This window comes from Legionella sp. ST3F1, assembly GCF_048553315.1.
GTDB classification, from domain to species: Bacteria; Pseudomonadota; Gammaproteobacteria; order Legionellales; family Legionellaceae; genus Tatlockia; species Tatlockia donaldsonii.
On sequence record NZ_JBLZIO010000013.1, the window covers coordinates 1 to 99,100 of the forward strand.

Below are 99,100 nucleotides of genomic sequence, written 5' to 3' on the forward strand. Positions count from 1 at the left end.
CTGGCCGCCAATGGGGTCTGGACTTATACGGCGAACAATGCGCAAACAGCCATCCAGCAATTAGGGGCTGGCCAAACCTTAACCGATAGCTTCACGGCAAAATCTTTAGATGGAACAGCAACCCAGCTCGTCACAGTCACCATCCAGGGTACCAATGATGTCCCGGTAATTGCCGGGGTGTCTACCGGTACAGTCACCGAAGATGTCAATGTCACCAGTGGTAATCTGACTAGTAGTGGTACGCTCACCATTGCCGATGTCGATGCCGGCCAATCCAGTTTCATCGCCCAGCCTTCTGTGGCAGGAACCTACGGTACCTTTACCCTGGCCGCCAATGGCGCCTGGACTTACACGGCGAACAATGCGCAAACGGCCATCCAGCAATTAAAGGTTGGCCAATCGTTGACTGATAGTTTCACGGCAAAATCTTTTGATGGCACTGCTAGCAAAGTGGTTACGGTAACCATTCAGGGTACTAATGAAGTTCCTATTTTAACTAACGACACGAAAACTGGTAATGAAGATACAATCATTACTGGTAATGTTCTTAGCAATGATCAAGATTCAGATGGAGGTGTTTTAACTGTAACTGCTTTCTCCATCAACAATACCTCTTATGCCGCTGGTGCTACAGCAACAATAGCGGGTGTAGGTACCCTTAGCATTGGAGCAAATGGTGCTTATAGTTTTACACCTGTAGCGAATTGGAGTGGTTCAGCCCCATCTATAACTTATACGGTTAGTGATGGACAGGGTGGTTCTGCAACGGCTTCTCTACAACTTAATGTTACTGCAGTGGCTGATGTTCCCACTCTTGGATTAACTACCCCGACTTCTTCAATTCCAATTGGAACAGGGTTAATAAAAGAAACATGGATAAATAATATCTTGGGTTTGACAACGAATGGAGCTGGGGCTACGCCAAGTACTTTACAAGCTGTTATAGAGGCTACTCTTTTAAATCCAAGTTCTACAACCAGTATACAGAATGTTCAGCAACCAGGTACGAATGATGTTGCAACAGGAACAGCATCAAAAATTTCAGGGCTTATTTATTTAGAAGCAGGTCATACTTATACATTTAGTGGATCGGGTGATGATAGTATTCGTATTGTGGTGGGTAATAACGTCGTAGCTCAAGCTACCTGGGGAGGTAGTCAAGGCGTGTTCAGCGGTAATTTTGTCCCTACCACAACAGGTTATTATTTGTTATCCATTTATCATAATAATTCCGATGGACCAGGTAATTATGATGTTAATTTGCGTGACAATGGTGGCGCGATTAAAGATTTAAGCTCAGCAAATTTCAAATTATATCAAGATGTCGATGATGTGCATGGGGTCAATCTCCGTCTTTCTGAACTTAAGCCTGATGGTTTTTATCAAGCATACTCTTATAATGAGGGCAGTGAAGATACATCCATTCCTCTTTCACGCATTAATGCTGCATTGGTAGATACTGATGGTTCCGAAATTTTAGCAATTAAACTTGGTAATATTCCTGTTGGTGCTGTACTTAGTGATGGTACGCATACTTTTACTAGTACTGTAGGTAATACTTCTGTTGATATCACCGGTTGGAATATCAATGCTTTAACAATTCTTCCTCCACTCAATTTTAATGGCAATTTTTCACTGCAAGTCACTGCCACAGCAACGGAAACATCAAATGGTGCTCAGGAAAGTAGTACTGTGAATATTAACGTTATAGTCTATCCCGTTGATGATGTACCGGTAGCAAATATAGCGGATGGAATAACACAAAATATTGCTGGCGCTCAAATTGATGGTGTATTAGCAGACATGGGTGGTGAATCTCAAGGTGGAGTAATTAATTTAAATGGTACACCTTTAGAAGGATTAACTTCAGGACGAGTCGATATTACCTATAATATATCTGGGTCAACGATTACTGCGATGGCTGGTTCAAATGTAGTATTTGTCCTTTCGGCTGATGGACCTGATGGTACCTACAACTTTACTCTTCTTCAACCGCTTGATCCCATTAATATCGCTTATACGCCAACAGTTTCTGGTTCAGGTAATGCAAGTGCATATTATGTAAATAGTGCGTCTGGTGCTCTGTCTGCTTCAGCTGGTGATTGGGAAATGAAGATCACAGCAAGTGGTGGTAATGGTAATGTCATTTTAAATAGTAATGGCCTCGGTGTTACTGGAGGTGCAGGTAATACTGTAGTTAATAGAGGTGAAAAATTAACATTTGATTTTGATAATACGGGTCTTGATGGAGTAGCAAATAATGCTACTGGAATGACACTGGATCTTATCGCTACAGGCTCTGTAGATGTCTCCTATAAGTGGACTGCCTATTACACTGACGGCACAACTGCCACAGGGACTGCAATTTTACCTGATGGCACAACTGCCAGTATTGATATTCCTGTAACAGCGAATAAATACCTTGATCGTGTAGAACTAGAAAATAATTCAAGCTCTTCAAGTGCAAATAATAAGCATTTCCGGGTTTCTGGCGTTGAGTTTGATATTGAAGGCGATAAAACAACAGATTTGCCTTTCCAATTTACTGCTACTGATGGAGATGGTGATTCTATTTCAGGGAACTTTACCGTTACAGTAACTTCGGATCCGTTAAATCTCAATTTGTTTGATTTTAGTAATGAGCATGAAAAAGTCCTTAGTAATAATTCTGAGAATTTATTAATTCCTGAGGATTTATCACATATGGGAACAGTAGCTGGTGGACATGGTATTGATACCGTGAAATTTAATGAAAATAACATGGGCTTAAGTACTAATGAAATTAAAGAACATTTTGGTCATGGTGGCTGGGAAGTCATTGATATGGCTGGTGCCGGTAAAAATGATGTGCATCTTGATTTGGATGCCGCATTAAAATTAGCCCATAACAGTGATTTGAGTGTTGAGGTAAATGGTGTTACCTATGATCATGTCCTGAAAATTCGCGGGGACGGTGATGGTCAACAACATGATACCGTTAATATTGAAAAAACATCCACGCAAACCTGGAATGAACTTGGAAATGTAGATGCAGCACATGGAGGTGGCAAGCTTTTTGAATTCTCCAATGGTGCAGAGGTTGCTCATGTTCAGGTTGTGGGAGTGACTCCGACAGCTGCGTTGCCAGAAATTCCACCGCCAACGACAGTGGCCTAAGAACTAAGGAGAGTACTGTGAATTATCAAGAGCAATCGGGACAACCGGAGGAAATTCCCTCTTCACCACCATTAGAAGATCCTATGCTCCCCGATCCGGCAGAACCAGGCCCTGATTACTCTCCTGAGCCAAGCCCAGCGAATGATCCAGAGCCAGAGCCAGTGCATATACCAGAACCTTTATCAGATGATTAAGTAGATCCCTTGTATAGCCGGTGTCTTTAGTTATATTGCTGCGTTGCGAACGTTTCTGCGTACTTGTAAACTCCGCTCTCGAAGCGTTTTCGCCTTAAAATACACAGATTATACAAGAGGCCTAATGGGTCCTTTACCAGCTTAGGGAACTGCAAAATGCCATTCCATGGTATTTGATAAGTTTTCCAGGATAATTTCACCGCGAATGCTATTGCCTTTAGCATTGACTCGAGGACTAAGTACCACTATACCCGCTTTGGCAGGAACTACGGCAATGGTATATCCTGAAACGCCACTTTTAGCGGGCATGCCGGTACGAACCATATGTGTTCCAGTCTCATCATATAAACCACAGGTAGCCATAATAGCGAGCGTAATTTTACATGTTTCAAGTGAAATAATTTGTGTTCCATCTTGGGGATCTTTTCCTGCATTGGCTAAGATAGTCGGTAAATAGAGCATCTGTTCAAGCATTGCTTCATAAGAGCAAAGAGTAAAATATAAATCAAGCGTTTCACCAACGCCGGTTCCCAAATTGTTCCTGCTTTTAAGTAAATAGGCCATGGAACGATTACGGTCCCCAGTCCTTTTTTCTGACGCAAATACCAGGGGATTTATGCTCAAACGTTGATTAAATAATTTCTGTACCCAATGTTCCAGCCAGGCAAATTTCTGCTCTCCTAAGCCAGGTATATGAGAGCAAAGGGTAATTGCGCCAGCATTTAACATAGGATTGGATGGTTTGGGGCCAAACCGTTCAAGACGCGTAATCGATGCAAAATCATCGCCGGAAGGTTCAACTTTAACCCATTCAAAAAGCTGTTCTGCGCCAAATTCCTCTAAAAGGCCAATAAGGGGAATCAATTTTCCTGTACTTTGTAGAGTAACTGGCGATAGAGGCAGATTGCTGTAAGAAAATGATTCGCCGCTTAAAAGCTTAACTGCTACAGCCGTTAAGTCTTTGTTCACATTCGCTAATTCGGGTATGTAATTTGCGGTATCGCCATCCTGGTTGCGCTCCGCCTTAGTTACTAATTGTTTCAAAAGAGCAGGTGTTATTTTTTTATTTGTCATAGGCTCTCAGCCATAAAAAATGGGGTTGCATTATGCTAAATTTAGCACACTAAGACAAATAAATGGAAAAGCCATTCACTTACAGTGGTGTAAGGATATTATTGGCGACTCAATAAGTTAATTAAAAACAAATAGTTAATTAAAAATATTATAAACCATAACGATTAGCTCATTAATTCTTGAAGTTTATGTCCTATATTTGCTGCGCGCATTAAACTCTCACCAATTAAAAAGGTATTAATGCCATTTCCTTGCATTCGCTTAATATCTTCATTGGTATTAATGCCGCTTTCACTGATCATAATTTTATCTGCTGGCAGGTGATGAATTAATTCAAGACTAGTACGAATATCAGTGATAAAAGTGTGTAAACTCCGATTGTTGACTCCCATCAAAGGAGTCGGTAGTACCAGTGCACGCTCAAGTTCTGCTAGCGTATGGCTTTCTACTAATACTGCCATACCCAGTTCTTGAGCTAATTGGCAGTAATCTCGGAGTTGCGAGTTATCAAGCATGGCAACAATCAACAAAATACAATCGGCTCCCAGAGCGCGGCTTTCATAGAGTTGATAATCATCGATGATGAAGTCCTTACGAAGCACGGGTAAGGATGAATGTTTTTTTGCTACGGCTAAATAACTTGGATCGCCATGAAAGAATTGATGGTCTGTTAGGACAGATAAACAGCTGGCTCCATTTTTTTCATAAATTTGGGCGATAGTTGCTACATCAAAATCAGCACGTATGATTCCTTTGCTGGGTGAGGCTTTTTTTATTTCCGCAATAATCGCTGGATTAATCTTATGCAAACCAGCAATAAAATCCCGGATAGGTAACGCGTCAATATTTTTTAAACTGGCTAAAGGCTTAAGACGTTTTGCTTGTGCGATTTCTTCCTGCTTATGTTCGGCTATGCGATTTAAAATACTATTCATTATTGTTGATCACTTGTTGAGTTAATGCTTTCAATTGCATAAATGTTTTGGCGGCTTTGCCACTATCAATTGCCTTTTTAGCCTTTTCTACAGCATCACTGAAACTGGAGCTGAGTTCTGCACAATAAAGCGCGGCAGCAGTGTTTAATAGGACGATATCGCGCGCGGGTCCCAGCTCACCATTCAACACTTTCTCAGCAAGTATCAGGCTTTGACCAGGGGAGTTGACAATAATGGCGTCCAAATTAGCATGAAAACAATCATAATCTTTGGGGTCAATACACCAATGTTTGAATTCGCCTTGATGATATTCTACGACATCCGTAATGGCTGAAATACTGACTTCATCCATGCCATCACGAGAATTGATGACCAATGCACGCTCACTGCCAAGATTAGCAAGCACTTTGGCTATTGGCTCTAGCAAACGATATGCGCAGACGCCGACAACTTGTTTTTTTACATGGGCGGGATTAATAAGGGGCCCAAGCAAATTAAAAAAAGTACGTATCCCAAGTTGTTGACGTGCTGTTTTTGCATGTTGTACTGCTTGATGAAAATGAGGCGCAAATAAAAAACTGACGCCGCATTGCTGCATGCAGGCTTGTAACTGCGCATCGGTCAAATGAAGTTCGAAGCCGGCCTGTAATAGCAAATCGGCACTACCACTACGACTGGAAACAGAACGATTACCGTGTTTAGCCACCTGAGCCCCTGCTGCTGCAGCAACAAAACTGCTGACCGTTGAGACATTAAAGGTATTTTTGCCATCACCGCCTGTACCCACGATGTCTAGCAAATCATTACCCAAATCAATGCAGTGAGCCATTTTCATCATAACGGAAGCCGCAGCAGTTAATTCCTCAACTGTTTCACCTTTCATACGCATCAGGGCTAAAAAGGTAGCGATTTGCACATCAGTCAATTCACCTTTCATGCAGGCATACATAAAATCTTGTGTTGCTGTGGCGGTTAAATTTTCACCGGCAATTAATTGTTCAAATAATTTATTGGTATTCATAGGCTAAAAAATGAGTTAAAAGCTGCATGCCATATTCACTTAAAATGGCTTCCGGATGAAATTGTAGACCATATAAAGGATATTGACGATGTGTAATAGCCATAATTGTATTATCAGCCCATGCATCAATGGCAAAACAAGAGGGTAGGGTTGCAATATCGACAGCTAGTGAATGATAACGAGTAGCCTGAAATGGAGTGGGCAAATTACGAAACAAGCCTCGTTTGTTATGGTTAATTAAAGAGTTTTTGCCGTGCATTATTTCTGGTGCTTGAATAATGGAGGCTCCAAAAAAATGAGCTAGACATTGGTGACCTAAACAAATTCCAAGAATGGGAGTTTGCTGATAAAAATGTTCAATCACCTGTAAAGAAATACCTGCTTGCGCTGGGCCTTTGGGGCCCGGAGAAATAACCAGGTACTGGGGCGCTAGACGTTCAATATCCTCAATAGAGATGCGATCATTTGCAAAGACCTTAACCTCTTGCCCCAAGCATTGAAAGTATTGTACGAGGTTATAAGTAAAAGAATCGTAATTATCAATAATAAGCAACATAATTATAATGAGAACTCTTCACCCAAATACACTGCACGTACTTGTTGGTTGGCAAGAATTGCTTCGGGCGAACCTTCGCAAAGGATTTTGCCCTGAGTCACAATATATGCCCGTTCACAGATATCTAAAGTTTCACGGACATTGTGATCCGTGATTAAAACCCCAATGTTTTTGTCACATAAATGGGAAATTATTTTTTTAATATCAAGAACAGAGATAGGATCAACACCTGCGAATGGTTCATCCAACAAAATGAAGGTCGGCTCAATGGCTAATGCACGGGCGATTTCGACTCGGCGGCGTTCACCACCTGATAAACTCATTCCTAAACTTTTTTGTAAATGAGAAATATGGAATTCATGCAGCAATTGCTCTAGTTTCTCTTGCCGTGCTTGCTCATCCAGATCATGACGTAATTGCAGTATGGCCAATATATTCTCTGATACTGTCATTTTACGAAATACGGATGCTTCTTGGGGTAGATAACCTACACCTAATCGTGCTCGTTGGTGCATCGGCGCCTTGGTAACATCTTTGCCATCAAGGATAATTTGGCCCTCATCACAGGATTGCAGGCCAACGATCATATAAAAACAAGTTGTTTTTCCTGCTCCATTTGGCCCTAATAAACCGACACACTCACCACGGCGAATATTAATACTGACACCATTAACAACAGTACGGGTTTTAAATGATTTTTTTAAGTTTTTTGCTGACAATTCACTCATGATTGTTTTCCTGGATGAATGATAATTGTCGTACGTGTCTTACCATCACTTTTAGAGACTACATGCTGTTTGAGAGTATCGTAACTAATTTTAGGCGCTGTAAAAGAATTATCACCCTGGGATACATGGGCATTACCAATGAGTTCAATCAGGTGGCGGTTTGGGTAATAACGGATGATATCAGCGTAGGCATGTAATAAGGGTTTATCTATTGCAGTTTGCGTCCAATAATGAGCCTGTTCCTTATCATTACCTTCAGCAACAGCAAAAACTAATTTGTTGTGCTTATCTCCTTCAGTAATCGCTTTTGCTGCTCGTAAATGTGTAGTTCCTTGATCGAATTGGACGTCACCAATATATTCCCCTCGGTGGGTTTGTTGATTGAGATCAGCTGAATCCGCTGATAATTCAACCAGTTTTTCGCGATCATCGGGCATTGCCAGACTATGGTTACTAGTTAAGATCAGTAGCAGCAAAGTAATGGATTTTAATAGTCCAATCTTAGGCATGTTTGGGTTCATAAGTGGCTCGCGCTTTACTTAATAATTGCACTCGCTTATCGGCTAGATAGGCTTTCATTCCTTGGGCGAGCACAATACTGCCTGGTTGTTCAAATCGTACTGCCTTTTCGGTAGTGGCTAGCTTGTTTTTAGGAAAATAGGTAAGTTCCTCTGTTTTCATTGTACTTTCCTGGTTATGCGTACTTTTATTTTGATGAACTATTACATTATGAATAAAAGTAATTTGTTGTCCGCCATTGATTGCCCTGGCTCGCTCGGATTTAATTTCCCAAGGTGCTTGGTTGTCTTGGGTGATAATAATATGAGGCGATTGCAGTATATGGCTATTATGGTTCGGTATATGCTGTACTTCGGGAGTTTTTAAATAATTGACTAATTTCCCATCCTCGTCAAAACGGCGTACAGTTAAGTTCGTAATAATCGTGTCCGCCGCTTTGGAAAGGGCTTTATCATTAAGTTTGGCTACTGGTGTAGAGCTTGCAAAATACCAACCGGAACATGCCAGTGCGATTAATACACAAAATAACCATGCAGCTTGTTTGGCTGCATTCATGATGCGAGGTACCTGGTGAGTGCCTGTTCTTGTTTGTCTTGCGCGTTCAGAATTAGTTCACAAACTTCACGAACAGCGCCCCGTCCGCCTTGTTGTTCGGTTTGCCAAACTGCAAATTCTTTTACTTGAGGCACCGCATTTGCAACGGCAACTCCCAAGCCTACCTGTTGAATAATAGCCAAATCAGGTAGGTCGTCCCCTATATAAGCAATTTCTTTGTTACTTAAACCTAGGCGTAATTTTAACTGCTCAAATGCATCTCGCTTATCTACCTGTCCAGTAAAATAGTGCAAAATACCTAGTTGTTTCATGCGGTGATCAATGACGGCATTTTGAGAGGTAGTAATAACTGCTACTACAATGTCAGCCGCCATTAGTAATTTTAAACCCATTCCATCTTGTACATGAAAGGATTTTAATTCATTGCCCAAGTTATCTATATGGAGAAGACCATCAGTCAAAACTCCATCAACATCACAAATTAAACACTTGATATGCTTAGCTTTTTCTGTTAATTCGTTCATTTTTCTACCTTAAAAAACACCAGCCCGAAGCAGATCATGTAAATGGATAACTGCTGCTGGTTTATTATTGTCATCAACAACAACTAAAGAAGTAATACTGTATTTTTGCATAATTGCCAGTGCTTCTGCTGCCAAGGTTCCTTTTTTGATGGTTTTACAATTTCTACTCATAACACTGGCCAACGGCGTCGTATTAATATCAAAATTTTGAGTCAAAGTACGCCTTACATCGCCATCGGTATAAACACCTGATAAATGGCCGTGGTTATCAACTACGCACGTCATTCCTAATTTTTTTGCCGTAACCTCAATCAACGCTTCACTGATAGTGGCTTGCTCATGAACCAAAGGTAATTCATCGCCATGATGGCATAATTCGTCAATACGCAGTAAAAGGCGTCTGCCCAGAGCACCCCCCGGATGTGATAAGGCGAAATCTTCGGCACTAAAGCCGCGAGCTTGTAATAAAGCGATAGCCAAAGCATCTCCCATCACTAAAGAGACAGTGGTACTTGTGGTAGGAGCCAGGCCTAAAGGGCAAGCTTCCTGGCGGATGCTAATATCTAAATTGACACTGGCAGCTTTAGCTAAAGTTGAATCATCATTGCCGGTCAATGTAATTAGAGGTACTTCAAGACGCTTAAGGAGGGGTAATAAGGTAACAATTTCGTTGGTAAACCCAGAATTTGAAATTGCAACCACAGCATCCTGTCGGGTAATCATACCTAAATCACCATGACTGGCTTCACCAGGGTGCATAAAAAAGGCAGGTGTACCTGTACTGGAAAGGGTGGCGGCAATTTTATGCGCAATATGACCTGATTTGCCCATACCAGTCACTACAACGCGCCCTTTACAGGCTAGTAAAAGTTCGCAGGCTGTTTCAAAGCGCTCATCAATGCGTTGCGTTAGTTCAAGCACTGCCTGAGCTTCAGTTTCAATGACCGCAAGGCCTAATTTGCAAAAATTCATGTATTCTCAGTGCTATCAAGCAGAAGGACAAGTTTAACACAGTAATTTTTTTCTTTATAGGTTAAAAAGATGGGGTTTATCTTGCTGAGATAGTTCCTTTCAACCAACTACAATTATAATCAAAGTAGGTTAATTAATAATCGATTTGCTCGAAGAAGCAGGCGAAAGCGCATTTTATGGACTATATTTTTTCTATATTGTACATAAAATGATCTAATAATGGCTTTTCCAGTTTTGCCATCAGTGAATGATTGGCTCAAAAAATCAAAACAGCACCCTGATCAGGTAGTTGAGAACTATTTAAGAGCAATTTATGACGCTCAAACCATTTACGAACGATTTGATGGTCTCATTAAGCTTTTGTATCATTGTGATGAGCATGAAAAAGATCATGAAAATTATACAAGATTAAAAAAAACTGTCTTAGACGTTATCGGTTACATTATTAATGATGATAATGTCGAAACAATAAGAGAAAAAATTACTGCGCGAGTAGCTATTCGAGATTTCGATCCCTTTTTTATGCCTTGGCTTCGACCAGCTCCTAGTGATGTTTCCAATGATCCTTGGGCATTCTATGAACGTGTAAGAGGAAAGTCTGCAGAAGAGATAAACGCCCATTTTAAAAAATTTTACGCTAAATTAAAAGCAAGTAGTGATTTATTACCTTACGGTGGAAAGGATGCTGGTGATGAGGCATTTTATGCACTTCGCTCTAAAGTAGGAACAGTCGACTACAGTAAAGAGGAGCTGGAGGAATTTCGAGTCATACCAAACAAGACTAATTTATTGAAATTACAAACGCTTGATAAAGGCGATAATCGGCATCTTACTTTTAGCTATGCTACTACTGAGCATTTATCAATTAAAGCCTACGATAGTTTTAGGCAGCACCCCGAAGATTTCCCCCAGACGGCTATTTACACCGTGCATGTAAATGGTGGTATGTTCATGGGGCCTTCTCTTGCACCAGAGCGCACCTCATTTTTTTCCAGTGAAGCGATTTTGCATCCCACCTATGCTGATTACTATAGTCATGCAAATTTGTTCATGGCTGGGCAAATCAAAGTTATAGATGGAAAAATCATAATGATTGATGGCGCCAGTGGCCATTTTATGCCTGACTATAAACAAACTTCGCGTGCACTTTCTTTTTTTGGAGGCCTTGGAATTATAAATAATTTAACGGAGCTTCCTTATTACCAACCTACAAGAAATAGTGGTGAAAGGATTTATACACCAATGAAGTGTACCTGGTTAATGGCGATGTTAAGCGATTATAGTCTGCTTAATAAAGTGGATTTTAGAGCGTTAAATCTATCGTATTTAAAAGAACGTGCTCCGGAGCTGTATACTGTTTATCAATTGCAGTCCAATATTAATGAAGAGCTGGCTAGGTGGCTGGAGCAGAGCACGGTTTTTTATAATAGACCTTCACCTTATACGCTTAAGCTCAATAACGCAGTCGAGGTTTTCTCAAGATTCGGCAAATATGACCGACCGGAATTTACTTTGCAATTACTTGCAAATCTCGAGGTTTGTATTGATGAGTGGAATACTTTTCACAAGGAATCAACTTCAAGAAGACAATCTGCAGTGGATAAGTTGGAAGTTCGTGTTATGGAGCAGATTCTCTATTACAAGCTTTACTTGATATTGCAGCATTCTTCTTATAGCCATGATCCTACTCCTTATAACACTATAATTGATAATTTTTTACAACGTAAAATAGATTTTAAAATGCTGATAGAACAGGCCAAGCCTTTATTAGGAAGGGGGCAAGGCCCACAGTTTTTCTCAGAAAAAAGCGCTGGCTCTGGGGATGTGGAAGAGGATATTCTCAGGGTTATAATAAAAAGTGAAAAAACGAGTACTGCTGTTGAACTGAAAGAAATAATTCGTCAGTTGGATGCTATTGCGGCAAGGTCTTTGGCATTGGACTCCAGCTCATCAAGTCCCTCGCCTGATACGAATTTTTTGTCTTAATTATGAAAAGGAATAGTAACTTGCCTGGAACTTCACTTTAAAACCTGGATAGCATTGGCCGCACCTGGTTTTGCCTGCATTTTTAGACTTACCTTCGCGCCACCCCGAGGACGATATTTATTAATTTAATAATGCGCTCATCAAAATACCCTCTTCACATAACTCTGATGACACCTCAAGTCAGAGACTGACTGCATTTTATAAGGGTTTTTACCCCAACTCTGCAAAATTTAGATGCTGTTAGTAGCGTTTTAAATTCGCAAAATAACTCTTATCAGGTATATAATCGTCTTCTATTTAGATCCGGAATAAAAATTATATGCAGGATAATTTGGTGCAAATCACCAATCTTACCTTTACACGAGGGCCTCGCCCTATTTTTGCTGGTGTGGATCTGACAGTTCAACGAGGCAAAATCACGGCAATTATGGGGCCGAGCGGCAGCGGTAAAACAACGTTGTTACGCTTGATTGGGGCACAATTGCAGCCAGAAGCTGGGGAAATTCTAGTAAATGGTGTTAATATTCATCAACTTTCGCGCAAGGCTTTGTATTTAGCCAGGCGAAAAATGGGATTATTGTTTCAAAGCAGTGCGCTTTTTACTCATTTGTCGGTTTTTGATAACGTTGCTTTTCCCTTGCGTGAACATACCAATTTGAACGCGGCAATGTTGCGGGACATTGTGTTAATGAAATTGGAGGCAGTGGGTTTACGAGGAGCTGCGCAGATGATGCCAGACGAGCTTTCTGGCGGTATGGCAAGGCGGGTAGCTTTGGCGAGAACAATTGCCTTGGATCCCGAGTTGATGATGTATGATGAACCGTTTACTGGCCAGGATCCGATTTCTATGGGTGTTCTTGTTCGATTAATTAAGCGATTAAATCAACTTTTACAGACAACCACTATTATTGTTTCCCATGACGTAGAAGAAACTTGTTCGATCGCCGACTACATTTACCTCATAGCAGGGGGGCAGGTAATTGGACATGGCACGCCTCTTGAATTAAAAAATTCTATGCAACCTCAAGTGAAGCAATTTATGCATGGCGAAGCTGATGGTGTAGTACCTTTTCATTATCCGGCACGTCCTTATACGGAGGAGTTGTTAAATGCTTGATATGCTTGAGCGCTTGGGGCAGCGTGGCGTAAATAATTTGCAAACAATTGGTAATTCAGGTGTTTTTTTATTAGGTATTTTCTTTAGAAAGGCGGATTTACCTCGGCTTTGGCCTGCATTGCGCGCACAACTTTATTTTGTTGGTGTTTTGTCATGTTTGATTATTGTTGTTTCCGCGCTTTTTATTGGCATGGTTATTGGCTTGCAGGGTTATAATACGCTGCAAAAATTTGGCGCAAGCAGCCAACTTGGCCAGCTTCTAGCCCTGAGTATAGCCAGAGAACTTGGACCGGTGATTAGTGCATTACTTTTTGCCGGACGGGCGGGATCTGCTTTGACTGCTGAAATTGGTTTGATGAAGGCAACAGAACAATTGGCAAGTATGGATATGATGGGTGTAGACCCATTGGGACGTGTAATTTATCCGCGCTTTCTTGCAGGTCTTATTTCTCTGCCAGTATTGGCTCTGATTTTTTCTGCAGTTGCTATTTATGGCGGTTATTTTGTTGGTGTTCAGTGGTTAGGCGTTGATGCGGGTAGTTTTTGGTCTAATATGCAGGCAGCAGTTAATTTTCGCATCGATGTGTTCAGTGGCATTATTAAAAGTATTGTGTTCGCTTTTGTAGTCGTATGGATAGCGGTGTTTCAAGGGTTTAATTGTATTGCTACAGCGGAAGGCATCAGTCAAGCAACAACACGTACAGTGGTTTATTCGTCAGTCGCAGTGCTTGGACTTGATTTTCTTTTGACAGCGATAATGATTGGAGGTTGGTAAATGAATAAGAATAATAGGCAACGCTATGTCGATATCAGCGTAGGAATTTTTATGCTCTTAGGGATGTTTGCCTTATTTATTCTCGTAATGAAAGTTAGTGGTATTTCTAATTTAGCATCGAGCAAAGGCTATCATGTAACCGCGGAATTTACTGATATAGGTGGCCTTAAGGTGAGAGCGCCGGTCACAGTTGCTGGTGTGCGCATCGGTGAAGTGACTCATATCGAATTACAGCCCGGTGAATTGAATGCTAAGGTTACCATGTTATTGCGAAATGATAAGCCAATACCCTTTGAAGATTCATCAGCACGGATTTTGACTGAGGGTTTAATTGGTTCTAACTACATTAGTATCGTCCCTGGTTTTGATGATGAGGAAAATAAGGAACATCCTTATTTGCGAGAAGGCGACGTTATTGCAAAAACACAAGAAGCTGTCATTCTTGAAAATCTAATTGGTCAGCTTTTGTTTAATATTAAAAAATAGGTGAATTATGAATGTAATAAAAACAATTGTTTTAGTTGCCTCGTTAGCCATCTCCCAAATCCTGTGGGCACAATCATCTCCTTTACCTATGCTTGAAGATACTGCTAATCAAATTATTGATACCCTCAAGCAAAATAAGGCGAGCTTAAAAGATAATCCCCAAGTGATTCATCAAGCTGTCCAACGCTATTTATTACCTAACGTTGATGTTAATGGTATGTCGCGTTCGGTGCTGGGTCGTCAAGCTTGGAGTAAAGCTTCTGCTGGCGAGAGGAAGCAATTTGCTACTGCATTTACGCAATTGGTTATTCGCACTTATGCAAGTCCTTTAGCTGAATATACAGATGAAACAGTAAAATTTCTCCCTATAAGAGGTTCTTTATCAAGTCGCTTTCTTCGTGTAAACAGTGTGATTGTCCGTTCAAACGGACAAAATATTCCACTCAGTTATAGTCTGGTGTCTAAAAATGGGACGTGGAAGATCTATGATTTAAGTGTAGAGGGAGTCAGTTTATTACAAAGCTTCCGCTCACAATTTGCTGAAGCTTTACGAAGTTCAAGCATGCAAGATTTAATTAAACAAATGAATCAACGTAGTACTGTTAAAAAGGCGGCTTAAGTGCAAACACAACCTTTTAAACCTTCGTCAGAAATGACATTTTCTACGGTGCAAACGGATTGCAAGCGTTTATATAAATATTGCCGGGAAAATGAAGAGGCTATTTTAAAGATTGATTTAAGCAAAGTGATTCACTGTGATAGTGCCGGCCTTGCTTTATTGATTGAAGCCAAAAGGCTTTGTAGAGAGAAAAACAAAATTTGCAAAATGGAAGGCATGCCAAAAGTTATTGAGGTTTTGGCCGAGTTTTGTGGAGTTAACGGGATATTGGTACCGTAGCTAAGGGCTAAATTTCGCTAGCTTGGGTGTTTATGGCTTGATATTCGAGTATCTTTGCGGAGCACACACGCGATGTGTGGGGCAGCGAAGCGCAGAAAAGCAAGAGTAAGTACCTGGATAGTAGAAGTGTAACAGGCCCTTGTAGTAAAGAATATGCAGAGTGAGATAGTTGTATGGTAAGTAATGAAGAGTTGGAGCGTCGTCTTGCAGAAACAGGCGAGGTTGATTTTGTTAAGGTTGAAGGGGATGGTTATCATTATCAGTTAACTATCGTTTCTAACGCATTCCTCGGCAAATCAAAGGTAGCAAGACAGCAATGGGTTTATTCGAAGCTGAAAGATTATATTACGACCGGCAGTCTGCATGCGCTTAGTATGAAGACTTGGACAAAGGAAGAGTGGGAGACAAGTCATGGATAAGTTAATAATAAATGGCGGTAAAGCTTTAAATGGCGAAGTCATGATCTCTGGTGCAAAAAATTCGGCTTTACCGATCATGGCTGCAACACTCCTTGCTACCGATAATGTGACGATCGCTAACGTGCCTCATCTTCGAGATGTCACTACAATGATGGAACTCTTGGGACAATTGGGCGCCCAATTAACTGTCGATGAAAAAATGAATGTGCAAGTGGATGCTTCGCATGTTGATAGTTATGTTGCTCCTTATGAGTTAGTGAAAACCATGCGTGCCTCTATTTTAGTACTAGGTCCTCTATTGGCTCGTTTTGGCCAAGCTGATGTTTCACTGCCGGGTGGCTGTGCAATTGGTACTCGTCCAGTGGATTTACATCTTAAGGCACTTAAAGCAATGGGGGCTGATATTTCTGTGAAGAATGGTTACATCAAGGCGCGTTGTAAAAAGGGGCGTTTACAGGGTAAGCCTTTGGTTTTTGATACGGTGACTGTAACAGGCACTGAAAATGTTCTCATGGCGGCTGTTCTTGCAGAAGGTAAAACGCTCATTAAAAACGCGGCTCGTGAACCAGAGGTTGTTGATTTAGCGAATTTCCTGACTCAAATGGGAGCAAAAATTTCTGGTGCTGGTACGGCAACTATTGAAGTAGAAGGGGTAAGCTCACTCACTGGCGGTCGATATGCCGTTATGCCTGATCGTATTGAAGCAGGGACCTATCTTACTGCTGGTGCACTGACACGCGGTAGAGTCACTGTACGTCGTGTAAAACCAGATAATTTATTGTCCATGCTTTGTAAATTTGAAGAAGCAGGCGCTGAATTGGCGATAGGGGAAGATTGGGTGACTTTGAATATGCATGGTTTGCGTCCTCAGGCGGTTAATATATCCACGGCTCCTTATCCAGCGTTTCCTACTGATATGCAAGCGCAATTCATGGCTTTGAATACCATTGCTGAAGGTTCCTCTTCAGTGATTGAGAATATCTTCGAAAATCGTTTTATGCATGTACAGGAATTGCAGCGTATGGGAGCTCAAATTCATTTAAATGGCAATACAGCAATGGTTACTGGCGTAGAAAAATTAACCGGCGCTCCAGTTATGGCTACTGATCTACGCGCTTCTGCAAGTCTTATTTTAGCCGGCTTGGCCGCGGAAGGAGAAACCAGTGTTGAGCGTATTTACCACGTCGACAGGGGCTATGAGCGTATTGAAGAAAAACTATCGATGTTAGGCGCTGATATCAAGAGGGTTTCAGTGCGGTGATCGCTCGTAATGACTTGGCTTCTTATCTGCACACTCTATTAGCTTGCGCCAATTTTAATGATTATGCGCCTAATGGTGTGCAGATCGAAGGGACTGATAAGATCACTCGGATTTGTACGGCTGTTACAGCATCAGCTGATGTTATTGAACAGGCAGTGAAGATGCAAGCGGATGCTTTGTTTGTACATCACGGTTATTTCTGGCGGGGTGAAGACGCAGTGATAACTGGTATTAAGCGCCAGCGTGTTGCTCAATTACTCACTAATAATATAAGCTTGTTTGCTTACCACTTACCACTTGATTGTCATCCGGAATTGGGTAATAACGCTTGCTTGGCAAGGCTTTTTGATTTTAATGCAATCACCATGCACCAAGCTGGTAAAACGCCCAATTTACTATGGTCTGGTTCATTAAAACAGGGTAAAACTGCCAAAGAATTCTCAATTCAATTACAGGAAAAATTAGGCAGAGAACCTTTGCATGTGCAAGCTGGGGATAACCTTATTCAACGTATAGCCTGGTGCAGTGGGGCAGCGCAGGATTTTATAGAAGAAGCTTATGCTCTTGGGGTTGACGCTTATTTCAGTGGTGAAATTTCCGAGCGCACCTATTATCAAGCAAAAGAATTAGGGATTCATTATTTTGCCTGTGGTCATCATGCGACTGAGCGTTATGGTATTCAAGCGCTGGGTAGACATCTGTCCGAGCATTTTAAGTTGCAACATCATTTTATTGACAGCTCTAATCCTGTTTAGAATAAGAACACTAACAGTGTTTAGCGCATTGATAATGCAAAAATTCCAAAAAATAAAATAATAATTCCAGAGACACGATTGATATAGCTCATCACTTTAGGGCTAAGGCAATGGCGTAATTTAAACGCTACGAAACTACTGAGTAATAACCACCAAAGTGCTGAACCGAGCGTTATTCCCGAGACTAATAGAAAGGCATGTGTAAAGTCAGTGGCTGTACTGCCTAAACCTAAACCTGCAAATATAGCCATAAAGGATAAAATGGTTGCTGGATTTGTTAAAGTCAATAAAAAGGTGGTAGCAAAGGCATTCCAAAGGGATCGTTCTTCATCTCGAGTTGCTCGTGCTTGGGGATTTGCCAGAAAAAGTGTGACTCCAAAATAAAGCAAAAATAAGCCACCTATCAAGCGTATCCAAAATTGTTGGGTGAGCAAAAAAGAAGAGAGTGCCGTTAAACCAAATCCAGCAATTATTCCATAGACGCCATCAGCTAGCGCTGCACCCAAACCACTCATAAGTCCGATTTGGAAACCATTATGCAGAGAACGTTGGATACACAATATACCGATTGGACCAACAGGTGCCGCAATTGCAATACCAACAATTAATCCTTTGAGAAAAAGAGTAATCATTTAACTCCTTAAACCAGTAGAGATCTAATGGAGTGAGATTAAACGATAAGTCTACCATTTCCAAACTTGGAGAACTTGATTTTTTACTGCTGTAAAAAGCCAATAATATGATTTGTAAAGCTTGTGATGGTGTGTTAATTATATTTTTAATTAGGAGCTTACTAATTAATTACGAAGAAGGAAGCCGCTATGGATGGGTGCATTGGTAAACATATGAAATTCAAAAGATCATTGGCCTCATTAACCATTGTCTTGTCGTTTGGTTTGGCAGGTTCTCTGTTTGCTGCAAGTGGACAATTAATATTAATCAATTCGCTTGGAGTGGTTGTTAATGGAAGTCTGGGTGGTTCGGCTTCGAATATTAAAGTACAAGTCAGTGATTCTTCAGGAATTTGCTCAACAACTTCTTCTTTGGCTTATGGTGGAGTAGTCGTTGTACCATGGAATAGCGCAAATACCCATTCGACAACCAAGTGTACAAATATAGTTAGTGTAGATGTCTCTGCTTTGAAAACAGCGAGTGGTGTTATTCAATATGACAGTACTGCCAATCCCGCACCACCACCACTAGCTACTGCACCAACTACTTTTATTGCTCCAACAGCTGCAGCGGCCAACATAGCACTTATTATTACAGGAAATGCCTCACCAGCAATGATTAACAGTGCAACCTCTTGGGGCTCAGCAGCAGGAATTCCACCTGTTTACCTTACCTCAAATGGAAGTATTTCAGTGACTGGTGTGATGGGGGGGGTAGGTATGCAAGGCATAAAAGCTGCAGCACGTATGCTGCGTTATGGGGTGAGGCCTGCAGCCTAAATTCCTTGGTGCCTGCGAGGCGATTTTGTCATTTCCACGCAGGAAGTCTCCTTCTCAAATTGCTTCCTTACTATGTTTACGCCATGTCTTCCCGTTTCACGGGAGGACATCTGTAAATCAAATTAGCCAAATAGGTCACATTTCTCAGTGAGTTGGCGCCATAGACAAAGGGTTACGCTATTTTATTTTTAATATAAACCCCTGCTGGCTTTAAATTGTTATCTCCCCAGGAGCTGTTTGTACAGCTATTCGTTTTCCAAATAGCTCCAGAACGAAAATCGTCAGAATAATTCCAGTTTGTCCAACCAATTTTTCTTGTTGCCATAAGCTGCATATAGCGATCAGACATGACAAAATCATTTGCTCCATCACCGCTGTAGGTTTGTGTACCAAACTCAGTTACAAAGATAGGGAGTACTTGAGAAGCATTATCCAAAGCGCTTAAATACTCCTCTCTGTGGGAGGCAGCATAAAAATGGAATGTGTACATAATATTTGCAAATTGGACAGGATTGTTAACAATTTCCTGATAAGTACTACCTTCAGAGACACCGAGTGAGCTCCAACCCCGGGTGCCAATAAGAATTGGGGCATTGGCATCAATTTCCCGGATTACAGGAATCAGTTGATCAGCATAGTTCTTTATTGCTGCCCAACTTACTCCATTGGGTTCATTTGCAATTTCATAGAGAATATTCTTTTTATCTTTGTGAACTGTAGCAATATCGGTGAAGAATTTTTTAGCGCGAATTAAATTGTAGTTTGGATCACCAGGATTCAAGATATGCCAATCAACGATGACATAAATTCCTCGCTCATAAGCTTCATTAATTAACTCACTTACCTGTTGAGTAAAGGCTGCAGGATTGCTCTCATAGCCACCTTCCTGGACATAAAGAGAAAGTCTTATAACATTGGCTTTAAAATTCTTGCTCAATACATTTAAAGAGGCTTCAGTTATACAAGAACCAAGACCGTACCATTGAAGGCCATGAGTGCTCATTCCTTTTAATTGAATCGCGTTTCCTTGCTCATTGCAAAGCTGAGTGCCACACACTTTTAATTGTCCATTTATTGCAAGTGGAGTTTCCGCATTCTCAGGACTGAAGCTAATTGTTACTACAGCATTGGCAGAGGCTGTCAAAGGTTGTGGTGAAAAATGAATTGAAAAACCATCTACAGCCTGAGAGGAAAGAGTATAAATTACTCCTTCTGTTAGTATGACAGTCGCTGAGCCGTTGCCGTTATTTAAATCTATCGTTTGCGACATGACCGTAGAATTATCATGAGGTGTCAGATTGATTTTTAGCGATGTTAAATTGGCTGGAGCGCCTGTAACATTTAAGGTGACGGAATCCTGAATAATCTGGGTACATTGATAAGTTAAAGTAGTCGCAGGAAGGCTTGTTGTACTGGCAACTAAACTAGTAGGCGTAAAGATTGGAGCGCAATGCTGGCCGTTATAATTAATTGCTGTTGTTGAGAATTGATAAGTAGCACCTGCCTGTAATTGAGGAATTGTGGTGAGGCTGTCCCAATTCAATGAGCGCGTTATTGAATTCCCTGTTTGATTTTGCGTGATTAAGACCGATGGATTACTGGTGTAGCCTGTTAATTTATCAGGCAAGGTTTGTAAATTAATCGCAATTTTACCCTCTTGTTGAGTCAAATTATAAGTAATCGTTGAATTAATTGTTTGATCTTTTTCTAATGTAAAAGTATGAGGCAGTGCATTGCCTTGGTAACTATGGCCATTACTGTCAGATACATTTTCAGCTGCAACACTATAAGCTCCTATGGGCAATTCGGATAAAGTGAGTGTGGAGGCCCAAGGCAATTGAACGTTATTGATTATCTGGCCATCGTGAAATAAGTGAATTAGGGCATGATCCTGCGAAACACCAATTGGTTTCGGTGATGCATTTTGTAGCACTAATGAGCCTGTTTCGACGGGGGTTTGTAAATAAACGTTTACACTGCCCGTAAGATGATTATCTGCACTAACACCATATCTAATTTGGATAGAATCATTAGGAGGTAGTTTGGAGTTTGCGCCTGGATAAGATGGAAAATGCAAATTTAAAGTGGCTAAATAATTCCCATTAGTTTGATGCTGCGAAGAAATAGTTAACGAGCTATCCGGATAAGATAACGGTGCAAAATCTCCCCAGAATGACGTATTAATTGTTGTTGTACTTTCAAAGGAAATCGTGGCATTTTGAAAGTTTACCGTTTTATTACAGTTATTGGTTAGTCTTAAAATCATTGATTTCCAGTACTGATCGCCCGTCGCAGTGAATTGCGATGATAGACAGGTAGTTGGTTGCGCGACTAAAGGTGTTTGCAATGGTTGCGCTGCGACCGCTTGGGCTATGAGTACGAATAAGCCGATAACTAAATGTTTTTTCAAGATATTGCTTCCTTTCAATTTAAGCCAATAAATCTGTAATGAAAACGAACATCCGTTTTGCTTTAGCGTAAGGAATTTATACTTATTTTTGTTTAAAGTAAAACTTGGATAAAATAGTCTCTAATCAGTTATAAATTTTGTCAGGATGCATAACAATTATGTTTGATTTTAATGATCTTGAGTTTGCTCACGGTAAACCACAGGCAACAGGAACTATGAAAACCTCAGCAGAGGATTTTAAAGTAGATGAAGAGCTTGGCTTTGAGTTAAGCGGTCAAGGCGAGCATCTTTATTTGCGTATTGAAAAAAAGGGTTTGAATACGGAAGAGGTAGTTAAGGCTTTAGCACGAACTTTAGGCAAATCCGAAAAAAATATTTCTTATGCAGGCTTAAAGGATCGCCAGGCTTTAACAACACAATGGCTTTGTGTTCACTGTCCTGGTGAAGAAATTATTTCGCCTGACTTACTTGCCGGAGAAGGATGGCGGGTTATTGAAAACAAGCGTCATTTAAAAAAATTAAAAATAGGTGCACTTGAGGCAAATCGTTTTAATTTGATTTTGCGTGATATTAAAGAATATGAGGAGGTGGAAAACCGCCTTCAGCAAATTCGATGTGTGGGGGTGCCAAATTATTTTGGTGCTCAGCGATTTGGCTATGAGGGGCAAAATCTTGTTAAAGCAGAAGCTTTTTTTAGTGGCCATATCAAAGTAAAAAATCGATTTTTACGCGGGATTTATTATTCAGCAGCGAGAGCCTTTTTATTTAACCAAATTCTTTCAGCTCGCGTTAAAGCAGCAACCTGGAATACTGCTTTACCTGGTGATGTCATGCAATTAACGGGCAAGAACAGTATTTTTTCCATCGAGGCTCCCGACGAGCTCATACAAACCAGAGTGGAAGACTTTGATCTTTCACCAGCCGCCCCTTTATGGGGGAAAGGCCAAGAACGGGTTGGAGGCGATGCTTTAACTCAACAAGAGCAGGTATTAGACAGGTATAAATTTTGGTGTGAGGCATTGGAGTCTCATGGATTAGAACGTGCATATCGACCTTTAGTATTGCCAATAGAAGATTTGATGTGGAGTTGGCAGGATAATCAATTGAATTTAAGTTTTAGATTAACTTCTGGTAGTTATGCAACCAGTGTGGTACGTGAGTTAATACAATTGAATACTTAACCAACGTTATTTTAACTATAACGTCTTTGATTCGATCCGCTCTGTCGAAGTGACGGGTACATCCGTTTCGCATTCAGTAAGCAAGGGAAGTCTAGTATGCTTACCATCGATAGTTACGATGACCTCCGCTTCTCCTATTTCAAATTCACCCGTTTTACATTGAGTAAGATGTTCTTTGTGTTCAAGTGTTAGTTGTGCTGGTATGTGACTGAGATTAACCAGCATTAAATCGATACCGTCTTGAATAAGATGCCCGTCAACTAATGAGATGCCGCTTAATTTCTCCCCTGATTTAGCATGATGATACAACGTGGTGATCCCGCAGACTGCCTCACCAATGAGTTGGCAACTTATGTCAAGCGGTATACCAATACCAAAACCAACACCTTCCCCAACTATCTTCAGTGATTTCCCCATTACAAAGGCTAGGGAGAGGCCGCAAAAGGTATCAAGAATACGGCTGGCAACTGCAGGCACTAGAACAATCATACAAACACTGGCAGAGGATCCCACTGCTAAATAAACACCACCACCTAATACGGCTGTTAAAGCATAGCGGACAGGTGGTATATGGCTAATCGTATCGCCCATGACATAGCCTACACTCCAACCTAATATTTGTAAGGGCTGGGCAATTAAGGGTCTCAGGACTGATGTAATAGGATAGTTCTTTACTTGTTTTTTATCTAATAAGGCACATTGATCTTTAGTAAATTCCAGGAACTCATGCCATTCCAGCTCTGTAAAAGGAGAATTAGTTTTGGTATTGATAGCTTTTAACGGTCCATGAGTTTCCAAATAGCGTTTGGTTGCTAATAAGCAAGTGGCTCGAGTTTTGTCATCAACAAGATTAATAGGGCTTATCTCTGCTGCTTCATCAAGAAGCTGGCTTAAAATAGGTGGAGGTAAATAATTGCTATTAGTTTTGGATTTAATATAGAAGCAGGCTGTCATGAGTATGTGCAAGGCTGTTAAAAAACTCTGGATTACCTCCTCAGGTTTCGTGAGACTCTCCCAGTTTTTACGCAAAGCAGCCAGCAATCCTTTTATAAAGCCAATTTGCTGCCTGCGGGTCGCGATATCTTTGGCACCAAAAAAACAACTGATTGCATAAGGTTGTGGTGATTTTTCTAAATCTTTCCCAGAACGAATTTCATAATCTCTATCTAAACTGTCTAGTTTGCTAAGAAATTTTGCAACAGGAAGGAAAAAGCCCATACACACCTCACATCCATGCTAATTTAATATCCTGTTTTTCTATATTACCTACTCCTTGATTAAATGCAATCTTACCTGACTAAATTTTATGTTTATGAAGTATATGCGTTTAAATGCCCATTTGATCCCCATTACTGTACAAAAAATTCCATCAAGACATAATTGTTTGAAATCATTTGTGAAGAAATGCAAAGTTAATTAACCTATTGAAAAACTGATGATATAGTTAACAATTAACATTGCACAAAGCTGTTTAGGCAATAATTATGACGCCGATAAAACAATTCTTCATGCTACTTAGATTTTCTCATTGGTCTAAGGCTGCCTTTGTGCTACTTGGCGTTTTTTATTCTGGCTCACTTGAATACCTGCCGGATGCTTTACTGGCGGCATTCTCATTTTGTCTAATTGCTAGCGCCGTTTACATCTACAATGATATACAAGACAGGGAGCAGGATAGATTACATCCACAAAAATGCCGTAGGCCTTTGGCTTCAGGAAATGTATCACTTCCTTTTGCATTGAGTATATTAGCAATCTTACTGGTTGGAGGATTATTGTTGGCTGGGTTGATTTCAATCAATCTTGCTGCGCTTCTTGGTTTATATTTGCTGATAAACCTCGCTTATAACCATGCCTTGAAAAATCTGCCTATACTTGATGTGTTATGTATTGCTAGTGGATTTATGTTACGTGTTTTAGCTGGCACTATCGGGATAGGGTTACCTATTTCTTGGTGGCTCACTTTGACGGCAACCTTGATTAGCCTGTTTATTGCCTTGTGCAAGCGACGTTTAGAAAAGCAACTGGATTTAACCTATACAACCAGAGAAGTACTGAAGAAATACTCGCCCAGATTACTGGATTATATGATTAATGGTACCGCTTTCTGTTGTTTTGTAGCCTATCTCCTTTATACCATTTATGCCCGGGATGAATCGTTCTATTTTTTGCTAACAATACCTTTTGCTGCCATTGGACTGTGGCGTTTTGCCTGGGTGACAAGACGAAATAGTGGTAATGATGATCCGGTTTCCTTATTTTTAAGTGACAACTTATCACGGTTTAATTCGTTGTGTTTTCTAATTTTAACCCTCATTGCGTTGTTTAAATAATGAATAAAAAAGGGTTATTAATTGGTCTATTGTTGGTTGCATCATTTATTTATCTACTCTTATTCCAGTTAAAAGCGATTTGGCCCTTTACCATTGATGATATGTACATTAGTCTTCGTTATGCCAAGCATTGGGCAGATGGGTACGGTTTGTTATGGAATATCGGAGAGGAACCTGTAGAGGGGTATTCTAACTATAGCTTTGTTGTTTTGGCGGCAGTGTCACTCTACTTACATCTTGATCCGGTTATCGTGCTGAAGAGCGCCGGTGTTTTAGGGCTTTTCCTTGCAACAGCGGGCGTTTATTTTCTTTCGCGCTTATGGTTTTCTGCTTGGCTTGCCTTTATTCCCTGTCTATGGATGTTAATATACCGGGGTCAAATAATATGGTCTGTCAGCGGCCTGGAAACGACTGTATATCAGGCTTTGCTCGTTTTTTCCCTATTTTCGCTGTTACGCGGTATGGGCTACGATTTTTATCCTCAGCAAAGAAAAAAATCAAACAAAGTTTATTTCTTGTTAACGGGTTTGTTATTTGCCCTATCAGCAATGACCAGACCTGAAGCGCCGGCTTTGGTATTGCTTTTGAGCTTCATAGCCTTGTTTGATAGTGGTAATGAAAAGAACAAAACGTATTATAGGAATCTTTTGTGGAGTTGTAGCACCTTTCTCATCCTTTTTTTACCTTATTTCATCTGGCGTTGGTACTACTATGGCCTGTTATTTCCCAATGCCGTTTATTGCAAAGGATTCAACGACTTTTCTGCGTTTAATCTAGATGAAAGTTATTTAGGTTTAATTTGGCCTTTTTTGTTATTAGCTCTGCCTGCGATTTTTTTTGCAAAAGACAGGCGTCATTATTTTTTGTGGACACCAAGTATTTTGTATCTGACTCTATTAATTGGTGCGGATCCCATTGTTGCTTTTTTTAATCGCCTATTTTTGCCTGTTTTTATTCTACTTCTGCCCCTGTCTCTTTTGGGAATGACTTATATATTGCGTTATTTCTTACAAAAAGAAGATGAAATTTATTATACAAGTCTTGTATTTTGTGCGCTTCTTGTTGCGTTTGTTTTTATTCCATCGATGAGTTTGTCCAATTACCGTTATTTTGCTATCAATCCGCAAGCAGGGGAGCATTTGCGGCAGAAGGTCGTAGATTGGTTAACCAATAATGTCACTAAGGACAGCCAGGTATTGCTTGCTGATAGCGGGATGATTCCCTATCTTAGCCCCTTACGTTTTATTGATTCCTATTGCTTGAATAACAAAAAAATGGCGAAGATATCACACCAGGAGAGGTATCATCGTATGTGCCAGGACGCATTCCTCATTAAGCCCGAAGCGATTATTTTAACCTCATTAATGGCGCGTGGAAGAGTTATTTATACACCAACTGATTATTGTTTGCGCAGAGAGCTAAAAAAGAACAAATTATATCAATTTCGCACAATATACCAAGTTAAAGACTTGGATTCTTCTTATCGGTATGAAATTTATACCCTATTAAATTAAAGCTGTAGTAATATAGCCGTTGCCATTGATTGACAAATTTTGTGCAGCTCTACCAAGAAAGGAATTTTTTACAATTATGCAGAATATTGGTACTTTTTTTCTGAAACTCTACAAGAAATTACCTGTTATTGCTTTTGATGTAATAGCAATTCCAGTTGCCTGGTACTTTGCTTATTGGCTTCGATATAATATGCAGCCCTTTCCCAGCAGCCTTGTTACGGTTTATTCTCTTTTCGCATTACTGACTTTAATGACGATGCAAATAACCTGTTATTATTATTTTCGGGTTTACCGCGGTTTATGGCGTTTTTCCTCTTTAAATGATGTAGCAAGAATTATTAAGGCTACAGTCTGTGCAACAATACTCTCTATACCCGTTTTTTATTTAGCCTCGCTTCTGCAACATATTCCTCGCTCAGTATTTCCTTTGTACAACATGATTTTAATAACACTGCTTTGTAGCGGCAGACTATTAATGCGTTCTCTCTGGGATAAGCGGGGTAGGGAAGGGCAGGTTAGTGAAATTAAGCGTGTATTGATTATTGGGGCGGGTCGAGCAGGTGAAAGTCTGGTGCGTGATCTCAAACGCACACAGTCTTATCAGCCAGTTGGTTTTGTCGATGACAACCTTGGCAAAAGAGGACTAGAGGTACATGGAATCAGAGTATTAGGTACTTCTCGCGATTTGCTCGATTTAGTTATAGAGCATCATGTCGATCTGATTTTTATTGCTATTCCTTCGGCAGGCTCTGCAGCGATGCGACGTATAGTCAGTCATTGTGAAAAATCAAATGTGCCATTTCGTACCTTACCCAGCATCCCTGCTTTGGTGGCAGGGCGTGTAGAAGTAAATGCCCTTCGAGATGTTAACATCGAGGATTTATTAGGGCGTGATCAGGTCCAGTTACAATGGGATAAAATTGCTGCCAACATCAAAAATAAACGAGTTATTGTGACTGGAGGCGGGGGCTCGATTGGTTCTGAATTATGCCGTCAGATCATGGCGCTTCAACCCGGCAAGTTATTAATTGTAGAGAATTCCGAGTTTAATTTATACAAGATAGAGCAGGAGTTGAACGAGAGTTTTCCTCTGATACCCCTTGAGTTAGGATTAGTATCTGTCACTGATAAAGTAGCAATTGACTATTTATTCGACCAATTTAAACCACAAATCGTGTTTCATGCAGCGGCTTATAAACATGTGCCTATGCTTGAGGAGCAAATTCGTGTCGCTATACAGAATAATGTTTTAGGAACCCAAATCGTAGCAGAGGCGAGTGTAGCCGTTGGAGTAGAAAAATTTATTTTGATTTCTACAGATAAGGCTGTGAATCCGGCGAATGTCATGGGAACGACCAAACGAGTTGCTGAAATTTATTGTCAGAATTTGAATGAACGGGTTGATACCCAATTCATCACTGTACGGTTTGGTAACGTCTTGGGCTCTGCCGGTAGTGTAGTACCCTTATTTCAAAAGCAATTGCAGGCTGGTGGACCATTAACTGTCACCCACCCCGACATTCAGCGTTATTTCATGACTATACCAGAAGCTTGTCAGTTAATTTTACAGGCAATGGTTAATGGCCACGGGGGGGAAATCTTTGTATTGGATATGGGGGAACCGATTAAAATCAGCTATCTCGCTGAACAAATGATTCGTTTGGCTGGCAAGGAGCCTGGTAAAGATATAGCCATAGAATATACAGGGCTAAGGCCTGGCGAAAAATTATTTGAAGAACTTTTTCATGTGTCCGAACAATTGGCACCCACGGAGCATGAGAAGTTATTTAAAGCCAAGTTTCGTCAGCTGGAATGGCATGAGTTGATCCAAACAATTCGGTTGTTAAATACGGCTTGTGCTATGCATCATAATGAAGAGCTTTATGTTTTACTAAAGAGCTTAGTGCCGGAATTTAATTCACAGGTAGAAAAAGGGGCAGTAGTTAATTAAGCCATTAGATTGGGCAGTTCTTTCTCTCTAAAAGATTTTTTATGAAATACTTGTCGGTGAGGATTTCTCTCATTTATGATGAAATACGGATGGTTTATAGTTTATTTCAATGAATTTTCCTTATTCGATTATCGATTTAACTCATGGTTTGACTTCTGACTGTCCTTCCTGGGATAAGACCTGCGGTTTTCAATATCATAACGTAATCGATTATCAAGATTGTGATACTGGCCTACCATTTCGAGTGCAGCATCTAATTATGCATGCGGGGATTGGTACTCATATTGATGCCCCTGCTCATTGCATAGAAGGCGGCAAATCGGTAGCAGAGCTTGATTTAAATGATTTGCTCGCTCCAGCAGTGGTTATTGACGTTTCACAAAAAATAAACGCTGATTATAAGGTCGTCGTAGAAGATGTTATGAATTTTGAATCCAGATACGGAAAAATCGAAACTCACTCTTTTGTGATTATTTATACGGGTTGGGATCAATATTGGCTGGAGCCTGAGAAATACCATAATAACTATAATTATCCCTTTCTAGCGCAAGAGGCAGCAGAGTTGCTTTTGGAGAGAGAAATTGTGGGGCTTGGTATTGATACCTTGTCGCCGGATCGGCCTGGTGCCGGTTATCCAGTTCATCAATTATTCTTAGGGGCAGGTAAATACCTTATTGAGAATGTAGCTAATGCTGTGAAATTACCTGCTGTAGGAAGTTATATTCTTGCTTTACCACTTAAACTTTTGCAAGGTACAGAAGCCCCCCTCAGGCTTGTTGCCTTAATCAATAAGGAAAGGAAATGACCATAAGCTATGATGATTTTGCTCGAGTTGATTTGCGTTCGGGTACAGTAGTAGAGGTTAAAGAGTTTTCACGCGCTAAAAAGCCGGCCTATAAAGTTTGGGTTGATTTTGGCCCTGAAATTGGTATTTTGCAAACTTCAGCACAAGTGACTGCACACTATACGCCGGAATCTTTAATAGGCAGATTGGTAGTTGGTTGTGTGAATTTGGGTGAAAAAAATATTGCTGGTTTCATCTCACAATTTTTGTTACTTGGCTTTTCTGATGCAGACGGTGCTATTTGCTTGATTACTGCAGATCCCAAGGTGGAAAATGGTCGAAAGTTACACTAATTTATCGAAGTTATCTCTCTCAACTCTTTTGGAGGAGTTGATAAACGCCTTGGAATGGGCAGCGTAAATGGGCTCTCAGTTATATTTTTTGAATCTTGTTAGCGGATTGAATCATAGCTTGTTTTCGTTGTTCCGTACGGTAACTTGATTCACCTCTTGAAAGAAACAGGGAAATTCCCGCGCGGAATAAATTGGTATTTTGGTTACATCCAAAGAACAACTAATTCCAGGCGGGAACAATCTAGAGAGATATTAATGTGGTTATTCAGTTTGATGTTCTTACTAGTGCTAAACTTAGTAGAGATGCACTAGGAGAAAAATTTGTTAGTTATCAATGGCTATTCAAAAAAATTCATCCTGCTAGTCAGTATGCTGTGGGGATTTTTTTGCTTATTCGATCCTTGCAATGCTTATGCAGCGCCATTAGGAAGTGCCCAACGCCCAATACGTGTTGCTGCTGTTAATGAAGCTCCGTTTGTTATTTCTAAAGATCGATTATTGACTGGTTTGGCGGTTGATATTTTTAAATTTGTTGCTGAAACTCAGCACTGGCATTATCAAATCACCCTGGTTGGTGAAGATATTGATGCAGCAATTGATGCTGTTGCGGCAAAAAAATTTGACCTGCTCATTGGACCTATTTCGGTTACCAGTGAACGTATAGTCCGAGTTGATTATGGTAGGCCTTTTTTTCTTAGTGAGGTAAGGCTTGCCTTTAACACCCATTCCGTATCGGCGCTTGAAACGCTTTACAATCTGTTTGAGACAATACCTTTACTAATAGTTGGCTTGATTATTCTAGGATTTTTTCTTATTTCAAACTTTATCTGGTTTGCTGAAAAATCAACAAATGAAGAAATGCCAAAGGGGTATTTTAAAGGAACGTTTTTCTCTCTTTGGGTGTTTATCTCACATTTTCTTAAGGGAGGAATGTTTTTCAGGCCCACAACAACGGCTGCGCGGGTTGCGATTACATTTTGGTTTATAGTGGCTTTATCCTTTTATTTGGTTGTAACCTCTACCTATACGGCCTATATGACAGCGAAAATAGTTAGCGCAAGCGAACCAGTTCATGATGTTAGTGATTTAAGGGGCAAAAAATTAGCTTATGTAAAAGGTGAAATGTATATTAAATACATTAAAGCGATTAATGCTGATCCAGTACCGCAAGTCGATTTAGTGGCGGCAATAGACGCTTTGCAGAGTCAGGAAGTTTTTGGGGTAGTTGAAGATTCGTTAGTTTTATCCATGGTGATTGATGCTTCAAATTTTAAAGATCTAACGGTATCTAGTTTTAAATTCAGTAGCGATGAACTTGCTTTTGCTTATACGCAGAATAGCCCAATTAGAAATATCATGGATCAAATGATTGTGATTATGCAAGATACAGGAGAGATGGAGACGCTGTGTAAGCTCTATTTGGGTAATAAATACAAGAACTGTGAATTTTAAGTATTTAGAAGCTATTTAAGCCTCACGGCAGACAGCTTCTATATTATGTCCATCAAGATCCAATATATAAGCAGCGTAATAGTTTGGATGATAAATTTCTCTCACCCCGGGAGAACCGTTATCTCTTCCTCCAGCAGCAAGTGCAGTCTTATAAAAAGCATCAACCATTTTTCGGGTTTGGGCACGAAAAGCAAGGTGAATAATGGGCGTTGTCTGGATGCCTTGTTTAAGCCACAATTCAGGTTGACCATGAATGGAGAAGCCTGCCCACTCTTCCCATTCCATAAATAATTCATATCCCAGAGGTTTTAACACGTTAAGATAAAATTCTTTACTGCGTTTGATATCAGAAACTTGTAAACCAACATGATCTAGCATGGATGTTCTCCATCTTTCTTGATGATTAACACTCGTTTATCATCTGTTGTAAAAATAGGTTCATCAAATTATTAGAAAAATAGTAGCACAAGTTTTGCGATGGCTTAAAATGATTTATTAATCAAGGGGGGTACTTATGAGAATTATTGTTATTGGTGCATCCGGGACGATAGGAAGGGCGGTAGTGGAAGAATTACACTTACGCCACGAAATCATTAAAGCTGGCTATAAAAGTGGTGATATCCAGGTGGATATTACTGATAAAAACTCAATTGAAGCGATGTTTAAAAAAATTAAGCAGGTTGATGCGGTGGTGCTCACTACAGGCAAAGTACATTTTGGCGATTTTATGCAAATGAATGGCGATGAGTTCAATATCGGTTTACAAGACAAATTGATGGGGCAGGTCAATACCGTATTAATTGGTAGAAACTACCTTAATGAGGGTGGCTCGTTTACTTTAACCAGTGGGATTTTAAGCCATGATCCTATTCGCTATGGTTGTTCTGCTTCAATGGTTAATGGTGCTTTGAATTCGTTTGTAATTGCTGCCGCGTTGGAAATGCCCAAAAAACAACGTATCAATTGCATTAGTCCTACTGTGATTACTGAGGCTATGAAGCATTATGCAGCGTATTTCAGGGGGTATATGCCTGTCAGCGCAGCCCAGGTAGCACTTGCTTACAGCAAAAGTGTTGAGGGCTTACAAACAGGCAAAGTGTATCAGGTTCAGTAGAGGAAACTACTCTGCTTTTTGTGTTTTTTCTTTGCGATCAGGAAAGATATCTTTAAATTGCAGATGTTTATTGATTTCCATAGCAATAGGATGGCGCTTGGAGAAACCACCTATTTTATAGATTAAAATGGGGCCAACAAAGCTGATAAAGCCCATGGTAAAAGCGATTTTATAGGTTGGATCTTTATTTAATAATAAGAAGATTAAACAGCCAACCATCAATATAATAGCGGCAATACCGGTATAGGGTGAGCCTGGGGTTCTATAACTTAAATCATCTGTAGTATAGCCGGCTTGGTACAAACGTCTGCGGAAGTTAATTTGAGCCCAGCAGAGCGATATCCATGCGATGGCACCAGTAAAGCCCGAAACAAGCAATAGAGCAATATAAAGCATGGACTGACCAAAGAAATAACCAGCAGCAAGTAATAACCAGATGGCAATCAAAGTAACGATACCTGCATTTTGCGGTACAGCATTATGATTAAGTAAGCTCAATTTATGCGGTGCCATACCATTACGAGCCAGTGCATTTAGTGAACGGACTATGCCGTAGACCCCAGAGTTGGAGCAGGAGAGTGTTGCTGTAAGTGTTACAAAACTGGTCACTGCACCAGCCCAGCGTAGCCCATAGAAATTTAGGGCGTCGGCAAAAACAGAATTAGCAAGACCGGCTTTTTGCCAGGGGAAAATCAATACCAGGCAAAAGACTGGGATAATGTAAATGAAAAGAATTCTAAATGTCACGTTTCGAATAGCACGAGGAATCATGCGAGCTGGGTTAACCGATTCGCCGGCGGCTAGTCCGATAATTTCTGAACCTTGGTAATTGACTAATAAAAGTACCATCGCTGTTAATAGGGCCATCTTGCCATTAGGGAAGAGTCCTCCTTGGTCAAAAATAAATTTTGTACCAATAATGCCAGCGGGTTGTGGGCCATGAATAATGCCTAAAAAAATGAGAGTAGCGAGTATAACGAAGCCCATCAGTGCCAGGATTTTAATTAAAGCCAGCCAAAATTCAATTTCACCAAAGGTACCTACTTTGGCGATATTGATATAGGTAATTAACAAGCCAAAGCAGACAGCCCAGACGTAACCATTTATGCCGGTAAAATGCTGCATGATAATGCCGCCTGCAATACATTCGGCGGGAATATAAGCGACCCAGCTAATCCAATAAGACCACCCTACACCACAGGCTATAGTAGGAGAGATGAAATCAGCAGTGTAAGTTATAAAAGAACCAGAGATTGGGATAGCAACAGCCAATTCCCCCATACATAACATGGTGAGATAAATAATCAAACCACCTAATATATAGGCTAGGAATACTGAAGGGCCAACCAGGTTAACAACCTCCCCAGTGCCCAAAAAATATCCAGATCCGATAATCCCACCTAAGGCGATGAGTTGCACATGGCGATCTTTTAAACCGCGCCTATACCCACCATCACTGATTGGGGCTTGATGATTGTCTTGATGATTAATCACTAGCTGTATAGTCTCTCTCAAAAAAGTGAAGCATTAATTGGCTGGAAAATTGTACAATAATTTTCTATTTTGTCCATAAATTTCTATGGAACATAACAATAAAAAGAGATTTTTATAAGAAAAAAGCTGAGAAGGCAAGATTTATTTTTAGCATAATTTACTTGATAATTAATTAGCGAATAAATCCAACCTATTTGTTAGATTTTTTAGCGTTTTGCTGCGCAATTGTCGCCACAAAATAAGTCCTATATGTTTGATTTATCCCTGCAAATCAGGAGCGAGTGACTAATGCAAATCGTATCGACCGAACGAATTTTATTAAGAACCTGGCAAGAGTCAGACTTGTTGCCTTTTGCAAAAATGAACGCTGACGAAGAGGTGATGAGGTATTTTCCTAATACGTTAACAGTACAAGAAACAGCGGCATTGGTTAAGCGCATTGAAACTCATATTTGTCTGCATGGGTTTGGTTTATGGGCTGCGGAACTGAAAGAAACAAACACTTTTATAGGATTTATCGGTTTAAGTACCCCTACTTTTTCTGCTCCTTTTACCCCTTGTGTAGAAATTGGTTGGCGTCTTGCACAGCCTTATTGGAGGCAGGGTTTGGCGACTGAAGGAGCAAAAGCTGTTTTAGCTTATGGTTTTCGTCATTTCAAATTAGATGAGATAGTTTCTTTTACTACGATGCATAATCAGCGTTCACGGCGCGTCATGGAAAAAATAGGGCTAATTCATCACCCAGAGAATGATTTTATTCATCCGAATTTACCGCTTGATCATCCTTTGTCACAACATGTTTTATATCGCTTATCGTACAAGCAATGGCACCAGCGCGTTACCAAGGAGAATGTGGGGTAGGGGTGATAAATTAGAAAGCATCTCCTGCTCGTGTTCTTTTTAAAGTAGTTACTAGAATGATTTACTAGAATAGCCATCTCATCCAAATGCCTTTTATCGTTGCACTTGGCCTGTTCTTGCGTAAAGTCCGATCGAATCCTTGAGAAAACCCTCATCATCGAATCAGTTCATGGTTCGCCCACCGATTGTGGGCATCATTTTTTCAATATCCCGATAACTTAAATTTTTTTTGCTTGCTGCAATAGCTCCTCTACTTGCTTATTCTTGAAGGTAACATGCTTCTGCAGTCCTATGGCGATGATTGTTGGCGCCAACTCTTGAAGTACGTGCAAAGCATCTTCTTTCTCTTTGGTTGTCGAGGAATTTTCCAGTAAATTGATATTCGCTAAAAAAGCGCCAACACTCCCTTTTCTTACTTGTACTCCATTTATTTGAGCAAAATCAGCACCATCAGGGATGATATCACTTGCTTGAATACCTTTGCTTGTCATTATTTTCTCCTTACAAATTGTTTAGTGGCCACATAAGGCTATTTTCGATCTGATAAAAACGGTCCATCCCTATGGCTGACAAAAAATCTTCATCATGAGAGATAGCTAATATTGCTGCTGGAAATTCTTTTAATATTTGTATGATATGTTCTCTTGTTACTAAATCAAGGTTATTACATAACTCATCCAAAACAAGAAGTTTTGGGGGTGAGGCTGCAATTTGAGCCAAGCATAATCTTGCTTTCTCACCACCCGATAAATCGCAAACCAGCGTATTGATTTCTTCATTTTTACGAAACAGAAAACGGTTTAAGTGCTCTCTGATTTCTTGGGTAGTCCAATTTGGTTTTAACGCTTGAATCGTTATAAAAGCAGTGTGGTGATTAGAGAGGGTAGCATAAAACTGATCAATATAACCTATATCTTCCAGCCTTGGTGTATGCCAATCGCCTGATCTCCTTAGGTTGGCTTGCAGAATTGCTTTAATGAAAGTGGTTTTACCACTACCATTTCCTCCTGCTATCGCAATTCGCTCATTGCCTTGTAGTGAGAAATTAATCGCCTCAATAATGGGTTTATCATAACCGACCGCACCATCTCGAGTTGATAATAAAGTGTTTGAATTTACTTGCCCTGCTCGAAGAATGAATTGTGGTTTAATAATGTCTGGACGCTTGAATTGAGCGAGTTGATTAAGTAACGATTTTTTTTCAGCAGCAATGCTTTTTTTATTCTTATTGGCAGTAGCTTGTCCGCGCCCCTGAGCACTACGCAAGGCTAATTTATCACCATCGTATTTATTTTCACCATAAATCTTACGTTTTTTGGCACGTTCTTGTTCCTTCATAAGCTTGTGATGCGTTTTTTTTTGTTGTAGTCCAAGCTGTGAAATGGCTTTTGAAATTACTTGATGTTGAATTGCCAATTCACGGCAATAATCCTCATAATTACCTGCGAAAATGCGAATTCGACCATTATCTATGTGCCATAAGGTATCGACAATTTGGCGGAGTAATTGCGGATCATGCGAAACAATGATCAAGGTTTCTCTGTAATTATCTAGCAATTTAAAAAGTGCTCGACGATTGATCTTATCCAGATGATTGGTTGGTTCATCCAACAACAGCAGGTTGGGTGAGCGGCTTAAGGCTTTACTTAGCGCCCTATTAAAAGCTTGGCCACCGCTGAGCTGGGTGCGGTAGTCAGCAACCATTTGAGGAACATACGCTAAAACAAGATCAGCGGGATGTTTTACCTCGCCTTCATAAGAATCCATTTCTCCTGATAACAGTTTGAGCAAGGAAGATTTGCCACTGCCATTTTGGCCCATGATAGCGATGCGCGAACCATGTCGTATGTCAGTGGTGAAATCTTGAAAGCAGGTTTTTTGAGGGAAAGACAGAGTAAGTCTGTTAATACGAAGGGGTTTATGCATGATAGTACTCTCAATATTTAAAGCAAATCCAGAAAACCATGTTTCTGGGCATTTAAAATTTTATTGAGAAATAATATTCATGTTATTGGGTGTCCTGTTGCATAAACTTTATAACTTCTGCATAGTAACAGATCTGAAAATGGAAGAATAGGCCTGTTGAGAAGCGAAATGGACAAACTATTTGTACAGAATATCATTAACCTGTATGGGGCGAAAGGAAAGCAGTGGCTTGAGAATTTACCTCAAATCATAGAAAGGAAGGAAGAATTTTGGCAGATTAGCGCGCTAAAATCACTGGGTAATCATTCTTACCATTATGTGCTTAGTGGTTTGCAAAATAACAAGGCAGTCGTTTTAAAGCTAACTCCGGATAATAAAACCTTAAATAAAGAGGCGATAGCTTTAAAGGCTTTTGCAGGATTTGGTGTTGTTGCCTTGTTAGATCAAATGAATGATGCCTTGCTGCTTGAATGTGCGGTTCCAGGTCATTCATTAAAAAGTTACTGGCCGGAGAGGGAAGAGGAGGCCATTAAAATTGCTTGTAAATCTATGAAAAAATTACATCAGGCTCCACCTCCACAAGAGGACGTTTTTCCTTCAATCGATGAATGGCTTGCTGCTTTGGATAAAGAGTGGGACATTCCCGCTGTTTATCTAAAAGAAGCTCGTGAGCTAAAAGAATCTCTTCTTAAGACCAGAAATGAAACCAGATTACTTCATGGCGATCTTCATCATGACAATATCCTTGCCCATGGAGAAGATTGGTTAATTATTGATCCCAAAGGTGTCTTGGGTGAACAAGCTTACGAAGTGACAACGTTTATTCGCAATCCAATACCAGAGTTACTTGACTCTGAAAAAGCGTTAGCTATTTTACAAAATCGTATTGAGATGATGGCTGCCTTGCTTGAATTGGATAGACAGCGGATATACAAATGGTGTTTTGTACAAGCCATTCTTTCCTGGATATGGAATTTGGAAGATGGTCTTGATACAGCCTATTTTAGGCAATTGGCGACAATTTTTTATTCCCTGCTGCCGCGCCAGGCTTAAGAAGAAGTTTGGTCTTGTCATTCCTAAAAGAAATTTATTTATTTGACTTTTTTTAGAACAATCGATAACATCCATTTGTAATTTTTTAAAGCAAAATGAGCAATAGATTTTTAATTTGTAATGGGGGATGTAAATGCGAACTGAAATATACGACAGACTGATTACTTTGCATAGAGAAATGCATGATTCAAGCAAGTCAACAGCAGAGCGTATAGAAGCCGCAAGTGATTTTGAAAGAGTCGCTGAAACCTGTGATGATAACACACGAAAAATTATTTATGATGCAATAGGAGAAGCGCCTTCCTTCACAGCTTCGCTCCTCTATACTTTGCGTGCAGCAAGTAATGATTATGTCACAACGAATTCATTTTTTTCTGCTGCAGGAACTTTTTTTAAAGTTGCAAATACCAGATTGTATAATCCAACCCATGAGCAACGTGAAGAAACTTATGCGGTACTTGATGCACCAAGGAGCTGAATTTACAGCTATTGTGGTCCTTTAAACAGGATAGCGAATTACAGGGCCACAATAGCTATTCGCTTCAAATGATATAATTAAGATAGAATTTTACTCCCTGTTTCCCCCATATATTGTCTTTTAAATAAGGGTTGAAAACCAAGTTTTTCATAAACCGATAAGCCTGCTTCAGAGGCTTCCAGAAAACAAAATTTGGCGCCGGAAAGTCTTGCTTGCTCCAACACGTAACTAATTAGATAGCTGGCATAGCCTTTTCGTTGGTGAGCGGGCAAAGTACCTACGTCATCAATCCGTATAAGATTTTTATTTTTGGAGAGGGTTAATGCTGATACAGGTTTGTCATTTTCATAGAGACAAAAATGAGCAAGTTTGGCTCCATTAAGCAAGGCGTTCTTATGGGCCTCTTTGTATTGAGTACAAATATCATAGGCTGATTCAAATGCTTCTACTAAGGGCAACATCCAATCGGTTAGATTTTTATCGGTTTCTTTAATTAATAAATCTGGCGCTGGGGGTAATTTGAGACTTTGCTGTAATTCAGCGAACATGGCTACCCCTTTTTCGCGATATCCAAAACCAATTGTTTCGAGACTGTTTTGCAAACGCTCATTAAAAGACTGCTCGCAAACAGCAATTGTCCAGGGTAAGGCTTGGCTTAAAAAAATCTGGGCAGATTTTGTGAAAATTGTTTTACTGTCGCTGATATTTTCTTTACAGATAAGAAGATTAAGGCTTTCTGCTTCTACACCAGTAAGATAAATGACTGCCTGGTTAGGAAACTCGATGCATTTTTTGCTGATTGCTCTAAAAAAATAATCTTCAGCGTTTTTAAAAAAATCAATTAACTCATTGTTCATAAAAGAAATTCGCGGAAAGGAAGAGGGGAGCAGTCTTTACTTGGCGGAGAGAGAGGGATTCGAACCCTCGATACGTTGCCGTATACACACTTTCCAGGCGTGCGCCTTCAACCGCTCGGCCATCTCTCCAAGCGCGAAAGGATATACTCATCTTCCAAGGAAATCAAGAAAGTCTATGATGACTATATTTTTCAAGCAACTGTGCGTAGAATGCGGAAAAAATAATCATTGAGGGTTAAATATGCGCGTTTTTGCAATTACTGGGCCGATAGGCTCATCAATCAATACCTTTTCAAAGCGATTTGCTGACAAGATTGATAAAAAAGTAGAAGTGACAATCATTGATGAGTCTGATTTTCTAATCTTAACAGCAGATGATGAAAAAGATAATGAGACTACGCAGCTAATGCCAGCAGAGTGTAGTAAAAAATATGATAAAAATAGACCCATTGATTATGCGCTTTTAAAAACGGCAATTTCTTCTCAATCAGGGATAGTGATTGTGAGAGGAAACTATCTATTTGCCGATGAGTCTTTGCGCGCCCTTTTTGATGTTAAAGTATTTTTGAGTGTTGATGGGGATACCTGTCTGGCTAATTATTTGCGAGATATCAAACCGATTGCAACTTTAGTTGCACCTGTATTAGATTTTTTTGAGAAGGATATCAAACTCAAAAATGATCAACAAATTAATCCCTTACAAAAATATACTGATATAACCATACCTGAAGCTAGCTTGGATGGTCCAGGCATGCTGTTATTATTAACTAGTGTTGATGGACTATACCCCCAGCTACCCAAAGAAGTGAGGGGGAATAAATACCAAAGTAAGTTTTTTATTGCTTCAGAAGGTACTGGAAAGAGCAAAATAGAGGGAACCGAGATGATGAATATTGGTCCTACTGAACTGGATACCCAGCGAACCACAGAGTCTCAAGAGCCTAACCCCTATTCCAGCGTACCTGCTAATATTTGAGGTTAGCATGCTGCAATTTGAGCATGCAAAATACAAATAAATGTTTATACTTAGGATAAGAATTTCTGGCTATAGAAGGGAAAAAACATGATTAGTCGTTTGCTTATGGCTCTTTGTGGATTAGGGGTTTCCGCACAAAGCTTGGCTTTTCCTTGTTTCCTTACCTTGGCTAAAGATAGTTGTTGGACCAATTATGATGTCAAGGTAATCGTCATGGATGCAAGTAATAACCAGCCTATCACGACGGTTGAAGTTCCTAAAGGACAGTCTTGGACGAGACAACCGTTTACCTGTCAGCCGGGCCAGAAGTTAATTTATCAGGCAAGCTTTCAACCCGCATTCTGGCAAAGCGAGGTAGGGAAAGTTTATATGGCTATTCGTTATTGGTCTCTACCTGCAACGTCGAAACCAGGTGATACCGCCTGGGATATTCCTGTTTGTTATCCTGCCGCTTTTGCTGCTGTTCCCTTTCCTCCTGATGCAACGGGGAATTGCAAATGTGATTTTGGCAGTATTCCTCCGGTGCCACCGCAGCCAGCCAGTTAGGACCTATTGGCACAAGCACTGCCCTTTGTGTATCATGCTCTATTCGATGGAGATAAAAATAACTAGGGGCGTAACTTGGTGACTTTAAGACATCAAATCGGGCAAATGCTTATTATGGGCTTTTCAGGTACAGCAATTGACGATCTTAATCCCGTTAAAGAATGGTTAAGCACCGATGGTTTAGGTGGGGTATTGTTATTTGACTTTGATTTAGCCAAACAACAGCCTGGCAAAAATTTAGTAGATATCGCGCAAATTAAACGATTAACTCAGCAACTGAATCATTACGCCAACCTATCTGCTGGGAAAGAAGGGCTTCCTCTTTTCGTTGCTTTAGATTATGAAGGTGGGGCTGTCGATAGACTGCGCAATATTAAAGATTGTATGCCGACAATGAGTCCTCATGAATTGGCGCAATTATCCGATGAGTTGTTACAAATTGAAGCCGGAAAAATGGCTGAAACCTTGAAAACACTGGGATTTAATCTAAATTTTGCTCCCGTTGTTGATCTTAATTTGAATGAAAATCAAGGCATTATCGGCAAATTAGGTCGTAGTTTTTCTGCTGATCCCAAGCGCGTTGCACATATTGCCAGGCAATTTGTAGACGTGTTTTCTAAACAGGGGATTAGCTGTTGCTATAAACACTTTCCTGGTCATGGAAGCGCTGTTGGCGACACTCATGATGGTTTTGTTGATGTAACGACAACTTTTCAAAATAATGAGATCGAGCCTTATAACCTCTTGTTAAGAGATAATCCTTCATTACCAGCTATGGTGATGACGGCTCATGTGATTAATCGTCAGTTGGATGCCAGTGGCTTGCCTGCCACCTTGTCGCACGCTATTTTAACTGGTTTGCTTCGCCAAGAATTGGGATTTGATGGTGTGATAATCAGTGATGATTTGCAAATGCATGCAATTAGTAAGCATTATTCTGTGGATGATGCTTTGCGTTTAACTATTAATGCTGGAGCAGATATGGTAATTTTTGCTAATCAGTTGGGAAAAATTACAGCAACTGAAGTTGTCGATAGAATTGAGCATTTAGTCCTTTCAAATGCTATAGAGCGAAGTCGTATAGACCAAGCTTATCAACGGATTTCTCGTTTAAAACGATTGCAGTTGGCCTTGGAGAAGACTTCTGCCGTACAATGTGCTTGACCTGGTAGTAATTTGTGTTAAAATATGCTCTCATTGTTCATAAAAAATACATTTGCTGGTGATTATGAAAGACTCTAACTTGGCTTATTCGACTATTACAACTCTCTACGTCTCTTCAATCCTGCCTTGCTGTTGTTGTTGCTAATCCTCTTTTTAAGTTAGTAAATCTTTAATTAATTATTTTATAAGGTATTTTTTCATGTGCGCCCAACATTCCCAGAAAAAAAGATGGCTTAGTACACCTTTTTTATACACTGTCATGATTCTTCTTGGTATTGTCAGTGGATACTCCGACATTTCTTTGCTAAAAACCTTTGGTTTGTTTATTGCTGATGTATTTATAAAAATTTTTAAATGCATCAGCTTACCAATTATTGCCTTGTCCATTATTGTTACGCTGTCGAATTATCGTGCTGACGGTGTTATGCGTACTATTTGGCGACGTGCAATGTGCTACACCTTAGGTACTACGATCATTGCGGCAGCAGTGAGTTGCATGTTATATCTGCTCATTCATCCTAGCATGGTTGGGGCTATTAAACAGGCTGTCAGTGAGCCGCAAACAACAAGTCAACTTGGTTATTTCCAACATATTGCCAATTTGATTCCTTCGACTATTTTTTCGCCTTTCTTAGAGCATCAGGTGATGGGTGTTTTATTAATTGGGATTGTGATTGGGGTAGCAATCCGATTTATTCCTGAGCCGGAGGCCAGACAAACGATTACGCAATTTTTCCGAGGCGCGCACGGGCTATTTATGGTGATAACCAATTGGGTCATTACCATTATTCCTTTAGGTCTTTATGGATTTATTACGACGACTGTCGTGCAATTGCGGGACGGGATGGCGATTAAAGGAATTGGCGAATATCTGTTGATAATCGTCCTTGCCAATTTAGTTCAAGGATTTGTGATTCTACCCTTGTGGCTAAAATCACAGGGTATTAAACCTTTTGCCGCCTTTAAAGGGATGTTACCTGCCTTGTCGGTCGCTTTCTTTTCTAAATCGTCCGTTGGTACTTTACCAGTGACAATGGAAACTGCTGAGAAAAATTTGCATGTTAAACCAGAAGTAAGTCGTTTTGTATTACCACTTTGCACGAGTCTGAATATGAATGGCTGTGCTGCGTTTATCTTCACTACGGTCATTTATCTGATGCAAAATCATGGGATAGAGGTTTCTTTAGCCATGATGGCTTTATGGGTGGTTATTGCAACGATAGCAGCTATTGGTAATGCCGGTGTCCCAATGGGATGCTTTTTTCTTAGTGCCAGCTTACTGGCAAGTATGAATGTGCCGATTACTTTAATGGGCATTATTTTACCTTTCTACAGTTTAATCGACATGTTGGAGACTGCACTGAATGTTTGGTCTGATTCCTGTGTCGCCAAAGTTGTTGATGAAAAGGTTAAGCAAGATAAAGAAATCATTGTACCCGGCGCAGATCAAATTAATGTTGTGGGCTCAGTCTGATTCCGCAATAAATTAAATCTGTATCTATTCTCCTTGGTGGTATGGCCACCAAGGTCTCTTCCGATCGATCAAAATTATTTATCTAACAGGACTGATTTTTAGTCGGGGCTTATGAAAAATTCGATGATTAGAGGAGCAAACACTACGAAAAGAGTTGGAAGAATATAGCGCTTATATGAAGATACCTTAGCGCCATATCCCTTATATTTGGTAACAGGCTTCTTTGAAAACTGGAACATCGCAGCATGGTTCACATGAGAGCAAATGAGCCGCGAAGCGCTGGGAATTAACGCTTTCGCTCAAGATGGTAAAAGGAAGCAGTCCCTAGAGGTCCCGCCAGAGTATGGCTGATAGGGTACCTTCATCCTCAAAGACGTTTAATATCTCATCAATAGTCTGTAGTGGGACATTATTTACCACGAGTTGATAAATAAGTTTCCTTCCACTTTTAGTTGTTATATAGCCCGCAAACCCTTGGCCTTTTAGGATTAATCCCTGAGAAGTGCCCTCAGCATAGGTTCCAGTTTTTGCGCGCACTTGCCCTGTTGCTCCTTTTAGAGATGGGTTTTTTTGAAATGCAGTCACAGTTGCTAGCGATCCATCAATGCCAAGAATAGGTAGTGCGTCAAAATAGGCTTGAAAAACAGGAAGTGTACTCATTATTTGTAACCATTTTGTGACCACAAAGTTAGTCGCAGTTGTTTGTCCACCACCACTACCATCAATAAAATAAAATTCCTTAGCAGGAAGATGGTATTGGGACGTTAAGAGATTTTTTTCAACGAATAACGCATCAGCCATATTCTTTACATTTTGAGTAAGCCCAAAGAGAACTAAACTTGTATCTGCACCGATATTATAACTTACTTTAAGAATGAATTTGGCGTATTCAGAATAGGGTAATGAGATCAGCGAAGTGATTGGCATGGAAGTACCACTTGCAGGAGTCGGATTGATGCCCACTACAGGTGCATTAACAGTAATACCGGCTTGTTTCAGGGCTTCAATAAAAACAGTGCGGGCATAATTGCCTGGTTCAACTATCCTAAATGTTTGCACAAGAGGTAATTTTTCGGTTAAAGGAGGTAAAAAATTAATCGGGATATTGCCGCTAATCTGGCCTTGGCAAGGGTTTTTGCCTATACATCCAGGTAATTCCGGACTGAGTTTGTATGTTTCCTGGGTGCCCGCCGCTGTTGTTTTAAGATGGGACTGAATAGTAAACGCTTCTGATACGGGTCTCCAGTTAACGGAAGCAAAATTACCAACGGAGCTGGGATTTATTGTGACATCAACAACGTCATCATTGACAAAAATCGCACTAACATTAAATTCATCGCGGAAATTGAAAGGGGTGAAAAGTCTATCATCAATAATAACATTCCCATTAATTCGCCGTATTCCAAAATCATAAACCTGTTTCGCCAATTTTTTATAACCTGCGAGTGGATCAGGCTTGGTAAGAATGGCATTGCCAAGAGAGTTCGCTTCGTTATGATCAAAATCTGAAAGAGCAATCGTACCATCAAGCAGAGTGCGTCCACCCATTGTTAAATCACCTGATGCGACAAGAATCAGATTTCCAGTTAATACTCCTTTGCTGTCTAGGGTTCCTTGATAGTTAACAGGGGTATGAAATTTATAATCTGCACCTAATTGGTTGAGTAACTCTCCAATTGAAAAAAGTTTACGAATGGAACCGATATAAAAATTATCATGTGGTCTTAAATTGATTAATAAATCACCGGTTTCTTGCTCAATAACCTGTAGTCCCCAAGTGGAGTTTTTGTAGAGAGGTTTATTTAAGATGGCATCAATATCCTCATTTCTTCTAATAGAAATCTCATCTTGGGAAGAGATGACAGAGCAATGAGTTGACTGAGCAGATGTTTGACAAACTTGGGGGCCCCCTTGAATGGTATTATTTTTCATAGTTGCTGCGTTTATTTCAAGAATGAGCGTACAACTGGCACCAGGGTCCAAGTCAAATGTACTTTGGCAAGTTCCTTTTCCAGTAGTAATCTGTTGTATCCCTGAAGAGAAAGGGACTAAGCGATTATGAATGAGAGGGGAGGCGGTATTATTTAAAACCATGTATTTTGTTTGAATTATTTGTTTATCGATAATGAATTTTGGTGTTTTTGCAATGGCTTTAATAATAAACCCTGGCTTTTCTGCAAGAGAAAGCATCGGGAATAGTAGTACCGTAATAAGAGTCAGTAACTTATGAAACTTCATAATAATTCCTTTTATTGAAACAGAGGTTATACCTCCGGGGCCAAGCTTAATGGTACTTACGGCTGGGTTTCACTGCGTTCGTAATGACTGCAGTTTTCCTTAAGTAAGTCCATTAGGGGCTAAGCTTTACTTATTTTTACTTATTAACAATTAAAAGCTGCTCGCAGATTGAATAATAAATTTTCTTAAGTGTTTCTAAGTCCTCGAGAGAAACACATTCATTAACTTGGTGAATCGTGGCATTGACAGGGCCTAACTCAATGACCTCCACCCCATAAGGCGCAATAAAGCGGCCGTCTGAGGTACCTCCACTCGTTGACAATTCAGGCTGTCTGTCAGTAATCGTTTTTATAGCTTTTAGACTACTTTCCAGCAATTTACCTTGTGACGTTAAAAAAGGTTCGCCATTTAATTGCCACTCAATGATTGGGTTAAGTTCATGCCGTTTAAAGCAGGCATTGACCGCTGCTTTCAAAGTGGCGGCAGTTTGCTCTGTTGAAAAGCGAAAATTAAAGTGCATTGCCAATTCACCTGGAATAATATTGTTCGCTTGTCCACCAGCGTGAATAGACGTAATTTGTAAGGAAGTAGGGGGGAAATGTTGATTACCTTCATCCCATTGGATAGTAGTTAATTCGGCTAGGGCGGGACTTAAGCTATGGATAGGGTTTACTGCCAAATGAGGGTAAGCAACATGTCCCTGTTTTCCCTGCAGAACTAATTTGCCGGTAAGGGAACCACGGCGACCAATTTTGATAACGTCGCCAACCAGCTCACTACTGGAGGGTTCACCAATGACGCAGAAATCAGGATGAATACCCAGTTTTTTCAATTCAGCCATAACATAGGGAGTGCCATGAGCAAAATCATCTCCTTCTTCACCACTAGTAATTAAAAATCCAAGGCTACCGTTGAAATGAGGATTTTTTTGCACAAATTCTGAGGCCATGGCCATCATTGTTGCAAGACTACCCTTCATGTCGGCACTGCCACGGCCATAAAGCAGGCCATTTTTTTCTTGCAGGGTAAAGGGATCTGTTTCCCATTTGCTTTGTTCGCCCACGGGTACTACATCAGTATGACCGGCAAATATAAGTAATGGGGCCTGGGAGCCCAGACGGGCAAAAAAATTAGCGACAGGAGGGCTATCAAAGCGCTGGCATTCAAATCCATATTGTTTGAAAAAATCAATCATGTAGTCTTGGCAACCAGCATCAAAGGGTGTTACTGATGCAAAACTGACAAGTTTGGCAAGCAGAGCCTGAATGTCATTCATTATTTTATATCTCTTAATAACTCATTGATGCTCACTTTAGCTCGGGTTTTTTCATCAACCTGTTTGACAATGACGGCACAGTAGAGACTATGAGACCCATCGTCACTAGGCATGCTGCCAGAAACAACAACAGAACCTGCTGGTATACGACCATAACTTACGGTGCCAGTCAGGCGGTTGTATATTTTGGTGCTTTGACCTAAGAAAACACCCATCGATAAAACTGAATCTCGCTCAACAATAACCCCTTCTACCACCTCTGAGCGAGCACCAATAAAACAATTATCTTCAATAATAGTAGGATTAGCCTGCAAGGGCTCTAAAACACCACCTATTCCTGCACCGCCTGAAAGATGTACGTTTTTACCGATTTGGGCACATGAACCTACTGTTGCCCAGGTATCAATCATAACGCCTTCATCAATATAAGCTCCTATATTGACATAAGAAGGCATCAGCACCGTATGTTTACCAATAAAAGCACCACGTCTTATCATGGCGTGAGGTACCACGCGTACGCCGGTTTGGCTGAATTCTGCAGTACTATAATCTGCAAATTTAAGGGGGACTTTATCATAAAACTGACAAAAACCCCCATCAATGATTTGATTGGGGTACAGTTTAAAGGATAATAAAACGGCTTTTTTAAGCCATTGGTGAACAATCCACTCACCATCAATTTTTTCGGCAACCCGATAATTTCCTTTATCAAGCTCAGAAATGACCTTATCCACCGCAGCCATTAATTCTCTTGATGCGGTTGCGGGAGATAATTCATGCCGTTCCTCGAATCCCTGCTCGATAATGCTTTGTAATGAGTTCATCAAAATACTCTGATAATGAAATGATCGTTAGTATACCCAATCAAATTAAAGTTGTGAGGGGTTGTGTGAAAACAATTTTCTAATCGTTATTAGGTACTCAAAACCTTTCGCTTGTGGAAGAAGTTTGAATAGTAAGATGATGTGCTATAGGGGGAGGGGGCTGTTGACCGAGATATAATCAGATTTGCAGATAGTAACAGAGCGATTATACTTCCGACGTATTTTTTATAAAGGAAGTAAGAATGCGGTTATTAATCACAGGTGCGGCTGGTTTTATCGGTTTTCATTTGGCTAAACTTCGTTTGGAACAAGGTAATTCTGTTATTGCTATCGATAATCTTAACGATTATTACGATGTGCGTCTCAAACATGCTCGATTGGAGCAATTGCAAGCTTATGCTAATTTTCAATTTTACCATGCTGATATTAGTGATGCGCAAAAAGTAAATGAGATTTTTATCAGCCATAAGCCACAGCGGGTTGTGAATCTAGCCGCACAAGCTGGAGTGCGTTATTCGTTAACCAATCCTCATGCTTATGTGCAGTCAAATGTAATCGGTTTTACTAACATTGTGGAAGCTTGTCGGCATCACCAGGTCGAGCATTTGGTTTATGCGTCAACAAGTTCTGTGTATGGTGCAAATACTACTCAGCCTTTCAGCGAAAGTGATGCGGTCAATCATCCATTAACGATTTATGCTGCAACTAAAAAAGCGAATGAACTTATAGCCCATTCTTATTCGCACCTCTACCATTTGCCAACAACGGGTTTGCGCTTTTTTACAGTTTATGGTCCTTGGGGCAGACCTGATATGGCTTTCTTTTCTTTCACCCGAGATATTCTGGCTGGCAAGGCAATAAAAGTTTATAACCACGGTCAGATGCAACGAGATTTTACCTATATTGATGATATTATTGCTGGCGTATCATTGGCAATTGATAAACCTGCGGCAGCCAATCCCAATTGGCTAGCAGCACAGCCTGATGCAGCTAGTAGTGATGCGCCCTACAAAATATATAATATAGGTTGCGGCAAACCAGTCAATTTATTGGATTATATTCAAGCCATTGAGCAGGCAACGGGTAAAAAAGCCATTAAAGAATTTTTACCGATGCAGGATGGTGATGTTTTATCAACGCACGCTGATACTTGCCGTTTACAAAATGAGCTTGGTTATTTACCCAAAATTGATTTTCGTGAGGGAGTTTCTCGTTTTGTGACGTGGTATTTGAGTTTTTATCACTCATCTTAAAACAACCACTTTCTGTTTAACAACTTGACGAAAAGGTAAATAAGACATGGCATATCGTTGTGTTATGCCATGTCTCTAAGGTGCTTTTTCTTCCTTATTTGAATTTTAAACTGGTGATGAGCTTATCTTTCTCAAGCCAGCTAGCATTCAACCAATTTCTGAATTCAGTTTGTGTCTTATCGTCATCAACTAAATTGGGGTTAGCAAATTGTTTGGGAATTGGCAATTGGCGAATATGTACTTTGATTGCATTGACTCTGCGACACAGAAAATCCCATAGGGAATGATTCTTGGAGGAATAAATAATAGTTACATCCAGGATACTATTAAATTGTTGGCCCATAGTACTAATCACAAAACCAATGCCACCAGCTTTGGGTTTCAAGAGATGCTGATAAGGTGATTTTTGTTGCCTGTTTTTCTGGGGGGTGAAGCGTGTACCTTCTACAAAACTCATTATAGTTGCTGGTGTATGCCTGAATAATTTGATGGCTTTGCGGGTTGCCTGGATATCTTTACCCTTTTTGTGAGGTTTTTTGGCCAGATAATCTTTTGAATAACGTTTCATAAAAGGGCAACCCATTGCCCACCACGAGAAGCCCAACAGCGGTATCCATTTAAGTTGATCTTTAATAAAAAATTTTAAAACGGGTATTTTTCGATTAAAAAGACGCTGCAGGACAACAATATCAAGCCAGCTTTGATGGTTGGCGATCACAAGATACCAGTTTTTACAATTTAAATTGTCTAAACCGGTTACCTCCCATTTTACTTTTTGAGTGTAATCAATATAAGCGTTGTTAGTAGAGCTCCAGAGCATGGCGATTCGATCAACAATCTTGGTGCAGAAAGTTTTCCACCGCAGATTAGGCACTAGCTTTAATAATCCCAGAAAAAGAATAGGTATAAAGCAGATAATGGTAGAAAAAGCTAACAGAATGATTGTGAAAATAGCATGTAGTTGATTGACTGATTTTTTTATAAAATTCATTATATACTCCATTACACATCAACTCAGAGCGTGGTTTAAGTCAGCGATCAAATCGTCTATATGTTCAATACCAACCGAAAGTCTAATAAACCCATCTTCTATTCCTAATGCCCTACGCTTTTCTGCTGGCACGGAAGCATGAGTCATTATGGCAGGATGTTCAATCAAGCTTTCTACTCCCCCCAGACTTTCCGCCAGGGTAAATAATTCACAACGCGATAAAAAGCGTTTGGCAGTATCCAAATCACCATTAATAACCATTGAAATCATACCGCCAAAATCATGCATCTGTTCTCTGGCTAAAAAATGCTGTGGGTGACTTACCAAACCTGGATAAATAACCTTGGAGACTTTAGGATTTTTTTCCAGCCAATTAGCCAGTGCAAGTGCATTTTCACAATGTCTTTGCATACGTAAAGAGAGAGTTTTGAGGCTGCGTAATACTAAAAAACTGTCGAAGGGGCCGGCTACTGCACCACAAGAATTTTGTAAAAAAGCTATTTTATCAGCGAGTTCGGGTGTATTTCCTACTACTACAACACCGCTGATTACATCGGAGTGGCCATTCAAATATTTGGTGGCGGAATGTAAGACAATGTCAAAACCAAGTTCAAGTGGACGTTGTATCCAAGGAGTGGCAAAGGTATTGTCGGCAACAGTAATGAGGTTGCGTCGTTTAGCCAATTTTGCAATCTCGCGTATATTAGCCAGCTGTAGCATGGGGTTTGAGGGAGTCTCAAGCCAAATCATCCGGGTTTCTGGGCGAATGGCTGTCTCAATGTTTTTGATATCCGACATATCGACAAAGGAAAAAGATAAACCAGAAGTGCGTGTTTTTACCTTATCAAAGAGCCTGAAAGTTCCGCCATAGAGATCATCTGTTGCAATAACATGAGCACCTGCATCCAGTAAATCGATAACGGTATTAATTGCTGCCATGCCTGAGGCAAAAGCAAAACCACGTTGCCCTGATTCAAGACTGGCTATACAACCTTCATACGCCGCTCGCGTGGGATTGTGAGTCCGCGAGTATTCATACCCCTGATGAATACCGGGAGCGCTTTGCCGGTAAGTGGATGTGGCGTAAATAGGTGTCATCACAGCGCCAGTACTTGGATCTGGTTCTTGTCCTGCATGAATTGCACGGGTGTCAAAGTGAGTGGAGGCCATTAAAAATTCCTTCTTTGAGTTAAGCCTACGGGCAAAAAGCACAGGAGCAGTATATAATATTCATAATGAACTGTGTTGAATCATGAAGTTAGCTAAGGATTGTATGCTTAATCACCCACGCGAATGAGGACTATTTTAGTGAGGGATTCATGCCTAGGCAAGAAATAGATTATGAAAAAGTTGCTTCTGCTGCCGAAACAGTCAAACGACGCGGCAAGGAGCCATCTTTAACGAATGTCTGTGAAGAGTTAGGTATTCCTTCGCTGACGCCGGAGTTATCCTCTCTACTGGAAAAATGGTACCACACGCAGCCAGAATTTCAGCGCTCAATTAATGCCCCTCTTTCTAATAATATTAAAATCGAAACAAGCGAAATACTTGAGAAAAACATTGAGATGGAAAAATCCCTGTCTTTGTTACGGGCAACCTTGGAATCTACTGCCGATGGCATCATGATGGTTAATGGGAAAGGCCAGGTCGTGGATTGGAATCAAAAATTTGTTGAAATGTGGCGTATTCCTTCCCATATGCTTGAGTCTGGTACTGAAAGTATTGGTTTTGAATACATTTTGGAACAATTAAGTAATCCCGCATCGGTGATAGCCGATGTCCAATATCTCTATGAAAATCCCGATTGGCAAGGGGAATTACCTCTATTACATTTTAAGGATGGTCGTATTTTTGAGCGTTATACCCAGCCACAGCGTGTAGGGTCAGAAATTGTGGGCAGAGTATATAGTTTTCGTGATGTTACTCAGCGGATGATGTCAGAAGATGAATTACGTATTCGCGAGCGCGCAATTGAGGCAAGCAGCCATGGTGTAGCAATTATCGATATCATCAAGCCTAATCAACCTATTATTTATGTTAATAAAGCCTTTGAACGCATCACTGGATATAATGTAAAACAAACAATCGGCCAAAATTTAGCTCATTTACAAGGAACGAAGGCGGATCAGGTTAATCAAAAGCGTATTAACCTGGCAATTAGAGAACAAAGAGAGGAAACCGTTGAGTTAGAAAGTTATCGCCGCAATGGTGAAATGTTCTGGTGTGAATTAAGTGTTGCGCCAGTCAGTGATTCTTTCGGAAAAATCAGGCATTACGTCTGTATTATTAATGATATCACCCAGCGCCGTGATATGGAAAAGCAATTGGTCAGGCAGGCAACGCATGATCCCTTGACCGAATTGCCTAACCGTGTGTTGTTGATGGATAGGGTAGAGCAAGCAATTTTACAGGCCAAGAAGAAGAAATCTCTTTTAGCTTTCCTGTTCCTCGATTTAGACCGCTTTAAAATGACTAACGATACGTTAGGGCATAGTATGGGCGATAAATTACTGCAGGCCGTTTCCAATCGTCTGCTGATTGCTACGAATGATTTTGATACGGTTGCTCGATTAGGGGGCGATGAATTTGTTATTCTTTTGCCAGAACTAAGCAGCGAACAACAAGCCCAGCAAATGGCATCAGAAATTCTGCATCTTATTGAAAAGCCATTCCAAGTTGATCAACACAGCTTAAAAATTACTGGCAGCATTGGGATTAGTTATTATCCAAAAGATGGTCTTGACTATGAATCGTTGATGAAAAATGCCGATTTATCCATGTACCATGCCAAAGACAGTGGACGAAATAATTACCGGGTCTTTGAGCCGGAAATGAATAGGCGTGTGATTAATCACATGCAATTGGAAAATGCATTGCGGGATGCAATGAAAAAAAAGGAGTTTTATCTCGTTTACCAACCCCTAATTGATCTCAGAAAACGATGCATAGTTGGGTTTGAAGCATTACTGCGCTGGAATAGTCATCTTTTAGGACAGGTTTCGCCTATTGAGTTTATTGGTATGGCCGAAGAAAACGGTCTGATTGTTGATATCGGTCGATGGGTATTGGAACAAGCCTGTAGTCAAGCGATCTGCTGGCATAAAGAAGGATTTAAGGATTTAAGGATTGCGGTCAATATTTCCGGTCGTCAATTTCGGCAGAGCAGACTTCCCGAAATAGTCGCTGATGTTTTAGCGAAGACCGGATTGGAAGCAAAATTCCTGGAACTAGAGTTAACGGAAAGCTTATTGGTTGATGACATTGAACATGCTGTTGAGACGATGTACCAGTTAAAAGATATGGGTACCAGTTTAGTGATTGATGATTTTGGTACAGGTTATTCCAGTTTGTCCTATTTAAAACAATTTCCCGTCAATAAATTGAAAATAGATCGGTCTTTTATCAGTGAACTATCCAATCAGGAAAATGATGCTGCAATTGCTCGAGCAATTATTAATCTTGGTCACAGTTTGAATTTAGAGGTATTAGCAGAAGGAGTAGAAACTGAATTACAAAAGGATTTCATGGTGGCGCATGGTTGTGATTACGCCCAAGGGTATTATTTTAAACCACCCAATACAGCTGCGGCATTGAAAGATTATTTAGAAAATTTTCCGGGTTTTTAACAGAAGTTATGCGAGTTTGGTACCAAAGATTAATGAACAAGGGAAGCAAATGTTTCGCACTATTGTTAATACCTTACATCCAACTTTATTTTATATTTTTATATCAATTATTTATGTTGGCTTTGCTATTGTAGTCTATGTGATTGCTACGAAAATAGTGCCATCAAAACGATTGAAGGATGATCGTTTTGATGAAGCAGTTAGTATGTCCTTAGGTTTAGTCAATGGTGTGTACAGTATTTTGCTAGGGTTTCTCTTATTTTTGATATGGGAGAATTACCAAACTGCAGAACAGGTTGTTGTTGATGAGGGAAGTAAATTAACAATCATGTGGGAAGGAAGTCGAGTGTTTCCCGCCTCGGTAGCTAAGGGATTGCAAGAAGCGATTGAGCAATATGCAAAAGAAGTGGCAGAAGAAGAGTGGCCTGCAATGGCAGATGGCGAACAAGATGCTGATATCCCGCAATTACTATCTAATTTGTATACCCTGATTCAAAGTTATTCTCCTGAAACAACAGTGACCCAGACTTTTTACAGTGAAATACTTTCAGCATTAAATGCGATAATGGAATTGCGTAATCATCGTTTAAGTCTGTTAAAAAGTGCTATTCCTACTGCCTGGTATGTATTTATTTTTTTTGTTGCGTTTGTATTAATTTTGTTAAACGCATTGAGTTTGCGAAGGCATAGCATGCAATTATATATGCATATTCTATTGACTTTGGTTATCACTTTTTATTTAACTGCCATTACAGCGTTAAGTTACCCGTTTTCAGGCTATATTTCAGTTGACAAGTCTTTATTTCTTCAGGGATCCCTGCAAAAAATTCACCACTAGTTTTATTCGTTGAAAATCTAAAAATAACCGGACAGGTATGATTTTTGCTGGGTATTTTATATAGAAGGGGCATTAATACCTGTATTGGTCGGTAGTTTAACTACAGGGGGATGTATGCGATTGTAGCCTAAGCAGAGTAATTTATATGAGGATCATTTTAAAAAACCAACGTCACTTGCCTATGATAATGATGGACTTATCAAGGATGATGAATCTTGGATGGATGAAGGCTGGTGCACAAACCTGGCTTCATTAGTCTAAACTCAGGCAACGGAGAGACATGATGAGAAGCATAACCATAATTGGTTCTGGATTAGCAGGAGCCTTACTTTCACTGTACCTTGCCAGACGCGGTTATGAAATTGATTTGTTTGAAGCGAGAGCCGATTTACGTGTCTCAAAAATCGAAAGAGGGCGTTCAATAAATCTGGCTTTATCTTGTCGTGGCATTACTGGTTTAGCGGGTGTGAATTTAATGTCTGAAGTTGAAAAGCTCATGGTACCGATGCGTGCTAGAGCCATTCACGAGCAAAATGGCGCGATAAAATACCAGCCTTTTGGCCGTGATAACACAGAATATATTAATGCTATTCAGCGTAGCGGCCTCAATGAATTATTGCTTAACAGAGCTGAGCAAACTTCAGGGATCCATTTGCATTTTGATATGAAATTGGTAAATCTTGATCTCTATAACAAGATAGCGTATTTCGAGCTTCCCGATAAAAGTCTTTTATCCAAACCTTACGATATCTTGATTGGTGCTGATGGAGCTGCTTCTCAAGTGCGCGAAGTCCTTGAGCAAGAGCAACTTATTGTTGCATCAAGGGAATTTCTACCTCACGGCTATAAAGAATTGTCTATTAGTAAAGAGCATTCTCGTCACTTTATGCCCGAGCATTTACATCTCTGGCCTCGAGATTCATTTATGCTCCTGGGGAATCCTAATCGTGATGATTCAATTACCGGCACCTTATTTTTGGCTAATACAGGCAAGAATAGTTTTGCTCAGCTCAATAATGAGAGCGCTATCAATTCTTTTTTTAGAGAAGCTTTCCCTGATGCCTATGAGGTAATGCCGGATTTGATTAATGAATTTACTCACAATCCAACGGGTCATTTAAGCACAATTAAATGTGCGCCTTGGTATTTTAAAGATCATTGCTTATTGATTGGTGATGCAGCACATGGAGTAGTGCCTTTTTTTGGTCAGGGGATGAACAGTGCTTTTGAAGATTGCCGTATTCTTTCTGCGCTTTTGGATCAATACGATGATGATTGGCAGCAAGTAATGCCTGCATTTTTTAATTCACGTAAGGTTAATACTGATGCTGTAGCAGAGATGTCAATGGCTAATTACCATGAAATTCAAACGGATATTCGTGATGCAAAATTTAATTTAAAAAAACAAACGGAGCAGGAATTAATGCATCGGTATCCACAGCGTTATGTTTCAAAGCATGTGTTAGTCATGTTTACTAATACGCCCTACGCAGAGGCGAAGGCACATGGCGCTTTGCAAAATGAGCTTTTGGATGAAATTTGTTTAAAAGCGAGGTGTATAGAAGAGATAGATTGGTCTGAAGTAGAGAGATTAATGGAAAAATATGACAAAAAATTGGCGAATTTAAGCTTTATGGAGAAAATTCATTAAAATTTAATGCGTATTGGGTCAATTTTTTGTCGTTTAAGTCAGATTCGGGGACATTTTTTTGTCGCTTTCCGAGGATTTCTCCTGCAAAAAATAAAAAAAACACGCTAATTTGGATTTAATTTGACTAAAAAGATTAATTTTTTGGCATGAGGTGTGCAACACATGAATTGTCCAACCAATTTAATCGTGCCTCGGAGGCAACTACCATGAAAACTATACAAACTTATATTGATTCCAAACAACAAGAATTCATGGGACATCCTTTTTTTGAAGTGCTAACTCAATTGAATAGTTTAGAAGAAATCAGCTATTTTGTCCCTGAATTAACTTTTTGGGCAATGACTTTCCAAGATATTTTACGTCTGAATGAAGAGCGGGTTACTGATCCTTACTTGAAAAAGGTTGCCCGCCACCATCGTCTCGAAGACGCAGGACATGAAAAATGGTTTTTACACGATAAAAAATACATGGGTGGTTTGTGTAACGATAAATCCTGCACTAAAGATGATGTGGCTTGGCTTTATAGTAAAGAATCACAACTCACTCGTGATGCAGCCTATGCAATCATGTCTGAAATCTATAAGACAGACGATGAAATACTAAATATTGCTTTATTGCTTACCCTTGAATCTTCCGGGCATGTGTTTTTCGAGAAAGTAGCTAATCAAGTAAAGAAAGCTGGAGAAGATAAAAACCTGAAGTACTTTTCGAGTTCACATCTTGAAGTCGAATTAGCTCATGCCTTATTTGAAGAGGAAATGGAGCGCAAATTGTTTGAGATACCTGTTCCGGTCAATGTACGTCGTGAAGCCTTGAAGATGGTTGATAGATGTTACGATGCCTTTAACAAGATGTTTGATGGATTAATTCTTGCATGTAACCAACGACTAGAATTGGCTAAACAGAGGGATCAACAAAATGCAGCCAATGCCTTGGAGTATGTCTCAGATAAAGCAGTGTGAGAAAGAGAGTGGACAAGCGATGCTCAGTGATGAGCATGCGCTTGTTTCTTACGCCCAGGATTTCGGTAAATTAAATCAAGTTATCCCATCAGCAGTTTGTATTCCATCCTCAATAAAAAAACTGGAGTCTGTATTAGCCTATGCTAATCAACATAATCTAAATGTGACTGTTCGCGGAAATGGTTTGAGTCAGGGAGGGCAGGCTTTAGCACAGCAAGGTGGTTTAATTATGCATTTAGAGCAATTAAATCATGTTCAAACTCATGAGCAGGCTAGTATCTGGGTTGAAGCAAATGCGACTTGGTCTTCATTAGTAGAGGTATCTCTAAAAAAAGCACAGATTCCTTATGTGCTACCTTATAATTGTAATTTGTCGATAGGCGGAGTACTTTCGGCAGGAGGAGTAGGTTCTTCTTCTTTTAAGTTCGGGAGTGTCAGTTCTCATGTTAAAGCCTTAGAGGTAACTACAGCTGATGGTAAGACCTCGCAGGTTGATGAGCAATCTGAATTGTTTCATGCCTGTCTTTCCGGGCAAGGACGTTTTGCCGTCATAACCAGGGCTTGTATCAAATTGCGTCCTTGTCTTAAACAGGTTAGAACATTTTTTTTAGTGTATCTTGATAAAAATCAATGGCTTCATGATCTTGCTGATATTAAATCTGGCGCTGATTACGTTGAAGCTTTTTGCTCCCCCTCATTACAGGGTGCTAAATTAACAGCAGAAGGCAAACGTATACCCTTTGCCCAATGGCTTTTTGCTTTACATGTATCACTGGAATATGACAATAAACCACCCCAATTAAATGCTGTTAGCAGTCATTTAAAGCCCTGGAAAACGATTCACATTCAGGATGAATCGATCCATTCTTATCTTCATCGCCACAACTCTCGTTTTGAAGCAATGAAATTAACTGGACAATGGGATTTACTTCATCCCTGGTATGAATGTTTCATTCCAACTTCTGTATTATCCAAGGATCTCGAGGAATTACTTGCGCAATTACCTATTCACTATGCAACAGTTCTGCAAATTGTGCCACTCGCTAATAAGAAACGTATTGGTTTTTTAATGCTGCCTAATACGACAGACATTTGTGCGCTAATGATTTTAAACCCGGGTGTGAACCCTGTTTTGCTCCCTAGCTGTTTGCAGGCTATGACTATTCTGGATGAACATTTTTTGCAACAAGGTGGAAAGCGTTATCTTTCAGGTTATCTGGGGCAAAAACTAGCCAAAAATTATTGGCAAACTCATTTTGGCTCTGCCTATGGTGATTGGCTACAGTTGAAAAAAGACTATGATCCGCGCCACATTTTAACCTCATCTTTACATCATCTTTGATATGAATTAGCTAACACAATTATACTCATAGTGTGTAAGTCCTGTCTTAATTTGGTTTAAAAGCCATCAGAGTAAAGAGGGTATCTGTTTTATAACTACCTTGAAAGACAAAACCAGAAGGTTCTATAGATTGCTGCCATTCGCTAAGTGTGCGTTGCCTGCCCCCTAACAGAACCATCATCACAATATCCATTGTTTTATTGGGATGAGGACCAGGGCTGTCAGGCATAACCTGTTCCGCAATGAAGAGAGCAGTATTCTTTGTCATTTGTTGATGGCAATTTGCCAAAATCTGATGCATGAAATTATCGTTGAAATCATGGAGGACACCTTTAAAAATATAAGCATCTGCCGGTGGTATTTGGGCCAGAAAATCACCTGCAGTTAATTTGATCTGTGGTGGAAAATCAGCACTTCTTAATTGCTCAATGACGGCGGCTGTGTCTAAAAGAGTTAATTGTAGTTTGGAATAATGACGGGCTAATGCCTGACTTAATCCTCCCCGACCGCCTCCCATATCAACCAGGTGAGAAAACTTCGAAAAGTCATAGGCTGTAGCAATTGCTTCATCATCAAAAGTAGATAGTCTTGCCATGCCTCGATCAAAATTGGCTTGTTTCTCGGGGTGTTTACTAAGGAAACTAAAAAAACTGTCGCTATGTTGATGAGAGAAGGCTGCGTTTCCTGTTTTTAAACTGGTATCAAGATGAGCAAAAGATTGCCACCAACTGTCATCCACCATACACAAAACATCACGGACAGAATGAGGATCATCGTCACGTAAAGGCATTGATAAGCCTGTGAGCGAATAACTGTTGCCATCGCAATTAAAAAGACCGTAAGCGCTAAGAAATCTTAATAGTCGATTTAATAATTCAGGGACTGTTCCTGTGCACTCTGCTAGTTCATTAATAGAGATTGGTTTTAAGGACATGTGATTAGCAATGCCAAGTTTTGCCACTGCATGGATGGCCCGTGAAACAACGTACCAACGTGACATAGTGGCTAACTGGATATGAGGTTGCTCTTGATTAGAAGAGTGCATAGTTACTCCCTTTCTTGTCTTTGCTTGTTTTAGTGCATATAGTGATAGGCAAAAACCATGCTAATTTTGAATTATGCAAACAAAACAGATTAAGTTTCCTTTATTCGTTACCAATGAGCCGCAAAAAATGGTGGCGATCTGTATTTTTGCGCTGACTTTTTTTTTATTTATAGGAGAGCTCATTATCGCTTTTCAATTTAATGAAAAAAAACAAATGGTAATGCCAAAAACCAATTTTGTACCGACACAGGCTGACTTGCGTAAGGATTCGCCCTTATTTAAGACTTCTTTATTTGGAGACTATGTCCCAACCAATTTAGCTGATGCTGATATTAAACAATCCATGCTGGATGCCGAAGTTGTAGGAGTCATGTTTGCGACTAAAGAAGAGGAATCACAAGTTATTATTCGCGCCGGTGGAGGAGGGCAAAAAACCTATGTGGTTGGTGATGTCTTGCCCGGGGGCGCAATAATCAAACGAATTACAGAAAAAGGAGTAGTGGTTTTGCATAAGGGGGTTCTTGAGAGTTTAAGTTTACCTAAAAATGAATTAATCTTCGAAGCTCCTGCAAAGCCGTTAATTGAGGAATAAGCTTATGCGTTTTGCATTGCGAACAATTTTGCTGTTTATTTTGATACTCACTGCGACGGCTTGTGTAAGTAATGTAAATTTAACTGAAGGGATCCGCAGTTTTCAAGCACAGGATTACCGACGGGCTTTTGTTCGCCTAATACCTGAGGCGAAAAAGGGACAGCCCGATGCGCAATACGCTGTAGGCTATATGTACTATTATGGCCAAGGGGTTATTGAAGACCGCAAAGTAGCTTGGTATTGGATCAATCGGGCTGCTGATGCAGGCCAGCCTGAAGCCAAAGTTGCGGCTGAAATATTAAGACGCCAAGCAAAACTGATCATCTATAAACAGGGCAAACATATTTAGGGGCTGTTGAATTTCTATTATCTAGGCCGAAACGCTAGCGAAATGTCAACAGACTTAGCCTATGGCAGTAATAAGTAGTGAGAGCATATAGCAACAGTAAATCAATATTAATAGGCCGCCTTGCCAACGAGTAATTTTTTTCTTATGGCGGTAATTAAGCCATAGAAGAGCTAAAGTTGTTATAAACATAACCGGAATATCACGCCACAAGATAGCATGACTGATTGCTGCAGGATGGATAATGCCAGGAAAAATCATAACGGCAATTAAATTGAACATGTTAGCGCCAAGGATATTACCAATGGCAATATCGTCAGCCCCTTTAACTGCTGCGATAATTGAAGTAACCAGTTCGGGTAAACTGCTTCCTATTGCAACAATGGTCAGGCCAATAATCAGTTCGCTAATTCCCAACCAGTGCCCAAGTTCAACACAATTGTGTATTAAATATTTGGCGCTAAGAGGTAAAACAATCAGGCCCAAAACCAAATGGATGGTATGGGTTTTTAGCGAATGTTTACGAAGGGCTGCTTGTTGAAAGGCGATTGTTAATTGTTTTTGGGGGCGTTCTTGTCGCGTTATATAGATAAAATAAGTGATTAAGGCGATGCAGGCTAATAAAAACAAGCAACCATCCAAAACGCCAAGATAGCCGTCAATAATGAGTGAATAGGCAAAAAGCATCACTAAAAAAAGGAGAGGGTATTCTCGACGTAATAAAGTTGGCTGTACCCTAAGCGGTTTTAAAAGAGCTGTTATACCAAGTACTAAACCAATATTGGCAATGTTTGTACCGATGGCATTGCCAATAGCTATTTCAGGGAAACCTTCCATAGATGCCCTAATAGCAACCATAATTTCAGGGGCAGAAGTGCCTAATGCTACTAAAGTCAAACCAATTAATAAGGGCGGTAACCGGTAATAGTGGGCAATACCTGAGGCGCCGCTAACCAAATGATTGGCAGACCATAATAAAGCAATAAAACTAATCACCAGAGCAAATAATATCGTCATGCTGTTTCTTTCATGCTGTTTCACAATAATTCTTGGATATTGATAATACTTTATTTCGCTCTGAACACAATAAATAGTCGTTAAATGAATAAAAAATAGTCATTTGTGTTATCATTAAGGATACGTTTTTTATTTTACTGTTGGAGTTTTGAGTCATGCCCCGTACCAGAGTAAAAAAAGGTGGTTTGCATATCTCTGCTACTGATAAACGGGTAGAGCGTGTTTTTCCTGGAGTACGTGGGTCTTTGAGCCAAAGTATTACCGTTGATAACGGTAAGGGGCCTGTCGAACTTAAAAAAGGCACTCGAGTTATTATTCAGCCGCTTAACCTTGACGCACCGAACGAAGAACCACGATTCAAAATAACTTGTTTTAATGATAATAAGGCAAGTGCTGATGACTCACTCCCGGAAAGTCAACGTGATATTGTACGTGGTGAAAGCTATACGTATACAACGACTGACTCTTCTTGCTTTCGTTTTGATGAGCATTATGAGCGTAGTGTTGAGCCCTTATTTCCAGATCCAGGGTCACCTTCATTAAGCGAAATTAACCAGGGACAAATTCCAGATTGTTTTTTACTTGCTTCAATACAAGCTATCCTAAACCAGCCTAATGGTGCTGCCTTTCTTCGTGGGATGATGGTGCAAAATAATGACGGTACGACAACCGTTAGATTATTTAATCCAAAAACGCTAGAGCCAGTGTATAAACGGATAACGACAGCGATTATACATGATCAGAGCGGTGCATTAAGTGGCCATAAGGCTTTATGGGTGCATGTATTGGAATCAGCTTATGCCACCATGCAAACCAGGCATGACGGAGAAGTAGATGCGTCCATAAGTTCTGTATTCAATGAAGGTGGTTTTTCAGCGACGGCAACTAAGATTTTAACCGGAATAAATACTCGCTCCGAAAAGGTTGGGGCAAAGGTGGAACAGCCTTGGAATATTCCCCAATTTATTGAAGCGGATAATTTAGAGTTTATTAAGAGCACAATTAAGACAGGGCTTAATAAGCCGGTTTATTTGTTGTGCAATATAGATAAAATTATCGACATGTATCAGGACAGTCCTGCCTCACCTGCTCTTGATGCTTTACGAACAGAGTTCGCAATGGCGATTCCTGATGAAGAGATGACAGACTCTCTTACAGCTTACAAGGAATATAAAGATTATCTATTGTTTTATTTTGATAATAAAGCAGAATGCGACAAGATTTTTGCCTCAAAGGATACCGAGCCAACTAAATTATTGAAATTAATCGACCTTATAGGTGGCACCCACCCAGATGCACAGCAATTTATCAAACATTGCTTTAATTATATTGATGTACCGGTTGAAACGAATGTTGTTCGAGGTGAGCGAGATCCTTTTTCAGGCTATTATCAGGTCGATCAAATTCAACAATTCCGCGCGATAGAGAAAGCGTTAGCAGATGGTTGTCTGGTAACCGCTTCTACTCCGTCCAAATTCGATGAAGCTGTGCCAGGTCTCCGTAATCGACACGCTTATACGATATTAAAAGTGGTTACCCGCGAAGAAATAGTTGTTAATGCGAAGGGAGAGCAGTCAGCACGCCCAGTCTGTTATGTCCAAATGCGAAATCCCTGGGGTAGTACGGGACGTGTTTATCAACAAAAAGAAGGTGGTTTTGAAGCGCTTGAATCTAGGGAAGCTGGTATCTTTGAGATTGAACTTGTTGATTTTAATCGTTATTACAGCTCAATTCAGATTAGTGATTCAGCAAATAAGCGTTTTGCCTATGATGAAAAAATGCAAAAACTCTACAAGGAAGTTGAATTGGCTGTTGCTGATTTAAGGGTAGATGCTGGTGCTAGCTTATCGGAATTACAAGACTTTGATATACAGCACAAGCTCTGTGTGAAAAAGTTGATTGATTTGGAACTAACCCATCTTCATGCAGTCGATGAGAAGCTTTCTAAAGCCTTAGATGATATTTTTGCAGAAAAATATGATAGTGAACTTGAGGAAATGGCTGTAAAGGGGCTCATCAAGGATGTGCCTATGGATTTTTATACGGGTGATCCAGAAAAAAGAGATGCTCATCTTTATGCGTTACTCAAATTACGTTGGGCGATGAAACAAGAGCCACCTGATGTGGCTTTACAGGAAAAATTGCAGGCACAAGTTATTGACGCAGCAAACAGTTATGATTTTTGGAAAGACCTTTCCGCTAAAAAATTAAAGCAAGAAATAATTGTTAATAAATATGCCAGACATTGTGTAGACGAGTTAGATGCCTTTAATGCGTTATATGAACGCGTGGATGTAAAACTTAAAGAAATCACTGATTTTAAACAATCTGACCTTGTATTCTTCACATCGAATTTTGTTTTGTTGCAAGAACAAGTACTTCGAATTACCTCTATGAAGGCTGCATTGAAGAATTTAGGGTATGCTATTAGTGATGAAGAACTGTCCGACATGCATAATAAGTTAAAGAAGATTACAGACAAATTAATAGCTTGCGAAGCGATCAAAGAAGTCATGGACGAATTGCAGGGTAGCATTGAAGTGGTACGCCAAAAAGCCGCATTTGCTCATGAGAGAGGCATGCTAACTGAAGAGGAATGCCAAAGTATTGAAAAAGCTACAGCGCTAGTATTAGCTAATCCACAAAATACCCAAGCAATTAACCAATTAGCTTCGACTCTCCTCGAATCAGAGCAGCAACCGCGCAAAGAGATTGGGGAAGAGTTAACTACTATTGGCATGTTGGCAGAAAAATTAGTCAATCTCTGGACTAAGTTAAAAACATTTTTCCAACAAGCTGCAACATTTTTGTTTTTTAATAATCAGCAATACGAGACAGGGCCTCGTCCTTCAGATTCTCTTGAAGAGGACCCACCAGAGATTGGCAGCGGACTAAATTAAGAGAGTAATGATACAGGTTAAAGCTGGTTTATCCTGTATCAAACCTTCTTTTAACTCGTTAATTATTAGGTTTGCCAAGCAACGTCATCTTTTATGTCATACGTGTTTAGATGCTTTGCCTAAGTTGTACATTGGCCTTCCTTTCTTTTGATAGTACGTAATAAACGGATGAGAATAAATCAGTGATGTTACCGAAATGAGTTGGATGTTAGATACCTGATTGTAGTAAAAAATGATTAATGATATCGCTAACAGGCTTGGCAAGTCCGAGTTGGTTGAGCTCAGTTGCAGCGAACCAGTTTCCCGGGCATTCGTTAAGCACATTTTTCTTGCTGGTGGTTTTCAGCGCTAATGCTTTGATATATAAATGAAAGTGGCTAAAGCTATGTTTAAGTGTTAGTAACTCTGTAGGCTGCTGACTCGTTAAGGCATAGTTATTTGCTATATAGTCTCTGGGGCAAGTTGTAGTGTCAGCGATGATTGGCAGGCACCAAAGCCCTCCCCATAAACCGGATGGCGGTCTTTTTTCAAGGTAAATTTTATTATTGTCCGTATAAAGTAATAAAAACTGTTGCTGCTTGACTGGCAGGCTTTTCTTTAATTTTTTTTGAGGATACAAAGTAGTCTTATCATGAATATTTGCCAGGCAGGTCTTTCTTACTGGACAAGAAGTGCAATTAGGCTGTCTGGTTGTACAGCAAGTAGCGCCCAAGTCCATAATAGCTTGCGTATAATCGGCGCAACGTTGTGTGGGCATGCACTGATGGGCCAGTTGCCATAACTGTTGCTTCACAGCACTCTGTTCAGGCCAGCCATCAATTAGAAAATAACGACATAGCACACGTTTGACATTACCATCCAGAATGGCTGTTGGTTGATTAAAAGCTTGTGAGGCAATAGCTGCTGCGGTAGAGGGGCCTATACCTGGTAAGGCAACCAGTTCTGCCAAAGTAATAGGAAATTCACCTGCATATTCCTCACAAATAATTTTTGCTGTCTGAGAGAGGTTACGGGCACGGCTATAGTAGCCTAATCCTGACCAATGGGCTAAAACCTGATCTTCAGGCGCTTTAGCCAACTGCCAAATATCGGGAAAACTGTCTATAAAACGGTTGAAATAAGGTATGACCGTTTTAACCTGAGTTTGCTGCAGCATAATTTCAGAAACCCACACTCGATAAGCTGAGCGTGGGTGTTGCCAAGGTAAATCTTTGCGTCCATGCAAATCAAACCATGCCAATAATGGATTACTGAATTGCTCTTGTATCACGGTTATTACCGCTAAAAATGATTGTTTGAAGTTGTTGTTGAATTTGTTTAACCGGTTTTACTATGGTTTCAACAGGTTTCACCAACGTTTCCTTGAGCCAAGCTTTGGTCAATATGGGATTAATTTTTTTTAAATCGGGTAAAACAATAGGCTTTGTTAAAGTGCCTTGAACTAAAATAGGGAAACTGCCACCCAAAATCTGTTGAATTTTTTCTACTTTTTCATCGGTTAAAGCGACTTTTGCAAACAGATGACTATCGAGATTATAGTCTTTTAAATTCAGTATACCTTCCCCTTTTAATTGTAGTTTTTCGGCTTGTAATACCAGGGAATTGCTTTGCAACGTAGAGTCTTGGAGTTGATATTGGAAAGTAAGTAATTCAAAACGTGTGTTTCCTTTGAACATATTGGGATCATCAAATTGACCTAATTCCAGGGCTTGCTTTGCATCTTTCTTTGTGCTGGTCATTAATTTGTTGATTTTATTGCTTGTTTCATCAATAACTCTATCAAGATTAATTGATTCAACCACACCGTCTTTGATTGTTAGGCTGCCATTACCACTGGTGTGATCTGGCCAGTTAGAGTCTTGCATATTGGTTTGAGCATGGATAGAGAAATCCACACTGCCTTTAAATAAACGTTTCTTAACCAGGTCATAAAGGAGTTTACTACTATCAAGATTGGTAGCAGTTTGATTAACAGTTAGTTTTTTGCTGGCAAATTCATAACTAAGATCGCCAACGGATTGGCCATTATACAAACTCAAAGTTAAAGGATTTAAATGAAAAACGCCAATCTTGGTTTTTGCATTGGCATTAACTTTATTTATTTTTAGCTTTTTAAGGCGAACGTCTTGTAAGGACAATTGACCTTCCAGGGGAAGGTTTTGCAGTGCCATAACAGGATTATTAAATAAAGACGCTGATAGGGCGCTACTACCCTTAAAAGTAATATGTGCTTTTAAAAGGGGTTCACTAGCCTCTGAGACATCGAGTGTCGTTTTTAATTGGAGAGGGAAAGAATTTTTCTGCAGATTAAACTGTTCTGCTCCTATCTGTAAGCCAGAAAAAATTATTGTTTTCTGATTTTGCACAATAACAATCTGACCACGGCTTAATAAAAATCGCTCAATAGCAAATTGTTCCGTCATATTATTGGTTTTTGCACCATTATTGCTTTGTTTGCTTTTCTTAATTTTAGCTGGTGGTTGAGAATCTGGATTGATAGTAACGTGGAAACCGTCAACATTTAATTCGCTAAAAACCAATTTACCGCGTAATAAGGGAGTGATTTTCAAATGAAAAAGAAGGTTTTCCAGTTTTACTGAATAATTTGCGTTATCGTTTTCATTCCCTATCTGCACACCAGTAATTTTAATACCAGGGCGAGGGAATATCTGCCAGGAAATATCACCATTCACGAGACTTTTGCGTTCGGTCAAGGTGCTCAATTGGGAGCTGACATAGGATTTGACTGTTTCAGGTTTTATTGATTTTGCTAATGCCCATAAAGTGATGGCAGTGATTACAAAAAGAAGCGCGAAGCCAGTAACCAGTTTTTTTAAGAATTTCATGTTTGAATAATTGGGGATAAAATGGCAAGCATATACATAATGCAGGTCATGTCAAGTTAAAAACGATTAAAAAAAAACCAATATTGGATATTGCTAATATTTTATAAGGAGTTTAATCTGATAGTCTTCCCTGAAAAAAGTGGGGAAAGGCGTTGATTTGTGCTTTTTAGTTGTACTCAGGATGAGTCAATAAAGTCAAGGAGAGCGTCATGCAACGAAGTGAATGGGAAATTATAGTTCTTAAACCAACGGCTGTATTTTTATCATTCCTGTCATCCCAATTACCCGATCTGGAATTACCTGAATTAAACGAACTACAAACTGACAATACAGCTTATGTCATTCCCAGACAAGATAGCGAAGAAGCTACTTTAAATGAGATTGAGCGCCATTTTCCTACCATGTTCAGATATGAAATAAGTCGTTTGGCAGGGAAAAATACCCACAATCGGATTGAAGGGACTTTTCTCGATTTTTTATGTTGCTTCAAATTTGAATTGCATTCACAAATAGTTCTTATGGAGTCTTCAGTTGCTGAGGGGCGGCAGTTATTACGCATTAAACCTCGCTCTGTATTATTGAAGTGGATGAGAACTACTGTGGAGGAGAAAAATGAGATTGTCACCGCTTTAGAACGCATCAATTTATCTCACCTTGCTGAAAACGCAACAGTCATTATTAAAAATTTTGCCAAATTGGCGGATGTGAAACCTTTTCTTAAACACTATTACCGTCCTATTTTTGAAGCCGAAATGTTACGAATGTGTGATAGTGCTGAGGAATGGCCTGAAGTGGAGTCATATCAGGATTTTTGCCATTATTTTGCGGTTAATACTCACAGCCGATTGATTCATTTGCATTAATGAGTTTACCAAGTAATAACGCTATGAAAGTGCTGTAAGGAGATGAGCGCGGTTTATTATCAAGTGGATGATGGGTTTAAAATAAGAAAATACCTTAGGTAGTACGATATATGGTGAAAATAATATCGAGTTGGTGTTATAATGTTCAGATTAACAATGGTCGTGATTGTTGGCATTCAATCTGGTTATTTTTATTTATCGATTATAAATGAGTATAATTAGATCAACTAACCTAAAGGATGAGTCAAGTGGTCTACATTAAGCGAGATAAACAAGGTAAAATATGTGCACTTTATGCACGGTCAGCTGCTGGTACTGAGCAAATGGATATGGATGCTCCAGAAGTACTGGAATTTCTTAATCGCTGCGATAATGAGAATCGTTTTAAATTAACACAATCAGATTTACAGCTAATTCGTGTATTGGAAGATTTAATCGAAATATTAATCAGTAAAAATGTGATTACCATTACTGATTTCCCTCAAGTGGTAATTGATAAATTAGTAGAACGTCAACATATTCGTAAGCATTTAACCGGCGCAGTAGGAATGGAGTTTGATAATGAGATGTAAGTTGTTAACGTTATTTTTAAGTGGTTGTGTTTTTTTTGCTGGATCCCCCTCTTATAGTACAACGCTTGATGAGTTATTGCCGAATGAGCGTAATACAGTTGAAATATTTCAGAAATTTTCACCCAAAGTAGTGTATGTCCATCGCCTGGCGACAGTGAAACGCTCTTATGAGCATATGCAAGTGAAAGCTGGTGCTGGTTCGGGGATTATATGGGATGCAAAAGGTCATATTGTTACCAATTTTCATGTGGTCAATGGTGCAGAGCGTTTGGCGGTCAGTATTGGCAATTTAACAGTTCCTGCTCGAGTAATTGGTACCGAGCCCCGCAAGGATATTGCTGTGCTTGCTATCAGTTCACCGAAAGTATTGGAGTTATTAAAATCTTATGTACCTTTTGAATTAACTCATACTCACGATCTAATGGTAGGGCAAAAAACCATTGCCATAGGCAATCCTTTTGGTTTGGATCATAGTTTGACTGTGGGTGTTATTTCTGCATTAGGGCGCCAAGTTCCAGGAGCTGGGGGCGTGGCCATACGAGATATGATTCAAACGGATACCTCTATTAACCCTGGTAATTCAGGCGGGCCCTTGTTAGATAGTAAAGGGCGTTTGATCGGTTTAAATACAGCCATTTATTCCAATTCTGGTTCGTCAGCTGGCGTTGGTTTTGCCGTACCAGCGGATGATATTGCCCGTATTGTTCCACAAATTATCAAAAACGGCCGGGTTGTATTATCTGGTATTGGTATTCAGCGAGTTGAACCAAGTATCGCGCAACGTTTGGGTGTGAATCAGGGTATTTTAATCGCAGATGTTATACCCAAGACGCCTGCGGCTTTGGTAGGTCTGCGTGGAACAGGACGAGATCATTTGGGTCGTATGCATCTTGGCGATATTATTGTCGCTTTAAATGGCCACCCGGTGAAAAATTATGATGCTCTTTATCATCTGTTTACTGATATCAAGGTAGGCGAAAAAATAACGCTAACAATACTCAGAGGTGGTAAACAGATTAACCATAAAATGAAAACGATTGATATTGCTGCTTACTAAGCAGTTAAAATCCCCTGGCAGTATAGCGCTCAGGGGATGAAATTAATTAATACCATATTGATCCTGATAAGCGAGCAAGCGCTCCACTTCTCTCAATTGCCCATCCTGGCGCAAGTAGTTGATTAAATCGAACAGGGTGATAATGGATAAGACGCGAATACCTTGCGCCTCAATTTCTGCAAGAGTAGATTGATTTGTTATACCACGTTCACAGCGATCAAGGGCAATAACAACGGTTGTAAGCTTGCCGCCATTTTCGACAATTAATGCTTGTGATTCGCGAAAGGCTGTTCCCGCTGTAATGACATCATCGATAATAACTGTATTACCATGCAGGGGAGCGCCTATGAGTTGTCCGCCTTCGCCATGCGTTTTAGCCTCTTTGCGATTAAAAGTAACGGTTATATCCTTTCCCAGTTCAGCAAGGGCAATTGCTGTCGCAGTTGCCAGAGGAAGGCCTTTGTAGGCGGGACCAAACAAATGTTGGAAATCAATACGATGTTTTATTAATGTCTTGGCATAAAATTGACCGAGTTGGCGTAGGGCTTCACCTTGATAAAACAGTCCTGCATTAAAAAAATAAGGGCTTAGACGCCCAGATTTTAAAGTAAACTCACCAAACTTTAAGACTTGGCAATCCAGGGCTAAGCGAATAAACGTTTCTTTATAATTATCCATTTAAACATCCTATAAAATAAATCAAGCAAACCTGCAGTCAATAATCAATTCAAAGTAAGATACTTTATAAGGATAAAGGCTTAATTCGAAGATTTTAAAAAAAATCGTTAACAATCAATAAAAAACTGTTATGCTAATCATAATGCTTGGGCACTCAAGCATTGTGATGTATCCATTGTAGCGCAAATTAAGAGGTATTTGAGGCATTTCTTTTATAGTTGCCCGCAATTTGAACTGCGTGGATGCTGAAATGTTTGCCCTACCGCTTTAGGTAGAAGAGTTTAAGAAGGGGATAGTGAATGTCGCAAAGAGAAACTGGCCATGTTAAGTGGTTCAATGAAAAAAAGGGATTTGGATTTATCGTCAATCAACAGGGCGATGATATATTTGTGCATTACAAAGATATTCAAGGTGTTGGGTTCAAAACCTTACATGAAAATGATTCAGTAACTTTTATTCTTGATAAAGGTCCCAAAGGGTTCAAAGCACAAGATGTTATAGTTGTTAGCGAATAATTATTAAGCAAGTCAGGCTGATGTGCCTGGCTTGATATTTATTGCTAATGGTTTGCTTGGATTCCTAATCTAACTATTTCTTGACCTTCAGGGGTGAGAATCGTTATTATTCGCACATTCTGGTTTATTTGAAATCAAGAGACGAGGTTCAGCTCGTTATCGCCAATGATTTTTTAACTCAAGTATGAGTTGTTAGGCTGCAAGGTACGGCAGTACTGCAATTCAGGTGAATTTAATAATTAATAACCAAAGCGTGAAGAACCTCACAAACGGTAGGAGTCGTGGAATGGAATCGGTGCAACGTGTTGCAGTCATTACAGGGGCTGCGAGTGGTATTGGCCTTGCGTTAGCTCGGGTTTGTATCCAGCGTGGGATTCATGTGGTTATGGCTGATAATGCTGTTACCGCACTTTGTGATCGAGTTGAGCAATTAAGTACGCAGGCAAAGGTTGATGTTCTTGGCGTTGTTTGTGATGTAACAAAGCCCGAAAGCCTCCGGCATTTGGCAAAACAAAGTTATGAGCATTTTAACCGTATAGATTGGTTATTCAACAATGCTGGTGTAAGTGGTCATTTAGCCCCGATATGGGAATTAACAAGTGAACACATTCGTAAAGTGATGGATATCAATTTGCATGGTGTGATTCATGGAATACAAGCTTTCTTGCCCTTAATGTTTAAACAAACTCATCGTGCCCATGTGATAAATATGGCGAGTTTTTATGGGTTATGTAGCGGTTCACAGATGGCTGCTTATGCAATGTCTAAGCATGCCGTAGTTGCACTTTCCGAGTCGTTGTATTTTGATCTGAAACGTTTGGATAAACCCGTTGATGTATCGGTGATTTGCCCATCTTTTGCCAATACTCAGTTACTCACTAATTCCGCTCCTTTGCATGCGGACAAATTACACCATATGGTAGCTGATTTAGTGGCTCGCAGCCGACCTGCTGAAGATGTGGCTGAACACATTGTACGGGAAGTAGAAAATAAAACCTTTTATATTTTACCCGATAGGGAAGTAAAAGAGTATTGCGAAGAACGGACCAAGGCTATTATCGAGCAAACAGAGCCGTATCAACATAGTCTTGAAAAAATTATTGCTTCTTTAAGCAAACGCGCTATGGCAGGCTAGATAGACACTATCAAGAGAGTATTTGACTTCAATAGGCTTTCTGATTACCTTTGCGGGCAGAAAAATGATGGAGTAGTGAATGCCTGATCAAATATCTTATTTATTAAAAAAGAAAGTATTCTTACCCTTTTTTTTGACCCAGTTTTTTGGTGCTTTCAACGATAATGCTTATAAATTATCCATATTAACTTTGATTAGTTACCATTTGAGTACCACTCCAACTCAATCAGAGCATTACCAAGCTTGGGCTGGAGCTTTATTTATTCTGCCATTTTTTCTGTTTTCTGCTACTGCAGGGCAGCTGGCAGATAAATACGATAAAGCTAAAATGGCTCGATGGGTAAAAGCATTTGAGGTTCTACTCATGGTTGTTGGTGCCTTTGCCTTGCATTATCAAACTGTTTTACTGATGATGATGGTTTTAACAGGAATGGGTATCCATTCAAGTTTTTTTGGACCGTTAAAATATGCTATTTTGCCCGATCTGTTGCCGCGTCCGTTATTACTTAATGCAACCGCGTTAATCGAGTCAAGCACCTTTTTAGCCATTCTGTTAGGAACTACTTTTGGTGCCTTGGTTATTGGAAATACAGAGGCTCATATAAGTTACGCAATAGTATTAACCAATATAATAGCAATTCTTGGTTTGCTTTCCAGTTTATTTATTCCAAATACACCACCCAAAATAGAAACGTTGAAAGTAGATTGGCATGTTTGGCATGCAACTAGATTAATGTTGAAAGAAACCATGCTAAATAGAAAGGTCCTACCGACGATTTTTACTATCTCATGGTTTTGGTTGCTCGGTGCCGTTGTTCTCACCAAACTACCCGATTATATGCATTATGTTTTAAATGCTGATACAACTGTTTTTGCAGTTTTTTTAGCACTATTTTCGATTGGTATTGCGTTTGGATCTATTGCAATTGGGTATTTGCTGGGAGGAAAAATTACCTTAAAATATGTACCTTTGGCCATGCTGCTATTATCTGCATTTGCTATCGACTTGTATTTTGCATCGCCTAAAGTCACTTCTACGTTACCTTTGCAAAAACTCTCTCTATTTTTTACTCAAGTAAATAACATACGCATTACTATTGATTTTTTCCTTTTTTCCTTTTGCGGTGGTTTATTTATTGTTCCTTTGTATACTTTCCTGCAGGTAGCTAGTGAAGATGATATGCGAGCCCGTGTAATCGCAAGTAATAATATCTGCAATGCCTTATTTATGGTACTCGGTTCTCTTTTGGTGATATTTTTACTGTACCTACAATTAGGTATAGCAGTTATTTTTCTTATACTTGCTATTTTAAATGCCTTCGTAGCGATAGGATTGTGGTTACTATTGCGTAAATATTTTAAAAATTAAATCAGGGGCTGTTTATCTATACTATCTTATTATTTATGAGCTTGATTTTCTTTGCTGAACGGTAGTGCTAGAAAATAAGACTCATAATTGCCCAAGCTGGCAAGCTATTTCATTTGTTTAAGGGATGCTTATGAATAGTTCTATCGCTCTTATTGTAAATAAAAAAGCTAAAAATGCCCCTCAAATAACTAATTATCTTACGGCATTCGATGATAAGGGAATTAATTATTATTATTTTGTCGTTGAACCCAATGATTTGGTAAGTACTATTCAAGACTGTATAAAAAAATTTAAGATTTTATTAGTCGGTGGTGGAGATGGAACAATTCGCAGTGCTGCTCAATATTGTGTTAATACCTCTACAATTCTTGGTGTACTTCCTCTTGGCACAATGAATCATTTTGTAAAGGAGTTATCGTTACCTGCAGATATAAATAGTATATTGGATGCTATTGCAAAACCTCACACTATAAAAATTGATCTGGCTGAAGTGAATGGGTTGGTATTTGTTAATAATTCATCACTTGGTATTTATCCTCAATTCGCTCGAAGAAGAGATTATTATGCAAAATTTTATCATAAGTGGTTGAGTTATATACCCAGCATTATTCAGACTTTCCGACATCATGGAACGTTCCAGATTACGATAAAAAATGAAAATTTGGATTTATCGCTGAATACTTCTTTTTTTATGGTTAGTAATAATCTTTACTCTTATCAATTTCCTACCAAAATAGAACGTAGTAATTTCAAACAAGCGCTTCTTGGTATTTATTTTTTGAAGTATGGCAAGCTTAGCCTGGAAAAAATGATTCAACACCTCTTGGGAAAGAGCACTAATTTTGAAATAATGAAATCTGCGACTCCAATTAAAGTAGAAGTTAAGAATAAAGAAAAAATCTCTATTTCCTTGGATGGAGATGCTGTAGTGACTGATTGCCCCTTGATTTATAAAACTATACCTAAGTCTCTTCAACTGTTGACGAATAAATATGAGAATAATCCACATTTCTGATTTGCATTTTGGAATGCATCAAGATCATGTTAGAGAGGCTTTTTTAGCTGAGTTAGCCTTATTAAAACCTGAAATTATAATCATTTCAGGTGATTTGACCCAACGTGCCAAGACCTATCAATTTGAGTTATTGCAATCTTTTTTACGGTGTTTGCCATGCGAAGTCCTGGTTGTGCCTGGCAATCATGATATTCCTCTATACAATCTGCTTGGGAGACTATTTTATCCATTTAAAGCGTATAAAAAATACATTGCCAAGCATTTCAATGCTCAATTCTCTACAGATTCTCTTGCAATTTTGGGTGTTAATAGTGTTGATCCATATCAAATTAAAGATGGCCAATTATCATCAAAAATAATTAAGAAAATAAAGCAATATTTCAGAACAGAGAAAAAAGCCGTTAATATCTTATTTTTTCACCATAATTTTGATCGAATTGAAGGGTTACACAAACCTTTGGAAAATGAAATGGAGTTTCTCTCTTTTTTGCGCAGTAGTGATATTGATATAGTGTGCACGGGACATCTTCACTATGCGCATGTGAGTTTAATCAAAAAAGATAACATGAAACCTTGTCTGATTTTGCATGCCGGAACTTTATTGTGCACACGGAGTAGAGATGCTTTGAATAGTTATTTTGTTATTGACTTGGAAGGCGGCCAATGCGCTATTGATTGGCGTGTTTTTGTTAAAGAGCAGTTTTTATCGCGCAAAAATTATTCAATAAAATTATCGGAAGCCAATGCTCTATTGGAGTAGTTAACCTTCATGCCTGGCAATAGCTACTAGTTGAAGGTTAACCATGTGATTCCAATTTGTTCTGTTTACCCTATGCTTCCAGCCAGTCTTGAGCGGGTAGAAAATCACTGTACAGGCTGGCCTCTGCCGTGTTTTCTTGTGGATGCCAGTCATATTTCCAGTGCACTTCGGGAGGCAGTGACATCAAAATAGATTCAGCTCGTCCACCTGATTGTAAGCCAAACAAGGTACCGCGATCATAGATTAGGTTAAATTCAACATAACGCCCGCGTCTATATAGTTGGAAAGCTTTTTCTCGTGGGCCATAAGGCAGATCCATGCGCTTCTTAACAATGGGTTCGTAAGCTTTCATGAAATGGTTGCCTATACTTTGCATCAAGCCAAAACTATGAGAAAAACCGCCTTCATTGAAATCATCAAAAAATAATCCTCCAATACCGCGCGCCTCTTGACGATGTTTAAGATAGAAATATTGGTCACACCATGATTTAAAGCGCGGATAAAGATCACTGCCAAACGGTTGACAGGCAGCAAGGGCTGTTCGGTGCCAATGTTGGCAATCCTCGCGAAAACCGTAATAGGGTGTCAGATCGAATCCACCACCAAACCACCAAACAGGGGGGGTATTTTCTTTTTCAGCAACAAAAAAACGTACATTAGCATGTGAAGTTGGCACATAAGGATTATCAGGATGAATAACAAGCGATACCCCAAGAGCACTGAAATAGCAGCCTGCAAGTTCTGGACGGTGGCTGCTGGCGGAAGGGGGAAGTTGCTCACCTGAGACGTGGGAAAAATTGACTCCTGCTTTGGCAAACACTTTTCCCTCATTAAAGACACGCGTTAAACCGCCACCACCTTGCGGTCTCGTCCACGAGTCCTCGTGAAATTGCCCTTGGCCGTCGAGTTCAGTTAAGGTGTTACAGATATTATTTTGCAATTGCAAAAGATAAGATTTAATGGATTCAATGGCATTTTCTGGTAGCTCTGCAGACTTATCTTTCATTTGATTACCTCTGATTCAATCAGGCATTCCTGGCACGATTATCAAGAGTTTCCCTATTCATTGAGTTATAAGTTACTAAGTGAACAACATAAGCAACTTACTCTTAAATCGTGTTAATGACAATCATCGCGAGAAAATTTCATAAAACCTTATTAGGGTTTTTGGGAGTCGGAGAATTAAAAGAATAGACGTCACCAGAATTGGCTACAGGGGAGAAGTGCAAGCGTAGAGCTGGAGTGCCCACGGAAAGTACAAGAGGAATGCGGGCACTGTAGCGAAGCAATTCTTTTTTGCAGCGAGTTTACGAAGAAATTTAATGAATTGGCACAGCATTTGCTTTGCATGCTACTACAGGGTTACAGGAGTAAAGGAATGGCATTAGATCTGGATAGTTACCTCGGTATACATGCGAAGGCATTAGTGCTTCGCGATCAACGTTCATCGCAACTTGCTCATAACCTGGCAAATGTGAGTACACCTAATTATAAAGCTAGAGATATTGATTTTAATGATGTTTTAGCCCAGTCCATGTCATCCTCTGCTCAACAAATGGTTGTGGATAATCCAAACCATATCGATGGGCAGACAAATTTTGCAGGTCAACTTAAATATCGCACACCGAGTCATGTGTCATTAGACGGTAACACGGTTGATAAGGATTTGGAGATAACTGAATTTGCTCGAAATGCGATCTCTTACCAGGCAAGTTTAACTTTCTTGGATAATAAGATTAAGTCAATGATAACGGCGTTGAGAGGAGAATAATCATCATGTCATTGAATAACGTTTTTGACATTGCTGGTTCAGCGTTGGTTGCTGAAACTACACGCCTGGCAAGTAGTGCCAGTAATATGAGCAACGCCAATGTTGTAACGGGTAGTCCAGAGGGTACTTACCGAGCCCAATATCCAGTGTTCCAGGAAATACAGGAAGAGAGTCAGCAATGGATGAATAATGAAGTTCGGGCAGGAGTCGCAGTCCCGCAAATTTATGAAAGTCAGGCAGAGCCTGTCAAACAGTATCAACCTAATCACCCACTGGCTGATAAAGATGGCTTTGTTTATTCACCCAATATTAATTACGTGGAAGAAATGGCGAATATTATTTCTGCATCGAGAGCCTATCAAATGGATCTTGAAATGCTTAATACCAGCAAACAATTAATACAACGCACTTTGCAGTTAGGACAGTAAGGGGTAAATAATGACTACGAATTCGGTGAATGGGGCAAATATAGGTGTCAATCAATTGTCACAGGCAGGAACTACGCAAAGCAAGGGATTAGGCCAACAGGATTTTTTAAGATTGATGGTCGCACAGGTTCAACATCAAGATCCCCTGGAGCCTAGTACTAACGGTGACTTCCTGGCCCAATTGGCACAGTTTAGTACGAATGACGGTATTACTAAGATGCAAGAATCGATTGAGCAACTTGCTACCTCTTTGCAATCAAATCAGGCATTACAAGCCTCCGCTTTAGTGGGCCGTAAGGTGTTAGTGAATAGTACTACCTTAAGCCTTGGACAAGAAGGTGATACAAAAGCTGCCGTTGATATTCCTGCTGGGGTGAGTGATTTGACAGCTTCTATTTATGCCGAATCAGGGGAGTTAATTAGAAAAATTCCTTTAGGGCAACGAAGTGCGGGACAATTTGAGTTCAGTTGGGATGGATTTAATCAGAAAGGTGAGCGTGTTTCTGCTGGAAAATATGCCATTAAAGTAAATGGCATTTATTCTGGCAAGGAAGTTGCCTTAAGAACTATGACAGCGGCCAATGTAGACAGCGTGAGTTTAGGTCAAAATGGTGAGGGTTTAAAATTGAATGTTGCCGGTGTGGGGCCGGTATCACTCAATGACGTAAAACAAATTACCGGATAAATGGAATTTGCAGCGCATTCAAGAGAATGAACTACAAGTGCCAAAGGTTATCAAATTAGGGTTAAATCTGATAACCAGAATCAAACGGACAGGAGGCAATCATGGTATTTGGAACAGCACTGAGTGGAATTCAGGCAGCATCTTCTGATTTGGATGTGATTGGTAATAATATTGCAAACTCGGCAACCACGGGTTTTAAAAGTTCGCGGGCTGAATTTGCTGATGTATATGCCACGGGCTCTTATGGAGGCGGTGCCAATTCTATTGGAAGTGGTGTACGTCTATCCCGAGTACAGCAAACGTTTGGTCAAGGCAGTTTTACTTTTACCAATAACAGTCTTGATCTGGCCGTTAGTGGTTCCGGTTTCTTTGTTTTGGATGATCAAGGCTCCAAAGTTTACACCCGAGCAGGTGCCTTTGGGGTAAGTAATGATGGTTATATCGTAAATAGTTCCAATCAACGTTTGACAGGGCTAATTGCCGATCAATCTGGTGCGTTAAGTAGTTTGGCCGGTGATCTGCAAATTAATACCGCTAATATCAACCCAAATGCTACAACACTCCTGACCAGTGGCTTAAATTTATATTCGAATGCCACAGCGCCGACGGTCAATTGGGCGGGTGGTGTTTCTCCTGCAAGTGATACTTACAACAATGTTACATCCTCGACAATTTATGACAGCCTGGGGAACTCACATGTTTTATCCATGTATTTTATTCATGCTGATTCCGGTGCTGTTCTAGGGGCTCCGAATGCGTCTACACCTCCAGGAACGACTAACCAATGGTATGTGGCATTCCAATTGGATAATCAGGATCTTCCCCCTTTAGGTGCTGTTAACAACACGGATAATTTATATCGTATTAATTTTAATAGTGATGGATCTTTTGCCAGTGCGGCAGATTTAACCAATGCTCCTTTAGCCAATAACCAGATTCCTCTATCAATCGCTTTAACGAATGGAGCAAATCCTCTAGCGTTTAACGTAGACCTCACCAATAGTACTCAATTTGGTAGTCCTTTTGCAGTGCAATCAAACGTTCAAAATGGTTTTACCACAGGGCGCCTGGATGGTTTGGATATCGATGAAGAAGGTATTTTATTTGGACGTTATACGAATGGGCAATCGCGAGTCATGGGGCAAGTTCAGTTAGCCAATTTTGCCAATCCTGATGGTTTGCAGTCTTTAGGAAATACCAATTGGGCTGAAACTTCAGCGTCAGGACAAGCTTTGATTGGTAACCCTGGCACCGGTAGTCTTGGTTTGATCCAATCAGGTGCGCTTGAAGATTCAAACGTGGATCTGACCGGTGAGTTAGTCAAGTTAATTGGTGCCCAGCGGAATTTCCAGGCCAATGCCCAGACTATACGAACTGCGGATGCGGTAACGCAAACAATTATTAATATCCGTTAAAAATAGGCTATGAATAATCGCTGTGAAAGATGAGCGCCAATAATAAGAAGAGGATCATAGAATATGGAACCCATCCTTTATAATGCCATGAACGGCTCACAAACCGATTTTAATCGTCAGGCAATTAGCGCAAACAATTTGGCTAATAGTGGTACAGTAGGATTTAAAAGTGAGTTATTTCAGGCACAGTCTATGTATCTTACTGGTTCAGTAACTACTGCTGAAGCATTGGTTGGCGAGCAAATACATGGTGTGGATTTTACCGATGGTCCTCTAATGACTACCGGACGAGATTTAGATCTTGCTGTCCAGGGAGATGGCTGGTTTGCGATACAGGATTCACAAGGCAAGGAAGCGTATACACGGGCAGGTGATTTTCATGTCGATGAAAATGGAATGCTAATGACAGCATCAAAGCATCCTGTTCTGGGTGATGGAGGACCAATTTCCATTCCTCCCGCGCAGCGAATTGAGATTGGAAGTGATGGTACGATATCAATAGTACCGCTAGGTGCAGAGCCCAATGAACTTGCAGTCTTGGATCGCCTTAAACTGGTTAAATTAGCAAACAAAGATCTCATTAAAAGTAATGAGGGTTTAATGAAACTAAAAGGGGGGGGCGTAGCTCTCGCAGATGCCTCGGTGGTCTTGGTGAAGGGGGCTTTGGAAGGTTCTAACGTGAATCCTGTTGCAAACATGGTTGAATTAATTAATACGGGAAAAGAATTTGAAGCGCAAATGAAAGTTATGCAGACCGTCGACGAAAATTCACAGAAATTGGCACAACTATTGCAAGTGTGAATTTTATAATAAAAATAATAATAAAAACAAGGAACGGCCATGGAACCAGCATTATGGGTTAGTAAAACCGGTCTTGATGCGCAAGATAAAAATATTGCAAATATTGCTAACAATTTGGCAAACGTCAACACAACAGGTTTTAAGAAGGGAAGAGCGGTATTCGAAGATTTGATTTATCAGAATTTGCGTCAGGCAGGCGCTCAATCCAGCCAAAGTACAGAAATACCGACTGGTATCAATATGGGTACTGGTGTGCACATGGTTGCCACGCAAAAAATATTTAATCAGGGAAGTATCCAGAATACCCAAAACCCTCTCGACATTGCCATTCAGGGAAGAGGATTTTTTAAGGTATTATTGCCTGATGGCACAGAAACCTATACTCGGGATGGGACCTTCCAGAGTGATTCTCAAGGTCAGCTTGTTACGGCGAATGGCTACGTGTTGCAACCCCCCATGGTTATCCCGCAGCAAACTTTAAGTATAACCATTGGTAATGATGGTACTGTAAGTGCGCTTGTTGCAGGAAATAACGTGCCAACTCAACTTGGTATTATTCAATTAACGGATTTTGTGAACCCAGCGGGTCTGCAACCACTAGGTCAGAATTTGTTTGTTGAGACTGTTGCCAGTGGGCCTGCACAAACTGATAACCCAGGCAACTCAGGCTTAGGTAGCCTTTTACAGGGTTCCCTGGAAGCATCTAATGTCAACGTGGTGGAAGAGCTAGTGAATATGATCCAGGCTCAACGTAGTTATGAGATTACTGCAAAAGGAATTCAGACTGTAGATAACATGTTGCAGTATTTAACCCAAACGTTGTAATTAGGTATTGGCGATGACTAATTTTCGGTATCTCTTAGGCGCAGGAATTATATACTTGCTCACAGGTTGTGAAGCATTAAATCCACCCTATCCAGGAACTGAACCCGAGTATTCGCCTACCTACCCAACAACGCCGGATCCTACCCAGAAGCGTTATGCAAATGGTGCTATTTACAATGCAGAAACGGTATTACCGCTTTTTGAAACGCCTCGTGCAAGGCATGCAGGTGATCTGGTTACGGTGATCCTGGTGGAAAAAACCGATGCTCAAAAGCGTGCTATTACCCGACAGCGAAAAAATGATAAAACACAAATTGTGAATGCAACGGTAATGGGGCGTCCGGTGAATTTGGGTGGTGGTTATAACTTTGATTTCGATTTAGATGCCAACCGTAAATTTGAAGGTGAGGGGCAATCTGTACAGAATAATAAATTGGCAGGCAGTATTTCAGTAACTGTGGCCAAGGTTCTGGCAAATGGAAATATGGTGGTGCAGGGTGAAAAGTGGATTCGTATTAACCAGGGTAGTGAGTTTGTGAGGTTGTCGGGAATTATCCGACCTCAGGATATTCGGCCAGATAATTCCATCACGTCAGATAGAATAGCCAATGCGAAAATAGCCTATGGTGGTGTGGGTCAAATCAATAATACGAATGCACAAGGTTGGTTTGCCCGATTTATTTGGGGGCCTCTCTTCCCGATATAAGTTGTCAATTTTTAAGGGACCAGCTAATGCGTAAAAGCTCTGTAATTTTTGTTTTTCTGCTTATCAGCACCTTCACTGGTTTGATTTTTGCTGAGCGCATCAAAGATCTGGCGACCTTAGCAGGCGTTCGTAATAACCAACTGATTGGTTACGGCTTGGTAGTAGGACTTGACGGCACCGGCGATCGCTCCGGCACCCGATTTACAGAGCAGAGTTTTGGTAATATGTTGATGCAGTTAGGGATCAATATTCCTCCGGGAGTCAAACTGAATTCTAAAAACATTGCTGCAGTCATGGTGACTTCCAACCTGAGTTCATTTATGAAAAGAGGGCAGACTATGGATGTGAATGTATCATCTATAGGGGATTCAAAAAGTCTTCGCGGTGGAACCCTATTGCTTACCCCCTTAAAAGGGGCTGATGGGCGTGTTTATGCTATGGCACAGGGCAACGTCACTGTTGTTGCTTTAGGAGTGCAGGGTGATGATGGCTCGAGCGTTACAGTGAATGTACCCAGCGGCGGACGTATTGCCAATGGAGCAACGGTGGAAGTTGATATTCCTAATCCTTTCTATTTTTCACGAAAACTGACTTACAATTTGCATAGTCCTGATTTTACTACCGCAAAACGGATGAGGGATGCCATTAATGAATTAATGGGACCAGGTACAGCAGAGGCAATAGATGCTGCGTCAGTAGAGGTGTCAGCACCCAAGCTGATGTCGCAACGAGTAGATTATGTTTCTGTATTGGAGAATATTGAATTTACGCCAGGAGAGGCCGAAGCTAAGATAATTATTAATCCGAGGACTGGAACAATTGTGATTGGGCAAAATGTTCACGTGAAGCCCTCTGCTGTCTCACATGGTAATTTAGTAGTGACGATTAGTGAGAATCCGCAGGTGAGTCAACCTAATCCTTTTGCCAACGGGCGAACAGTCGTTGTTCCTGATACCCAGATCAATGTTGAACAACGGGGTAACCGTACCTTTTTATTCGCACCAGGTACTTCTTTAAAAGATATTGTTAAAGCGATTAATGCAGTTGGAGCTACGCCAGCTGATTTAGTTGCTATTCTGGAAGCCTTAAAACAGGTTGGGGCATTAAATGCGACCATAATCATCATTTAACGGGTGAACTGAGATGACGATAGAAGGACTAGCGGTAACTGATTTTCAGGGTTTGCAAAATTTAAAGCTAGAGGCACAGAAGGATGCTAAACAGGCATTACCTGAAGTAGCTAAACAGTTCGAAGCAATTTTTCTGCAATCAATGCTAAAAGCGATGCGAATGGGCCAGCATTTTCTTGATGATGCAAGCCCATTTATGGGTAAAAATGAGCAAATATTTCAAGACATGCTTGACGGGCAATATGCTAATAATATTTCCAATGGACAAGGCCTTGGGTTGGCAAGCATGCTTGCCAAGCAATTGGGACAATCAGTCAATACGGCTGCTACTACTGTTAATCCCAAGACGACCAATGTAATAGAACAAAACATGTTAGCCTCTCGTGTCACTCCTTTAGCGGTTACTTCGACAAAAACAAATGCTGGCAGCGCAGATATTGATGATTTTGTAAAATCGATATGGCCTTATGCAAGACAGGCAGCTGGTTTACTAGGCCTTGATCCTAAAATCTTGGTAGCTCAAGCAGCCTTGGAAACAGGGTGGGGGCAATTCATCGCCAAAGGATCGGATGGCAGTAGTAGTAATAATCTATTTAATATTAAAGCGGCCTCAAATACAGAGGGTGAAACAGTAAAAATTAAAACTACCGAGTATATTGCCGATACACCTATTAAGATGAATGCTTCTTTTCGAAAGTATCCATCCGTTGAGCATAGTTTTAATGATTATGTCTCTCTGATTAAGGGAAATGAACGTTATGAAGCTGCTTTGGCAAATACTGCTAATCCTGAGCGTTATGTGGATGAGTTGCATCGTGCGGGGTATGCGACAGATCCGGGTTATGCCAGTAAAATATTAGCAATATACCATGGCGATGAGTTACAACAGGCTTTAGAAAGAAATGGTTTTTCAGGAATAGATTAATGTTACTTGGGGGCGTTCGTGATGTTTAAATTTTAGAATTGTAGGCTTTATAGGCTACAACATCGCCTCAATATTTAGGAGTAAGAAGCATGGCAGGAATTTTAGGTATTGCTTCATCAAGTCTCAATGCATTCCAACGCGCTCTTGAGGTGACAGGGAATAACATTGCAAACGCAAATAATAGCGGTTATTCCAGGCAAACTATTCATTTTACGCCAACACCTGCCCAACGCTATGCGGGTTCTTTTATTGGCACTGGAGTCGCTGTTTCCAATATTAAGCGTAATAATGATCAATTTGCTACTCAGCAGTTACGCGATACTCTGACGACCAAAACAGAATACGATACTTTTTATCAACAGGCATTACAGATTGACAAGCTTCTCTCTCAAGAAGGCACCAGTATTTCAGCGGCATTACAAAATTTCTTTAGCTCGCTCGGGCAATTAAATGATGCGCCAGATAGTTTGGCATCACGTGGTGTTGCATTGAAACAAAGTCAATTGTTAGTCGATCAGTTCAATACAATGCAACTCCGTTTAGATGAGTATCAACAAAATAATACGGCGCAAATTAGACAAGCTGTTGAGCAAATCAATCAAATTACTGCCAATATTGCTCAAGTAAATATGCAACTTAGTGCGATGCCAAATGCACCTGAATTAATGGATAAACGAGATGAATTACTACGTGAGTTATCACAGTATACCGATGTCACCGTGATTGAACAGGGCGATTCAAATATTAGTGTTGGAATTGGCAGTGGAGAAATGCTGGTTATTGGCTCCGAGCAACGTGAATTAAAGGTTGATCTCCGCAATAGCGATCAGTTTGGAACAAAAATTTTTATTAAGAATGGCTTAGGACAAACTGATATCAGCCGTAATTTACACTCTGGTATGTTGGGTGGTTTCCTTGATTTTGAACAGGGGATTCTTTCAAATACAAGTCAATTGCTGGGACAAATGGCTATTGGACTTGCAGCAACGTTTAATAATCAACACCGCTTAGGCCTTGATATGAATAGCCAAATTGGTAAAGATTTTTTTACTGATTTCAATCAAATGAGCTTGCAATTAGAGCGCTCAACTCCGCGAATAACCAATACTGGCACAGGTGTTTTATCAGTCGAAATTTCTGATATTAGCCAACTTGAGCTAAGTGACTATGAACTATTGGTTAGCGATACTTCTACCAATGAAATAAGAATCATACGTAAATCAGACGGACAATCGACAACCTTAAATTGGACTGATACACCTCCTACACCACCAGCTGCTCAAGTGGTGATCGATGGATTAACTATTACCGTTGATAATATAAATAATTTAGTTGATAACGATCACTATATGTTGACATCCACCCGTGGCGCTGCGCGTGATCTTAAATTAAATATTTCTGATGCGCGCGAGATCGCTTATGCCGCACCTGTCCGTACTCAGGCTTCTTTAGCCAATACTGGAACAGGACATATTGCTCTGGGGGAAATTTTTGATACGACTGTAGTGGATAAAGAATACCGTATTGAATTTATTTCTGATACACAATACAACCTGGTGAATGTCACAGATACGATAACAACTGGACCGTTCACTTTTACTCCTAATATTGATAATACGATAATGATTCCTGATACACTGACCCCGTCGTATTCAATTGTATTATCAGGTATCCCTAAGACTGGTGATACATTCACTGCTTCTTATAATAGCGGTGGTATAGGCGATAATTATAATGGTTTAAAGCTGGCCTCTCTGCAACAAGATAAGATCTTTGAAAACGGGACAGAAAGTTTATTTGACAGGTATTCTGATTTAATCGCTGAGGTTGGCGGAAGAACCTATCAAGCTAAACTTCGCAGTGATGCTGCCGATATATTACATCAGCAAGCTGTTGAGTTTCGCGAAAGTAAAAGTGGGGTTAATTTGGATGAGGAAGCTAGCAATTTACTCCGTTTTGAGCAAGCTTATCAAGCAGCAAGCAAAGTAATGGCTATTTCAGGCCAGATAATGGATATATTATTTGCTGCACTGAGGTGAATAATGCGCATTTCAACCAATCAAGTTTTTCTGCGTGGACTTAATGGGTTATTGACACAGCAAGCCCAGACTTTGAAATTACAACAGCAGTTGTCATCCCAGAAAAAAATAGAATCACCGTCTGATGATCCTATTTCTGCTTCAAAAATTGATTTGATGAGGCAACGGATTAATGCGGCTGAGCGGATGCAACAGAATCGGGAAGCAGCAGTTAGTGCCCTGACTTTTGAAGAAAGTGTGTTGGGTAATACAATTGGTGTTATTCAGCGTCTCCGGGAATTACAGGTTCAAGCAGGTAGTACTGCTCTGTCAGAAGCCGATCGTCATGCCCTTGGTGAGGAAGCAAAAAACCTTTTAGACCAGTTATTAGGTATGGGAAACACGCAGGATAGTAATGGCTATTATTTATTTAGTGGTAGTAAAACAGCGACTCAACCATTTACCAGAGATGTCAACGGAGCGTTTCTTTATAACGGTGACGAAACGCAACGTTTACAGACTATTAGTGGCGGTTTGAAAATTGCAACCAATGATAATGGCTCTGATTTATTCATGCGTATTCTCAATGGAAACACTTTTTTTACCGTTACACCTACTGCTACTCCAAATACCGGTACTGCTTCAGTGAGTTCTGGAACGGTTTATGATGCAGCTATTTTTGTTCCAGATGATTATACTTTGCAATTTGCATTAAACTCATCAAATCAGTTGGTGGTCATGGTAAGTGGGGTCAGTAGTGGCTCAGTCATTCCACCTACTGGTTTGGTTGATGATGCACCAGTGTATGAATCTGGATCAACGATTAGTTTCAATGGTATACAAATAACCGTTTCCGGTGAACCACAGGTCGGTGATAGTTTTGCTATCAATCCTGCGCGGAATGAATCTCTTTTTTCAACAGTGGCGCGTATGGTTGATAATCTTAATAGTCCCTTTGCCAGCCCTATTGATAAAGCAATTGTTCAAACTGAAAATAATCAATTGCTCGATCAGTTCGACACAGCACTTGACAATATCATTGCTTACCAAGCCCAGGTAGGAGCTCGTCTGAATCAATTGGATGTGGCTGATCAAGTCAATTCGGACTTAATTGAAACAAGCACAGAGACCCTCTCTTCACTGGAAGATGTGAATCTTCCTGAAGTCGCGGTCAAACTGGATTTGCAGCGCATTTATTTACAAGCAGCACAACAAAGTTTTGCCCGCATTCAAGGTTTAACCGTATTTAATTACATTTAATTTGAACCTGCTGTCTTCATTGATTTATGCGTTTGATACTTCAATCATGCCGTTGAAACCTACTGTCTATTCAAAGGAGAGTGCTAACATCAAAGGAATGTGGACCTTTGATGTTAGCATGGAGTAGGGCGTTATTGTTTCTTTTTATGATTAAAGACAGTACACAGATGAGCATTAATGGTTTCAATTGCATTCCGGCAAGCAGGGGTATCCGCGATATCATTTATCATCAGAAAATCGTGAATAGTTCCGTGATGGCGGATACCGGTAACAGAAACGCCAGCGGCATTCAGATTATGGGCATACGCTTCGCCTTCGTCACGGAGTACATCGCATTCACCATTAATGACTAATGCGGGTGGTAACCCTTTTAATTGATCTATAGAGGCTTTTAATGGGCAAGCGGTTATTTCTTTTCGTTTTTCTTTATTGGGTAAGTAATTATCCCAAAACCATTCCATCGCTTTTTTGGTTAGCCAGGGGCCCTCAGAAAATTCTTTATAAGAGCCATTTTCAAAATTAGCATCTGTCACTGGATAGATAAGCACTTGATAGTCGATTTTAGGTCCGCCGCGCTCTTTAGCAAGCAGGGTCATGACGATGGTCATATTACCACCTACGCTATCTCCTGCTACTACAAAGCGAGAGGTGTCGAGATTAAATTTTTTACCATTCTCGGCAACATATTTTGTTGCGGCATAGGCCTCTTCTATTTGAGTAGGATATTGTTCTTCAGGTGCTAAACTGTAATTGACAAATACAACGGCAGCATGCGACCCAACGGCGAGTTCGCGAACAAGGCGTCCATGAGTCTGATAATCGCCAAAAACCCATCCAGCACCATGATAATACATGAGTACAGGCAGTGTTTCTTTAGCTCCTTTAGGACGGATAATCCTGATGGAAACTTTTCCTTTGGGGCCAACGGGGAGAGTGTGATCTTCAATGTCGACATCAGGTTTTTCAGACTTCAATTCTTGCAATTTATCAAATATGGCTCTACCTTCAGATACGGGTAGATCATAAAGAGGTTTCCCCCCTGCTTTTTGTATTTTCTCTACAAATGCCCATGTTTTAGGCTCAATGCGTTTATTTAGGTCCATTACAATATCCTTATATAAAATAAAATATCACCTATAGGTATAAGACTGTTTATGCAGGAAAGCAAGTTATATATAGCTGGAGCCTAAAGTTAGAAAATATTTCTTTCTGGCCCTTCTATTATTGTGGGCCAGATTTATCAGGTGCTGTAGTCAAGGGCGCAAGCAAGGGGCTTTCCTTATCAGAGGCAGGCTTAAAAAGGCGAGCATAGGGTGCATTTGTATAAGCAAGGGTCTCTTGTTTTTTTGCCGAGGGGAGAATTAAACTTATCGCCGCATGGATCATATCATTAATGAATTGGATGAAAGTGCAAAAGCCTTCTATTAGCGTACGGGTTTCTTTATCGTTACTGGGAAAATCAACCAGCGATTTTTCCTGTGATGTTTGAAGTTCAACCCCTGCAAGATTACATAGAAGCTGTACACTACGTTTGTTACCAGATTTTTCCGCGGCCCCGATAGCATTGCTGGATTTTATCAAAGCAGGGATGTCAATATCTGCAATGTTTTTTTGATAACATTCAACCAGCTTTTCAATACACTGCGGACTTCCTGAGGTTGCTACTAACTGTAAGAAATCTGCTCGTTTTTTAGCGTCCCTTATAGAGCTACAAAAAGCTGTGTTAATAGCCTCATCTTTGAGTAATCGCTCGAAGGCTTCATATCGCCCTGTTTCGAGCGCAAGCCTGCAACTTTCTACATAGACTTTATCAGGGTTCTTGATTAGTTTTCGATGTTCATCTTTCAATAAGACGTCAATCGCATCAAGGCGGTTATCTCTTGCTGCCAGTTGCAAGGCAACTTCCGGATTACTTGCTCCTTTCTCAAAGCATAGACGGATTTGCTCAACATCGTTTTGCAGCACAGCCATCGCTAGTGAATCGAATTTATGTCCATTGATTTCCATAAATTGATTGATCTTGTCCGGCTCTTTTTTTAATAAATTTTTAAATATCCATTCTTTGGTTGGGTATTGATGATTACTGGGTTTATCAGGATGACTACATATATTGATAGTTAACGGCAACAACGCCGCTGCCTTATCATTGTCTGGGAAAACGGTAGTTAACAATTTGGCAAGTTCCTTACCATCTTTGCAAATATCAATTAGGGTATGGTTTGGATCATAGACGCGAAATTCGCCATTTTTCACAAAAACGGAGATTGCATGAGTAGGTGTACCAACAGTCCAGGCAGTACCTTCCACTTTTAATTTATTAAATATCTGGCTCCAATCCTTTACATCCGCGACTAGAGCAAGATTATATTCTTTAACGATGGGTTTTTGGGTTACTCCATCCTTATCAAGAAATTTTAAGAGTTGAATTGAATCATCTTGATTAAGCGTTTTGTTAAATTCTTTAGGTAAATAGGCAAATAGAACTTCACCAATAAATTTATTCGCTTTACTGTCATCCAGATTGGAAAATTTATCATTAGTGCTTGGAGGGGGCGCGACACCATGCTCTTGAGCATATAAAATTTCTTTACCTTTATGCTCAATATATTGCAGCATGATAAGAAATTCTTCTTCTTTATCCTCTAAAGCATATTTACAATAGACGGCTGCCAAGCCATTACAGATCCCAGTCTTATTTGCTTTAAGATCTATCTTATTGGCTTGTAGATACAGATTAAGCATAGGGACTAAAGTCAATTGAGATGTAACTTCGGGTGATGGTTTTGGCATTTTATTTAAAATTAAAACATGGTGATAAATATTATAGCATCGCGAGGTGGTTAAGTCACCAAAAGTATGGGCTGATTTACCGAGGTAAATGATGTTTTCGAACTTACAATATTTGCAACATAAGCGCTTCATCCCTTTATGGAGAGTAGCTATCTTTTCGTTTTTAGGCGCGTTTTTCATGGCGCTTATGGCACAAAAAAAATTACCAATACCAGGGACTGCTTTACAACTTTCTTTACAGAGTTTGAGTGTTTCCCTTTTAGTAATTATTTTTCAACGTAAAGCGTTGTGGGCAGTTGTATTCTATTTGGTACTTGCCACCCTTGGATTTGCTGTTCTTGCTGATGGCTCCTCAGACCCTAATTGGTTTGGCTCAATTAAAGCTGGTTATTATTGGGGATTTCTTCTGGCTTCCTGGGTAGTCGGCAGTGTTTTAGCAACGGTGCGACCGCACCGTTTTGTTAAAATCTGGTTTTGCCTCTCCTTGAATGAGACGTTGATTTTATTCTGTGGTTTTTTGCTGTTAAGCTATCATTTCGGTTTTAAACAGGCATGGTGGATAGGGGTTTGGCCTTATATTTTAGGTGCCCTTGGAAAAATAACATTTGCTGCACTTGTTTATAAATTTATTTCATTAAAAAGAAAAAGAAGACAAATCGCAGCAGCCTCATTGAATGGTATAAACTTAAATAAGATTCAATGAACCATAGAATGGGAATCAAGTATGTTAGATAAAATAAACCAATTTTTTACCTCCAGTGCATACGCTGTCATTGGCGCCTCAAATAATCGACAAAAATTTGGTAACAAAGTCCTGCGTTGCTATTTGCAAAATAATAAAACGGTTTATCCAGTGAACCCTGGGGAAAAAATTGTTGAAGGATTGCCTTGTATCGCGGAAATTGCCGATTTACCCCCATCTGTAAATAGCATTTCCATTATTACTCCCCCTCAGATTACAGAAAAAATTGTGGCACAAGCTATAAAAAAGGGAATTCAAAATATTTGGATGCAGCCGGGAGCGGAAAGCGATACCGCGATTAATAATTGCCTGGAAAATAAAATGAATGTTATTGCCCATGGCCCCTGCATTTTGGTTGAGTTGGGTTTTACCGATCATTAGGTGTTGATTTTGGGATGCTGCGAACAAGCCGCAGCATAGAGATGAATAAACTTGAATTAAAGCAAGTGGATTTCTATCCGCTCAATCGATTTTCCAGGATGGGAACGTTTTAAGGAAACATAGCCTACTTCAGCTGTCGATTTAACATGTGTCCCGCCACAAGGAACTTCAGCGAAGCCATCAATTTTCCAAAAACGACGTTGTGCGGAAATATCTGAATAGCCCGTTTGAATGAGCTTGTCAGCTTCAATAATAGTATTGTATTCGCCTAATATTTCCCCAAAAATTGCAGAAATATTTCTGTCATGAATAAAATCGATTCTAGCTTTATGCTCAGCAATGTGGGCACCAACTTTCTTAAAATGGTATTTTCGTGTGACGAGTTCCAAAACTAATTCCGCAGCAAAATGCAAACGCATAAGCTTGTAGCGACGGGGCCAATCGATAGTCATAACTACTTCATCATTAATCTTAAGATTGTTATTGGCAAGCGTATAATAAATAAGGGAGCCGTCCATTCTGGAATCAATAATCGCAAGATCATTAATATAAGCTTTATCACTTTCCTGGCCGCCAGAAAATGAATAGGCAATCGTTTTTTCTAGCAAAATATCATTATCGACGATGGAAATAATTTTGGTGTTGAGTGTACATCGATAGGGATCCTGCCAAAATAATTTTTCCATGGTTTTCCCTCCGGCTATGATGTATAGAGTGCAGATCCAGATAGTTCTTGCTGTCTGCTGGATTTCAAACCCAGCAAACAAACAATCAAAGCGCCTAAAATGGCACAGATTGGTATTAACATTAATGCACGTTGATAGGCCAATAGACTATACAGTTTAATATGTTCGCTGCTTAATAAACCACTCCAGGAGAGATCCATGACCTTACCTATGACAGTATGGAAAAAAGAGCCGCCAAGCATATTGATGCAATTGAGAAAAGCAATAGTAATACCCAATTGTTCTGTCTTGACTAAAGCGGAACCTGCTGCAAAGACAAGTACTTGATAACAACATAGTAAGCCAAGAGAAAAAAATAAACTGGCAAGAAACCACCAATGGTAATTTTCCTGCATTAATAAGGCAGCAAATAGGCCAGCCATACCAAAGCCACAGAGGGCAACGAGAGTGTAGTGACTTAATTGTTTACTACAAAATGCTAAGACAGGTCCTCCAAAGAGCATACCAAAAAATACGAATGAAATAAGTTGAGCGGCATCATTTTTACTAATGGAGTAGGCAGTCATTAAATAAGGTACTCCCCATACATCACTGAAGCCTTCCAGAGAGCCGACCATTAGCAAATTAGCAAGTGCTAATAACCAGATAACAGGCGAGGACAGGAGTGTTTTAAAACTGGATAATTTAAATGACTCCGGAGCCATTTTTTCTTTTTTATGCGTAGGGCTACGTAAAACAAAATAAGTGCTGCAACCCACCCCAATAGAAACCAGGGCTAGAGCCAGGGCAACTTTTTGCCAATGATACATCTCAATAAGAAGACTGAGAGGTTTACCCCCATAGATAGCACCCATGAGACCTATAGTAAAAGAGAAACCAATCATCCTGGTGTATTGATTTTTGGGAAACCATTCGGAGACTACCTTCGATACACCTAAAAAACCTGCCGCAGACCCAACTCCCACCAGGAATCGACTTAAACAAGCTAAATACCAATTATTGGTATAAGTAAATAACAGCGTCGCTGCACCACAAACAATGGCAAAAAATCCCACTATGTATCGAGCTCCAAAGCGATCCAATAGAAGAGCAGCAGGAATTTGCATGCTTGAATATCCATAATAATAAAAAGCTGCAATCAAACCGAAATGACTGGCATCAATAGAAAATTGGGTCATCATTTGCGGCATCATCAAACCAGGCCAAAGGCGTAAGATGAATTGATAAGCAAAAAACACTAAAGGGAAAAACCACATTACAAAGGGTAAGTATTTATATTTTTGTGTAAACATGCGCAGCCTCACCAGGTTAAGGTTTATAAAGTTGTAACAGGAGAATATGGGCGTGGCAGTTCGTATCGGCTTTCAGCCGATAATAATGAAGGGAATAAAAGTAATCAGATTAAAGCTTATAGAAAGCATTGTTTGTAGTACATTGGTTAAGTTTGACAAAAAACAGTATACATAATGTGTTTTTTTATAGCAATGGCTTGGGCATGCTTGGCGTGTTGCGGGAAAGTGGTGGGCCGTATAGGGTTCGAACCTATGACACAGAGGTTAAGAGCCTCCTGCTCTACCAGCTGAGCTAACGGCCCCGCGAAAACCTACAGCATAACGAGTTAAAGCAAAAATACAAGTATCTTCCTGATTTTATCGGTTGCCTTTACTAAAAAATTATTGTTGCGCTGTGATACACAGAAATTAGTGCATAAACAAGCAGTGGCATCACTTTTATTAACATGGAGTTAATTTTCATTTTTATACTCCGTTGTAGAATGAATAGTGCTGAATCATTCAAGAAGTGTGCCTTCTCTGAGCAGTTTTATTTTAAAATGCGGTTTTGGTTTTTAAGATCCTATTAATTTACGCTAGAATATTGTTTCTACTGCAGTTTCGAAACGGTACTTGTAGTCCTTTAACTGGTTTTTTTCTACCCTCAGTTAGTTGGTTTTCTTATCTAATCAGGGTTTGCCGGCAATAATTGTAGTGAAATTGTTTATATTTGGTTGATAAATGCTCACAATATACCGATAATATCCAGCCAGATTTTGTTTGAATATAAAATTTTATTAGGCAAATATCGTAACTTTTTAATTTTTAATGAGAATTACCTTGGTTAGAAAATTTTTTATCATAGCTTTGCTTTTTTTTACTGTATTGGCGGACAGCAGTTTTGCCCAAAAAAGACTGATTGCCATTACTATTGATGATTTGCCTTTTGTAGGGGAAGCCAAAAATTTTCATTTAGATATGATAATTAATGCCATTAAGTCGCATGAAATTCCAGCAACAGGGTTTATTATCGCTGGCGAGGTTAATCCTGATAACTGGAAAATGTTGCATAAATTTCGCGATGCTGGTCTGGGATTAGGTAATCATACTTTTTCGCATTTAAATTTAAATAAAGTAGATACGGAGGCTTATATTGAAGAGATCGATGCAGCTGACAAAATGTTAATGCCGGTGCTTACTGAACCAAAATTTTTCCGTTATCCCTATTTAGCAATGAGTGGCGGTAATAAAAAAGAAAAAGTATTACATTACCTTTCAAAAAAGAATTATCATGTCGCGCCAATTACAATTGATAGCAAAGATTTTATCTTTAATCAGCTTTTATTGGATGTACCGCAAAATCAACGGCGTAGTTTTCTGGAGGCATTAAAAGTAGCTTATATCGATTTTATCTGGCAGCAGACTTTAAAGGCAGAAGAGCATGATCGTTATAATCACAAACCCGATCAAGCCCAAATTCTATTAATCCATGCTAACTTGCTGAATGCCTATGTATTACCTGACATTATTAACCTGTATAAGCAAAATGGCTTTACCTTTGTTAGTTTGGAGGAGGCTTTAAACGCCCCTGAATCTCCCAAAATGCTTGCCAAGAAGGAAAAATCTCAAAGTGATGCCAAGATAGAAGAATATCTGGATTGGGATTAACAAACCAAACGCAAGTAACCCACTTTTATAACCAGGATAATTAGAATGCCAAAATGGTGCTTGTGTGAAGGTCACTTTTGGTATTGTCCTCGCCAACACTGGAATCAAGGCTCTCAACATCAGCAGTCATTGAACCCTTGTCATCATGCTCCAGCGATTCCTCACCTTCTTCCTTCTCAACGGCTTTTATTACTCTATATTCAAGGCTATTTTGGACCGCTTGCCGGGCTTGTGCAGTATACTCTTGAACAGCATTAACTGGCGGTAACATTTGTAAGATCCACAATGCACTGCCAAAGAAGCCTCCAACCCCGGTACCCGCCAGGACAGCCATATTTCCGCCTTTAAAGGCTCCCCAGACAGCTCCGACAAGAGACCCACCTGGTCCGGCAGCTGAACCCAGTGCACCGCCGATAGCTGCTCCAACGAGAGTGCCTAGGACGGTAGATAAACTGGCCAAGAGAAAACCTTTAATAAATCGGCCGAAGATTTCCCATCCGGTAGGATTAGACTTTGCCTGCTCCTCATAGGTTTTAAGGAAGTCAATTTTCGCTGCTTGATCATGGCTATCATCAGTAATGAACTCAACGGCTCTCTTACATTCTATAAGTTGCTGATAAGCATAATTTTTTTCAAAGTCAATGGGTTTTCTTTCTTGTATTTGGTCTAAGAGCTCTGCTAAAAGTTTTTCTTTTAAGGTCGCCGTAGCAATTGCCAGACTTGTTTTTAATCTTTTTTCGTGGATTTTATCTTTATCTACTGTTATAGAGGCTGCTAAGGGTTTAGCGAGGTATGCCCTTAATAAACCGTCTATTTCATCACTCCGTGCAAGAATAGCCTTAATGGTTTCATCACCAGGGTTATCGACAAGAAGGATTTGCAAATCTTTTTTAGCAGGAATCTGGCTTACCCAGTGGGAGTTGCGCCAGTTATCAAGAATCATATCTGGGTTTTCGTCGGCAGTGTATAGGACTGCGGGGCTGCCATTTTTAAAATTTTTAAAATTAATTGGTCGTTCAGTGTGTTCTTCCCAATGTCCTTGACTTTGGCGAAGCTCATTACCGGTGATGACTCCGTGTAACGCATTAAGCGCTTCTGCAGTACCCCAGGAGCGAGAGTCTTGTAATCTTGCTGAATAGGCATTCAGCTGTTGGCCTTCATTGGCTTGAAAGAAGGCAACTATTTTCGTTTGAAAAAAAGCATCAATAGCTTGCAAGAGTTCAGCTTCAGCTTGATTTATCACCTTATCATCTGGATCAGCTCCGTTAAAACCTGTTACCACGTCCTTAAGACGCGTTACTTTGTCGGCTACTTCTGGATCTCTGATTATCTCTTCTGCTAATTGTGTTGTGTAGTTGCTAATTGCGGCATATATATTGGGAACCCGGTAAATCTCTGCTTCGTTAAATTCTCGCTTGGATCGATCATCCTCTGGAACCTGGATTTGCGTAATGATTTCTTGGTGTTCCCTGGAGAGTTTGGCTTTAACGAGTTCTTTAAATTTAAAAGCCACAGCACTAAATAAAGAGGAGTTAAGAGGGTCTTTAATAAAATCGCTGATTATTTTTTCAGCAGCAATTTTTCTTAGTTTAGGTTCGAGTATCAATTCAATTATTCGAATATCTGCTGGGGAGACGAAACCTGGTTTTTCTAAAATATTGTTTAAGAGTTCTTCTTCTGCCGTATTTAACGCTAATAACGCAAAGATCTGTGCTTTATGCTCATGCTGCGAGCCAAGCGATTTAAGGTGATACATTAAAGAAATAGCATAGGCATAATACATGCAACTTCCCTTGCCGCTGTTATCTATTACTCTCATGTTAATTGAGCCCCAAATCATCTCTTAAAAGAGCTATTGTAAATTAAATAGCTTAAGGGGAGATTAAATTTCTCTAGAAATCGCTAAAAATTGTTAATAACTGCATGATTTTTTTCCAATACAAGTAAAAAACATCAATTTGAATGGTTTTTTATTTATTTATTAGTTCTCGAACATCGCATCAAGTTGACCAATCACTCAATTAAATTTAAATTTAATCTGTCTGACCAAAAAAAGAAGAAAATGTAAGACAAAAAACAGGAAGAAAATCACTTAAGGAGAGTCACGATGCTTGCAAAAGAAGATATCTTAAAAATAATTAACGAGTGTCGTAAAATTGGGGAACAAGGACTTAATGAAGTAATAGCATCTGTTCCAACGTTAAGTGTTGATTTTTTATTACCACCAAAAGATTTTTTAGGGACAAGTAATAATCCGGCAATCTTTGTAAACCATGATACTTATCGACTCTTGGGCAAACATCATCATGTCTGGAGGAAAAATAAAACAATAGCAGTAAAAGAAGATTTCCTAGAGAAAGAGCCAATGATGATCATTGGTATTATTGTTATGAAGTAGGGCATGCTTTTAATGTGGCAGCAGGAATAACAAACTCTGAGTCAAATGCTTATCTTTTTGAAATTGAAGTCTTGTCGCTTTGGGTGAAAACAGGAAATTCCATGTTGTTTAACTGTAGTGCGAGTGATGTTCAGGCATTTTTTGAGTCACGCCTTTCCATGTATCGTATGGAAATAAGGGGAAACGAGCATTTAGCCAGACTTGTTGAAGCAATTGAAAAAAAAGAAATCTTTTCCTTGCCCCAGAACACTTCAGCAGAGTCAAGTGAGCTATTGCCAATGTTAAGTAGTTAATTGTTTTCACCAAGGGGGTATTTTGATGGGCGCCTCCAAAGGGGGGGGAGGTGCCTTTTGACTTCTAAAAGCAAAAGGCTAAATCGATATCACAACACATCATGCTTGTACTTCAAAAGGCTTAGAAATAATACTTGTACTCGTTAAAGGCTTAGATTGAGTACTATATTGTGACAAAGTATTCTTAGTCTGCATAAACGCTACTAAGAAAAAGCAACCAAATACGACTCTAAAGGCGATTTTAAAAAGGCTAATTCTTTCCATGAACTTTATCCTCCTTGTACAACAGATACTCATTATCTGTATTTTCGCTCCAGTATTAGGCTGGATTTTAAGCATAGACAATGAAATTACGTTCTGCAAATAAGTTTTATAAAGTTTTTAAAAAAAATTACCAAATGTTACATTTTTGTAAACGACATTTTACTGGGTTGGAAGAGATTGTGCAGCTGGATTTATTGCAGTCTTTTTGACCTGAATAGGAAGTATCGGAAATTCGATACTCCCTATTCTAATTCTTTAGAATACTCGATTGCAAGAGTTATTTAGATTGCTCTTTCCATTCTGGTGTATCCCTTTGATACCATGCAGCGGGCTTCAAAATTGCTGCGTGCATAGGAGCCTTCTGTATTTTCATCAAAATAACTTTGACGCATATCCCGTTCACATTCATAGCTATCTCTTGCGTATTCTTGCGGTGAAACACCGGGTTTATCCCAATAGGTTTGAGTACAGGCGCCAAGGGTAAACGATAATATTACCAACAAGCATTTTTTCATTTTTTCTCTCTAAATAGCTGTAAGGAAAATAGTTTTGCAACATTATAGTATAGATTTTGAGTCAAGTAATCATTATAGGGCTTTATGTTCAAATTGTAGGCATTTTGAAAATGTAATCTATTGATAAAAGATAATTTTTATTCAGGTAGTATCGTGAAAATTGATTAACTAAGACGAGGCTAATTTTCCGATTGAAACATAGCGGCAAGTAAATGCAAATGATTTTGTTTGTGGGGCTTTTGTCAAATGCAGATAATGATTCTTACTCGCCAATAATGCATTTAGTTCGAGAGCAGCCTCTATTTGATGTAAATGATCGCGATGAGGTGATTCCCATTCACTAATTTGTTGGACAGCCTTTTGTTTTGCTTGTTGTTCATCAGTAGCCACAACAAAAATATTTTTATGCAATTCTGTAAATTGTTGGGGATCGTAACCACCCAGGTTCACAAAATAGAGTTTATTTGCGTTATCTTTTGGCGGTTCGGTTGAAATATGGATATTATAACCATCGGCATAATCGAGAATTCCCCAGGCATCCAGATGCAAACTTGCCGGAGTACCCCACCAGCTTTGGCGTAAGCTAGGATAAGTTTCTTCAATACTACTGGCCACGACAAAACGCATATCATGCAATTCAATTAACGATTGTTTATGTGTACCACCGATATAAATAACAAATAAATACATATAGGCACCCTGAGTGACGTCACTGCCATAAGAAGCGGGTTTAAATTATCAGGAAGATAATGACCCGTAAAGAGCGCGAGTGTTTTCAATAGATATCGATAACCTGTCGCGTCGGTACAGACCCTGTGAAACTGCGTCCCGGAGAGGATTCGAACTCCTTAGGAGAGGGGATTTAAGAAGCAGCTCAACATATTTCTATGTATCTCCATGCAAATGATGCTCCTATAAATAAAGGACTTTTCTGGTTTTTCATTGCATGGACATACATTATTGCTGCAAAGTCACAAATAACTTACAGATAAGAAACAGATAAAAGAGGCTAAAGTGTAGAAATAGAAAGTAGAAATTTCTGTAGTGCCCTGCAATTAAAATTCAATTGCAAGACACTCAAGAATCAAATAGTATAAATCTGCGTTTGACGTAT

95 protein-coding genes and 2 tRNA genes are annotated in these 99,100 nt (G+C 39.9%); 60 read left to right on the top strand and 37 right to left on the bottom strand.

Going from position 1 to position 99,100, the window contains the following annotated elements:
* Both ACN4Z1_RS09905 and ACN4Z1_RS09910 read left to right on the top strand, forming a co-directional pair.
* Positions 1-3,156 (top strand): VCBS domain-containing protein (locus ACN4Z1_RS09905; RefSeq protein ID WP_419423045.1); only part of this gene is annotated, 3,156 nt, incomplete at its 5' end.
* Positions 3,157-3,173: 17 nt separating this feature from the next.
* Complete coding sequence (locus tag ACN4Z1_RS09910; protein ID WP_181879365.1) at positions 3,174-3,350, top strand: hypothetical protein; 177 nt, start codon at positions 3,174-3,176, stop codon at positions 3,348-3,350.
* 141 nt (positions 3,351-3,491) lie between these two features.
* Here the strand turns inward: ACN4Z1_RS09910 and glsA are convergent, their stop codons facing one another.
* The 9 genes from glsA to ACN4Z1_RS09955 form a co-directional block, all read right to left on the bottom strand.
* Complete coding sequence (gene glsA, locus ACN4Z1_RS09915) at positions 3,492-4,424, bottom strand: glutaminase A (protein WP_115221570.1); 933 nt, start codon at positions 4,422-4,424, stop codon at positions 3,492-3,494.
* A 164-nt stretch (positions 4,425-4,588) separates the two neighbouring features.
* Positions 4,589-5,359 (bottom strand): indole-3-glycerol phosphate synthase TrpC, encoded by a 771-nt coding sequence (gene trpC, locus ACN4Z1_RS09920; protein ID WP_228364508.1) that lies wholly within the window; start codon positions 5,357-5,359, stop codon positions 4,589-4,591.
* The gene (gene trpD / locus ACN4Z1_RS09925; protein WP_228364510.1) at positions 5,352-6,380 is read right to left on the bottom strand and encodes an anthranilate phosphoribosyltransferase; all 1,029 of its coding nucleotides are present in this window, start codon (positions 6,378-6,380) and stop codon (positions 5,352-5,354) included. Before trpD ends, trpC begins: the two co-directional genes overlap by 8 nt.
* Positions 6,367-6,936: an anthranilate synthase component II gene (locus tag ACN4Z1_RS09930; protein WP_115221567.1), complete on the bottom strand. Its 570-nt coding sequence runs from the start codon at positions 6,934-6,936 to the stop codon at positions 6,367-6,369. The genes trpD and ACN4Z1_RS09930 overlap by 14 nt, the downstream gene beginning before the upstream one ends.
* A gap of 2 nt (positions 6,937-6,938) precedes the next feature.
* Positions 6,939-7,664: an LPS export ABC transporter ATP-binding protein gene (gene lptB, locus ACN4Z1_RS09935; protein WP_115221566.1), complete on the bottom strand. Its 726-nt coding sequence runs from the start codon at positions 7,662-7,664 to the stop codon at positions 6,939-6,941.
* Positions 7,661-8,173, bottom strand: coding sequence for a lipopolysaccharide transport periplasmic protein LptA (lptA, locus tag ACN4Z1_RS09940; RefSeq protein WP_228364511.1), 513 nt, complete (start codon positions 8,171-8,173; stop codon positions 7,661-7,663). The genes lptB and lptA overlap by 4 nt, the downstream gene beginning before the upstream one ends.
* The gene (gene lptC, locus ACN4Z1_RS09945) at positions 8,166-8,738 is read right to left on the bottom strand and encodes an LPS export ABC transporter periplasmic protein LptC (protein WP_228364512.1); all 573 of its coding nucleotides are present in this window, start codon (positions 8,736-8,738) and stop codon (positions 8,166-8,168) included. The genes lptA and lptC overlap by 8 nt, the downstream gene beginning before the upstream one ends.
* Entirely contained in the window at positions 8,735-9,262 is a 528-nt protein-coding gene (locus ACN4Z1_RS09950) for a KdsC family phosphatase (protein WP_115221563.1), read from the bottom strand. The genes lptC and ACN4Z1_RS09950 overlap by 4 nt, the downstream gene beginning before the upstream one ends.
* A 9-nt stretch (positions 9,263-9,271) precedes the next feature.
* Positions 9,272-10,234, bottom strand: coding sequence for a KpsF/GutQ family sugar-phosphate isomerase (locus ACN4Z1_RS09955; RefSeq protein ID WP_228364514.1), 963 nt, complete (start codon positions 10,232-10,234; stop codon positions 9,272-9,274).
* Between the two features lie 219 nt (positions 10,235-10,453).
* Between ACN4Z1_RS09955 and ACN4Z1_RS09960 the strand changes: the two genes are divergently transcribed.
* The 9 genes from ACN4Z1_RS09960 to ACN4Z1_RS10000 all read left to right on the top strand — a co-directional run bounded on the left by ACN4Z1_RS09960 (position 10,454) and on the right by ACN4Z1_RS10000 (position 17,931).
* Complete coding sequence (locus ACN4Z1_RS09960) at positions 10,454-12,220, top strand: hypothetical protein (protein ID WP_228364516.1); 1,767 nt, start codon at positions 10,454-10,456, stop codon at positions 12,218-12,220.
* A gap of 319 nt (positions 12,221-12,539) precedes the next feature.
* On the top strand, positions 12,540-13,337 hold the full coding sequence (locus ACN4Z1_RS09965) for an ATP-binding cassette domain-containing protein (RefSeq protein ID WP_228364517.1): 798 nt from the start codon (positions 12,540-12,542) through the stop codon (positions 13,335-13,337).
* Positions 13,330-14,112: a lipid asymmetry maintenance ABC transporter permease subunit MlaE gene (gene mlaE / locus ACN4Z1_RS09970; protein WP_058443372.1), complete on the top strand. Its 783-nt coding sequence runs from the start codon at positions 13,330-13,332 to the stop codon at positions 14,110-14,112. The genes ACN4Z1_RS09965 and mlaE overlap by 8 nt, the downstream gene beginning before the upstream one ends.
* A complete protein-coding gene (gene mlaD / locus ACN4Z1_RS09975) occupies positions 14,113-14,598 on the top strand; it encodes an outer membrane lipid asymmetry maintenance protein MlaD (RefSeq protein ID WP_058443373.1) in 486 nt (161 codons plus the stop codon).
* Between the two features lie 7 nt (positions 14,599-14,605).
* Positions 14,606-15,217 carry an MlaC/ttg2D family ABC transporter substrate-binding protein gene (locus ACN4Z1_RS09980; RefSeq protein WP_115221559.1) on the top strand — a complete coding sequence of 204 codons (612 nt, stop codon included), beginning with the start codon at positions 14,606-14,608 and terminating at the stop codon, positions 15,215-15,217.
* Entirely contained in the window at positions 15,218-15,496 is a 279-nt protein-coding gene (locus tag ACN4Z1_RS09985; RefSeq protein WP_228364519.1) for an STAS domain-containing protein, read from the top strand.
* A gap of 173 nt (positions 15,497-15,669) precedes the next feature.
* Positions 15,670-15,915: a BolA family protein gene (locus tag ACN4Z1_RS09990; RefSeq protein WP_228364520.1), complete on the top strand. Its 246-nt coding sequence runs from the start codon at positions 15,670-15,672 to the stop codon at positions 15,913-15,915.
* Positions 15,908-17,176 (top strand): UDP-N-acetylglucosamine 1-carboxyvinyltransferase, encoded by a 1,269-nt coding sequence (gene murA / locus ACN4Z1_RS09995; RefSeq protein ID WP_115221557.1) that lies wholly within the window; start codon positions 15,908-15,910, stop codon positions 17,174-17,176. Before ACN4Z1_RS09990 ends, murA begins: the two co-directional genes overlap by 8 nt.
* Entirely contained in the window at positions 17,173-17,931 is a 759-nt protein-coding gene (locus ACN4Z1_RS10000) for a Nif3-like dinuclear metal center hexameric protein (RefSeq protein WP_228364522.1), read from the top strand. Before murA ends, ACN4Z1_RS10000 begins: the two co-directional genes overlap by 4 nt.
* 20 nt (positions 17,932-17,951) lie before the next feature.
* Here the strand turns inward: ACN4Z1_RS10000 and ACN4Z1_RS10005 are convergent, their stop codons facing one another.
* Positions 17,952-18,563: a LysE family translocator gene (locus ACN4Z1_RS10005; protein ID WP_228364523.1), complete on the bottom strand. Its 612-nt coding sequence runs from the start codon at positions 18,561-18,563 to the stop codon at positions 17,952-17,954.
* 213 nt (positions 18,564-18,776) lie between these two features.
* Between ACN4Z1_RS10005 and ACN4Z1_RS10010 the strand changes: the two genes are divergently transcribed.
* A complete protein-coding gene (locus tag ACN4Z1_RS10010; RefSeq protein WP_181879364.1) occupies positions 18,777-19,382 on the top strand; it encodes a hypothetical protein in 606 nt (201 codons plus the stop codon).
* 172 nt (positions 19,383-19,554) lie between these two features.
* On the opposite strand, the gene ACN4Z1_RS10015 is transcribed toward ACN4Z1_RS10010, so the two are convergent.
* Positions 19,555-21,792: a glycoside hydrolase family 5 protein gene (locus tag ACN4Z1_RS10015; protein ID WP_419388263.1), complete on the bottom strand. Its 2,238-nt coding sequence runs from the start codon at positions 21,790-21,792 to the stop codon at positions 19,555-19,557.
* A gap of 158 nt (positions 21,793-21,950) precedes the next feature.
* Between ACN4Z1_RS10015 and truD the strand changes: the two genes are divergently transcribed.
* Positions 21,951-22,973 carry a tRNA pseudouridine(13) synthase TruD gene (truD, locus tag ACN4Z1_RS10020; RefSeq protein ID WP_228364526.1) on the top strand — a complete coding sequence of 341 codons (1,023 nt, stop codon included), beginning with the start codon at positions 21,951-21,953 and terminating at the stop codon, positions 22,971-22,973.
* A gap of 15 nt (positions 22,974-22,988) precedes the next feature.
* On the opposite strand, the gene ACN4Z1_RS10025 is transcribed toward truD, so the two are convergent.
* Positions 22,989-24,191, bottom strand: coding sequence for a hypothetical protein (locus ACN4Z1_RS10025; protein WP_228364527.1), 1,203 nt, complete (start codon positions 24,189-24,191; stop codon positions 22,989-22,991).
* 266 nt (positions 24,192-24,457) lie between these two features.
* Here ACN4Z1_RS10025 and ACN4Z1_RS10030 point away from each other — a divergent pair, with 266 nt between their 5' ends.
* From ACN4Z1_RS10030 to ACN4Z1_RS10055, 6 genes are all read left to right on the top strand, one after another.
* Positions 24,458-25,306 (top strand): decaprenyl-phosphate phosphoribosyltransferase, encoded by an 849-nt coding sequence (locus ACN4Z1_RS10030; protein WP_228364528.1) that lies wholly within the window; start codon positions 24,458-24,460, stop codon positions 25,304-25,306.
* Complete coding sequence (locus tag ACN4Z1_RS10035; protein WP_228364529.1) at positions 25,306-26,820, top strand: protein LphB; 1,515 nt, start codon at positions 25,306-25,308, stop codon at positions 26,818-26,820. Before ACN4Z1_RS10030 ends, ACN4Z1_RS10035 begins: the two co-directional genes overlap by 1 nt.
* Positions 26,821-26,896: 76 nt before the next feature.
* Positions 26,897-28,771 (top strand): polysaccharide biosynthesis protein, encoded by a 1,875-nt coding sequence (locus ACN4Z1_RS10040; RefSeq protein ID WP_228364530.1) that lies wholly within the window; start codon positions 26,897-26,899, stop codon positions 28,769-28,771.
* 109 nt (positions 28,772-28,880) lie between these two features.
* On the top strand, positions 28,881-29,576 hold the full coding sequence (locus tag ACN4Z1_RS10045) for a cyclase family protein (RefSeq protein WP_228364532.1): 696 nt from the start codon (positions 28,881-28,883) through the stop codon (positions 29,574-29,576).
* Complete coding sequence (locus tag ACN4Z1_RS10050) at positions 29,573-29,908, top strand: tRNA-binding protein (protein ID WP_058443384.1); 336 nt, start codon at positions 29,573-29,575, stop codon at positions 29,906-29,908. Before ACN4Z1_RS10045 ends, ACN4Z1_RS10050 begins: the two co-directional genes overlap by 4 nt.
* A 321-nt stretch (positions 29,909-30,229) precedes the next feature.
* A complete protein-coding gene (locus tag ACN4Z1_RS10055; protein ID WP_228364534.1) occupies positions 30,230-31,360 on the top strand; it encodes a transporter substrate-binding domain-containing protein in 1,131 nt (376 codons plus the stop codon).
* A gap of 15 nt (positions 31,361-31,375) precedes the next feature.
* Here the strand turns inward: ACN4Z1_RS10055 and ACN4Z1_RS10060 are convergent, their stop codons facing one another.
* Positions 31,376-31,738 carry a VOC family protein gene (locus tag ACN4Z1_RS10060; RefSeq protein ID WP_115221547.1) on the bottom strand — a complete coding sequence of 121 codons (363 nt, stop codon included), beginning with the start codon at positions 31,736-31,738 and terminating at the stop codon, positions 31,376-31,378.
* A 136-nt stretch (positions 31,739-31,874) separates the two neighbouring features.
* Here ACN4Z1_RS10060 and ACN4Z1_RS10065 point away from each other — a divergent pair, with 136 nt between their 5' ends.
* Positions 31,875-32,474, top strand: a complete 600-nt coding sequence (locus tag ACN4Z1_RS10065; RefSeq protein WP_115221546.1) for a short chain dehydrogenase — start codon at positions 31,875-31,877, stop codon at positions 32,472-32,474.
* A 6-nt stretch (positions 32,475-32,480) separates the two neighbouring features.
* Here the strand turns inward: ACN4Z1_RS10065 and ACN4Z1_RS10070 are convergent, their stop codons facing one another.
* Positions 32,481-33,968: an amino acid permease gene (locus ACN4Z1_RS10070; protein ID WP_115221545.1), complete on the bottom strand. Its 1,488-nt coding sequence runs from the start codon at positions 33,966-33,968 to the stop codon at positions 32,481-32,483.
* Positions 33,969-34,256: 288 nt separating this feature from the next.
* Between ACN4Z1_RS10070 and ACN4Z1_RS10075 the strand changes: the two genes are divergently transcribed.
* Positions 34,257-34,829 carry a GNAT family N-acetyltransferase gene (locus tag ACN4Z1_RS10075; protein WP_228364535.1) on the top strand — a complete coding sequence of 191 codons (573 nt, stop codon included), beginning with the start codon at positions 34,257-34,259 and terminating at the stop codon, positions 34,827-34,829.
* A 218-nt stretch (positions 34,830-35,047) separates the two neighbouring features.
* Here the strand turns inward: ACN4Z1_RS10075 and ACN4Z1_RS10080 are convergent, their stop codons facing one another.
* Both ACN4Z1_RS10080 and ACN4Z1_RS10085 read right to left on the bottom strand, forming a co-directional pair.
* Entirely contained in the window at positions 35,048-35,320 is a 273-nt protein-coding gene (locus ACN4Z1_RS10080; RefSeq protein WP_228364536.1) for a hypothetical protein, read from the bottom strand.
* A gap of 10 nt (positions 35,321-35,330) precedes the next feature.
* Positions 35,331-36,755 carry an ATP-binding cassette domain-containing protein gene (locus ACN4Z1_RS10085; protein WP_419388262.1) on the bottom strand — a complete coding sequence of 475 codons (1,425 nt, stop codon included), beginning with the start codon at positions 36,753-36,755 and terminating at the stop codon, positions 35,331-35,333.
* Between the two features lie 168 nt (positions 36,756-36,923).
* On the opposite strand from ACN4Z1_RS10085, the gene ACN4Z1_RS10090 reads away from it, so the two are divergent.
* Positions 36,924-37,808, top strand: coding sequence for an aminoglycoside phosphotransferase family protein (locus ACN4Z1_RS10090; protein WP_228364538.1), 885 nt, complete (start codon positions 36,924-36,926; stop codon positions 37,806-37,808).
* Positions 37,809-37,941: 133 nt separating this feature from the next.
* Positions 37,942-38,286, top strand: a complete 345-nt coding sequence (locus ACN4Z1_RS10095; protein ID WP_228364539.1) for a hypothetical protein — start codon at positions 37,942-37,944, stop codon at positions 38,284-38,286.
* A 77-nt stretch (positions 38,287-38,363) separates the two neighbouring features.
* Here the strand turns inward: ACN4Z1_RS10095 and ACN4Z1_RS10100 are convergent, their stop codons facing one another.
* The gene (locus ACN4Z1_RS10100; RefSeq protein WP_228364540.1) at positions 38,364-39,143 is read right to left on the bottom strand and encodes a GNAT family N-acetyltransferase; all 780 of its coding nucleotides are present in this window, start codon (positions 39,141-39,143) and stop codon (positions 38,364-38,366) included.
* A 41-nt stretch (positions 39,144-39,184) separates the two neighbouring features.
* Positions 39,185-39,272, bottom strand: a tRNA-Ser gene (locus tag ACN4Z1_RS10105).
* Positions 39,273-39,384: 112 nt separating this feature from the next.
* Here ACN4Z1_RS10105 and ACN4Z1_RS10110 point away from each other — a divergent pair.
* From ACN4Z1_RS10110 to ACN4Z1_RS10125, 4 genes are all read left to right on the top strand, one after another.
* Positions 39,385-40,119: a hypothetical protein gene (locus tag ACN4Z1_RS10110; RefSeq protein WP_228364542.1), complete on the top strand. Its 735-nt coding sequence runs from the start codon at positions 39,385-39,387 to the stop codon at positions 40,117-40,119.
* 87 nt (positions 40,120-40,206) lie between these two features.
* On the top strand, positions 40,207-40,665 hold the full coding sequence (locus tag ACN4Z1_RS10115; protein ID WP_228364544.1) for a hypothetical protein: 459 nt from the start codon (positions 40,207-40,209) through the stop codon (positions 40,663-40,665).
* 75 nt (positions 40,666-40,740) lie between these two features.
* Positions 40,741-41,829, top strand: coding sequence for a glycoside hydrolase family 3 N-terminal domain-containing protein (locus tag ACN4Z1_RS10120; RefSeq protein WP_228364545.1), 1,089 nt, complete (start codon positions 40,741-40,743; stop codon positions 41,827-41,829).
* Between the two features lie 199 nt (positions 41,830-42,028).
* Positions 42,029-43,303, top strand: coding sequence for a dicarboxylate/amino acid:cation symporter (locus ACN4Z1_RS10125; RefSeq protein ID WP_419388261.1), 1,275 nt, complete (start codon positions 42,029-42,031; stop codon positions 43,301-43,303).
* Positions 43,304-43,627: 324 nt separating this feature from the next.
* On the opposite strand, the gene ACN4Z1_RS10130 is transcribed toward ACN4Z1_RS10125, so the two are convergent.
* The 3 genes from ACN4Z1_RS10130 to dapD all read right to left on the bottom strand — a co-directional run bounded on the left by ACN4Z1_RS10130 (position 43,628) and on the right by dapD (position 47,641).
* Complete coding sequence (locus tag ACN4Z1_RS10130) at positions 43,628-45,541, bottom strand: D-alanyl-D-alanine carboxypeptidase/D-alanyl-D-alanine-endopeptidase (protein WP_228364547.1); 1,914 nt, start codon at positions 45,539-45,541, stop codon at positions 43,628-43,630.
* Positions 45,542-45,677: 136 nt separating this feature from the next.
* On the bottom strand, positions 45,678-46,817 hold the full coding sequence (gene dapE, locus ACN4Z1_RS10135; protein WP_228364549.1) for a succinyl-diaminopimelate desuccinylase: 1,140 nt from the start codon (positions 46,815-46,817) through the stop codon (positions 45,678-45,680).
* Positions 46,817-47,641: a 2,3,4,5-tetrahydropyridine-2,6-dicarboxylate N-succinyltransferase gene (dapD, locus tag ACN4Z1_RS10140; protein ID WP_228364551.1), complete on the bottom strand. Its 825-nt coding sequence runs from the start codon at positions 47,639-47,641 to the stop codon at positions 46,817-46,819. Before dapD ends, dapE begins: the two co-directional genes overlap by 1 nt.
* 242 nt (positions 47,642-47,883) lie before the next feature.
* Here dapD and ACN4Z1_RS10145 point away from each other — a divergent pair, with 242 nt between their 5' ends.
* The gene (locus tag ACN4Z1_RS10145) at positions 47,884-48,894 is read left to right on the top strand and encodes an NAD-dependent epimerase (RefSeq protein WP_228364552.1); all 1,011 of its coding nucleotides are present in this window, start codon (positions 47,884-47,886) and stop codon (positions 48,892-48,894) included.
* Positions 48,895-48,988: 94 nt separating this feature from the next.
* On the opposite strand, the gene ACN4Z1_RS10150 is transcribed toward ACN4Z1_RS10145, so the two are convergent.
* Together ACN4Z1_RS10150 and ACN4Z1_RS10155 are read right to left on the bottom strand one after the other, a co-directional pair.
* Positions 48,989-49,885: an acyltransferase gene (locus tag ACN4Z1_RS10150; RefSeq protein WP_228364553.1), complete on the bottom strand. Its 897-nt coding sequence runs from the start codon at positions 49,883-49,885 to the stop codon at positions 48,989-48,991.
* Between the two features lie 18 nt (positions 49,886-49,903).
* Positions 49,904-51,055, bottom strand: a complete 1,152-nt coding sequence (locus ACN4Z1_RS10155; protein ID WP_228364555.1) for a trans-sulfuration enzyme family protein — start codon at positions 51,053-51,055, stop codon at positions 49,904-49,906.
* A 149-nt stretch (positions 51,056-51,204) separates the two neighbouring features.
* Between ACN4Z1_RS10155 and ACN4Z1_RS10160 the strand changes: the two genes are divergently transcribed.
* From ACN4Z1_RS10160 to ACN4Z1_RS10180, 5 genes are all read left to right on the top strand, one after another.
* Positions 51,205-53,511 carry a bifunctional diguanylate cyclase/phosphodiesterase gene (locus tag ACN4Z1_RS10160; RefSeq protein WP_228364556.1) on the top strand — a complete coding sequence of 769 codons (2,307 nt, stop codon included), beginning with the start codon at positions 51,205-51,207 and terminating at the stop codon, positions 53,509-53,511.
* A gap of 49 nt (positions 53,512-53,560) precedes the next feature.
* Positions 53,561-54,349: a DUF4239 domain-containing protein gene (locus ACN4Z1_RS10165; RefSeq protein ID WP_228364558.1), complete on the top strand. Its 789-nt coding sequence runs from the start codon at positions 53,561-53,563 to the stop codon at positions 54,347-54,349.
* A 283-nt stretch (positions 54,350-54,632) separates the two neighbouring features.
* Complete coding sequence (locus ACN4Z1_RS10170; RefSeq protein ID WP_370634629.1) at positions 54,633-56,000, top strand: FAD-dependent oxidoreductase; 1,368 nt, start codon at positions 54,633-54,635, stop codon at positions 55,998-56,000.
* A 206-nt stretch (positions 56,001-56,206) separates the two neighbouring features.
* Positions 56,207-56,962, top strand: coding sequence for a hypothetical protein (locus ACN4Z1_RS10175; protein WP_115222718.1), 756 nt, complete (start codon positions 56,207-56,209; stop codon positions 56,960-56,962).
* A complete protein-coding gene (locus ACN4Z1_RS10180) occupies positions 56,919-58,304 on the top strand; it encodes an FAD-binding protein (protein ID WP_228364561.1) in 1,386 nt (461 codons plus the stop codon). Before ACN4Z1_RS10175 ends, ACN4Z1_RS10180 begins: the two co-directional genes overlap by 44 nt.
* A 46-nt stretch (positions 58,305-58,350) precedes the next feature.
* Here the strand turns inward: ACN4Z1_RS10180 and ACN4Z1_RS10185 are convergent, their stop codons facing one another.
* Entirely contained in the window at positions 58,351-59,349 is a 999-nt protein-coding gene (locus ACN4Z1_RS10185; RefSeq protein ID WP_228364562.1) for a methyltransferase, read from the bottom strand.
* Positions 59,350-59,422: 73 nt separating this feature from the next.
* Here ACN4Z1_RS10185 and ACN4Z1_RS10190 point away from each other — a divergent pair, with 73 nt between their 5' ends.
* A complete protein-coding gene (locus tag ACN4Z1_RS10190; protein WP_228364568.1) occupies positions 59,423-59,941 on the top strand; it encodes a type II secretion system protein N in 519 nt (172 codons plus the stop codon).
* A gap of 4 nt (positions 59,942-59,945) precedes the next feature.
* Positions 59,946-60,290: a tetratricopeptide repeat protein gene (locus tag ACN4Z1_RS10195; RefSeq protein ID WP_228364570.1), complete on the top strand. Its 345-nt coding sequence runs from the start codon at positions 59,946-59,948 to the stop codon at positions 60,288-60,290.
* A 54-nt stretch (positions 60,291-60,344) separates the two neighbouring features.
* Here ACN4Z1_RS10195 and ACN4Z1_RS10200 read toward each other — a convergent pair whose 3' ends face one another.
* Positions 60,345-61,304, bottom strand: coding sequence for a calcium/sodium antiporter (locus ACN4Z1_RS10200; RefSeq protein ID WP_115221524.1), 960 nt, complete (start codon positions 61,302-61,304; stop codon positions 60,345-60,347).
* 155 nt (positions 61,305-61,459) lie between these two features.
* On the opposite strand from ACN4Z1_RS10200, the gene ACN4Z1_RS10205 reads away from it, so the two are divergent.
* On the top strand, positions 61,460-64,204 hold the full coding sequence (locus tag ACN4Z1_RS10205; protein WP_228364571.1) for a C2 family cysteine protease: 2,745 nt from the start codon (positions 61,460-61,462) through the stop codon (positions 64,202-64,204).
* Positions 64,205-64,412: 208 nt separating this feature from the next.
* Here the strand turns inward: ACN4Z1_RS10205 and mutY are convergent, their stop codons facing one another.
* Complete coding sequence (gene mutY, locus ACN4Z1_RS10210; protein ID WP_370634630.1) at positions 64,413-65,480, bottom strand: A/G-specific adenine glycosylase; 1,068 nt, start codon at positions 65,478-65,480, stop codon at positions 64,413-64,415.
* Positions 65,452-67,050: an AsmA family protein gene (locus ACN4Z1_RS10215; RefSeq protein WP_228364573.1), complete on the bottom strand. Its 1,599-nt coding sequence runs from the start codon at positions 67,048-67,050 to the stop codon at positions 65,452-65,454. The genes mutY and ACN4Z1_RS10215 overlap by 29 nt, the downstream gene beginning before the upstream one ends.
* A 209-nt stretch (positions 67,051-67,259) precedes the next feature.
* Here ACN4Z1_RS10215 and ACN4Z1_RS10220 point away from each other — a divergent pair, with 209 nt between their 5' ends.
* The 3 genes from ACN4Z1_RS10220 to ACN4Z1_RS10230 all read left to right on the top strand — a co-directional run bounded on the left by ACN4Z1_RS10220 (position 67,260) and on the right by ACN4Z1_RS10230 (position 69,542).
* Positions 67,260-67,913 carry a hypothetical protein gene (locus tag ACN4Z1_RS10220; RefSeq protein WP_115221520.1) on the top strand — a complete coding sequence of 218 codons (654 nt, stop codon included), beginning with the start codon at positions 67,260-67,262 and terminating at the stop codon, positions 67,911-67,913.
* A gap of 239 nt (positions 67,914-68,152) precedes the next feature.
* Positions 68,153-68,485, top strand: a complete 333-nt coding sequence (locus ACN4Z1_RS10225) for a hypothetical protein (RefSeq protein ID WP_228364574.1) — start codon at positions 68,153-68,155, stop codon at positions 68,483-68,485.
* Complete coding sequence (locus ACN4Z1_RS10230; protein ID WP_228364575.1) at positions 68,475-69,542, top strand: S1C family serine protease; 1,068 nt, start codon at positions 68,475-68,477, stop codon at positions 69,540-69,542. The genes ACN4Z1_RS10225 and ACN4Z1_RS10230 overlap by 11 nt, the downstream gene beginning before the upstream one ends.
* Before the next feature lie 42 nt (positions 69,543-69,584).
* On the opposite strand, the gene pyrE is transcribed toward ACN4Z1_RS10230, so the two are convergent.
* Positions 69,585-70,220, bottom strand: a complete 636-nt coding sequence (gene pyrE, locus ACN4Z1_RS10235; RefSeq protein WP_228364576.1) for an orotate phosphoribosyltransferase — start codon at positions 70,218-70,220, stop codon at positions 69,585-69,587.
* 299 nt (positions 70,221-70,519) lie between these two features.
* Here pyrE and ACN4Z1_RS10240 point away from each other — a divergent pair, with 299 nt between their 5' ends.
* The 5 genes from ACN4Z1_RS10240 (at position 70,520) to ACN4Z1_RS10260 (ending at position 75,014) form a co-directional block, all read left to right on the top strand.
* Positions 70,520-70,735 (top strand): cold-shock protein, encoded by a 216-nt coding sequence (locus ACN4Z1_RS10240; RefSeq protein ID WP_115221517.1) that lies wholly within the window; start codon positions 70,520-70,522, stop codon positions 70,733-70,735.
* A gap of 286 nt (positions 70,736-71,021) precedes the next feature.
* Entirely contained in the window at positions 71,022-71,870 is an 849-nt protein-coding gene (locus tag ACN4Z1_RS10245) for an SDR family NAD(P)-dependent oxidoreductase (RefSeq protein ID WP_228364577.1), read from the top strand.
* A 79-nt stretch (positions 71,871-71,949) separates the two neighbouring features.
* Positions 71,950-73,239 (top strand): MFS transporter, encoded by a 1,290-nt coding sequence (locus tag ACN4Z1_RS10250; protein ID WP_228364578.1) that lies wholly within the window; start codon positions 71,950-71,952, stop codon positions 73,237-73,239.
* A 130-nt stretch (positions 73,240-73,369) separates the two neighbouring features.
* Complete coding sequence (locus ACN4Z1_RS10255) at positions 73,370-74,254, top strand: diacylglycerol/lipid kinase family protein (RefSeq protein ID WP_228364579.1); 885 nt, start codon at positions 73,370-73,372, stop codon at positions 74,252-74,254.
* Positions 74,232-75,014, top strand: a complete 783-nt coding sequence (locus ACN4Z1_RS10260) for a metallophosphoesterase family protein (RefSeq protein WP_228364580.1) — start codon at positions 74,232-74,234, stop codon at positions 75,012-75,014. The genes ACN4Z1_RS10255 and ACN4Z1_RS10260 overlap by 23 nt, the downstream gene beginning before the upstream one ends.
* Positions 75,015-75,084: 70 nt before the next feature.
* Here ACN4Z1_RS10260 and hemF read toward each other — a convergent pair whose 3' ends face one another.
* Positions 75,085-76,020, bottom strand: coding sequence for an oxygen-dependent coproporphyrinogen oxidase (gene hemF, locus ACN4Z1_RS10265; protein ID WP_419388271.1), 936 nt, complete (start codon positions 76,018-76,020; stop codon positions 75,085-75,087).
* Between the two features lie 372 nt (positions 76,021-76,392).
* Here hemF and flgB point away from each other — a divergent pair, with 372 nt between their 5' ends.
* From flgB to flgL, 11 genes are all read left to right on the top strand, one after another.
* Positions 76,393-76,785 carry a flagellar basal body rod protein FlgB gene (flgB, locus tag ACN4Z1_RS10270; protein ID WP_228364582.1) on the top strand — a complete coding sequence of 131 codons (393 nt, stop codon included), beginning with the start codon at positions 76,393-76,395 and terminating at the stop codon, positions 76,783-76,785.
* Positions 76,786-76,790: 5 nt separating this feature from the next.
* Positions 76,791-77,213: a flagellar basal body rod protein FlgC gene (gene flgC, locus ACN4Z1_RS10275; RefSeq protein WP_115221510.1), complete on the top strand. Its 423-nt coding sequence runs from the start codon at positions 76,791-76,793 to the stop codon at positions 77,211-77,213.
* 10 nt (positions 77,214-77,223) lie between these two features.
* Positions 77,224-77,898 (top strand): flagellar hook assembly protein FlgD, encoded by a 675-nt coding sequence (locus ACN4Z1_RS10280; RefSeq protein WP_228364583.1) that lies wholly within the window; start codon positions 77,224-77,226, stop codon positions 77,896-77,898.
* 101 nt (positions 77,899-77,999) lie between these two features.
* Positions 78,000-79,313 (top strand): flagellar hook protein FlgE, encoded by a 1,314-nt coding sequence (gene flgE / locus ACN4Z1_RS10285; protein ID WP_228364584.1) that lies wholly within the window; start codon positions 78,000-78,002, stop codon positions 79,311-79,313.
* A 63-nt stretch (positions 79,314-79,376) separates the two neighbouring features.
* Entirely contained in the window at positions 79,377-80,114 is a 738-nt protein-coding gene (locus ACN4Z1_RS10290) for a flagellar basal body rod protein FlgF (RefSeq protein ID WP_115221507.1), read from the top strand.
* A 39-nt stretch (positions 80,115-80,153) separates the two neighbouring features.
* Positions 80,154-80,939 carry a flagellar basal-body rod protein FlgG gene (gene flgG, locus ACN4Z1_RS10295; RefSeq protein ID WP_115174988.1) on the top strand — a complete coding sequence of 262 codons (786 nt, stop codon included), beginning with the start codon at positions 80,154-80,156 and terminating at the stop codon, positions 80,937-80,939.
* A gap of 13 nt (positions 80,940-80,952) precedes the next feature.
* The gene (locus ACN4Z1_RS10300) at positions 80,953-81,645 is read left to right on the top strand and encodes a flagellar basal body L-ring protein FlgH (RefSeq protein WP_058445397.1); all 693 of its coding nucleotides are present in this window, start codon (positions 80,953-80,955) and stop codon (positions 81,643-81,645) included.
* A 26-nt stretch (positions 81,646-81,671) separates the two neighbouring features.
* Positions 81,672-82,775 (top strand): flagellar basal body P-ring protein FlgI, encoded by a 1,104-nt coding sequence (locus ACN4Z1_RS10305; protein ID WP_115221506.1) that lies wholly within the window; start codon positions 81,672-81,674, stop codon positions 82,773-82,775.
* A gap of 13 nt (positions 82,776-82,788) precedes the next feature.
* Complete coding sequence (gene flgJ / locus ACN4Z1_RS10310) at positions 82,789-83,700, top strand: flagellar assembly peptidoglycan hydrolase FlgJ (protein WP_419388272.1); 912 nt, start codon at positions 82,789-82,791, stop codon at positions 83,698-83,700.
* A gap of 89 nt (positions 83,701-83,789) precedes the next feature.
* Positions 83,790-85,739 (top strand): flagellar hook-associated protein FlgK, encoded by a 1,950-nt coding sequence (gene flgK / locus ACN4Z1_RS10315; RefSeq protein ID WP_419388273.1) that lies wholly within the window; start codon positions 83,790-83,792, stop codon positions 85,737-85,739.
* Positions 85,740-85,742: 3 nt separating this feature from the next.
* Positions 85,743-86,978: a flagellar hook-associated protein FlgL gene (gene flgL, locus ACN4Z1_RS10320; protein WP_228364588.1), complete on the top strand. Its 1,236-nt coding sequence runs from the start codon at positions 85,743-85,745 to the stop codon at positions 86,976-86,978.
* 131 nt (positions 86,979-87,109) lie between these two features.
* On the opposite strand, the gene ACN4Z1_RS10325 is transcribed toward flgL, so the two are convergent.
* Together ACN4Z1_RS10325 and ACN4Z1_RS10330 are read right to left on the bottom strand one after the other, a co-directional pair.
* A complete protein-coding gene (locus ACN4Z1_RS10325) occupies positions 87,110-88,081 on the bottom strand; it encodes an alpha/beta hydrolase (RefSeq protein ID WP_228364589.1) in 972 nt (323 codons plus the stop codon).
* 118 nt (positions 88,082-88,199) lie between these two features.
* On the bottom strand, positions 88,200-89,948 hold the full coding sequence (locus ACN4Z1_RS10330; RefSeq protein WP_419388274.1) for a hypothetical protein: 1,749 nt from the start codon (positions 89,946-89,948) through the stop codon (positions 88,200-88,202).
* A 7-nt stretch (positions 89,949-89,955) separates the two neighbouring features.
* Between ACN4Z1_RS10330 and ACN4Z1_RS10335 the strand changes: the two genes are divergently transcribed.
* Both ACN4Z1_RS10335 and ACN4Z1_RS10340 read left to right on the top strand, forming a co-directional pair.
* Positions 89,956-90,471, top strand: a complete 516-nt coding sequence (locus tag ACN4Z1_RS10335) for a biotin transporter BioY (protein WP_419388275.1) — start codon at positions 89,956-89,958, stop codon at positions 90,469-90,471.
* 21 nt (positions 90,472-90,492) lie between these two features.
* A complete protein-coding gene (locus tag ACN4Z1_RS10340; protein WP_228364591.1) occupies positions 90,493-90,891 on the top strand; it encodes a CoA-binding protein in 399 nt (132 codons plus the stop codon).
* A gap of 56 nt (positions 90,892-90,947) precedes the next feature.
* Here the strand turns inward: ACN4Z1_RS10340 and ACN4Z1_RS10345 are convergent, their stop codons facing one another.
* The 3 genes from ACN4Z1_RS10345 to ACN4Z1_RS10355 all read right to left on the bottom strand — a co-directional run bounded on the left by ACN4Z1_RS10345 (position 90,948) and on the right by ACN4Z1_RS10355 (position 93,171).
* Complete coding sequence (locus ACN4Z1_RS10345) at positions 90,948-91,577, bottom strand: alanyl-tRNA editing protein (protein ID WP_419388276.1); 630 nt, start codon at positions 91,575-91,577, stop codon at positions 90,948-90,950.
* A 14-nt stretch (positions 91,578-91,591) separates the two neighbouring features.
* Positions 91,592-92,881, bottom strand: a complete 1,290-nt coding sequence (locus tag ACN4Z1_RS10350; RefSeq protein WP_370634600.1) for an MFS transporter — start codon at positions 92,879-92,881, stop codon at positions 91,592-91,594.
* A gap of 214 nt (positions 92,882-93,095) precedes the next feature.
* A tRNA-Lys gene (locus tag ACN4Z1_RS10355) sits at positions 93,096-93,171 on the bottom strand.
* 505 nt (positions 93,172-93,676) lie between these two features.
* Between ACN4Z1_RS10355 and ACN4Z1_RS10360 the strand changes: the two genes are divergently transcribed.
* A complete protein-coding gene (locus ACN4Z1_RS10360) occupies positions 93,677-94,516 on the top strand; it encodes a polysaccharide deacetylase family protein (RefSeq protein WP_228364593.1) in 840 nt (279 codons plus the stop codon).
* A 40-nt stretch (positions 94,517-94,556) separates the two neighbouring features.
* Here ACN4Z1_RS10360 and ACN4Z1_RS10365 read toward each other — a convergent pair whose 3' ends face one another.
* Entirely contained in the window at positions 94,557-96,299 is a 1,743-nt protein-coding gene (locus ACN4Z1_RS10365) for a glycine zipper family protein (RefSeq protein ID WP_228364594.1), read from the bottom strand.
* Positions 96,300-96,623: 324 nt separating this feature from the next.
* Between ACN4Z1_RS10365 and ACN4Z1_RS10370 the strand changes: the two genes are divergently transcribed.
* Positions 96,624-96,914, top strand: a complete 291-nt coding sequence (locus ACN4Z1_RS10370; RefSeq protein WP_419388277.1) for a hypothetical protein — start codon at positions 96,624-96,626, stop codon at positions 96,912-96,914.
* Positions 96,915-96,928: 14 nt separating this feature from the next.
* Complete coding sequence (locus tag ACN4Z1_RS10375; RefSeq protein WP_419388278.1) at positions 96,929-97,207, top strand: hypothetical protein; 279 nt, start codon at positions 96,929-96,931, stop codon at positions 97,205-97,207.
* Between the two features lie 545 nt (positions 97,208-97,752).
* Here ACN4Z1_RS10375 and ACN4Z1_RS10380 read toward each other — a convergent pair.
* Together ACN4Z1_RS10380 and ACN4Z1_RS10385 are read right to left on the bottom strand one after the other, a co-directional pair.
* Positions 97,753-97,986: a hypothetical protein gene (locus ACN4Z1_RS10380; protein ID WP_228364595.1), complete on the bottom strand. Its 234-nt coding sequence runs from the start codon at positions 97,984-97,986 to the stop codon at positions 97,753-97,755.
* A 168-nt stretch (positions 97,987-98,154) separates the two neighbouring features.
* Positions 98,155-98,676, bottom strand: a complete 522-nt coding sequence (locus ACN4Z1_RS10385) for a DUF1543 domain-containing protein (protein ID WP_419388279.1) — start codon at positions 98,674-98,676, stop codon at positions 98,155-98,157.
* Between the last annotated feature and the right edge of the window lie 424 nt (positions 98,677-99,100).

Bases quoted from the DNA above. Each gene is read 5' to 3' on its own strand.
- ACN4Z1_RS10300 (WP_058445397.1), top strand. From the start codon at position 80,953: ATGACTAATTTTCGGTATCTCTTAGGCGCAGGAATTATATACTTGCTC.
- ACN4Z1_RS10045 (WP_228364532.1), top strand. From the start codon at position 28,881: ATGAATTTTCCTTATTCGATTATCGATTTAACTCATGGTTTGACTTCT.
- ACN4Z1_RS10090 (WP_228364538.1), top strand. From the start codon at position 36,924: ATGGACAAACTATTTGTACAGAATATCATTAACCTGTATGGGGCGAAA.
- ACN4Z1_RS10365 (WP_228364594.1), bottom strand. From the start codon at position 96,299: ATGTATTATGCCTATGCTATTTCTTTAATGTATCACCTTAAATCGCTT.
- ACN4Z1_RS10005 (WP_228364523.1), bottom strand. From the start codon at position 18,563: ATGATTACTCTTTTTCTCAAAGGATTAATTGTTGGTATTGCAATTGCG.
- lptB (WP_115221566.1), bottom strand. From the start codon at position 7,664: ATGAGTGAATTGTCAGCAAAAAACTTAAAAAAATCATTTAAAACCCGT.
- ACN4Z1_RS10190 (WP_228364568.1), top strand. From the start codon at position 59,423: ATGCAAACAAAACAGATTAAGTTTCCTTTATTCGTTACCAATGAGCCG.
- ACN4Z1_RS10115 (WP_228364544.1), top strand. From the start codon at position 40,207: ATGATTAGTCGTTTGCTTATGGCTCTTTGTGGATTAGGGGTTTCCGCA.
- murA (WP_115221557.1), top strand. From the start codon at position 15,908: ATGGATAAGTTAATAATAAATGGCGGTAAAGCTTTAAATGGCGAAGTC.
- pyrE (WP_228364576.1), bottom strand. From the start codon at position 70,220: ATGGATAATTATAAAGAAACGTTTATTCGCTTAGCCCTGGATTGCCAA.
- ACN4Z1_RS10215 (WP_228364573.1), bottom strand. From the start codon at position 67,050: ATGAAATTCTTAAAAAAACTGGTTACTGGCTTCGCGCTTCTTTTTGTA.
- ACN4Z1_RS10195 (WP_228364570.1), top strand. From the start codon at position 59,946: ATGCGTTTTGCATTGCGAACAATTTTGCTGTTTATTTTGATACTCACT.
- ACN4Z1_RS10125 (WP_419388261.1), top strand. From the start codon at position 42,029: ATGTGCGCCCAACATTCCCAGAAAAAAAGATGGCTTAGTACACCTTTT.
- ACN4Z1_RS10085 (WP_419388262.1), bottom strand. From the start codon at position 36,755: ATGCATAAACCCCTTCGTATTAACAGACTTACTCTGTCTTTCCCTCAA.
- ACN4Z1_RS10100 (WP_228364540.1), bottom strand. From the start codon at position 39,143: ATGAACAATGAGTTAATTGATTTTTTTAAAAACGCTGAAGATTATTTT.
- ACN4Z1_RS10080 (WP_228364536.1), bottom strand. From the start codon at position 35,320: ATGACAAGCAAAGGTATTCAAGCAAGTGATATCATCCCTGATGGTGCT.
- ACN4Z1_RS10205 (WP_228364571.1), top strand. From the start codon at position 61,460: ATGCCCCGTACCAGAGTAAAAAAAGGTGGTTTGCATATCTCTGCTACT.
- ACN4Z1_RS10180 (WP_228364561.1), top strand. From the start codon at position 56,919: ATGCAGCCAATGCCTTGGAGTATGTCTCAGATAAAGCAGTGTGAGAAA.
- ACN4Z1_RS10075 (WP_228364535.1), top strand. From the start codon at position 34,257: ATGCAAATCGTATCGACCGAACGAATTTTATTAAGAACCTGGCAAGAG.
- flgL (WP_228364588.1), top strand. From the start codon at position 85,743: ATGCGCATTTCAACCAATCAAGTTTTTCTGCGTGGACTTAATGGGTTA.
- ACN4Z1_RS10230 (WP_228364575.1), top strand. From the start codon at position 68,475: ATGAGATGTAAGTTGTTAACGTTATTTTTAAGTGGTTGTGTTTTTTTT.
- ACN4Z1_RS09960 (WP_228364516.1), top strand. From the start codon at position 10,454: ATGGCTTTTCCAGTTTTGCCATCAGTGAATGATTGGCTCAAAAAATCA.
- flgB (WP_228364582.1), top strand. From the start codon at position 76,393: ATGGCATTAGATCTGGATAGTTACCTCGGTATACATGCGAAGGCATTA.
- ACN4Z1_RS10280 (WP_228364583.1), top strand. From the start codon at position 77,224: ATGACTACGAATTCGGTGAATGGGGCAAATATAGGTGTCAATCAATTG.
- ACN4Z1_RS10345 (WP_419388276.1), bottom strand. From the start codon at position 91,577: ATGGAAAAATTATTTTGGCAGGATCCCTATCGATGTACACTCAACACC.
- flgE (WP_228364584.1), top strand. From the start codon at position 78,000: ATGGTATTTGGAACAGCACTGAGTGGAATTCAGGCAGCATCTTCTGAT.
- ACN4Z1_RS10360 (WP_228364593.1), top strand. From the start codon at position 93,677: ATGAGAATTACCTTGGTTAGAAAATTTTTTATCATAGCTTTGCTTTTT.
- flgG (WP_115174988.1), top strand. From the start codon at position 80,154: ATGGAACCAGCATTATGGGTTAGTAAAACCGGTCTTGATGCGCAAGAT.
- ACN4Z1_RS10165 (WP_228364558.1), top strand. From the start codon at position 53,561: ATGTTTCGCACTATTGTTAATACCTTACATCCAACTTTATTTTATATT.
- trpD (WP_228364510.1), bottom strand. From the start codon at position 6,380: ATGAATACCAATAAATTATTTGAACAATTAATTGCCGGTGAAAATTTA.
- ACN4Z1_RS10370 (WP_419388277.1), top strand. From the start codon at position 96,624: ATGCTTGCAAAAGAAGATATCTTAAAAATAATTAACGAGTGTCGTAAA.
- ACN4Z1_RS10130 (WP_228364547.1), bottom strand. From the start codon at position 45,541: ATGAAGTTTCATAAGTTACTGACTCTTATTACGGTACTACTATTCCCG.
- ACN4Z1_RS10150 (WP_228364553.1), bottom strand. From the start codon at position 49,885: ATGAATTTTATAAAAAAATCAGTCAATCAACTACATGCTATTTTCACA.
- ACN4Z1_RS10060 (WP_115221547.1), bottom strand. From the start codon at position 31,738: ATGCTAGATCATGTTGGTTTACAAGTTTCTGATATCAAACGCAGTAAA.
- ACN4Z1_RS09990 (WP_228364520.1), top strand. From the start codon at position 15,670: ATGGTAAGTAATGAAGAGTTGGAGCGTCGTCTTGCAGAAACAGGCGAG.
- ACN4Z1_RS10380 (WP_228364595.1), bottom strand. From the start codon at position 97,986: ATGAAAAAATGCTTGTTGGTAATATTATCGTTTACCCTTGGCGCCTGT.
- ACN4Z1_RS10185 (WP_228364562.1), bottom strand. From the start codon at position 59,349: ATGCACTCTTCTAATCAAGAGCAACCTCATATCCAGTTAGCCACTATG.
- ACN4Z1_RS10110 (WP_228364542.1), top strand. From the start codon at position 39,385: ATGCGCGTTTTTGCAATTACTGGGCCGATAGGCTCATCAATCAATACC.
- flgJ (WP_419388272.1), top strand. From the start codon at position 82,789: ATGACGATAGAAGGACTAGCGGTAACTGATTTTCAGGGTTTGCAAAAT.
- ACN4Z1_RS10240 (WP_115221517.1), top strand. From the start codon at position 70,520: ATGTCGCAAAGAGAAACTGGCCATGTTAAGTGGTTCAATGAAAAAAAG.
- mlaD (WP_058443373.1), top strand. From the start codon at position 14,113: ATGAATAAGAATAATAGGCAACGCTATGTCGATATCAGCGTAGGAATT.
- lptC (WP_228364512.1), bottom strand. From the start codon at position 8,738: ATGAATGCAGCCAAACAAGCTGCATGGTTATTTTGTGTATTAATCGCA.
- mlaE (WP_058443372.1), top strand. From the start codon at position 13,330: ATGCTTGATATGCTTGAGCGCTTGGGGCAGCGTGGCGTAAATAATTTG.
- ACN4Z1_RS10170 (WP_370634629.1), top strand. From the start codon at position 54,633: ATGAGAAGCATAACCATAATTGGTTCTGGATTAGCAGGAGCCTTACTT.
- ACN4Z1_RS10245 (WP_228364577.1), top strand. From the start codon at position 71,022: ATGGAATCGGTGCAACGTGTTGCAGTCATTACAGGGGCTGCGAGTGGT.
- ACN4Z1_RS10030 (WP_228364528.1), top strand. From the start codon at position 24,458: ATGACGCCGATAAAACAATTCTTCATGCTACTTAGATTTTCTCATTGG.
- ACN4Z1_RS10095 (WP_228364539.1), top strand. From the start codon at position 37,942: ATGCGAACTGAAATATACGACAGACTGATTACTTTGCATAGAGAAATG.
- ACN4Z1_RS10145 (WP_228364552.1), top strand. From the start codon at position 47,884: ATGCGGTTATTAATCACAGGTGCGGCTGGTTTTATCGGTTTTCATTTG.
- ACN4Z1_RS10010 (WP_181879364.1), top strand. From the start codon at position 18,777: ATGAAATTCAAAAGATCATTGGCCTCATTAACCATTGTCTTGTCGTTT.
- dapE (WP_228364549.1), bottom strand. From the start codon at position 46,817: ATGAATGACATTCAGGCTCTGCTTGCCAAACTTGTCAGTTTTGCATCA.
- ACN4Z1_RS10260 (WP_228364580.1), top strand. From the start codon at position 74,232: ATGAGAATAATCCACATTTCTGATTTGCATTTTGGAATGCATCAAGAT.
- ACN4Z1_RS10325 (WP_228364589.1), bottom strand. From the start codon at position 88,081: ATGGACCTAAATAAACGCATTGAGCCTAAAACATGGGCATTTGTAGAG.
- ACN4Z1_RS09930 (WP_115221567.1), bottom strand. From the start codon at position 6,936: ATGTTGCTTATTATTGATAATTACGATTCTTTTACTTATAACCTCGTA.
- ACN4Z1_RS10250 (WP_228364578.1), top strand. From the start codon at position 71,950: ATGCCTGATCAAATATCTTATTTATTAAAAAAGAAAGTATTCTTACCC.
- ACN4Z1_RS09965 (WP_228364517.1), top strand. From the start codon at position 12,540: ATGCAGGATAATTTGGTGCAAATCACCAATCTTACCTTTACACGAGGG.
- ACN4Z1_RS10065 (WP_115221546.1), top strand. From the start codon at position 31,875: ATGAGAATTATTGTTATTGGTGCATCCGGGACGATAGGAAGGGCGGTA.
- glsA (WP_115221570.1), bottom strand. From the start codon at position 4,424: ATGACAAATAAAAAAATAACACCTGCTCTTTTGAAACAATTAGTAACT.
- ACN4Z1_RS10160 (WP_228364556.1), top strand. From the start codon at position 51,205: ATGCCTAGGCAAGAAATAGATTATGAAAAAGTTGCTTCTGCTGCCGAA.
- ACN4Z1_RS10025 (WP_228364527.1), bottom strand. From the start codon at position 24,191: ATGGGCTTTTTCCTTCCTGTTGCAAAATTTCTTAGCAAACTAGACAGT.
- hemF (WP_419388271.1), bottom strand. From the start codon at position 76,020: ATGAAAGATAAGTCTGCAGAGCTACCAGAAAATGCCATTGAATCCATT.
- ACN4Z1_RS10290 (WP_115221507.1), top strand. From the start codon at position 79,377: ATGGAACCCATCCTTTATAATGCCATGAACGGCTCACAAACCGATTTT.
- ACN4Z1_RS10035 (WP_228364529.1), top strand. From the start codon at position 25,306: ATGAATAAAAAAGGGTTATTAATTGGTCTATTGTTGGTTGCATCATTT.
- ACN4Z1_RS10225 (WP_228364574.1), top strand. From the start codon at position 68,153: ATGAGTCAAGTGGTCTACATTAAGCGAGATAAACAAGGTAAAATATGT.
- ACN4Z1_RS09955 (WP_228364514.1), bottom strand. From the start codon at position 10,234: ATGAATTTTTGCAAATTAGGCCTTGCGGTCATTGAAACTGAAGCTCAG.
- ACN4Z1_RS10330 (WP_419388274.1), bottom strand. From the start codon at position 89,948: ATGAAAAACGCGCCTAAAAACGAAAAGATAGCTACTCTCCATAAAGGG.
- ACN4Z1_RS10385 (WP_419388279.1), bottom strand. From the start codon at position 98,676: ATGTATTTATTTGTTATTTATATCGGTGGTACACATAAACAATCGTTA.
- trpC (WP_228364508.1), bottom strand. From the start codon at position 5,359: ATGAATAGTATTTTAAATCGCATAGCCGAACATAAGCAGGAAGAAATC.
- truD (WP_228364526.1), top strand. From the start codon at position 21,951: ATGTTTGATTTTAATGATCTTGAGTTTGCTCACGGTAAACCACAGGCA.
- ACN4Z1_RS10200 (WP_115221524.1), bottom strand. From the start codon at position 61,304: ATGACGATATTATTTGCTCTGGTGATTAGTTTTATTGCTTTATTATGG.
- ACN4Z1_RS10155 (WP_228364555.1), bottom strand. From the start codon at position 51,055: ATGGCCTCCACTCACTTTGACACCCGTGCAATTCATGCAGGACAAGAA.
- dapD (WP_228364551.1), bottom strand. From the start codon at position 47,641: ATGAACTCATTACAAAGCATTATCGAGCAGGGATTCGAGGAACGGCAT.
- ACN4Z1_RS10040 (WP_228364530.1), top strand. From the start codon at position 26,897: ATGCAGAATATTGGTACTTTTTTTCTGAAACTCTACAAGAAATTACCT.
- lptA (WP_228364511.1), bottom strand. From the start codon at position 8,173: ATGCCTAAGATTGGACTATTAAAATCCATTACTTTGCTGCTACTGATC.
- ACN4Z1_RS10305 (WP_115221506.1), top strand. From the start codon at position 81,672: ATGCGTAAAAGCTCTGTAATTTTTGTTTTTCTGCTTATCAGCACCTTC.
- flgC (WP_115221510.1), top strand. From the start codon at position 76,791: ATGTCATTGAATAACGTTTTTGACATTGCTGGTTCAGCGTTGGTTGCT.
- flgK (WP_419388273.1), top strand. From the start codon at position 83,790: ATGGCAGGAATTTTAGGTATTGCTTCATCAAGTCTCAATGCATTCCAA.
- ACN4Z1_RS10050 (WP_058443384.1), top strand. From the start codon at position 29,573: ATGACCATAAGCTATGATGATTTTGCTCGAGTTGATTTGCGTTCGGGT.
- ACN4Z1_RS10255 (WP_228364579.1), top strand. From the start codon at position 73,370: ATGAATAGTTCTATCGCTCTTATTGTAAATAAAAAAGCTAAAAATGCC.
- ACN4Z1_RS10335 (WP_419388275.1), top strand. From the start codon at position 89,956: ATGGCACAAAAAAAATTACCAATACCAGGGACTGCTTTACAACTTTCT.
- ACN4Z1_RS09950 (WP_115221563.1), bottom strand. From the start codon at position 9,262: ATGAACGAATTAACAGAAAAAGCTAAGCATATCAAGTGTTTAATTTGT.
- ACN4Z1_RS10340 (WP_228364591.1), top strand. From the start codon at position 90,493: ATGTTAGATAAAATAAACCAATTTTTTACCTCCAGTGCATACGCTGTC.
- ACN4Z1_RS10175 (WP_115222718.1), top strand. From the start codon at position 56,207: ATGAAAACTATACAAACTTATATTGATTCCAAACAACAAGAATTCATG.
- ACN4Z1_RS10220 (WP_115221520.1), top strand. From the start codon at position 67,260: ATGCAACGAAGTGAATGGGAAATTATAGTTCTTAAACCAACGGCTGTA.
- ACN4Z1_RS09980 (WP_115221559.1), top strand. From the start codon at position 14,606: ATGAATGTAATAAAAACAATTGTTTTAGTTGCCTCGTTAGCCATCTCC.